The organism is Pseudomonas sp. TMB3-21, assembly GCF_054898145.1.
In genome coordinates this window covers 3431292-3545183 of the sequence record NZ_CM142718.1, presented here as the reverse complement: position 1 = coordinate 3545183, position 113892 = coordinate 3431292, and the positions used below count along the sequence as shown (strand labels likewise).

107 protein-coding genes and 1 pseudogene (2 of these 108 running past the window's edge) are annotated in these 113892 nt (G+C 59.3%); 56 read left to right on the top strand and 52 right to left on the bottom strand.

Annotated features, from left to right (window positions below):
• The 6 genes in view from ACYZTS_RS16275 to ACYZTS_RS16250 are tightly spaced (at most 48 nt apart) and all read right to left on the bottom strand, a layout consistent with a single transcriptional unit that may run on beyond the window.
• Window positions 1–1684, bottom strand: partial view of an ABC transporter substrate-binding protein gene (locus tag ACYZTS_RS16275; protein WP_028623941.1) — the 5' portion only. It extends 59 nt beyond the left edge of the window; the window shows 1684 of its 1743 coding nt (coding positions 1–1684); its start codon is at window positions 1682–1684; its stop codon lies beyond the left edge, outside the window.
• Between the two features lie 48 nt (window positions 1685–1732).
• The gene (locus ACYZTS_RS16270) at window positions 1733–2005 is read right to left on the bottom strand and encodes a DUF2160 domain-containing protein (protein WP_028623940.1); all 273 of its coding nucleotides are present in this window, start codon (window positions 2003–2005) and stop codon (window positions 1733–1735) included.
• Between the two features lie 10 nt (window positions 2006–2015).
• The gene (locus ACYZTS_RS16265; protein WP_028623939.1) at window positions 2016–2816 is read right to left on the bottom strand and encodes a carbohydrate ABC transporter permease; all 801 of its coding nucleotides are present in this window, start codon (window positions 2814–2816) and stop codon (window positions 2016–2018) included.
• A gap of 10 nt (window positions 2817–2826) precedes the next feature.
• A complete protein-coding gene (locus ACYZTS_RS16260; RefSeq protein ID WP_028623938.1) occupies window positions 2827–3693 on the bottom strand; it encodes a carbohydrate ABC transporter permease in 867 nt (288 codons plus the stop codon).
• Window positions 3690–4787, bottom strand: a complete 1098-nt coding sequence (locus tag ACYZTS_RS16255; protein ID WP_461990448.1) for an ABC transporter ATP-binding protein — start codon at window positions 4785–4787, stop codon at window positions 3690–3692. Before ACYZTS_RS16255 ends, ACYZTS_RS16260 begins: the two co-directional genes overlap by 4 nt.
• Window positions 4787–5881 (bottom strand): ABC transporter ATP-binding protein, encoded by a 1095-nt coding sequence (locus ACYZTS_RS16250; protein WP_028623936.1) that lies wholly within the window; start codon window positions 5879–5881, stop codon window positions 4787–4789. Before ACYZTS_RS16250 ends, ACYZTS_RS16255 begins: the two co-directional genes overlap by 1 nt.
• 361 nt (window positions 5882–6242) lie before the next feature.
• Between ACYZTS_RS16250 and ACYZTS_RS16245 the strand changes: the two genes are divergently transcribed.
• Entirely contained in the window at window positions 6243–8078 is a 1836-nt protein-coding gene (locus ACYZTS_RS16245) for a sigma-54-dependent Fis family transcriptional regulator (RefSeq protein WP_461990446.1), read from the top strand.
• 222 nt (window positions 8079–8300) lie between these two features.
• Here the strand turns inward: ACYZTS_RS16245 and cysS are convergent, their stop codons facing one another.
• Window positions 8301–9683, bottom strand: coding sequence for a cysteine--tRNA ligase (gene cysS / locus ACYZTS_RS16240; RefSeq protein WP_461990444.1), 1383 nt, complete (start codon window positions 9681–9683; stop codon window positions 8301–8303).
• A 17-nt stretch (window positions 9684–9700) separates the two neighbouring features.
• On the bottom strand, window positions 9701–11398 hold the full coding sequence (locus ACYZTS_RS16235; RefSeq protein WP_461990442.1) for a glutamine--tRNA ligase/YqeY domain fusion protein: 1698 nt from the start codon (window positions 11396–11398) through the stop codon (window positions 9701–9703).
• A 265-nt stretch (window positions 11399–11663) separates the two neighbouring features.
• Here ACYZTS_RS16235 and ACYZTS_RS16230 point away from each other — a divergent pair, with 265 nt between their 5' ends.
• Window positions 11664–12167, top strand: a complete 504-nt coding sequence (locus ACYZTS_RS16230; RefSeq protein WP_028623932.1) for a peptidylprolyl isomerase — start codon at window positions 11664–11666, stop codon at window positions 12165–12167.
• On the top strand, window positions 12164–12916 hold the full coding sequence (gene lpxH / locus ACYZTS_RS16225; protein WP_461990439.1) for a UDP-2,3-diacylglucosamine diphosphatase: 753 nt from the start codon (window positions 12164–12166) through the stop codon (window positions 12914–12916). Before ACYZTS_RS16230 ends, lpxH begins: the two co-directional genes overlap by 4 nt.
• 123 nt (window positions 12917–13039) lie before the next feature.
• Here the strand turns inward: lpxH and ACYZTS_RS16220 are convergent, their stop codons facing one another.
• The 7 genes from ACYZTS_RS16220 to ACYZTS_RS16190 form a co-directional block, all read right to left on the bottom strand.
• Window positions 13040–14569, bottom strand: coding sequence for a DHA2 family efflux MFS transporter permease subunit (locus ACYZTS_RS16220; RefSeq protein WP_461990438.1), 1530 nt, complete (start codon window positions 14567–14569; stop codon window positions 13040–13042).
• A gap of 291 nt (window positions 14570–14860) precedes the next feature.
• A complete protein-coding gene (locus tag ACYZTS_RS16215) occupies window positions 14861–16066 on the bottom strand; it encodes an HlyD family secretion protein (protein ID WP_461990436.1) in 1206 nt (401 codons plus the stop codon).
• Window positions 16067–16071: 5 nt separating this feature from the next.
• Entirely contained in the window at window positions 16072–17550 is a 1479-nt protein-coding gene (locus ACYZTS_RS16210) for an efflux transporter outer membrane subunit (RefSeq protein WP_461990434.1), read from the bottom strand.
• The gene (locus ACYZTS_RS16205; RefSeq protein ID WP_033050911.1) at window positions 17547–18017 is read right to left on the bottom strand and encodes a MarR family winged helix-turn-helix transcriptional regulator; all 471 of its coding nucleotides are present in this window, start codon (window positions 18015–18017) and stop codon (window positions 17547–17549) included. The genes ACYZTS_RS16210 and ACYZTS_RS16205 overlap by 4 nt, the downstream gene beginning before the upstream one ends.
• A 239-nt stretch (window positions 18018–18256) precedes the next feature.
• Window positions 18257–21925, bottom strand: a complete 3669-nt coding sequence (locus tag ACYZTS_RS16200) for a translocation/assembly module TamB domain-containing protein (protein WP_461990432.1) — start codon at window positions 21923–21925, stop codon at window positions 18257–18259.
• Window positions 21922–23649: an autotransporter assembly complex protein TamA gene (locus ACYZTS_RS16195; RefSeq protein ID WP_461990430.1), complete on the bottom strand. Its 1728-nt coding sequence runs from the start codon at window positions 23647–23649 to the stop codon at window positions 21922–21924. Before ACYZTS_RS16195 ends, ACYZTS_RS16200 begins: the two co-directional genes overlap by 4 nt.
• 64 nt (window positions 23650–23713) lie before the next feature.
• Entirely contained in the window at window positions 23714–24364 is a 651-nt protein-coding gene (locus ACYZTS_RS16190) for a GNAT family N-acetyltransferase (RefSeq protein ID WP_028624160.1), read from the bottom strand.
• Between the two features lie 323 nt (window positions 24365–24687).
• On the opposite strand from ACYZTS_RS16190, the gene xthA reads away from it, so the two are divergent.
• Both xthA and ACYZTS_RS16180 read left to right on the top strand, forming a co-directional pair.
• Window positions 24688–25500: an exodeoxyribonuclease III gene (gene xthA, locus ACYZTS_RS16185; RefSeq protein WP_461990429.1), complete on the top strand. Its 813-nt coding sequence runs from the start codon at window positions 24688–24690 to the stop codon at window positions 25498–25500.
• Between the two features lie 106 nt (window positions 25501–25606).
• Window positions 25607–26947 carry a substrate-binding domain-containing protein gene (locus ACYZTS_RS16180; RefSeq protein ID WP_461990427.1) on the top strand — a complete coding sequence of 447 codons (1341 nt, stop codon included), beginning with the start codon at window positions 25607–25609 and terminating at the stop codon, window positions 26945–26947.
• A gap of 263 nt (window positions 26948–27210) precedes the next feature.
• Here the strand turns inward: ACYZTS_RS16180 and ACYZTS_RS16175 are convergent, their stop codons facing one another.
• The gene (locus tag ACYZTS_RS16175) at window positions 27211–27729 is read right to left on the bottom strand and encodes an ankyrin repeat domain-containing protein (protein WP_461990425.1); all 519 of its coding nucleotides are present in this window, start codon (window positions 27727–27729) and stop codon (window positions 27211–27213) included.
• Between the two features lie 96 nt (window positions 27730–27825).
• Entirely contained in the window at window positions 27826–29661 is a 1836-nt protein-coding gene (locus ACYZTS_RS16170; protein ID WP_028624164.1) for a long-chain-acyl-CoA synthetase, read from the bottom strand.
• Between the two features lie 334 nt (window positions 29662–29995).
• Between ACYZTS_RS16170 and ACYZTS_RS16165 the strand changes: the two genes are divergently transcribed.
• The gene (locus ACYZTS_RS16165) at window positions 29996–30274 is read left to right on the top strand and encodes a DUF3509 domain-containing protein (RefSeq protein ID WP_028624165.1); all 279 of its coding nucleotides are present in this window, start codon (window positions 29996–29998) and stop codon (window positions 30272–30274) included.
• A 209-nt stretch (window positions 30275–30483) separates the two neighbouring features.
• Here ACYZTS_RS16165 and mtnC read toward each other — a convergent pair whose 3' ends face one another.
• From mtnC to aroC, 5 genes are read right to left on the bottom strand one after another with little or no spacing between them, the layout of a single operon-like run.
• Window positions 30484–31167, bottom strand: a complete 684-nt coding sequence (mtnC, locus tag ACYZTS_RS16160; protein ID WP_461990423.1) for an acireductone synthase — start codon at window positions 31165–31167, stop codon at window positions 30484–30486.
• A 4-nt stretch (window positions 31168–31171) separates the two neighbouring features.
• Window positions 31172–31717 carry a 1,2-dihydroxy-3-keto-5-methylthiopentene dioxygenase gene (locus ACYZTS_RS16155; RefSeq protein ID WP_461990421.1) on the bottom strand — a complete coding sequence of 182 codons (546 nt, stop codon included), beginning with the start codon at window positions 31715–31717 and terminating at the stop codon, window positions 31172–31174.
• Window positions 31718–31764: 47 nt separating this feature from the next.
• A complete protein-coding gene (locus ACYZTS_RS16150; protein WP_461990419.1) occupies window positions 31765–32391 on the bottom strand; it encodes a methylthioribulose 1-phosphate dehydratase in 627 nt (208 codons plus the stop codon).
• Window positions 32388–33533: an MFS transporter gene (locus ACYZTS_RS16145; RefSeq protein WP_028624169.1), complete on the bottom strand. Its 1146-nt coding sequence runs from the start codon at window positions 33531–33533 to the stop codon at window positions 32388–32390. The genes ACYZTS_RS16150 and ACYZTS_RS16145 overlap by 4 nt, the downstream gene beginning before the upstream one ends.
• A gap of 34 nt (window positions 33534–33567) precedes the next feature.
• Window positions 33568–34659: a chorismate synthase gene (gene aroC / locus ACYZTS_RS16140; protein ID WP_461990417.1), complete on the bottom strand. Its 1092-nt coding sequence runs from the start codon at window positions 34657–34659 to the stop codon at window positions 33568–33570.
• Between the two features lie 83 nt (window positions 34660–34742).
• On the opposite strand from aroC, the pseudogene ACYZTS_RS16135 reads away from it, so the two are divergent.
• Both ACYZTS_RS16135 and ACYZTS_RS16130 read left to right on the top strand, forming a co-directional pair.
• A pseudogene (locus tag ACYZTS_RS16135) lies at window positions 34743–35742 on the top strand (alpha/beta hydrolase).
• Between the two features lie 100 nt (window positions 35743–35842).
• Window positions 35843–36634: a hypothetical protein gene (locus ACYZTS_RS16130; RefSeq protein ID WP_028624172.1), complete on the top strand. Its 792-nt coding sequence runs from the start codon at window positions 35843–35845 to the stop codon at window positions 36632–36634.
• Window positions 36635–36847: 213 nt separating this feature from the next.
• Here ACYZTS_RS16130 and prmB read toward each other — a convergent pair whose 3' ends face one another.
• Window positions 36848–37756 (bottom strand): 50S ribosomal protein L3 N(5)-glutamine methyltransferase, encoded by a 909-nt coding sequence (gene prmB, locus ACYZTS_RS16125; RefSeq protein WP_461990415.1) that lies wholly within the window; start codon window positions 37754–37756, stop codon window positions 36848–36850.
• Window positions 37757–37994: 238 nt separating this feature from the next.
• On the opposite strand from prmB, the gene ACYZTS_RS16120 reads away from it, so the two are divergent.
• The 7 genes from ACYZTS_RS16120 to ACYZTS_RS16090 all read left to right on the top strand — a co-directional run bounded on the left by ACYZTS_RS16120 (window position 37995) and on the right by ACYZTS_RS16090 (window position 43211).
• Window positions 37995–38585: a cysteine hydrolase family protein gene (locus tag ACYZTS_RS16120; protein ID WP_028624174.1), complete on the top strand. Its 591-nt coding sequence runs from the start codon at window positions 37995–37997 to the stop codon at window positions 38583–38585.
• Window positions 38586–38720: 135 nt separating this feature from the next.
• Window positions 38721–39041: a hypothetical protein gene (locus tag ACYZTS_RS16115; protein ID WP_028624175.1), complete on the top strand. Its 321-nt coding sequence runs from the start codon at window positions 38721–38723 to the stop codon at window positions 39039–39041.
• Between the two features lie 74 nt (window positions 39042–39115).
• Window positions 39116–39673 (top strand): Smr/MutS family protein, encoded by a 558-nt coding sequence (locus ACYZTS_RS16110; protein WP_461990412.1) that lies wholly within the window; start codon window positions 39116–39118, stop codon window positions 39671–39673.
• A 79-nt stretch (window positions 39674–39752) separates the two neighbouring features.
• Window positions 39753–40298, top strand: coding sequence for a GTP cyclohydrolase I FolE (gene folE, locus ACYZTS_RS16105; RefSeq protein ID WP_003236739.1), 546 nt, complete (start codon window positions 39753–39755; stop codon window positions 40296–40298).
• A gap of 101 nt (window positions 40299–40399) precedes the next feature.
• Window positions 40400–40771: a glutathione S-transferase N-terminal domain-containing protein gene (locus tag ACYZTS_RS16100; RefSeq protein WP_461990409.1), complete on the top strand. Its 372-nt coding sequence runs from the start codon at window positions 40400–40402 to the stop codon at window positions 40769–40771.
• Between the two features lie 391 nt (window positions 40772–41162).
• Window positions 41163–42512, top strand: coding sequence for an NCS2 family permease (locus ACYZTS_RS16095; protein ID WP_028624178.1), 1350 nt, complete (start codon window positions 41163–41165; stop codon window positions 42510–42512).
• A gap of 72 nt (window positions 42513–42584) precedes the next feature.
• A complete protein-coding gene (locus tag ACYZTS_RS16090) occupies window positions 42585–43211 on the top strand; it encodes a LysE family translocator (RefSeq protein ID WP_461990406.1) in 627 nt (208 codons plus the stop codon).
• A 187-nt stretch (window positions 43212–43398) separates the two neighbouring features.
• On the opposite strand, the gene uraH is transcribed toward ACYZTS_RS16090, so the two are convergent.
• Window positions 43399–43752, bottom strand: a complete 354-nt coding sequence (gene uraH / locus ACYZTS_RS16085) for a hydroxyisourate hydrolase (RefSeq protein WP_461990404.1) — start codon at window positions 43750–43752, stop codon at window positions 43399–43401.
• Window positions 43753–44171: 419 nt separating this feature from the next.
• Between uraH and puuE the strand changes: the two genes are divergently transcribed.
• The 8 genes from puuE (at window position 44172) to ACYZTS_RS16045 (ending at window position 52293) form a co-directional block, all read left to right on the top strand.
• Entirely contained in the window at window positions 44172–45098 is a 927-nt protein-coding gene (gene puuE, locus ACYZTS_RS16080) for an allantoinase PuuE (RefSeq protein WP_461990402.1), read from the top strand.
• On the top strand, window positions 45095–45610 hold the full coding sequence (uraD, locus tag ACYZTS_RS16075; protein ID WP_461990400.1) for a 2-oxo-4-hydroxy-4-carboxy-5-ureidoimidazoline decarboxylase: 516 nt from the start codon (window positions 45095–45097) through the stop codon (window positions 45608–45610). The genes puuE and uraD overlap by 4 nt, the downstream gene beginning before the upstream one ends.
• Before the next feature lie 88 nt (window positions 45611–45698).
• Window positions 45699–46694, top strand: a complete 996-nt coding sequence (alc, locus tag ACYZTS_RS16070) for an allantoicase (RefSeq protein WP_028624183.1) — start codon at window positions 45699–45701, stop codon at window positions 46692–46694.
• A 114-nt stretch (window positions 46695–46808) separates the two neighbouring features.
• Complete coding sequence (locus tag ACYZTS_RS16065; RefSeq protein ID WP_016773758.1) at window positions 46809–47312, top strand: ureidoglycolate lyase; 504 nt, start codon at window positions 46809–46811, stop codon at window positions 47310–47312.
• Window positions 47313–47362: 50 nt separating this feature from the next.
• Window positions 47363–48667, top strand: coding sequence for a urate hydroxylase PuuD (locus ACYZTS_RS16060; protein ID WP_461990398.1), 1305 nt, complete (start codon window positions 47363–47365; stop codon window positions 48665–48667).
• A 166-nt stretch (window positions 48668–48833) separates the two neighbouring features.
• On the top strand, window positions 48834–50186 hold the full coding sequence (locus tag ACYZTS_RS16055; RefSeq protein WP_461990396.1) for a nucleobase:cation symporter-2 family protein: 1353 nt from the start codon (window positions 48834–48836) through the stop codon (window positions 50184–50186).
• A gap of 159 nt (window positions 50187–50345) precedes the next feature.
• Complete coding sequence (locus ACYZTS_RS16050; protein ID WP_028624187.1) at window positions 50346–51131, top strand: outer membrane protein OmpK; 786 nt, start codon at window positions 50346–50348, stop codon at window positions 51129–51131.
• A gap of 376 nt (window positions 51132–51507) precedes the next feature.
• Window positions 51508–52293 (top strand): outer membrane protein OmpK, encoded by a 786-nt coding sequence (locus ACYZTS_RS16045; RefSeq protein ID WP_461990394.1) that lies wholly within the window; start codon window positions 51508–51510, stop codon window positions 52291–52293.
• A 67-nt stretch (window positions 52294–52360) separates the two neighbouring features.
• On the opposite strand, the gene ACYZTS_RS16040 is transcribed toward ACYZTS_RS16045, so the two are convergent.
• From ACYZTS_RS16040 to ACYZTS_RS16030, 3 genes are all read right to left on the bottom strand, one after another.
• Window positions 52361–55171 (bottom strand): RHS repeat domain-containing protein, encoded by a 2811-nt coding sequence (locus ACYZTS_RS16040; RefSeq protein ID WP_461990392.1) that lies wholly within the window; start codon window positions 55169–55171, stop codon window positions 52361–52363.
• A 72-nt stretch (window positions 55172–55243) separates the two neighbouring features.
• Window positions 55244–56413, bottom strand: coding sequence for a patatin-like phospholipase family protein (locus ACYZTS_RS16035; RefSeq protein ID WP_461990390.1), 1170 nt, complete (start codon window positions 56411–56413; stop codon window positions 55244–55246).
• A gap of 177 nt (window positions 56414–56590) precedes the next feature.
• Window positions 56591–57523, bottom strand: a complete 933-nt coding sequence (locus tag ACYZTS_RS16030; protein WP_461990389.1) for a lipid A biosynthesis lauroyl acyltransferase — start codon at window positions 57521–57523, stop codon at window positions 56591–56593.
• A gap of 118 nt (window positions 57524–57641) precedes the next feature.
• On the opposite strand from ACYZTS_RS16030, the gene minC reads away from it, so the two are divergent.
• The 7 genes from minC to ACYZTS_RS15995 all read left to right on the top strand — a co-directional run bounded on the left by minC (window position 57642) and on the right by ACYZTS_RS15995 (window position 64594).
• A complete protein-coding gene (gene minC, locus ACYZTS_RS16025) occupies window positions 57642–58379 on the top strand; it encodes a septum site-determining protein MinC (protein ID WP_461990387.1) in 738 nt (245 codons plus the stop codon).
• Between the two features lie 202 nt (window positions 58380–58581).
• Window positions 58582–59394, top strand: coding sequence for a septum site-determining protein MinD (gene minD, locus ACYZTS_RS16020; RefSeq protein ID WP_028624193.1), 813 nt, complete (start codon window positions 58582–58584; stop codon window positions 59392–59394).
• Window positions 59394–59648, top strand: a complete 255-nt coding sequence (minE, locus tag ACYZTS_RS16015; RefSeq protein WP_007944431.1) for a cell division topological specificity factor MinE — start codon at window positions 59394–59396, stop codon at window positions 59646–59648. The genes minD and minE overlap by 1 nt, the downstream gene beginning before the upstream one ends.
• Window positions 59649–59838: 190 nt before the next feature.
• A complete protein-coding gene (locus ACYZTS_RS16010) occupies window positions 59839–60474 on the top strand; it encodes an RluA family pseudouridine synthase (protein WP_028624482.1) in 636 nt (211 codons plus the stop codon).
• Window positions 60475–60595: 121 nt separating this feature from the next.
• Window positions 60596–61885 carry a M18 family aminopeptidase gene (locus ACYZTS_RS16005; RefSeq protein WP_028624481.1) on the top strand — a complete coding sequence of 430 codons (1290 nt, stop codon included), beginning with the start codon at window positions 60596–60598 and terminating at the stop codon, window positions 61883–61885.
• Between the two features lie 299 nt (window positions 61886–62184).
• Window positions 62185–62361 (top strand): hypothetical protein, encoded by a 177-nt coding sequence (locus tag ACYZTS_RS16000; RefSeq protein WP_461990384.1) that lies wholly within the window; start codon window positions 62185–62187, stop codon window positions 62359–62361.
• A gap of 76 nt (window positions 62362–62437) precedes the next feature.
• Complete coding sequence (locus tag ACYZTS_RS15995; protein WP_461990382.1) at window positions 62438–64594, top strand: mechanosensitive ion channel family protein; 2157 nt, start codon at window positions 62438–62440, stop codon at window positions 64592–64594.
• 142 nt (window positions 64595–64736) lie between these two features.
• Here ACYZTS_RS15995 and ACYZTS_RS15990 read toward each other — a convergent pair whose 3' ends face one another.
• Window positions 64737–66410, bottom strand: a complete 1674-nt coding sequence (locus ACYZTS_RS15990; RefSeq protein WP_028624479.1) for a DEAD/DEAH box helicase — start codon at window positions 66408–66410, stop codon at window positions 64737–64739.
• 431 nt (window positions 66411–66841) lie between these two features.
• On the opposite strand from ACYZTS_RS15990, the gene ACYZTS_RS15985 reads away from it, so the two are divergent.
• Window positions 66842–67633, top strand: a complete 792-nt coding sequence (locus ACYZTS_RS15985; protein WP_461990380.1) for a crotonase/enoyl-CoA hydratase family protein — start codon at window positions 66842–66844, stop codon at window positions 67631–67633.
• Between the two features lie 165 nt (window positions 67634–67798).
• Here the strand turns inward: ACYZTS_RS15985 and ACYZTS_RS15980 are convergent, their stop codons facing one another.
• On the bottom strand, window positions 67799–68554 hold the full coding sequence (locus ACYZTS_RS15980) for a spermidine synthase (protein WP_461990379.1): 756 nt from the start codon (window positions 68552–68554) through the stop codon (window positions 67799–67801).
• A gap of 147 nt (window positions 68555–68701) precedes the next feature.
• On the opposite strand from ACYZTS_RS15980, the gene ACYZTS_RS15975 reads away from it, so the two are divergent.
• Window positions 68702–70048, top strand: a complete 1347-nt coding sequence (locus ACYZTS_RS15975) for a class II 3-deoxy-7-phosphoheptulonate synthase (RefSeq protein ID WP_028620001.1) — start codon at window positions 68702–68704, stop codon at window positions 70046–70048.
• Between the two features lie 143 nt (window positions 70049–70191).
• Here ACYZTS_RS15975 and ACYZTS_RS15970 read toward each other — a convergent pair whose 3' ends face one another.
• Window positions 70192–71421: a winged helix-turn-helix domain-containing protein gene (locus ACYZTS_RS15970; protein WP_461990377.1), complete on the bottom strand. Its 1230-nt coding sequence runs from the start codon at window positions 71419–71421 to the stop codon at window positions 70192–70194.
• A 64-nt stretch (window positions 71422–71485) separates the two neighbouring features.
• Window positions 71486–71701, bottom strand: coding sequence for a DUF1127 domain-containing protein (locus tag ACYZTS_RS15965; protein ID WP_461990375.1), 216 nt, complete (start codon window positions 71699–71701; stop codon window positions 71486–71488).
• Window positions 71702–71797: 96 nt separating this feature from the next.
• Here ACYZTS_RS15965 and ACYZTS_RS15960 point away from each other — a divergent pair, with 96 nt between their 5' ends.
• Window positions 71798–72652: a LysR substrate-binding domain-containing protein gene (locus tag ACYZTS_RS15960; protein WP_028619998.1), complete on the top strand. Its 855-nt coding sequence runs from the start codon at window positions 71798–71800 to the stop codon at window positions 72650–72652.
• On the opposite strand, the gene ACYZTS_RS15955 is transcribed toward ACYZTS_RS15960, so the two are convergent.
• Window positions 72642–73391 carry a sulfite exporter TauE/SafE family protein gene (locus tag ACYZTS_RS15955; RefSeq protein ID WP_461990373.1) on the bottom strand — a complete coding sequence of 250 codons (750 nt, stop codon included), beginning with the start codon at window positions 73389–73391 and terminating at the stop codon, window positions 72642–72644. The two genes, ACYZTS_RS15960 and ACYZTS_RS15955, sit on opposite strands and share 11 nt — an antisense overlap.
• A 109-nt stretch (window positions 73392–73500) precedes the next feature.
• Here ACYZTS_RS15955 and ACYZTS_RS15950 point away from each other — a divergent pair, with 109 nt between their 5' ends.
• From ACYZTS_RS15950 to ACYZTS_RS15935, 4 genes are all read left to right on the top strand, one after another.
• Window positions 73501–74457 (top strand): LysR family transcriptional regulator, encoded by a 957-nt coding sequence (locus ACYZTS_RS15950; RefSeq protein WP_028619996.1) that lies wholly within the window; start codon window positions 73501–73503, stop codon window positions 74455–74457.
• 69 nt (window positions 74458–74526) lie between these two features.
• Window positions 74527–74988, top strand: coding sequence for a MarR family winged helix-turn-helix transcriptional regulator (locus ACYZTS_RS15945; protein WP_461996457.1), 462 nt, complete (start codon window positions 74527–74529; stop codon window positions 74986–74988).
• 327 nt (window positions 74989–75315) lie between these two features.
• Complete coding sequence (locus ACYZTS_RS15940) at window positions 75316–75735, top strand: organic hydroperoxide resistance protein (RefSeq protein WP_028619994.1); 420 nt, start codon at window positions 75316–75318, stop codon at window positions 75733–75735.
• 31 nt (window positions 75736–75766) lie between these two features.
• On the top strand, window positions 75767–76783 hold the full coding sequence (locus tag ACYZTS_RS15935; protein ID WP_461990370.1) for an alpha/beta hydrolase: 1017 nt from the start codon (window positions 75767–75769) through the stop codon (window positions 76781–76783).
• 183 nt (window positions 76784–76966) lie between these two features.
• Here the strand turns inward: ACYZTS_RS15935 and ACYZTS_RS15930 are convergent, their stop codons facing one another.
• Window positions 76967–77536 carry an elongation factor P gene (locus ACYZTS_RS15930; RefSeq protein ID WP_028619992.1) on the bottom strand — a complete coding sequence of 190 codons (570 nt, stop codon included), beginning with the start codon at window positions 77534–77536 and terminating at the stop codon, window positions 76967–76969.
• A 48-nt stretch (window positions 77537–77584) separates the two neighbouring features.
• Window positions 77585–78727: an elongation factor P maturation arginine rhamnosyltransferase EarP gene (gene earP / locus ACYZTS_RS15925; RefSeq protein WP_461990368.1), complete on the bottom strand. Its 1143-nt coding sequence runs from the start codon at window positions 78725–78727 to the stop codon at window positions 77585–77587.
• Between the two features lie 139 nt (window positions 78728–78866).
• On the opposite strand from earP, the gene ACYZTS_RS15920 reads away from it, so the two are divergent.
• A complete protein-coding gene (locus tag ACYZTS_RS15920) occupies window positions 78867–79274 on the top strand; it encodes a hypothetical protein (protein ID WP_028619990.1) in 408 nt (135 codons plus the stop codon).
• Window positions 79275–79276: 2 nt separating this feature from the next.
• Window positions 79277–79759 (top strand): GreA/GreB family elongation factor, encoded by a 483-nt coding sequence (locus ACYZTS_RS15915; protein WP_461990366.1) that lies wholly within the window; start codon window positions 79277–79279, stop codon window positions 79757–79759.
• Window positions 79760–79766: 7 nt separating this feature from the next.
• Here ACYZTS_RS15915 and cysB read toward each other — a convergent pair whose 3' ends face one another.
• The 5 genes from cysB to ACYZTS_RS15890 all read right to left on the bottom strand — a co-directional run bounded on the left by cysB (window position 79767) and on the right by ACYZTS_RS15890 (window position 83724).
• A complete protein-coding gene (cysB, locus tag ACYZTS_RS15910; RefSeq protein WP_028619988.1) occupies window positions 79767–80741 on the bottom strand; it encodes an HTH-type transcriptional regulator CysB in 975 nt (324 codons plus the stop codon).
• Between the two features lie 122 nt (window positions 80742–80863).
• Window positions 80864–81361, bottom strand: a complete 498-nt coding sequence (locus ACYZTS_RS15905; protein WP_028619987.1) for a universal stress protein — start codon at window positions 81359–81361, stop codon at window positions 80864–80866.
• A 94-nt stretch (window positions 81362–81455) separates the two neighbouring features.
• Entirely contained in the window at window positions 81456–82361 is a 906-nt protein-coding gene (locus ACYZTS_RS15900; RefSeq protein WP_461990363.1) for a 5'-nucleotidase, read from the bottom strand.
• 23 nt (window positions 82362–82384) lie between these two features.
• Window positions 82385–83341 (bottom strand): putative 2-dehydropantoate 2-reductase, encoded by a 957-nt coding sequence (locus ACYZTS_RS15895; RefSeq protein WP_461990361.1) that lies wholly within the window; start codon window positions 83339–83341, stop codon window positions 82385–82387.
• On the bottom strand, window positions 83338–83724 hold the full coding sequence (locus ACYZTS_RS15890) for a thioredoxin family protein (RefSeq protein ID WP_461996455.1): 387 nt from the start codon (window positions 83722–83724) through the stop codon (window positions 83338–83340). Before ACYZTS_RS15890 ends, ACYZTS_RS15895 begins: the two co-directional genes overlap by 4 nt.
• On the opposite strand from ACYZTS_RS15890, the gene ACYZTS_RS15885 reads away from it, so the two are divergent.
• Together ACYZTS_RS15885 and ACYZTS_RS15880 are read left to right on the top strand one after the other, a co-directional pair.
• Entirely contained in the window at window positions 83723–84166 is a 444-nt protein-coding gene (locus ACYZTS_RS15885) for a PilZ domain-containing protein (RefSeq protein WP_461990360.1), read from the top strand. The genes ACYZTS_RS15890 and ACYZTS_RS15885 overlap by 2 nt on opposite strands.
• Window positions 84167–84295: 129 nt before the next feature.
• Window positions 84296–85372, top strand: coding sequence for a 3-deoxy-7-phosphoheptulonate synthase (locus ACYZTS_RS15880; protein WP_028619982.1), 1077 nt, complete (start codon window positions 84296–84298; stop codon window positions 85370–85372).
• 69 nt (window positions 85373–85441) lie between these two features.
• Here the strand turns inward: ACYZTS_RS15880 and ACYZTS_RS15875 are convergent, their stop codons facing one another.
• Window positions 85442–85729 carry a GNAT family N-acetyltransferase gene (locus tag ACYZTS_RS15875; RefSeq protein WP_461990358.1) on the bottom strand — a complete coding sequence of 96 codons (288 nt, stop codon included), beginning with the start codon at window positions 85727–85729 and terminating at the stop codon, window positions 85442–85444.
• Window positions 85730–86364: 635 nt separating this feature from the next.
• Here ACYZTS_RS15875 and oprI point away from each other — a divergent pair.
• Window positions 86365–86616 carry an outer membrane lipoprotei OprI gene (oprI, locus tag ACYZTS_RS15870; protein ID WP_003183784.1) on the top strand — a complete coding sequence of 84 codons (252 nt, stop codon included), beginning with the start codon at window positions 86365–86367 and terminating at the stop codon, window positions 86614–86616.
• Between the two features lie 124 nt (window positions 86617–86740).
• Here the strand turns inward: oprI and ACYZTS_RS15865 are convergent, their stop codons facing one another.
• The 3 genes from ACYZTS_RS15865 to ACYZTS_RS15855 form a co-directional block, all read right to left on the bottom strand.
• Window positions 86741–87712 (bottom strand): L,D-transpeptidase family protein, encoded by a 972-nt coding sequence (locus ACYZTS_RS15865; protein WP_461990354.1) that lies wholly within the window; start codon window positions 87710–87712, stop codon window positions 86741–86743.
• A 223-nt stretch (window positions 87713–87935) separates the two neighbouring features.
• Entirely contained in the window at window positions 87936–88229 is a 294-nt protein-coding gene (locus tag ACYZTS_RS15860; protein WP_028619979.1) for a hypothetical protein, read from the bottom strand.
• 56 nt (window positions 88230–88285) lie between these two features.
• Entirely contained in the window at window positions 88286–88891 is a 606-nt protein-coding gene (locus ACYZTS_RS15855; protein WP_461990352.1) for an arylesterase, read from the bottom strand.
• A 10-nt stretch (window positions 88892–88901) separates the two neighbouring features.
• Here ACYZTS_RS15855 and ACYZTS_RS15850 point away from each other — a divergent pair, with 10 nt between their 5' ends.
• From ACYZTS_RS15850 to greB, 3 genes are read left to right on the top strand one after another with little or no spacing between them, the layout of a single operon-like run.
• Window positions 88902–89585: an ABC transporter ATP-binding protein gene (locus tag ACYZTS_RS15850; RefSeq protein WP_461990350.1), complete on the top strand. Its 684-nt coding sequence runs from the start codon at window positions 88902–88904 to the stop codon at window positions 89583–89585.
• The gene (locus ACYZTS_RS15845) at window positions 89585–92089 is read left to right on the top strand and encodes an ABC transporter permease (RefSeq protein ID WP_461990348.1); all 2505 of its coding nucleotides are present in this window, start codon (window positions 89585–89587) and stop codon (window positions 92087–92089) included. Before ACYZTS_RS15850 ends, ACYZTS_RS15845 begins: the two co-directional genes overlap by 1 nt.
• A 34-nt stretch (window positions 92090–92123) precedes the next feature.
• Entirely contained in the window at window positions 92124–92621 is a 498-nt protein-coding gene (gene greB / locus ACYZTS_RS15840; protein WP_028619975.1) for a transcription elongation factor GreB, read from the top strand.
• A 3-nt stretch (window positions 92622–92624) separates the two neighbouring features.
• On the opposite strand, the gene ACYZTS_RS15835 is transcribed toward greB, so the two are convergent.
• The 3 genes from ACYZTS_RS15835 to ACYZTS_RS15825 all read right to left on the bottom strand — a co-directional run bounded on the left by ACYZTS_RS15835 (window position 92625) and on the right by ACYZTS_RS15825 (window position 95206).
• On the bottom strand, window positions 92625–92933 hold the full coding sequence (locus tag ACYZTS_RS15835; protein WP_461990346.1) for a class I SAM-dependent methyltransferase: 309 nt from the start codon (window positions 92931–92933) through the stop codon (window positions 92625–92627).
• A gap of 311 nt (window positions 92934–93244) precedes the next feature.
• The gene (locus ACYZTS_RS15830; RefSeq protein ID WP_028620914.1) at window positions 93245–93679 is read right to left on the bottom strand and encodes a DoxX family protein; all 435 of its coding nucleotides are present in this window, start codon (window positions 93677–93679) and stop codon (window positions 93245–93247) included.
• A gap of 105 nt (window positions 93680–93784) precedes the next feature.
• Window positions 93785–95206, bottom strand: a complete 1422-nt coding sequence (locus ACYZTS_RS15825; RefSeq protein WP_461990344.1) for an MltF family protein — start codon at window positions 95204–95206, stop codon at window positions 93785–93787.
• Window positions 95207–95439: 233 nt separating this feature from the next.
• On the opposite strand from ACYZTS_RS15825, the gene ACYZTS_RS15820 reads away from it, so the two are divergent.
• Complete coding sequence (locus ACYZTS_RS15820) at window positions 95440–96261, top strand: TatD family hydrolase (protein WP_461990342.1); 822 nt, start codon at window positions 95440–95442, stop codon at window positions 96259–96261.
• 68 nt (window positions 96262–96329) lie between these two features.
• Here the strand turns inward: ACYZTS_RS15820 and ACYZTS_RS15815 are convergent, their stop codons facing one another.
• Window positions 96330–97559, bottom strand: a complete 1230-nt coding sequence (locus ACYZTS_RS15815) for an acyl-CoA dehydrogenase (protein ID WP_461990341.1) — start codon at window positions 97557–97559, stop codon at window positions 96330–96332.
• Window positions 97560–97724: 165 nt separating this feature from the next.
• On the opposite strand from ACYZTS_RS15815, the gene ACYZTS_RS15810 reads away from it, so the two are divergent.
• From ACYZTS_RS15810 to ACYZTS_RS15800, 3 genes are all read left to right on the top strand, one after another.
• Complete coding sequence (locus tag ACYZTS_RS15810; RefSeq protein ID WP_028620910.1) at window positions 97725–98654, top strand: LysR family transcriptional regulator; 930 nt, start codon at window positions 97725–97727, stop codon at window positions 98652–98654.
• A gap of 175 nt (window positions 98655–98829) precedes the next feature.
• The gene (locus tag ACYZTS_RS15805; protein ID WP_028620909.1) at window positions 98830–99228 is read left to right on the top strand and encodes a MerR family transcriptional regulator; all 399 of its coding nucleotides are present in this window, start codon (window positions 98830–98832) and stop codon (window positions 99226–99228) included.
• A 159-nt stretch (window positions 99229–99387) separates the two neighbouring features.
• On the top strand, window positions 99388–100287 hold the full coding sequence (locus tag ACYZTS_RS15800) for a hydroxymethylglutaryl-CoA lyase (RefSeq protein ID WP_461990340.1): 900 nt from the start codon (window positions 99388–99390) through the stop codon (window positions 100285–100287).
• 677 nt (window positions 100288–100964) lie between these two features.
• Here ACYZTS_RS15800 and ACYZTS_RS15795 read toward each other — a convergent pair.
• On the bottom strand, window positions 100965–102662 hold the full coding sequence (locus ACYZTS_RS15795) for an AMP-binding protein (protein WP_461990339.1): 1698 nt from the start codon (window positions 102660–102662) through the stop codon (window positions 100965–100967).
• Between the two features lie 247 nt (window positions 102663–102909).
• Here ACYZTS_RS15795 and ACYZTS_RS15790 point away from each other — a divergent pair, with 247 nt between their 5' ends.
• From ACYZTS_RS15790 to ACYZTS_RS15775, 4 genes are all read left to right on the top strand, one after another.
• Window positions 102910–104073: an isovaleryl-CoA dehydrogenase gene (locus tag ACYZTS_RS15790; protein ID WP_461990337.1), complete on the top strand. Its 1164-nt coding sequence runs from the start codon at window positions 102910–102912 to the stop codon at window positions 104071–104073.
• Between the two features lie 13 nt (window positions 104074–104086).
• Window positions 104087–105694: a carboxyl transferase domain-containing protein gene (locus ACYZTS_RS15785; protein WP_461990335.1), complete on the top strand. Its 1608-nt coding sequence runs from the start codon at window positions 104087–104089 to the stop codon at window positions 105692–105694.
• 124 nt (window positions 105695–105818) lie between these two features.
• Entirely contained in the window at window positions 105819–106628 is an 810-nt protein-coding gene (locus tag ACYZTS_RS15780; protein WP_028620904.1) for a gamma-carboxygeranoyl-CoA hydratase, read from the top strand.
• Window positions 106628–108577 carry an acetyl/propionyl/methylcrotonyl-CoA carboxylase subunit alpha gene (locus tag ACYZTS_RS15775; RefSeq protein ID WP_461990333.1) on the top strand — a complete coding sequence of 650 codons (1950 nt, stop codon included), beginning with the start codon at window positions 106628–106630 and terminating at the stop codon, window positions 108575–108577. The genes ACYZTS_RS15780 and ACYZTS_RS15775 overlap by 1 nt, the downstream gene beginning before the upstream one ends.
• 39 nt (window positions 108578–108616) lie before the next feature.
• On the opposite strand, the gene ACYZTS_RS15770 is transcribed toward ACYZTS_RS15775, so the two are convergent.
• Complete coding sequence (locus ACYZTS_RS15770) at window positions 108617–109264, bottom strand: LexA family protein (RefSeq protein WP_028620902.1); 648 nt, start codon at window positions 109262–109264, stop codon at window positions 108617–108619.
• A gap of 130 nt (window positions 109265–109394) precedes the next feature.
• Between ACYZTS_RS15770 and ACYZTS_RS15765 the strand changes: the two genes are divergently transcribed.
• Together ACYZTS_RS15765 and ACYZTS_RS15760 are read left to right on the top strand one after the other, a co-directional pair.
• The gene (locus ACYZTS_RS15765) at window positions 109395–109730 is read left to right on the top strand and encodes a DUF6124 family protein (RefSeq protein WP_028620901.1); all 336 of its coding nucleotides are present in this window, start codon (window positions 109395–109397) and stop codon (window positions 109728–109730) included.
• A 485-nt stretch (window positions 109731–110215) separates the two neighbouring features.
• The gene (locus ACYZTS_RS15760) at window positions 110216–111367 is read left to right on the top strand and encodes a M14 family metallopeptidase (RefSeq protein ID WP_461990331.1); all 1152 of its coding nucleotides are present in this window, start codon (window positions 110216–110218) and stop codon (window positions 111365–111367) included.
• 64 nt (window positions 111368–111431) lie between these two features.
• On the opposite strand, the gene ACYZTS_RS15755 is transcribed toward ACYZTS_RS15760, so the two are convergent.
• The gene (locus ACYZTS_RS15755) at window positions 111432–111878 is read right to left on the bottom strand and encodes a winged helix-turn-helix transcriptional regulator (RefSeq protein WP_461990329.1); all 447 of its coding nucleotides are present in this window, start codon (window positions 111876–111878) and stop codon (window positions 111432–111434) included.
• Window positions 111879–111971: 93 nt separating this feature from the next.
• On the opposite strand from ACYZTS_RS15755, the gene ACYZTS_RS15750 reads away from it, so the two are divergent.
• Complete coding sequence (locus tag ACYZTS_RS15750) at window positions 111972–113174, top strand: MFS transporter (protein WP_461990327.1); 1203 nt, start codon at window positions 111972–111974, stop codon at window positions 113172–113174.
• Between the two features lie 73 nt (window positions 113175–113247).
• Here ACYZTS_RS15750 and ACYZTS_RS15745 read toward each other — a convergent pair whose 3' ends face one another.
• Entirely contained in the window at window positions 113248–113793 is a 546-nt protein-coding gene (locus tag ACYZTS_RS15745; protein ID WP_461990325.1) for a cytochrome b, read from the bottom strand.
• A protein-coding gene (locus tag ACYZTS_RS15740) for a catalase family peroxidase (protein WP_461990323.1) crosses the window boundary here: on the bottom strand, window positions 113790–113892 show its end. 983 nt of this gene lie beyond the right edge of the window; only the last 103 of its 1086 coding nucleotides appear in the window; its start codon lies off the right edge, out of view; the stop codon is at window positions 113790–113792. Before ACYZTS_RS15740 ends, ACYZTS_RS15745 begins: the two co-directional genes overlap by 4 nt.

Below are 113892 nucleotides of genomic sequence, written 5' to 3'. Positions count from 1 at the left end.
TCGGCTTCTCATTCGCCAATTTAGGCTTCGGTGCCCCCGGTTGATCGAACCAGTACTGCGCGTCCCGCTCAGGATTCATTTTCGGCGCACAGGTCGCTTGCGCTTTTGAACGTTCCAAACGCGTCATGATTGCGTCCTGATCCTTGGCCAAACCATCAAGTGCCTCTTGCGGAGTTTTCTCGCCGCTGGCCGCTTCGGCGATGTGGCTCCACCACAGTTGCGCCAGACGCGGGTAGTCCGGCACGTTGGTCCCGGTTGGGGTCCATTGCACACGGGCGGGGCTGCGATAGAACTCGACCAGGCCACCGAGTTTCGGCGCGAGGTCGGTCATGGCTTGCGAGTTGATGTCCGACTCGCGGATCGGCGTCAGGCCGACGATGGTTTTCTTCAGGGACACGGTTTTCGAGGTGACAAACTGCGCGTACAGCCAGGCCGCGAGTTTCTGTTTCTCAGGCGTGGATTTGAGGAAGGTCCACGAGCCGGTGTCCTGATAGCCGAGCTTCATGCCCTCTTCCCAATACGGCCCTTTCGGCGACGGTGCCATGCGCCACTTTGGCGTGCCGTCGGCATTCATCACGGGCAGACCCGGTTTGGTCATGTCGGCGGTGAACGCGGTGTACCAGAAAATCTGCTGGGCGATGTTGCCCTGTGACGGCACTGGGCCGGATTCGGAGAAGGTCATGCCCGCCGCTTCCGGTGGCGCGTATTTCTTCATCCATTCGACGTATTTGGTGGTCGCGTAGACGGCCGCCGGGCCGTTGGTGTCGCCGCCACGGGTGACGCTGGAACCGACCGGATGGCAGTTCTCGACGCGAATCCCCCACTCGTCCACCGGCAAACCGTTGGGCAAACCTTTATCGCCGCCCCCTGCCATCGAGAACCAGGCATCGGTGAAACGCCAGCCCAGCGACGGGTCCTTCTTGCCGTAATCCATGTGACCGTAAACACGCTTGCCGTCGATTTCCTTGACGTCTTCGCTGAAGAATTTGGCGATGTCTTCATAGGCCGACCAGTTCACCGGTACGCCCAGCTCGTAGCCGTATTTTTCCTTGAACTTGGCTTTCAGGTCGGCGCGTTCAAACCAGTCGGCACGGAACCAGTACAGGTTGGCAAACTGTTGGTCGGGCAGTTGATAGATCTTGCCGTCTGGCGCGGTGGTGAACGAGATACCGATGAAGTCCTTGAGGTCGAGGGTCGGCGAGGTGAAGTTCTTGCCCTCGTTGGCCATCATGTCGGTGATCGATTCGGTCTTGCCGTAACGAAGGTGTGTACCGATCAAATCCGAGTCGTTGACCCAGCCGTCATAGATGTTCTTGTCCGACTGCATCTGCGTCTGCAGCTTCTCCACCACGTCGCCTTCCTGCAGAAGGTCGTGAGTGAGCTTGATCCCGGTGATTTCGCTGAACGCCTTGGCCAGCACCTTGGATTCGTACTCGTGCGTGGCGATGGTTTCCGACACCACGTTGATCTTCATGCCGCGAAACGGCTCGGCGGCCTTGATAAACCATTTGAGTTCTTCGAGCTGCTGTTCCGCCGTCAGGGTGGACGGCTTGAACTCACTGCCGATCCATTTTTTCGCGGCGTCTTCATAGGCATCGGCCCAGGCCGAAGCGCTCAGCCCGCTCATCGCGAATATGGCTGCCAATGAAATGCTATGTCGCAGCTTATTGTTTTTGTCGAACATAGAGACCTCCTGTTTAAGTTTCGGAGCAACGTTGCCGATCGGTGTCAACTAGCCCCAACGCATCACAGCCAACAGCCACACCAGGGATATCGCGAACGCGACCCAGATGCTCCAGTCGGTGGCGCCGATTACCAGCAAATGCAGGTAGGCGCTGCCGAGAAGACCGATAAACAGCCGATCGCCACGGGTGGTGGCAATCGGCAGAAAACCTCGCCGGGGAATACTTGGAGATCGCAATTCCCACGTCGTCATGCCCACCAGAATCAGGGCGATCACGCCAAAAAACGCCGCTGTCGGGGCGGTCCAGTTCATCCATTCCATCATCAGTTCCTCATACCCGGCCCAAGGCAAAGCCTTTGGCCACGTGGTTGCGAACAAACCAGATCACCAGCACACCGGGCAAAATCGTCAGCACCCCCGCCGCTGCCAGCACGCCCCAGTCGATGCCCGACGCCGAGACCGTGCGGGTCATGACCGCCGCGATCGGTTTGGCATTGACTGACGTCAGGGTTCGCGCCAGCAACAATTCGACCCAAGAAAACATGAAGCAGAAAAATGCCGTGACACCAATGCCCGAGCCAATCAACGGGACGAAAATCTTTACGAAGAACTTGGGAAAACTGTAGCCGTCGATGTAGGCCGTTTCGTCGATTTCTTTCGGCACGCCGGACATGAACCCTTCGAGAATCCAAACCGCCAACGGCACGTTGAACAGGCAGTGGGCCAACGCTACCGCGATGTGCGTATCGAACAGACCGATCGAGGAATACAGCTGAAAGAATGGGAGCAAGAACACCGCCGGTGGCGCCATACGGTTGGTCAGCAACCAGAAGAACAGGTGCTTGTCCCCCAGGAAACGATAGCGCGAAAACGCGTACGCTGCCGGCAACGCCACGCTCAACGAGATGACCGTGTTCAGGCTCACGTAATACAGTGAGTTGAGGTAACCGGTGTACCAGGCCGGATCGGTGAAGATCACCTTGTAATTGGCCAAGGTAAAATCCTGCGGAAACAGCGTCAGTCCGCTGAGGATTTCGGTGTTGCTTTTGAAGGACATGTTCAACAGCCAGTAGATCGGCACCAGCAGGAACAGTATGTAGATCAGCAGTGGAATCAGTTTCTTCAAACTCATGGCGCAGCCCTCAGCGGTTGGCGTCTGAGTGAGTCATGGCGGTATAGAACAGCCAGGACACCAACAGAATGATCAGGAAATACACCAGCGAGAAAGCCGCCGCCGGGCCAAGGTCGAACTGCCCGATGGCCATTTGCGTAAGGGTCTGGCTGAGGAAAGTCGTGGCATTCCCCGGCCCGCCACCCGTGAGCACGAACGGCTCGGTGTAAATCATGAAACTGTCCATGAATCGCAACATCACCGCGATCAGCAGCACACTTTTGAGTTTGGGCAGCTGAATGTGCCGGAACACCGCCCAGGCCGATGCCCGATCAATCCGAGCGGCCTGGTAGTACACGTCCGGAATGGCGCGCAACCCGGAGAAACACAACAGCGCCACCAACGAGGTCCAGTGCCACACGTCCATCACCAGCACGGTGACCCAGGCGTCCATGGTGTTCGCCGCATAGTTATAGCTGATGCCCATCGCATTGAGGCTCGAGCCGAGCAGGCCGATGTCGGCGCGGCCGAAAATCTGCCAGATCGTGCCGACGACGTTCCATGGGATCAGCAACGGAATCGCCAGAATGATCAGCACCAGCGACGACCAGCGGCCTTTGGTCGGCATGGTCAGGGCGATGGCGATGCCCAGCGGAATTTCGATCAGCAGTACGCAGCCGGAATAGATGAACTGGCGCAGCAGCGAGTCATGCAGACGCGGATCGAGTAGCACCTGCCGATACCAGTCGGCACCGACGAAGTAGCGACTGGATTGGTCAAAGATGTCCTGCACCGAGTAGTTGACCACGGTCATCATCGGGATCACCGCACTGAATGCCACCAGCAGAAATACCGGCAACACCAGCCACCAGGCTTTGTTGTTCTGCACCTTGTTCATGGCTGCGCCTCCAGCAGGTAGTCATCGGCATAAACCATCAACCACTGCGCCGGAAAACTGATGTACGCCGTGCCTTCCGGCACTGGCTTGTCTTCCGCCAACCGCACCTTGAGCGGTGCGCCGTCGAGATTCAGGGTCATGATCTTGTAGGTGCCGAGGTCTTCGACGTGTATGACGTGTGCCTGCATGGCGTCATCGAAGGGCTCGTCCCACACGTGAACAAACTCCGGGCGAATGCCGACCTTCAGGGTTTTCCATGTCGTATCGGCGATTCGTCGCTGTTGCGCGTCGGACAGCGGCAGATGGGTAGCAGCGAAACCGACACCGCCGGATTGCGGCTGAACCTCGATCAGATTCATCCCTGGACTGCCAATGAAATAGCCGACGAACGTGTGGCTCGGGCGCTCGAACAATTCCCGTGGCGTGCCGAACTGCACGATCTGGCCGCCGTACATCACCGCGATCTTGTCGGCGAACGTCGACGCTTCGAGCTGATCGTGGGTGACGTAGACCATGGTGATGTTGAATTGCTCGTGGATCTGCTTGAGCTTGCGTCGCAGTTTCCACTTCAGGTGCGGGTCGATCACGGTCAACGGTTCGTCGAAAAGGATCGCCGAGACGTCGTCGCGCACCAGTCCGCGGCCCATGGAAACTTTCTGCTTTTCATCGGCGGTCAGATTGCGCGCCTTCTTGCTCAGCAGCGGCTGAAGGTCGAGCACCTCGGCAATTTCCTGCACCTTGCTGTGAATTTTCGCCTCGGCCATGCCCTGATTTCGCAATGGGAAGGCCAGGTTGTCGAACACGGTCATGGTGTCGTAGACCACCGGAAACTGGAAAACCTGAGCGATGTTGCGCTTCTCCGGGGTCAGGTCGTTGACCACTTTGCTGTCGAACAGCACCTGCCCCTGAGACGGGCTGAGCAATCCGGAAATGATGTTGAGCAAGGTCGACTTGCCGCAGCCCGATGGCCCGAGCAAGGCGTAGGCGCCGCCCTGCTCCCAGACGTGATCCATCTCGCGGATCGCGTAATCGTCGGGCCCGGTCGGTGTGCGGGTGTAACTGTGGGCGAGGTTCTGCAAGCGGATTTCGGCCATCAGGCAACCCTCGCGATGCGCCGACCGGGGGCCTGAACCAGCCGTCCCTGGGCATCGAACACAAACAGTTTATGGGTGGGGATGTAGATGCGAATCGGCGCATCGACGTCGTATTCGTGAACGCCGGGCAAGTGCAGCACCAGCAGAAAATGTTCGTTGCGCACATGCAAAAAGGTTTCTGAGCCGCTGATTTCGGCGACTTCCACGGTCACTGCCAGTTCCAGATCGTCGTCGTTGCTGGGCACCAGCGAAATATGGCTCGGGCGCACGCCAAAGCGGAACTCGCCCTCGCCGACCGGACGCAGGTCGACGTTCAACGGGAAGTGCACGAAGTTGGCGAAGCTCACTTCGTTGCCGGCAATGCGGCCTGGCATCAGGTTGATCGGCGGTTCGCTGAACAATTCTGCCGCCAGCACGGTTTGCGGCTGGTGATACACCTCGGACGACTTGCCGCTCTGGATCACCCGGCCCTCGTGGAGAATGGTCGTGGTGCCGCCCAGCGCCAGCGCTTCATTGGGTTCGGTGGTGGCGTAGATCGCAATGGTATGGCGCGCCTTGAACAGCTCGCGCATTTCCTGACGCAATTCTTCGCGCAGCTTGTAGTCAAGGTTGACCAGTGGCTCGTCGAACAGGATCAGCTCGGCATCCTTCACCAGCGCCCGGGCCATCGCCGTGCGTTGTTGCTGCCCGCCGGAGAGCTCCAGCGGATGGCGCTGCAGAAACTTCTCGATGCGCAGCATTTTCGCGGTTTCCAGCACTTTGCTCTGGATCACCTCGTTGGACACGCCGCCCTGGCGCAACGGCGAGGCGATGTTTTCAAACACGGTCATGGTCGGGTAGTTGATGAACTGCTGGTAGACCATCGACACGTTGCGCAAACGCACCGGACGCTGGGTAACGTCAACGCCGTTCATCAGGATGCGCCCGCTGTCGGGCTTGTCCAGACCGGCCATCAGACGCATCAGGCTGGTCTTGCCCGACAGCGTGCGGCCGAGCAAGACGTTGAACGATCCGGGTTCGAAATTCAGGCAGGCATCGTCGATCCAGGTCTGGCCCTCGACGGTGCGGCTGACGTGCTCCAGGGTGAGTGACATGGCTCGGCCTTTTTATTATTGGGAGTCAAGCAACCTGGATCACAGAGCGACATTCGTGCCAGAAATGGCAAGTCTCTGATCTGCTTCGAAATTGTCTGGTTTGCAGGGAAACGGCGTTCGCTGCTGAACAGAAATGAACAACCGCGACTGAACAACTGAACACTGCGCCGGTTGACAATGAACAATAGTGAACAACACTCTATGGACCGTTTACGGACCCTTGTAGGAGCCGGCTTGCGGGCGATGGCGATTTCGATGACGCCATCGCCAGCAAGCCGGCTCCTACAGAAAAGCGGCGTGCCGTGGAACGATGTGTTGCGCAAAACCCATAAAAACAATAAAAGCTCAGAGATCGATTGCCATGGCCGCACCTGCCTTGCCGCTCTCCCACGACGCCATCATTCAGGACTCATGGTCGCGTTGCCGCGCATTTGGCCTCGATCATCAGAGCGCCCCGGCGTTCGATCAGCTCCCCGCCGCCGATATCGCGCAGTTACTCGAACGTCAGCAGTCATTGGTGCAAACCACGCACCAGGAAGTGCTGCCCTACTATGAAAACATCCTCAGCAATTCCAATTGCCTGATCATGCTCGCCGACAATCAGGGCCAGGTGCTGACCTCGTGGGGCACTCAACGCTTCATCGAGCCGGGCCTGACCCGTGGTTTCAGCGCTGGCGCGAGCTGGATGGAACGCTGCAGCGGCACCAACGCGATCGGCACCGCCCTCGCCTGCGAACAAGCGGTGCACATCGAACACGATGAACATTTTCTGAAAGCCAATCGCTTCATGACCGGTTCCGCCGCGCCGATCTTCGATGCCGAGCGCAAGGTGATTGCGGTACTGGACGTCTCCAGCGACAGCTACCTGCCGCCTTCGCACACCCTCGGCATGGTCAAAATGATGAGCCAGACCGTGGAGAATCGGCTGATCCTCAATCTGTTCCACGGCCAACATTTTCAACTGACGTTCAACACCGGGCTGAACAACCTCGACAGTCAGTGGGCGGGGTTACTGATTTTCGACGAAAGCGGCCAAGTGCTGTCCGCCAACCGCCGCGCCGATAATCTGCTGGGGATCAGCCTGTCGCGGGTCAGCGTTGAAAGCCTGTTCAAGATCTCGCTGCTGGAATTGCTGAATCAGCCCGAAGGGTTGCCGTTTGCCCTGCAAGCGTCCGGACGCAACCGTTTCCAGTGCCTGCTCAAACGACCCAAGCAGGTGTTCATTCAGGCCCGGGTGTTCGCCGAACCGAGCGAGCCCGCGCCTGCCGCGATCAGCCTCAACTCGCTGCACTTTGGCGACAGCCGCGTGGAAAAAGCCGTGCGTCAGGCCGAGCGCCTGCTCGAGAAGGACATTCCGCTGCTGATCCACGGGGAAACCGGGGTCGGCAAGGAAGTGTTCGTCAAAGCCCTGCACCAGGCCAGCTCGCGCAGCAAACAGCCGTTTATCGCTGTTAACTGCGCGGCCATCCCCGCCGAACTGGTGGAATCCGAACTGTTTGGCTACGAGAAAGGCGCGTTCACCGGCGCCAATCAGAAAGGCAGCATCGGCCTGATTCGCAAGGCTGACAAAGGCACGCTGTTTCTGGATGAAATCGGTGACATGCCGCTGCCGACCCAGGCGCGGTTGCTGCGGGTTTTACAGGAGCGCTGCGTGCAGCCGGTGGGCAGCAGCGAACTGTTTGCGGTCGACCTCCGCATCATCTCGGCGACCAACCGCGCGTTGCGCGAGCAGGTTCAGTTGGGACGTTTCCGTGAGGACCTGTATTACCGGATCGGCGGCTTGACCCTTGAGCTGCCGCCATTACGCGAACGCACGGATAAACAGGCGTTGTTCAAGCGCATATGGGAACAGCACCGGGAACCCGCGCAGTGGGCCGGATTGAGTCGTGAAGTGATGGACTTGTTCAGCCGCCATCCATGGCCGGGCAATTTAAGGCAGGTCAGCAGCGTGATGCAGGTGGCGTTGGCGATGGCCGAGGAACAGCCGGTGCGACCGGAGCATTTGCCGGATGATTTTTTTGTCGATCTGGAGATGGAGCCGGTGGATTCGCCGGAGCCGATAGCAATGGATTTGAATGATGCCGAGGATTTGAATCGGCAGTTGCAAGCGGCTGGGGGGAATATTTCGCACTTGGCCCGCAGGCTGGGGGTTAGTCGGAATACGCTTTACAAGCGATTGCGCCAGTCGGATAGCTGACCGCTGCGCGGCCAATCGCGGATAGCTGACCGCTGCGCGGCCAATCGCGAGCAGGCTCGCTCCTACAGGGAGAACTGCGTCGTACACAAAACTCAAACATTACGAAGATCCCTGTGGGAGTGAGCCTGCTCGCGATGGCGTCGGTCGGGGCACCGCAGTATTTTCGTCCCTGCGCATAAAAAAACCCGCACAAGGCGGGTTTTGTTTTTTACGAACAGTCAATCAATCAGCCAATCGCCAGGTCGTGCCACCCTTCCCGTCTTCCAGCACCACGCCCATCGCCGTCAACTGGTCGCGGATACGGTCGGACTCAGCCCAGTCCTTTCGAGCCCGGGCAGCAAGACGTGCAGCAATCAATGCGTCAACTTTAGCCGCATCCACCCGGCCTTCAGCACCGGCCTGGAGGAAGTCATCGGCTTCCAGCTGCAACACGCCCAGCACGCTGGCGAGTTCCTTCAAGCGCGCCGCCAGAGCCGCCGCCGCATCAAGATCGCTCTCGCGCAGACGGTTGATCTCACGCACCATCTCGAACAGCACCGCGCAGGCTTCGGGCGTGCCGAAGTCGTCGTTCATCACCTGGGTGAAGCGCTCGACGAACGCCTCGCCACCGGCCGGCGCCACCGTCGGCAAGCCTTTCAACGCATGGTAGAAACGCTCGAGTGCTCCCTTGGCGTCCTTGAGGTTGTCTTCCGAGTAGTTGATCGCGCTGCGGTAATGGCTCGACACCAGCAAGTAACGCACAACTTCGGGGTGATACTTTTCCAGCACGTCGCGAATGGTGAAGAAGTTGTTCAAGGACTTGGACATCTTCTCGCCATTGATGCGAATCATCCCGCAATGCATCCACGCGTTGGCGTAGGTCTTGCCGGTGGCGGCTTCGCTCTGGGCGATTTCGTTTTCGTGGTGCGGGAACTCGAGGTCACTGCCGCCACCATGAATGTCGAAGGTCTCGCCGAGGCAGCAGGTCGACATCACCGAGCATTCGATGTGCCAGCCCGGACGCCCGTCGCCCCACGGCGAAGGCCAGCTCGGTTCGCCCGGCTTGGTCGCCTTCCACAGCACGAAGTCCAGCGGGTCCTGCTTCGACTCGTCGACTTCGATCCGCGCACCGATGCGCAGGTCTTCGATCTTCTTGCGCGACAGCTTGCCGTAGCCCATGAATTTGGCGACGCGGTAGTACACGTCGCCATTGCCCGGAGCGTAAGCGTAACCCTTGTCGATCAGGGTCTGGATCATGCTCAGCATGCCGGGAATATGGTCCGTGGCGCGCGGTTCCATGTCCGGCTTCTGAATGTTCAAGCGCGCTTCGTCTTCGTGCATTGCCGCGATCATGCGCTCAGTCAGGGCATCGAACGCTTCGCCGTTTTCCCTGGCCCGATTGATGATCTTGTCTTCGATGTCGGTGATGTTGCGCACGTAGGTCAGGTTGTAACCGCTGAAGCGCAACCAGCGGGTCACCAGGTCGAACGCGACCATGCTGCGGCCGTGGCCGATGTGGCAGTAGTCGTACACGGTCATCCCGCAAACGTACATGCGCACATTGTTGCCATCCAGCGGCTTGAAGACTTCTTTGCTCTTGGTGAGCGTGTTGTAGATCGAAAGCACTTTAGAGGTTCCTTGAATCACTGGCCCCACGAATCACGCAAGGTCACGGTACGGTTGAACACCGGACGACCTGGTTTCGAGTCCTTGATATCCGCGCAGAAGTAACCTTCGCGCTCGAACTGGAAACGGTCTTCCGGCTGTGCATTGCCCAGCGAGGGTTCAGCACGACAACCGGTCAGCACTTGCAGCGAGTCAGGGTTGATGTTGTCCAGGAAACTGGCGCTGTCTTCAGCTTTCTCAGGGTTCGGCGAACGGAACAGGCGATCGTACAAACGCACTTCGCACTCGACGCTGGCAGCCGCCGGCACCCAATGCACAACGCCTTTGACCTTGCGCCCTTCAGGGTTCTTGCCGAGGGTTTCCGGGTCGTACGAGCAACGCAGTTCGACGATGTTGCCGTCGGCGTCCTTGATCGCTTCGTCGGCGCGGATCACGTAGCTGCCGCGCAAACGCACTTCGCCATTCGGCTCCAGGCGCTTGTAGCCTTTCGGCGGTTCTTCCATGAAGTCGTCACGGTCGATGTAGATCTCACGGGCGAACGGCAGCGCGCGCATGCCCATGTCTTCTTTCGGGTGGCATGGCAGTTCGAGGTTTTCGACCTGACCTTCCGGGTAGTTGGTGATCACGACTTTCAGCGGACGCAGCACGCACATGGCGCGCGGGGCGCTGTGGTCGAGGTCGTCGCGGATGCTGAATTCGAGCATGCCGAAGTCGACCACGCCGTCGGAACGGTTGGTACCCACCATGTCGCAGAAGTTGCGGATCGATTTCGGCGTGTAGCCACGGCGGCGGAAGCCGGACAGCGTGGACATGCGCGGGTCGTCCCAGCCGTGAACGTGCTTTTCATCGACCAGTTGCTTGAGCTTGCGCTTGCTGGTGATCGTGTAGTTCAGGTTGAGGCGGCTGAATTCGTACTGGCGCGGGTTCGCCGGCACCGGCAGGTTCTCGAGGAACCACTCGTACAGCGGACGATGGCTTTCGAACTCCAGGGTGCAGATCGAGTGGGTGATGCCTTCAATGGCGTCCGACTGACCGTGGGTGAAATCGTAGTTCGGGTAAATGCACCACTTGTCGCCCGTCTGGTGGTGATGTGCGTGACGGATGCGGTACATGATCGGGTCGCGCAGGTTCATGTTCGGCGAGGCCATGTCGATCTTCGCCCGCAGCACGCGAGCGCCGTCCGGGAATTCGCCGGCACGCATGCGGGCGAACCAGTCGAGGTTTTCTTCCACGGAGCGATCACGGAACGGGCTGTTCTTGCCCGGCTCGGTCAACGAACCACGGTACTCCTTGGCCTGCTCCGGGCTGAGGTCGTCCACATAAGCCTTGCCGGCCTTGATCAGCTCGACGGCCCAATCGTGCAACTGGTCGAAATACTGCGAGGCGTAGCGCACTTCGCCGGACCATTCGAAGCCCAGCCATTTGACGTCGCTTTTGATCGCGTCGATGTATTCCTGGTCTTCCTTGGCCGGGTTGGTGTCGTCGAAACGCAGGTGCGTGACGCCGCCGAATTCCTCGGCCAGACCGAAGTTCACACAGATCGACTTGGCGTGACCGATGTGCAGGTAGCCGTTGGGCTCTGGCGGGAAACGGGTGACGATCTGCGTGTGCTTACCCGAGTCCAGGTCCGCCTGGATGATCGGGCGCAGGAAATTGACCGGCACGGCAGGGCCGGTCTTGGCATTCGAGGTAGGGTCGACAGTGGGCTTGCTCATAGGATCCTTGAACGTACAAGTGCGCGGCCGGAAGACAGCCTGACAAAACAAAGCCGCTATCATAGCCGATGCCGTCAAGGCGCTGACAGAGCAGGCCCTAAATCAGCTGCGTTTAATGCACCTGTTTTGAAAAACAGCCTCGAAATTAACGCATGTCGCGCTAAACTGCGCACTTCGGCTGCTGCTGGCCGGACCGGTTAGAGGCCCAAACGCCTCGAAACCCACGAATTCATTGAACACGCTTCTCCATAAAAGAGTACCGATCATGACCCAAGTCAAACTGACCACCAACCACGGCGACATCGTCCTGGAACTGAACGCTGAAAAGGCACCGCTGACCGTTGCCAACTTCATCGAGTACGTCAAAGCCGGTCACTACGAAAACACGGTTTTCCACCGTGTTATCGGTAACTTCATGGTCCAGGGCGGCGGTTTCGAGCCTGGCATGAAAGAAAAGAAAGACAAGCGCCCAAGCATCCAGAACGAAGCCGACAACGGCCTGCCGAACGACAAATACACCGTTGCCATGGCCCGCACCATGGAGCCGCATTCGGCGTCCGCGCAGTTCTTCATCAATGTCGCTGACAACAGTTTCCTCAACCACAGCGCCAAGACCACTCAGGGCTGGGGCTATGCTGTGTTCGCCAAAGTCGTGTCCGGCACTGAAGTTGTCGACAAGATCAAAGGCGTTGCCACCACTTCCAAGGCTGGCCATCAGGATGTACCTGCAGAAGACGTGATCATCGAGAAAGCCGAGATCATTGAGTGATACTGCTGATTTCAGACTTGCATCTGGAAGAGGAGCGCCCGGACATTACCCGGGCGTTTCTGGATTTGCTCGCCGGCCGCGCCCGTTCGGCGAGTGCACTTTATATACTCGGTGACTTTTTCGAAGCGTGGATTGGCGACGACGCCATGACACCTTTTCAGCGCTCCATCTGCCAGGCCCTGCGCACGCTCAGCGACAGCGGCACGGCGATTTTTCTGATGCACGGCAATCGCGACTTCATGCTCGGCCAGGCCTTTTGCAAACAGGCCGGCTGTACCCTGCTGAAGGACCCCAGTGTCGTGCAGTTTTACGGCGAGCCGGTGCTGTTGATGCACGGTGACAGCCTGTGCACCCGCGACGAGGCTTACATGAAGCTGCGTCGCTATCTGCGGAATCCCGTCACCCTGTTCATTTTGCGCCATCTTCCGCTGGGCACCCGGCATAAGCTGGCGCGCAAGTTGCGCAGCGAAAGCCGTGCGCAGACGCGGATGAAAGCCAATGACATCGTCGATGTCACGCCGGAAGAAGTGCCGCGGCTCATGCAGGCATTTGGTGTGAAAACCCTGATTCATGGGCATACCCATCGACCGGCGATTCACAAGTTGCAGATTGGCGAACAGGCGGCCCGGCGGATTGTGTTGGGCGATTGGGATCGTCAGGGCTGGGCGTTGCAGGTGGATGAGAACGGCTTTGCCTTGGCCCCGTTCGACTTCGCGCCGCCAGCGCAGTTGGCAGCCCCCGCAAACTAACCGCCGAACACAAATCCTCTGTAGGAGCCGGCTTGCTGGCGATAGCGGCCTTTCAGTCAATAAAGTTGTTGAATGATAAACCGCCATCGCCAGCAAGCCGGCTGCTACAGAAATGAGTTGCGCTTAATGACCGCCGGCCGCAGGCCCCGCCTTCGCCGCAAACGGCGGTTTCGCCAGCCACACGATCACGATCAACCCCATGAATGCCCAGCCGAGCAGCGTGAAATAGTCGATGGTCGACAGCATGTACGCCTGACTGGTCAGCACATGATCGAGCTGCGCATACGCCGGATTGCCCGGGCCGCCCAGCGCATTCAGCGCCTCGCGGGTGGCCGGCTCATAAGTGCTGATGCTTTCGCTCATGTAGGCATGATGCTGATCTGCCCGGCGAATCCATATCCACGTGGTCAGCGACGCCGCGAAACTCCCGCCCAATGTCCGCAGAAACGTCGCCAGCCCCGCGCCATCGGCAATCTGGCTAGGTGGCAGGTCCGACATCAGAATGCTCAGGGTCGGCATGAAGAACAGTGCCACGCCAATGCCCATGAACAATTGCACCAAAGCGATGTGCTGGAAATCCACCTCGTTAGTGAAACCGGCGCGCATGAAGCAGCTCAACCCAATCGCCAGAAACGCCAGCCCGGCCAGTAAACGCAGGTCAAACTTGTGCGCGTACTTGCCCACGAACGGCGACAGGATCACCGGCAGAATGCCGATTGGCGCTACCGCCAGACCGGCCCAGGTCGCGGTGTAGCCCATCTGCGTTTGCAGCCACTGCGGCAGGATCAGGTTGATCCCGAAGAACCCGGCATAACCCAATACCAGCACAATCGTGCCGATGCGAAAGTTGCGATGCGCGAACAGCCGCAGATTGACCACCGGGTGCTGATCGGTCATTTCCCAGATCACGAACACGGCCAGCGCGATCACCGATATCGCCGCACCACCGATAATGAAATTCGACTCGAACCAGTCCAGGTCATTGCCCTTGTCGAGGATCACCTGCAACGCGCCGACGCCGATGATCAGGGTGATCAAACCGACGTAATCCATCGGCTGATAACTCGTCACCACTGGCCGCGCCTTGAGTTGCTGGCGCACTACCATCACCGCAAAAATCCCGATCGGCACGTTGATGAAGAAAACCCACGGCCAGCTGTAACTGTCAGTGATCCAGCCGCCCAGAATGGGCCCGGCAATCGGCGCCACCACCGTGACCATCGCCAGCAATGCCAGGGCCATGCCGCGCTTCGCCGGGGGATAGACCGCGATCAGCAGCGTCTGCGTCATCGGGTACAACGGGCCGGCCACCAGCCCCTGAAGCACGCGAAAACCGATCAGTTCCGGCATCGAGGTGGAAATGCCGCAGAGAAACGACGCGATCACGAACAGAATGGTCGCCCACAGGAACAGCTTCACTTCGCCGAAACGCCGACTGAGCCAGCCGGTCAACGGCAGCGCAATCGCATTACTCACAGCGAAAGAGGTGATGACCCAGGTGCCCTGCTCCGAACTGACGCCCAGGTTGCCGGAAATCGTCGGCAAGGCAACGTTGGCAATGGTGGTGTCGAGCACCTGCATGAACGTCGCCAGTGACAGGCCGATGGTGCTGAGCAGCAGACTGGGCGGCGTGAATGATGCGTTATTGCTCATCGCGGATCCTTTGAAACTGAACGGGCGCTAAAGACGCAGCGAACCCTGGGGGGCGAACTTTTGTGGTGAGGAACTCTCGTGGCAAGGAGGCGGCGAGGTGGCTCTTGTGGCGAGGGGGCTTGCCCCCGTTGGGTCGCGAAGCGGCCCTAAAAGATGGGACTGCTGCGCAGTCCAACGGGGGCAAGCCCCCTCGCCACAAAAAGCTCCTCTTCACAAAAAGCTCCTCTCCACAAAAAGCTCCTCGCCGCGAGAGCGTCTCCCCGCAGATATTTGTGCACCACAATGTTGGAATCAGCGCTTGGCGGTTTTGCTGACCGTCGCACTGTTGTCGTGGATCAAACGGCTGATCATCTCGTCCGCCTCGGCCAGTTGACGGTCATACACCGAGGTGCTGAACGACGCTTTTTGCGGCGGCTGTTGCGCCAGCACCGGGCCGCTCTGGTCGTGCAGGTTCACATCGACCTGCGTCGACAGGCCAACGCGCAATGGATGTTTTGCCAGCTCTTCAGCATTGATGTGAATCCGCACCGGCACGCGCTGGACGATCTTGATCCAGTTGCCGGTGGCGTTCTGCGCGGGCAACAGGGCAAACGCACTGCCGGTACCGGCGCCGAGGCTGTCGATGGTGCCGCTGTATTTCACGTCGCTGCCGTACAGATCGGCCTCGATGTCGACCGGCTGACCGATGCGCATGTCGCGCAGCTGGGTTTCCTTGAAGTTGGCGTCGATCCACAACTGATCCAGCGGAATCACCGCCATCAGCGCCGTGCCCGGTTGCACGCGCTGACCGAGTTGCACGGTGCGTTTGGCGACGTAGCCGGTAACCGGCGCGATCAGGGTGCTGCGCGCGTTGGTCAGGTAGGCCTGACGCAATTGCGCGGCGGCCGCCATCACATCCGGGTGCGACGAAACCACCGTGTCGTCGACCAGTGCGCTGGTAGTCATCAGCTGTTGGCGAGCGTTGGCCAGAGCGTTTTGCGCCGAGGTCAGGTCGTCGCGAGCGTGAGACAGTTCTTCCTGGGAAATCGCCCCGCCGGCGGCCAGGCTTTTGCGCCGATTGAAGTTGTCCTGCGCCTTTTGCACTTCAGCCTGTTGCGCGTTGACCTGGGCTTTCATCCCGTCGACGTTGCTGTACAAACCGCGCACCTGGCGCACGGTGCGGGCCAGATTGGCCTGGGCACTTTGCAGCCCGATCTGCGCGTCGTTCGGGTCGAAATTGATCAACACCTGGCCTTCATGCACCAGGTCGCCATCGTCGGCGCCGATGCTGACCACGGTGCCGGTGACCAGGGGAGTGATTTCCACCACGTTGCCGTTTACATAGGCGTCGTCGGTGCTTTCATTCCAGCGCCCGTAAAATTCGTGATAAGCCCAGACGCCCAGGCCGGCGAGCACCACGACGATTGCCAGCACCACGAGCATGATTTTGCGTTTGCGCGGGTTGCTTGTGTCAGACGCTTGATTGTTTGAAGCAGGAGTTGTTTCGGCAGTGGCCATGACAATTACCTTGAAAGAGTTGTGCTGTGTGGCGGATTTGCATCAGCGGCGGTCTGGGTTTCACTCTGGAACCCGCCCCCCAGCGCCTGCATCAGTTGGATCGACAAGTCGATCTGCTCGGCATTCAGGTTGGCCAGTTGACGCTGGGCCTGGAGCAGTTGCTGCTCGATGCTGAGCACATCGAGGTAATTGCCGATGCCGGAGCCATAACGCTGCACCACCGTGTCGTAAGAATTCTGGGCGATGTCGGTGGCGTGCTGCTGCGCACCGATCTGTCGACCGATGTCGCGCAACTGGTTGATGCTGTCGCTGACATCACCCAGGGCGCGCACCAGGCTTTTGTTGTACTGCGCCACGGCGAGGTCGTAATCGGCATCGCGCGAATCGAGGTCGGCGCGCAAACGGCCGCCGTCAAAAATCGGCAGCGAGATGGTCGGCCCGACATTGAAGAAGCGGCTGGCCGAACCAAACATCGCATCGCCCAGCAACGACTCGACACCGGCCGCAGCGCTCAGGTTAAGGTTGGGATAGAAGCGGGTTTTGCCGGCATCGATATTCTTGCTCGCGGCCTCGACCCGCCAGCGCGCAGCGACCAGGTCCGGCCGCCGACCGAGCAGTTCGGCGGGCAGCACCGACGGCAATGCCACAGCACTGGCCTGAAGAATCTTCGGCCGGGCAATCTCGTTGCCGCGATCCGGCCCTTTGCCGAGCAAGACCGCCAAGGCGATTTTCGCCGTTTGCAGGCGTTTCTCGGCGTCAATCAGACTGGCTTGGGACGTGGCTTCCAGGCTTTCGGTCTGCTGGAACTGATACTCGCTGTCGATACCGGCGCTCAGACGACGTTTGCTCAGGTCGAGCATCTGCCGAGTGCGCTTGAGGTCTTCGCTGGCCAGGTCGTAAACAATGTGTGCCTGACCGAGATCGCTGTAAGCGCGGGCGACATCGGCAGACAGAGTCAACTGCGCGGCTTGTTGATCGACTTCAGCGGCGCGGGCCTGGCCGAGCGCAGCTTCCCAGGCGGCACGCTGGCCACCCCAGAGATCGAAGTTGTAATTGAAACTGGCGCCGAGGTTACGCAAGGTCGAATACGTGCCGCCCTGCCCGCTAGGGTCTTGATCCCGGGCCAGACGCGAACGGCTGATGCCGGCGCTGGCGTCGAGGGTCGGCATGCGCTCAGCGTCGGCGGCGTAAGCGGCAGCACTGGCCTGGTGGGCGCGAGCTTCGGCGATCTGCATGTCCGGGCTGTCGCGCAAGGCTTCGCGGATCAGGCCATCGAGTTGCGGGTCACCGAGATTTTTCCACCAGTCGCTTTTCGGCCAGGCAGCCGGCGTTAACGTCACGCCGCTGAGCGATTGCCCGGCTTTGAGGTTTTTCGCGTCGAGGCTGACGCCTTCGGTGTTCAAGCCGCTGTAGCTGGCACAACCGGCCAGCGTCATGGCCAGCAGCACCAGACTGAAACCGGAGCGCAAGGTTTTACTGTTCATGGTTTACCTATCCGCTGCAGGGTGATCGAGTCACCGGCTGCTGCCAGGATTTTGTGCAGGATGTGTTCGAGGGTTTTCAACTCTTCGGCGGTGATGGCACCGGCCAATTCATTCATCGCATCGGCGCCGATCTCCGGCAGACGGTCCATTAACTGCTGACCTTGCTCGGTCAGCACCAGTCGAACCTGGCGGCGATCCGCCTCGGAACGCTGACGGGCGAGGAAGCCTTTCTGTTCCAGACGGTCCAGCATGCGGGTCATCGAGCCGCTGTCCAGCGACAGGTGTCGGCAGAGTTCGGCCGGGGTATCGACGCCCATCTGCGCCATGATGATCAACACTTTGAACTGCGCGGCGGTGATGCCATGCGGTTCCATGTGCGTGTCGATGATCCGGTCTTTGAGCAGCGCGGTGCGGCCGAGCAACAGGCCGAGGTGGCAATTCTTGAAATCGTCGGGCGTGAAATGCATCGTCTGGTCACCAATTAGCTGCCTAGGCAGCGAGTGTGTGACGAGATGTTACTGCCTAGGCAGCGAATGTCAATGTAATAGTTAGGCTGCTTTGTATTAAGCGGTCTAGCGCTGGGCCTGAAAAGCAAAAAGATCGCAGCCTGCGGCAGCTCCTACAGTGTTCGTGTTCACCGTATTCATCAGGTGTACTCGAATCTGTAGGAGCTGCCGTAGGCTGCGATCTTTTGATCCTGAAGCGGCTAGAAATCCCGTTTGTAGAAAATATCGAGCGAACTCGCCACGCCACTGGCCACTTCGACGTAGACCTTTTTGCTCAGCTTGTAGCGCAAGGCAATCGTGTTGGCCGGTTCGAACACGCCGACGCCGTAACGCAGGCTGAGTTTCTCGGAGATATTGCCGCTGGCGACCACGCTGGTTTCGTCGCCGCTGCCCTCGGTGTCGAGCTGGAAATCTTGGATACCGAGGTTCTTCGCCATGCTGCTGGTGACCCCCGAGCTGCCCATCAAACCCAGGCCCAGTGCGGCCTGAGCCAGCATGTTGTTGTCCTCGCCGGTGGTGCTCAACGGACGCCCCAACACCAGATACGACAACGCCTGCTCCTGACTCATCGCCGGCTCGGAGAAGATCTGCGTGGTCGGCTGTTCGGCGCTGCCGCTCAGGCGGATACCAGCGATGACATCGTCGGTCTGGCGGATCGCTTCGATATCCAGATACGGCTGGTCCAGCGGCCCGGCGAACAGCAGTCGCGCACGACGCACCGTCAAGCGCTGCCCGTAGGCGCGATAACGGCCATCGTTGAGCCACAGCTCGCCGCGTGTGTCCATGTTGTCACCGATGTGCACACGCCCTTTCAGGTTGGCGGTCAGGCCGAACCCGCTGAAACTGAGTTTGTCGTCGCCCACCACCACGTCGATGTCCATCGACATGGCCATCGGTGGCTTGCCCTCTTCGGTCTGCTCACCAATGATCACCGTGTCATCGGAGACCTTGACCGTTGACGGCGGCAACTCGCGCACCGTGATGTCGCCGCGCGGCACCAGGACCTTGCCGGCAATCGCCAGTTTGTCGTCCTTCATCGAAATCTTCAGGTCCGGTGCCACTTCCAGCTTGGCGTACGGTTCAACGGTAACCGGCAACTGTGTGCCCTTGAGCGCCAGGTCCACCACCAACGCCTGACCCCAGGCGATATCGCCGGACAGGCTGCCCTGCCCGGTCTTGCCACTTTTCCAGCCACCGTTTACCTGCACGGTTTCACCGGCGATTTGCGCCCTCACCTGCAAGTCCCGCAGTTCCATCGGCAATTCCGGGCCGGACACTTCGCCGTCGCTGAGCAGCAGATTGCCGTTGACCAACGGCGCCATCAGCCCGCCGGACAATGTGCCGCTGCCATTCAGGCGCCCGTTCAGCGTTTCCACCATCGGCACAAACGGCCGCACCACTGACAAATCCAGACCGCTGAGACGGAAGGAACCGCTCAGCGGCTTGTCGGCCGGCAATGGATTGATTTGTGCCTGAACCATCAGCTCACCGAGTTTGCCGCCGACAAAATTGAGGTCGGTGTCGATACGCTTTGGCGTCAGTTTGCTGGTGAGTTTCAGCGTCTGGTACGGGAAATCCAGCCACTGCCCTTTATCGCGCATGCGAAGCGTACCGCCGCTGGCGTCGATGCTGATCTGGCCGTTCGGGCCGCTGGCCGGCAGGTCGAGTTGCAGGTCGGCATTCAGCCGGCCCTGCCAGGCGAGATCCTTGGGCATCCACTGCGCCAGGCTTTCGATCGGGAACTGCTTGAGCTGATAACGCAGTTTGGGTTCCGGCATCAGGCGCTGGTCCTGGCCGCACAGACTGGCCGCACCGGACAGCCAGCAATGCGCGCCGAGGTTGATCTGCCCGTCAGCCAGGCGTTCAAGCTTCGCCGGACTTTGCAATTTCCAGTCCTGACCGCCAGCCTGAACAGCGCCACTGGCCAAGCGTCCGCGCCAGTTGCCTTGATCCAGCGCACCGTCGAGGCCGAGCGCCAGTTTCAATTTCGGCCCGAGCAAATCGAGGCTCAACTTCTGCTTCTTGATATCGCCCTGGGCATTGGCGGTCAGGGTGCCCAGCGAAGTTTCACCGGCCTGAATGCCGCTGCCCTTGAGATCGATATTCGCCCGCTGCACGCTGTCGAGCGTCGCGTCGAGGTTGAGGCGTTGCAGGCTTTTGTCTTCGAAAGCCAGTTGGGTGCCTTGCAAAGCGAGCTTGCCTTGTGGCGCCTTGAGCGTGCCGGCGACATCGACGCGACCATTGAGCTGACCGCGCAATTGCGGCCAGAGCTGGGCCAGACGCGAGAGCTTGACGTCAATCTGCCCGGCCAGCTTCTGTTGCAGGCTGCCCTTACCCGTGATGCTGTTGTCACCCAGACGAATCTGCAAGGCGCTGAGCGTCCACTGCTCACCGCCGCTATCGGCCTTGGCCTGAATCACCGCCGGCTGGCCGCGCAGTTTGCCCTTCAAATCCAGGTCTGCGTTCAGGCTGAGTTTGTCGTTTTTCAGCTCGCCTTTGCTGCGCAGCGGCCCAGCCAGGGTGCCGGGCAATTCCGCCACCCAATACGCCGGGTCGATCGCCGACAAATCGAGCGCGGTGTCCCAGGCAATGCCATCGGCAAATTGCAGGTTCAGGTGCCCATCGGCTTTGCCTTGGCCGGCCACCAACTGCAATTGTTGCAAATGGATTTTGGTCAGGTCGCCGGCAAACGGGCTGGTCAGGCTGAACGCCCCGGCCGGGCCATCCAGCGCCGCCTTGAAGTTGCCGAGGTAATTGCCGTCGGTGTAAGAGACTTCACCATTGAAACTGCGCAGTGCCACGGCCGGTTCGTCGATCAGCGGATAGAGACTGTGCCAAGGAAAGTCCAGCCAGTCGATTTTCGCCGTTGCGCTGAGGCCTTTGCTCCAGTCGACAGCGCCGCTGAGCTTGAGGTTTTGCTTGTCGCTGGCGCTCAGGTCAAGGCCGGCGATTTGCGCGCCGCTGGCGTCGACTTTGCCTTGCAACAACAACGCGATCGGCCCTTTTTCCCCTGGCAGCGTGGCGGTGCCCTGCAGTTGGTAACCTTTTTTCAGGTCGCCATCGCCGGTGAGTTCCACATTATTGAGTTGCAGGGTGTCGGGCAAATCTGCAGAAGGTTTGAAGCCATTGGCGGTGATGCGCACCTTGGCGGGCAGGTTTTCCACCAGGGGCTGCAATTCGCCGGTCAGTTGCCCATTGAGATAACCGCTGCTGTCGGCGACCAGGTTGAGGGTTTTCAGCAGATTGCCATCCACTTTCAGTTTCAGTGCCCACGGCTGCGGCGCCGGCAACGTCAGGTTGCCCTCGGCCTTCAACGGCCAGTCGCCCGACGGCTGCAGCAAACCGGACAGATTGAGACTCAGCTCATCGCGCTGCAACTGCACCGAATCGATCTGCAAACCCTGCTCGGTCCAGTGCGCCGCCAGCTGCAGCCCTTTCAGCTGTTCGCTGCCGTTGAACATCAGGCTGCCGATCTGTACGTCGCCCAGTTCCAGCGCCAAGGGCAACTTCAGGTCCGGCAAGATGATCGGTCCGCTGTTTTCGTCTTCCGGGCCCGGCGGCAATTGCAGGCTGATCTGATCGGCTTTCAACTGCTCGATGCACAGGGTTATGCGTAGCAGGCACGAGGGTGACCAGGCGAAAATCGCTTTGCTCAGCTCAACCCGACGGGTGTCTTGCTGCCACACCAGGTGATCGGCGCTCCACTGCCCGCCGAGCCGCCCCTGAAAATTGTCGACGCTCAGCCCCGGCACCCAACCCAGCGCCCAGCGACTGCCGGTTGCGGTGCCGAGCAACGTCGCCAGCGTCAGGATGCTCAGCATCAGCAGCGTAAAAATCGCCAGCAGCGTTACCTTCAAACCGCGTGTCACAGCTCAGGCCCCATGGAAAAGTGCAGCCGAATGCCGCCGTCGTCGTCCAGCGCATGGGCCAGGTCGAGGCGAATCGGCCCCACCGGTGAAACCCAGCGCACGCCGATACCGACGCCGGTCTTGAGGTCCGGCAGGTCGAGCGAATTGAATGAATTGCCCTGATCGACAAACGTCGCGATCCGCCACTTCTCGGCCACCGAATACTGATACTCGACGCTGCCGGCAATCATGTAGCGACCCCCGATGCGGTCGCCGTCGGAGTTCTCCGGCGACAGGCTCTGGTAATCGTAACCGCGCACGCTCTGGTCGCCACCGGCAAAGAAACGCAGCGACGGCGGCACTGATTTGTAGCCGTTGGTGGCACTGCCGCCGACCTGCACCCGACCGAGCAAACGGTGTTTATCGAACACGGTGGTCAGGCCTTTCACCAGCGCGGTGCCGTATAACAGATTGGTGTCGGAGCCCAGTCCTTCCTTGGCCACTTTGGTTTCGAACTGCAGACGGTAGCCATTTTGCGGGTCGATACGGTTGTCACTCTTCAGGTAGGAATAACTGACGCCGGGCATCAGCAACGTGCTCAACCCGGAATCATCACCGAGGCGATATTCTTCGCGCTGCCACTTCAGCGAAACCACGCGCTGCCAGCCGCTGGGCAATTTGCTGTGCCATTCCGGGCCGAGCGTCAGCAGTTTGCTGAGGCTGTCGTCGTCGGCAATTTCTTCGCTCTGATAGCCGCCGGCAAAGCGCAGTTTGTCGGTCAGCGGCGGGTCGAGCGGAATGTCGTAAAACAGGCCGACGTTTTGCCGTGGCGCGGATATCTCGGTTTCCCAGCCGTAGCTGTGGCCCTGCGGGTTGACCCAGTGGCGTGTCCAGTTGGCTTTGACCCGTGGGCCGACGTCGGTCGAGTAGCCGACACCCAGCCCCATGGTGCGTGGCTTGCGGGTCTCGAGTTTGACGTCGACCGGGATTACGTTCTGCTTTGACGCAGTGGGCGCAGCGTCGACGCGCACGCCTTCGAAATAGCCGCTCGATTGCAGCGCCTGACTGAGTTCGGCGATCAGTTCGGAGTCGTAGGGCGCGCCGGCCTTGAACGGCACCATGCGTTGCAGCAGGTCTTCATCAAACGGCGTGTCGCCTTCAAAACTGACGTTGCCCAGGGCATAACGCGGACCACTGTCGTAAACCAGATCGATATCGGCCACACCGGCGCGCGGGTCGACCGCCAGTTTCTGGCTTGTGAAACGTCCGCTGAAAAAGCCGTAGCGCGAGGCTTGATTCTGGATGAGGCGCTTGGCGTCTTCGTATTGGCCATGGTTGAGCACGGCACCGGTTTGCAGCGCAGCACTTTTGGGTAAACGAAAGGATTTGAGGCTGGCAGCAGGGCCATCGACGCGCAGGGTGACAGTGCGCAGATGCACCGGCTCGCCGGGGATGATGTTCAGGATCAGGTGCGGTGTCTTGCCGCCGGTCACGCTGCTGTCGATCTGCGGCTGGTAGTAACCCAAGGCCTGTGCGGCTTTGCGTGCCTGCTCTTCAGCGCCACGGCTGAAGCGCAGCAAGGCCTCTTCGTCGCGATCGCCGAGGCTGCCGATATAGCCCTCTATATTGGCCTTGAGTTCATCGTTGGACGGTTTGATCCGTACATCCAATTCACTTTGCGCCAGCGCCGCACAGCTGGTGATCAGCATCAGCACGCCGCTGGTAAATCTTGCTGGAAACTTCATAGGCGGATGCTATCACGAGCTCGGGAGCGTGATAGAGCCCGGTTCGTAAGGAAAAGTTCGACCTTTAGGCGCCAGCGGTTTGCAGCACTTGAGGGTTGGCGTGGAAAAACACATGTTCGCGGACAGGTCCGACAGCCACCTCGCCGATTTCCTCATAACCCTGACGCTTATAGAACTCCAGATAACGAGGATTCCCCGTATCTAGCACCACACCTTGGGAATGCTCATCCACCGCGCACCAGTTATGCACCGCTTTCAACAATTGCTCGCCGAAATGCTGACCCTGAAATTGCGGGTGAATCCCCAGCAAAGGCAGCAGGTGCACCGAGTCGGACGGCACGCACGCCATCACCGCAGCGTGATATTCCAGATAACGCCGCGTGCAGCGGAAACCAGTGCTGAGCACCATGCGCAAGCGCCACGCCCAACTCTCGGTAACGCCGAGGCGACGTTGCGGCGGCGCGATCAGGGCGATGCCGATCAAACGGTCGTTGACCAGCAGGCCGATGGCCGGCAAGTCCTGCAGGAAGTGCTGTTTGACCAGCTCACGTACCGTCGCGCGAACCCGCTGCTCGTAACCGGGGCGTTCGGCTTCAAACAGAAACGCGAACGTCGGTTCATGGCGGTAGGCCTGGTAAAGCAACGAGCGGGCTTCGCGGGAATAGCCGCTGTCGAGCATGTGGATATCGGCGATGGCAGTCGAAGTTTCGGGCATAACGGTAGATCTCCCCTGGCGCAGCTCAAATGACTGCGCTCTTGTTGTACGAGCCTGTGCGGACCGGGACAGTTCCCCACAGGTATAGACCACCGCTGGATCTTCATCGACTGTACTGGCCTCATCGCGGGCAAGCCTTGCTCCCACAGGAATGTCGGTGTTTACAGATTTTGGGTTCGACCTCTACCAGTGTGGGAGCGGGCTTGCTCGCGAAGGGGCCAGTACAGGCAGCACAAATCCGCCCGAGGTAATTCCTCCCTCCCAACACTGGCCCCATTCTCACAGGTCGGCTAGCATCGCCCTTTTTCCAAGGACTGCCGACCATGAAGATCGTCTCCTTCAACATCAACGGGCTGCGTGCTCGCCCGCATCAGCTGGCGGCGCTGATAGAAAAGCATCAACCCGACGTGATCGGCCTGCAGGAAACCAAGGTCCACGATGACCAGTTCCCGCTGGCCGAGGTTCAGGCACTCGGTTATCACGTGTATTTCCATGGCCAGAAAGGTCACTACGGCGTTGCGCTGCTGTCGCGCAAGGAACCGCTGGCGTTGCACAAAGGCTTTGCCACCGATGAAGAAGATGCTCAGCGCCGCTTCATCTGGGGCACTTTCGCCGACGCCAACGGCGTGCCGGTGACCATCATGAACGGCTATTTCCCACAGGGCGAAAGCCGCGATCACCCGACCAAATTCCCGGCCAAGCAAAAGTTCTACGGCGACCTGCAGCAACTGTTGGAAAGCCAGTTCAGCAACGATCAACCCGTGGTGGTGATGGGTGACGTCAACATTTCCCCGGAAGACTGCGACATCGGTATTGGCGCGGACAACATGAAGCGCTGGCTGAAAACCGGCAAGTGCAGCTTCCTGCCGGAAGAGCGCGAGTGGATGGCGCGCCTGAAGAACTGGGGCCTGGTCGACAGCTTCCGCCACTTGAATCCGGACGTCGCGGACCGTTTCAGCTGGTTCGATTACCGCAGCCGCGGTTTTGAAGATGAGCCCAAGCGTGGCCTGCGCATCGATGTGATCATGGCCTCCCACGGCCTGCTACCGCGGGTCAAGGATGCTGGCGTCGATTATGAGTTGCGCGGTATGGAAAAACCTTCGGACCATGCGCCGATCTGGCTTGAGTTGAGCTGAACAAGCAAAAGATCGTCCGAACGTGGACGATCTTTTGATCTGTCATCTTTCCGACATCTTTCTGACTTAATCTCCCCGCACTTTCCTGGCTTGATAAGGTGCCGGCATGACCCTGCGCGTGTTTTTCCTGTGGTTGCTCTGCGCAAGCCTGCCCTCTACGGCATTCGCCGCCGATCTACCGATCGTCCATCAAGGCGTCGTGCTGCGCATTCAGGGCTCCAACACCATCGGCGCGGCACTCGGGCCGGCGCTGGTCGAGGGTCTGATGCGCGAGCAAGGTTTGCTCAAGGTGCATCGCGAGGTGTCCGATCAGGCCAACGAACTGCGCGTGGTCGGTCAAACCGCCGAGGGTAAGCGCGTTACCGTGCACATCGCCGCCCACGGTTCCAGCACCGGTTTCACCGCGTTGAAAAATGCCACTGCCGACCTCGCCGCCTCTTCGCGGCCCATCAAGGACAGCGAGATCGCTGCGCTGCAATCCCTCGGCGATCTGAAATCTGCGGGCGCCGAGCAAGTGATCGCCATTGATGGCCTGGCGATCATCCTCCATCCGCAAAACCCGCTCACTCAACTGGACACCGAGCAACTGGCGCGGATTTTCAGTGGTGAGGCGAAAACCTGGGAAGACGTCGGCGGCAGCGGCGGGACGATTCACGTGTACGCACGGGATGACCAGTCAGGCACGTTCGACACGTTCAAGGAAATTGTCCTCAGCCGCCGCGGGAAAACCCTGAGTGATGCTGCAAGGCGTTTCGAATCCAGCGAGCAATTATCCGACGCGGTGAGTGGCGATCCGCAAGGCATTGGCTTCATCGGCCTGCCTTATGTGCGCCAGGCCAAAGCTCTGGCGATCACTGACGGTCACTCTCAAGCGATGTTGCCGCACAGCAGCCTCATCGCCACAGAAGATTATCCGCTGTCGAGGCGCCTGTTCCTGTATCTGCCACCGCGTGGCGGCAATCCTTGGGCTCAGGCGCTGGTGGCCTTTGCCCAGAGCAGCGCGGGCCAGGCCATCGTTGCCGCCAATGGTTTTATCGCGCAGACCGTGCAAGCCATGAGCGTCACCCCCAACGCGTTGATGCCCGAGGCCTATCAGGCGCTCAGCCGACATGCACAGCGTTTGACCGTGAATTTCCGGTTCGAGGAAGGCAGCGCAACGCTGGACAACAAGGCGCGTCAGGATTTGTCGCGGGTGTTCGACTACCTGAAACAGCACGACAAGACCGATCGGCGAGTGACATTGGTAGGCTTCGGCGATGCCAAAAGCGACCCGGCGCGGGCCGATCTGCTGTCCAAATTACGCGCGATGGCAGTACGTAGGGAGCTGGTAAAAAGCGGCGTGGTATTCCGCGAGATTCGCGGGTTTGGCGCCGAGATGCCGGTCGCGACGAATAGCGCGGATGAAGGCCGGATCAGGAATCGGCGCGTCGAAGTCTGGGTGTACTGAATCTGTAGCAGCTGCCGAGCCTGCGAGCCTGCGAGGCTGCGTCTGTAACAGCTGCCGAGCCTGCGAGGCTGCGTCTGTAGCAGCTGCCGAGCCTGCGAGGCTGCGTCTGTAGCAGCTGCCGAGCTTGCGAGGCTGCGTCCGGCGGCGAAGCCGTCGTCAACTCGGACAACCCGGTCTGTCAGGCAAACCGCGCGCTCAGATTTTACGACGGCTGCGCCGCCGGACGCAGCCTCGCAGGCTCGACAGCTGCTACAAGGAGTGGGTCAGGCCAGCAGCTTCTCCAGCTGGGCGGTGGTGTCGACTGCGCCCATGGTTTTTGCGGCGTCCAGCGCGGAGGCGCCGTTGGTGTCCTTGGCCTTGGGATCGGCACCCTTGCTGATCAGGTAGTCAACGATCTCGACGCGGTTGAACATCGCCGCCATCATCAGCGGAGTGCGACCATCGAAAGACGAGCCTTGCACCTGCGCACCAGCTTCGACCAACGCCGTGACGGTCGCCAGGTCACCCTTGAACGCGGCGCCGGCAATCGGGCTTTGACCGTTGTCGTTGCGGATCTCCGGGTCGGCCTTGTGTTCCAGCAGCACTTTTACGGTGTCGACATGGCCGTGGTACGCGGCCAGCATCAGCAAGGTGTCGCCCTTATGGTTGCGCAAGTTCGGCGGCAAGCCTTTGCTGAGCAGCGCAGCCATCATGGCCGCATCGCCCTCACGCGCCTTGTTGAATACCTGCTCGGCAAATTCAGCGGCTTCTTCGGGGGTCATCTGGCGGCTTTGTTCTGACATCGGGGGCTCCACTTTCAATTATTCGCAAAACCGACAGTGTCCCGAGGGCTCCCGGGACTGTCACTTCTTTTTTCTGACGGATCGCGATAGCGACATTCAATAGCGGTACTGACCATCGCTGATCTGCGCCGCCAATGGCTTGGTCACCTGCACATAGGTGTCGGTTCCCGGAAGCCATGCATAGACCGGATCGTCGCCGGTCTTGTCCGGGTCGAACGCCTCATCCTTGAGCCGGGTCTTCTGGTATTTGAACGTCCCGGTGGTTTCCATTTTCACTTTCACCCGCAAGAACAACGGCACAGCATACGCCGGCAACTGCTCGCGGACGAAGGCCAGCAACTCCGTAAAATCCAGGGTCGCCAATGATTCGGCAGGTGTAATGGCCGCCATCCCTGCACGTCCATTGGTGTTGCAGATCTCCACCCCGTAGGCCACGGCTTCGGAGATATTGGGATGCAGCAGGAGGATGTTCTCGACTTCGGTGGTCGAGACGTTTTCGCCTTTCCAGCGGAAGGTATCGCCAAGACGATCAACAAATTGTGCGTGACCGAAACCGATGTTGCGCAGCAAGTCACCGGTATTGAAGTATCGATCGCCTTTGGCAAACACATCGTGCAGTACGACTTTCTCGGTTTTCCGCGGATCGGTGTAACCGTCCAGCGGCGCTTTGTCGTCGATTCGCGCGAGCAACAACCCCTGCTCGCCTTTGCTCACTTTGCGCATGAAGCCGTCGGCCTGACGGATTGGCGCGCCACTGTCGTGGTCGTACGCTGCCAGCTCCCAAGCCATCAGGGAAAATCCAACGGTGTTGTCGAAGTTGAGCACGTTGGTGAAACCGATGTTGCCGTCGCTGGCGGCATACAGCTCGCAGATGTGCTGCACGCCGAAGCGCGTCTTGAAGGCATCCCATGCGCCGGGGCGCAGGCCATTGCCGATCATTTTGGTCACGCCGTGCTCGCGGTCATGCCTGCCGGGCGGCTGATCGACGAGGTAGCGACACAGTTCACCGACATAACCGAGGGTGGTGGCGCGGTACTGGCGTACGTCGCTCCAGAACTGACTGGCGCTGAATTTGCGGCGGATTGCAAACCCGGAAGCGCCACTGATTGCCGATCCCCAGCACACGCAGAGTCCGGTGGCGTGGTACAGCGGCAAGGTGCAATAGACGACGTCGTCAGGCTGCATATCCAGCGCGATCATGCCGAAGCTCGCGGAGCTGCGCATCCAGCGGCCGTGCTTGAACACCCCGGCCTTGGGCAACCCGGTCGTGCCCGAGGTGTAAATGTAAAAACACGGATCGTCGAAAAAAACCTGCGCACTGCTGAGCGGATTGTCCGTACAACAATCGACGGACGCGCTCATCAGGTTGACGAAGCCATCGGGCGCAATGCCCGGCTGGCGGTCGGTGGGCTGATCCGCGACGTACCAGGTTCGCGCAGCCTCGATCGCCACTCGCTCGCGGACGGCGGAAAACGCCGGCAGCAGTTCTTCGCCGACAATGATCGCCGCCGGCGCTACCAGATTCAGACTGTGAACCAGCGGATCGCGGGATTGCGATGTATTAAGCAATGCGCTGATCGCCCCGGTCTTGGCCAACGCGAGAATCGTCACCAGCAGCTCGGGGCGGTTTTCGATGAATACCGCCACCACATCACCTTTGCGAATACCTTGCGCGATCAGGTGATGAGCGATGCGATTGGCCCACTGATTGACTTGCGAGTAGGTCAGCGCCCTGTCGTCTTGCAACAACGCCGGGCCTTCGGGATTGCGCAAGGTGGCTTGTTCAAAGCTCCAGCCCAGACCACACACTTGGGTCGGATCCGTAACATTGGCAGCTTTCATGCCCTTGACCACGCGCGGAATGGCCTGGGCGATGGCGGGCAGCTTGCGGAGCATCATGCTCCAGGTAATGAGGTCTGACGTGCGACTCATGGTTGCTCCCGTTGGATCTTCTTATTGTCGGGCGGCATTGGCTTGACCCCGAAAATACGTCAGCGCTTCGGAAGGTGTACACGCGGTTTTTGCAATGTTTTGTATCCGAAGGTGGTCGCGAGTGTCTGTGGTGGATTTGGTTCCGTGGGAGCGGTGCACATCTCTCAAAATGCAGGATGCACGATGGCCGTTCATGCAGATTGCACGAAGGTGAAAATTGATCAAAATTTTAAGCTATTGATTTAAAAGAATAATTTTAAAGCTCCATGACTGGCACAAAGGCTGCAACTACCTCTACATGCTTGCCAATCATGTATAAACGGAGCCGAAAGACATGAGCCTGATTCAAGAAAAATTTTCGTCCCTCTTCTCCAACTTCGACGTGAACACCCAGCCTCGTCCTGACGGTGGCATTCTGCTGACACTGCGCAGCACCGAAGGCCGCGTGTTCAAGCGCTCGATTTCCTACCAGCAATTACACGCTGGCGACCAACTGTCGTGGGTAATCAGCGCGATCCGTCGTGATTTGGCCGAACAAGCAAGCGAACTGCCGCAAATTTCGATGCTGCAGAGCCAGCAACGTTTCGCACTGCCGACGTATCACTCGCTGTAAATACTGCGCTCTAAAGATAAAGAGCCGTAAACAGACAGGCCGTGAAAGCTTTCGCTTCACGGCCTGAGTTGTTTTTGCAGATGCCGAACCTGCTTTTGTAAGAGCAAGCTTGCTCGCGGTGGCGGTGGCGGTGGGTCAGTCAGCTGAATTGTCGGATGAAATGGCGCATCGCGAGCAGGCTCGCTCCCACAGGTTTTTGGCTTCAGCGATTAGAACATGGACGGATCGATTCGCGCGAAACTCTCCACGGTCACATGCCCGGCCAGTTCCCCGCCTTCACGGGCGAGACCGCAGGTCGCCATTCCTGCCAGCCGCGCAGCCTCCAGCTCTTCGACGATGTCCGACAAAAACAGAATCTGCGAAGCGTCCAGGCCAATCGCCTCAGTGATGCGTACGTACGACTGCGCTTCGCGCTTGGGTCCGGAGGTGGTGTCGAAGTATCCGCTGAACAACGGCGACAAATCCCCCGCTTCCGAGCAGCCAAAAATCAGCTTTTGCGCCTGAATCGAGCCCGAGGAATAGACGTAAATCGCGTACCCCTCCTGATGCCAACGCTTCAGCGCGTCGACCGCATCCGGGTAAACATGGCCCTTCAATTCACCGGCCTGGTATCCCTGCTCCCAGACCATACCCTGCAACGCCTTGAGCGCAGTAGCCTTGCGGTCTTCGGCGATCCATCCCAGAAGAATCTCCAGCACCCGCTCGACGTCAGCGTCCAGTTCACTACTGTCCCGGCGCACTGCGTCCAGTTGCTCGGCCACATCGCCACGGTCGGCATGCTCGCGAACGAACGCCGGCAGATGACTGGCGGCATAGGGGAACAGCACGTCGAAGACAAAACTCACGGCACTGGTGGTGCCTTCAATATCGGTCAGAATCGCTTTGATCGGCATGGACTCAGTCCTCAAGACGCGGGAAGCGGCCGGCGATGTCTGCGCCGGTGAAATTGGCGACCCAGCCGTCTGGATTGTTGAACAGGCGGATCGCGATGAAATGCGGGTGTTCGCCCATGTCGAACCAGTGCGGCGTCCCGGCCGGAACCGAAATCAGGTCGTTCTTTTCGCAGAGCACCGCGTACACGTAATCATCGATGTGCAGGGTGAACAGCCCACGACCGGCGACGAAAAATCTTACTTCGTCTTCGCCATGGCGGTGTTCTTCGAGGAACTTGGCGCGCAGCTCGGCCTTTTGCGGGTGATCGCTGTTCAGGCTGATGACGTCGACGGTGACGTAGCCACGCTCCGTCATCAATTTGTCGATCTGCTGCTGATACGCGGCGATCACTTCTTCCTGGCTGGCGCCCGGCTGAATTTTCGCCGCCGCTTGCCAGCGATCGAAACGCACGCCCTGCTCGGCCAGGGTCGAGGCGATGTCATCGAAGTGGGTCAGCACCTTGTTGGGCAGTTCGGGGCTGCTGACGTGGTAAACGGACAGGCTGCTCATCAGGGCAACTCCTCAAAGGTTCATGCGTTACGGTTCAAGCTTGATCGTTACGCTTTGTGGTTAGAAGCGGAGCGGGTTTTCAACTCGCACTCGAACAAAAATTCAAAGGCCTCGATCTGCCGCAACGCATCGCTCATCTGCGCGCCCCAGGTATAGAGGCCGTGGCCGCGGATCAGGTAGCCGACGCAATCGGGATGGGCGTCGAGCCAAGGCTGCACCTTGGCGGCGAGGCGTGCAATGTCCTGATCGTTGTCGAAAATCGGCACGCGCACCCGTGACTCGTGAGTGGAAACGCCGCTGAAAGCTTTCTGCAGTTCATAATCTTCGAACTCGATGAAATCTTCAGGCGTCAGGCGGGACAGCACCGTGGCATTCACCGAATGGGTGTGCAACACCGCGCCGATCTCCGCGCGCCAGCTATACAGCTGCGTGTGCAGCAGTGTTTCGGCTGATGGTTTCTTGCCGGGCTCGAGGCTGTTGCCGGACAAGTCGGTGGCCAGCACATCGTCAGGCCCCAACTGGCCTTTGTGCTTGCCGGACACCGTCAGCAACGCTTCGCTCGGCGACAGACGCGCCGAATAATTGCTGCTGGTGGCCGGCGACCAGCCACGACCATACAGAAAGCGCCCGGCGTCGATGATTTCCTGGGCGAGGTGTTGACGGGTAAGGCTCATGGCCTGTCCTCTTGCATACGTGTGGCGATGATAATCGCAGCGGCGAGGGCTGCGAGACTGGCGATACTGAACGTGAAGTTGGCGCCGAGGGTGTTCCAGCTGTAGCCGGAATACAATGCGCCGAGCGCGCCACCGGTACCGGCGAGTGCGGCATACAACGCCTGACCCTGCCCTTGCTGACGCGGGCCAAAGCTACGTTGCACGAACTGGATGGCAGCTGCGTGAAAGCTGCCGAACGTTGCAGCATGCAGAACCTGGGCAAACAGCAGCACCCAGATGAATTCGGCGAACGAGCCGAGCAACAACCAGCGCAACGCCGCCAGCAGAAAACTCGCCAGCAGCACCCGGCGCACCGAGAAACGCGCAAGAATCTTGCTCATCGCCAGAAACATCAATACTTCGGCGACTACGCCGACCGCCCAGAGCATGCCGATCAACCCACGGCTGTAACCGAGTTGCTCAAGGTGCAAGGTGAGAAAAGTGTAATACGGGCCGTGGCTGACCTGCATCAGCGCCACGCATCCGTAAAAAGCCAGCACACCCGGACCGCGCAATTGCTGGAGAAAACCGCCTGCCGACAAACGCTCGCCCTGAACCGGCTGGGCGTTCGGTACCCACAGGCTGCTGATCACAATCCCGGCCATGATCAGTACCAGCGCGACCGGGTAGATGTCGAGGCTGAGCCATTCGAACAGTCGGCCGAGTGCAACCACAGTGATGATGAAACCAATCGAGCCCCACAACCGGATCTGGCTGTAGCGCTGGGTCTGGCCCTTCAAATGCGCCAGCGTGATGACTTCAAACTGCGGCAATACCGCGTGCCAGAAGAAGGCATGCAAGGCCATGACCATCGCCAGCCAGGCGTAGGTCTGGCTGACGAAGATCAAACAGAACGTAAGCAGCGTGCACACCGCGCCAAAACGGACAATAGCGAGGCGCCGGCCCGTGTAATCGCCGAGCCAGCCCCAGATGTTCGGGGCCACGCAACGCATCAGCATCGGGATCGCCACCAGTTCGCCAATACGCGCGGCGGAAAAGCCCAAGTGGTCGAAGTACAGCGCGAGGAACGGCGCCGTCGAGCCGAGCAAGGCGAAGTAGAACAGATAGAAACTGGAAAGCCGCCAGTACGGGAGCGCCGTCACGTGGTTCAGACCGCAACGGCTGTGAGATCAGCCATTAAAGCTGACCCAGCACCGGCGTGCTCACGCGCACATCGGCGTTCTGCCCGCGATGACGCAGCAGATGGTCCATCAGCACGATGGCCATCATCGCTTCTGCGATTGGCGTGGCGCGAATGCCAACGCACGGATCGTGGCGGCCTTTGGTGATGACGTCCGCCGGGTTGCCATGGACGTCGATGGAACGGCCCGGCGTGGTGATGCTCGACGTCGGCTTCAATGCCAGATGCGCAACGATCGGCTGACCGGACGAGATGCCGCCGAGAATGCCGCCAGCGTTATTGCTGAGGAAGCCTTCGGGGGTCATTTCATCGCGGTGCTCGGTGCCGCGCTGGGCAACGCTGGCGAAACCGGCGCCGATCTCCACGCCCTTGACCGCGTTGATGCTCATGAGCGCGTGCGCCAGTTCGGCGTCGAGGCGGTCGAAGATCGGCTCGCCGAGACCGGGCATCACGCCTTCGGCGACGACCGTGATTTTCGCGCCGACGGAATCCTGGTCGCGACGCAACTGGTCCATATAGGCTTCCAGCTCCGGCACCTTGTCCGGATCAGGGCTGAAAAAGGCGTTGTCTTCCACCGATTCCCAGCTTTTGAACGGGATTTCGATCGGGCCCAACTGGCTCATGTAGCCGCGAATGACGATACCCTGGCTGGCCAGGTATTTTTTCGCAATGGCCCCTGCGGCTACGCGCATCGCGGTTTCCCGCGCAGAGCTGCGACCGCCGCCGCGGTAATCGCGTTCGCCGTATTTGTGGTGGTAGGTGTAGTCGGCGTGGGCCGGACGGAACAGGTCCTTGATCGCCGAGTAGTCCTTGGATTTCTGATCAGTGTTGCGAATTAGCAGGCCAATCGCGCAGCCGGTGGTCCGCCCCTCGAACACGCCAGAGAGGATTTCGACTTCATCGGCTTCCTGACGCTGGGTGGTGTGGCGGCTGGTGCCAGGCTTGCGGCGATCGAGGTCGCGCTGCAGATCCTCCAGGGAAATCTCCAGGCCCGGCGGGCAGCCGTCGACAATGGCGACCAACGCCGGACCATGGCTTTCGCCTGCGGTGGTGACAGTGAACAGCTTGCCGTAGGTATTGCCGGACATGCAGGACGCTCCGTGAAATGAACCTGAATACTTGATGCGCGCCAGTATACGCAGGCAACCCAAGTAGTTCATCCTCGAACCTTATGGGTGCCCGTGAGTCCAACCGGCACCTTTGTGAATGATGGCGTGATGATGCTGCGAGTTCTTGCCTTGAGCCTTACCCTGTTTACCGGCTACGTCCAGGCCACCGTCCTGCAACGCCCGATCACTTTGGACACCGGTAGCGGTGAGCTTTTCGGCTCGCTGTTGCTGCCCAAATCCGACACGCCGGTACCGGTTGTCCTGATCATTTCCGGCTCCGGCCCTACAGACCGTGACGGCAATAACCCCGAAGGTGGGCGCAACGACAGCCTCAAGCGACTGGCCTGGGTGCTGGCCAAACACAACATCGCCAGCGTGCGCTACGACAAGCGCGGTGTAGCGGCGAGCCTCGCGGCGACGCCGGATGAACGCAATTTGTCGGTCGAAGCCTATGTTGCTGATGCCCAAGCCTGGGGGCGCAAGCTCCAGGCTGACCCGCGTTTTGGCCCGTTGATTTTGTTGGGCCACAGCGAGGGCGCACTGATTGCCACGCTGGCGGCACCGAGCGTTAACGCCGCTGCGGTGATTTCCATGTCCGGCAGCGCGCGGCCGATCGATCAGGTGTTGCGTCAACAGTTAAGCAATCGTCTGCCACCGCCGTTGATGCTGCGCAGTAACGAGCTGCTCGACAGCCTCAAGGCCGGAAAACCCGACAGCAACGTGCCGCCGCAGCTGGAGGTAATCTTCCGCCCGAGTGTGCAGCCGTATCTGATTTCGTTGTTCCGCCAGGACCCGGCGGCGGCGTTCGCCAAACTGAAAATGCCGGCGCTGATCATTCAGGGCAGTAACGACATTCAGGTGGGTGTGGAAGATGCGCGCCTGCTGAAAGGGGCCAAACCGGACGCCGAACTGGCGCTGATCGAGGGCATGAACCACGTGATGCGAATTGTGCCCAACGACGTGAAGCGGCAATTGGCTTCCTATAAAGATCCACAATTGCCCCTCGCCGCCGAACTCGGCGCGCGCATCCTTGGATTTATTGACGGAATTCGCACCCGATAAGCTTCCCCGCGCCCTCCAGTCCTGCCAAAAACGGCCGATAAGCCGGTGTCGCCAGCGTTACGCCTGGCGGCAAGCCGAGCTTGGACAGGACCTCGCCGTTATGACTGATACCCCGACTTCACCCGAGACCACCGCTGAAAAGGATGCACCGCCAGCGGTCGAGCAGCCGTGGGCGGACGTCCAGGTCGAGCAGCACAAGATGCTCCGTCTGGCCCCCCTGCAGATCGACCGCAACACCGGCGCTCGGCCGTTGCGCTTTGTCGAGTTCGGCTATGCCGAGCGCAACAGCAAAGAGCGCAGCCTGCTGCGCATGAGCATTACTCTGCCTGGCCAGCGGGTGCGCAAAGAGCAGAATCATCTGGACGTGTGGGTCGACCACGTCACGCACCGCGTACATTTCGGGCCTGCCACGGGCTTGCAGATTGAACCGATGAACCGCGGCATCGGCCGCTATCTGGCGGCGCAGGGGGTTACCTGGGCGAAAAAGCGCTGGCCGGCGTACACCGTCGACGGCACTGACCTGAACAACAAGGATGCCCTCAACGAGGACACACGCCTGCGGCGCGACCGTTTTCTCACAGCGCACGGTTTTGAGGTGGTGTACGCAGACGCCCAGCATCTGAAGGGCAGCGTCAAGGAAGTGAAAGTCGGTGACCTGCTCGCCGAGTGGAATGCCGAGAAAGTGCAGCACGTTACAATTCTCGAGGCGGCGCAAATGCTTCAGCAGGCCGAGCAGAATCTGGCCGAGCAGGAAGTGAAGCTGAAGAAACACGAAGAAAGAGTCAGCAAGTACAAGCGCGAGGACGCCGGATTACGCTTCACCATTACATGCCTGGTGGCGTTCGCGGTGTTTCAGGCGGGGCTGTTGATCTGGATTGCAACGCAGCGTTGAGGGTTTGATACTGCGGTGCGCCATTCGCGAGCAAGCTTTGCTTCTACAGCGGATTTGGACCAGGCGCAGGATTAGTGGACCTGTAAGGCTCTGTAGGGATCCACGGGATCTGTGGGAGCAAGGCTTGCCCGCGATGGCGGTGGGTCATTTAACAGTGATGTGACTGACACGACGCAATCGCGAGCAAGCTTGCTCCTACAGAGAATTGCGTGGTTAAACGCGTGAAGCAAACAGCGCCTGATGTTCGTGGCACTGCTGGGCGGTCAACATGAACACCCCGTGGCCACCGCGCTGGAAATCGAGCCACGCGAAGTCGACTTCCGGGTACAGCGCCTCGACGTGAACCTGGCTGTTGCCAACCTCGACGATCAGCAAACCTTTCTCGGTCAGATGATCCGCCGCCTCGGCGAGCATGCGCCGCACCAGGTTCAGGCCGTCGTCGCCGCAGGCCAGGCCCAGCTCCGGCTCGTGCTGGTATTCGTCCGGCATATCGGCGAAATCTTCAGCATCGACGTACGGCGGGTTTGACACGATCAGGTCGAAACGCTGACCCGGCAAGCCGTCAAAACCATCGCCCTGGACCGTGTACACACGCTCGTCGACGCCATGACGCTCGATGTTCTTGTTGGCCACTTCCAGTGCTTCGAACGACAGATCGGCCAGGACCACTTCGGCTTGCTGAAACTCGTAAGCGCAGGCGATGCCGATGCAACCGGAACCGGTGCACAGGTCGAGGATGCGCGCAGGCTCGGCACCCAGCCACGGCTCGAAGCGTTTCTCGATGAGTTCTCCAATAGGCGAGCGCGGGATCAACACGCGCTCATCGACGATGAACGACATCCCGCAGAACCAGGCCTCGCCCAACAGGTACGCGGTTGGAATGCGTTCTTCGATCCGGCGCTTGAGCAGACGCTGCAAACGCACCAGTTCATCGTCTTCCAGATTGCAATCGAGGTAGCTGTCGGCCATTTCCCATGGCAAATGCAAAGCACCCAACACCAATTGACGGGCTTCGTCCCAGGCATTGTCGGTCCCATGGCCGAAAAACAGATCCTCCCCATGGAAGCGGCTGACCGCCCAACGGATATGGTCACGCAGGGTACGAAGTCGGGAAGTGATCACGGGGGCAAACTCCAGAAAAAACGACTGGCGATTCTAACAGCCAAAACACGCCACGACGACGCAGGAAAACAACCGCTCGACCGTAGGACCCGTCCGTATTTTGCTTTGGCTATTGAACAAAACGAGGATATTGACAAGGCTGCGGGCCAATAACGACGGCGTCTGCGATGGTAGCGATTCACAGAAGCGCTCAGCCAGAGGACAATGTCGCAAAAGCCCCACACCAAGGAGCCCCAGAATGTCCGTTCCAAAAACGATGTTTCAACTCAGCGGCCGCGGTTATGCAGCAGCCAACCTGGGTCATGCGACCCTCGTCATCATTGATGCGCAGAAAGAATACCTCAGCGGTCCGCTGGCCCTGAGCGGCATGGATGCTGCGGTTGCAAACATCAAGCAATTGGTGACGGCGGCCCGAGCTGCCGGCCGACCTATCGTCCACGTGCATCACCTCGGCACGGTCGGCGGTCTGTTTGACCCGCAGGGCGAGCGCGGTGAATTTATACCGGGCCTGGAGCCCGAGGCCGATGAAACCATTATCGGCAAACTGCTGCCGAGCGCGTTTCACGGCACCGAGCTGTTGGAGCGTTTGCAGAATCTCGGCTCGCTGGATTTGATTGTCTGCGGGTTCATGAGCCACTCCAGCGTCAGCACCACTGTGCGCGCCGCGAAGAATCTGGGCTTCCGCTGCACGCTTGTTGAAGACGCCTGCGCCACGCGCGATCTGCCCTACAAGGACGGCGTGTTGAGCGCCGATCACGTTCAACAGACCGAAATGGCGATCATGGCGGACAACTTCGCCACCCTCGCCCTCACCCGTGAACTGATTTGATTTGATAGCCGATTGATGGGCGGCCGATGTCGCCGCTCATCCGTAAAAGGTTCTCACTCGCCGTAATTGTCTTAGCCTCAGGAACATCCCGGTTAACTCCCGGTCGAAGGCCGATACCCATTGAGGAAGGTCGGAATGAAGTTATCCGATGGTTTTGACGCACGCCGCCTGCGGCCTAAAGGCCCAAGCAACTGGCGTTTTCGCTTCGGCGCAGCCTTCGCTGCCCTGCTGGCAACGTGTGGTGTGTTACTGGCAATGGCCGGCGCCGCCAGCCTGTTGGGCCGCCCGCCCGCGCTCGGCGAACTGAACGCCAGCCCATTGGGCTCGTCGATCATTTTGGCGGTTGGCCTGTTTCTGCTCTACATCGGCGTTTGGCTGTGGCGTCGTTGCCGACGCCGTGCGCGCCAGTCGCGAGCGTTGAACATGTCTCCGCACCTGATGAAAAAACACGACTGAAGCTGTGCCGGACGTTTTCTTGCGCCGGATAGCTGTCGAGTTGGGTAAACTGGCCGCCCTTCGCGGAGGCTGACATGCAAGACGACGATTTTTCCCTGTTCAAAAGCGCGATCCAAGGCGTCAAGCCAATCAAGCACGATCGCGCTGAAACCGGTAAACCCAAAGCCGATCGGGCGCAGATCGCCAAGCTGCGTCAAGCCGCCACGGTGCGCACCGATGCCACCACTGTTGACGGGCTCTCCGATCAGTTCGTGATAGATGTCGGCCCTGAAGACGAGCTGATGTGGGCACGCGACGGCGTCCAGGAAAGCCAGATGCGCAAGCTAAAGGTCGGCCAGATCCCGTTCGAGGGCAGCCTCGACCTGCACGGCATGACGGTGGAAAAGGCTCGCGAAACCCTCTGGGCGTTTCTGGCCGAAGCGACCAAATTCGAAATCCGCTGCGTGCGTGTCACCCATGGCAAAGCGGTGCGCCTCGACGGCAAACGCCCGATGATCAAAAGCCACGTCAACACCTGGTTGCGCCAGCATTCACAGGTACTCGGTTTCACCTCATGCCAGCCTCGTCACGGCGGCTCCGGCGCGGTTTACGTGATGCTCAAACGCACCATGATGGAAGGTCGCGACGAGTAAAGCTGTCGGATCAAGCTTGCAGCGCCGTGTCCGCCACCGTACCCTTGCCCTTTGCGAAAATCCCCCCACAGGTAGTTTCATGTCCCTGGAACAGAATTACACCGCGATTCTCGGCCAATTGGGCGAGGACGTCTCCCGCGAGGGCCTGCTCGATACGCCCAAGCGTGCCGCCAAAGCCATGCAGTACCTTTGCCGCGGTTATGAACAGACGCTCGAAGAGGTCACCAACGGGGCCTTGTTCAGCTCCGATAACAGCGAAATGGTGTTGGTAAAAGACATCGAGCTGTACTCGTTGTGCGAACACCATTTGCTGCCGTTTATCGGCAAGGCTCACGTCGCTTACATCCCGAGCGGCAAGGTCCTGGGCCTGTCCAAGGTTGCGCGGATCGTCGATATGTACGCTCGCCGTCTGCAGATCCAGGAAAACCTCAGCCGTCAGATCGCCGACGCCGTGCTGCAAGTCACTGGCGCCCTGGGTGTTGCGGTGGTGATCGAGGCCAAGCACATGTGCATGATGATGCGCGGTGTCGAGAAGCAGAATTCGTCGATGATTACTTCTGTAATGCTCGGCGAGTTCCGCGAGAATGCGGCCACTCGCAGCGAGTTTCTCAGCCTGATCAAGTAATTTGCGCCTCGAAGAGAACCGGCATTCATCGCCGGTTTTTTTTCGCCTGCAAAAAATCAGGTAAGCTGCGCGCCTTCGTTTGCCCCTGAGAGGCTTAAACCGTGTTCGTAAAAGCGCTTCGTGTCGGCCTTGGCCAACTGGTTATCTTCGTTGATTTCATCACCCGCCCCGGCAAGAAACAGCGGCCGGCCGAGGTTCAGGCTCAGGTCAATGCAGCGGCCAAGGGCCTCACGCTGTATCAGTTTCACGCCTGCCCGTTCTGCGTGAACACCCGCCGCACGCTACGCCGCCTGAACGTACCGGTGGCGCTGCGCGATGCGAAAAACAACGAACAGGATCGCCAGACGCTGCTGGACCAGGGCGGCAAGATAAAGGTGCCGTGCCTGCGCATTGAAGAGAACGGGCAGACCACGTGGATGTATGAGTCCAAGGTGATCATTGATTATCTGGACAAGCGGTTCGCTGCTGTTTGAATTTAATGCCTGGCCTGTGGACCTATCGCCAGCAGGCTGGCTCCTACAGTGTTTTAGGGCGATCAAAAAACTGTAGGAGCCAGCCTGCTGGCGATGGGGACCGCACAGACAAACCCTCTCCTACTAAAAAACCGGCCCCATCCGCCGGTTTTTTTTTCGCCGGCACGAACGCGACCATTGCGCTGCGGCCGCCGATATAGCCCAAATACCATTCTTCCCGCCGACAAAATCAAAAACATTATTTGCATTTTTTGTATACAAAAGCATAATCCACTTCGTGTGAGTTCTTGACCAAGCGGTCAACAAATTCGCAAGTGCCTCAAAGGATCGCTGCCACCCTCATGGGTCCGGTCCTGGAAATAACAATAAAACTCTTGAGGAGTACCTCGCTGTGGAAAGCCGCAAATCCGAAGCCCCGACGCTGGAACTCACGCCGCCGATCCGTAATGGCTGGCTGGAGCGCATCTTCAAACTCAGCTTGCATGGCACCACGGTGAAGACCGAGCTGATCGCCGGTCTGACAACCTTCATCACGATGGCTTACATCATCTTCGTCAACCCCAACATCATGGCCGACGCCGGGATCGATCACGGTGCGGCGTTCGTCGCCACCTGTATCGCCGCCGCATTGGGCTGTCTGTTGATGGGCCTGTATGCCAACTGGCCGGTCGGCCTGGCACCGGGCATGGGCCTGAACGCATTCTTCACCTACACCGTGGTCGGCACCATGGGCTACAACTGGGAGACTGCCCTCGGCGCAGTGTTCGTGTCCGGTGTGTTGTTCATGTTCCTCACTTTTTCGCGAATCCGTGAATGGCTGCTCAACAGCATCCCGGTAAGCCTGCGCTATGCCATGGGCGCTGGCGTCGGTCTATTCCTCGGGCTGATCGGCTTGAAAACTGCGGGCATCGTGGTGGACAGCCCGGCGACGTTGATAAAGCTGGGCTCCCTGCGTGAACCAGGTCCGCTGCTCGCCGCCATCTGCTTCCTGATGATCGCCGTGCTCAGCTACCACCGTGTGTTCGGTGCAATCCTCATCAGTATCATTACCGTCACGCTGGCAGGCTGGGGTCTGGGGCTGGTTACCTATGGAGGCATCATGTCCGCCCCGCCGAGCCTCGCGCCGACGTGGATGGCCATGGACGTTGCCGGTGTGTTCAATATCAGCATGATCAGCGTGGTTCTTGCCTTCCTTTTTGTACACATGTTCGATACAGCCGGTACACTGATGGGCGTCGCCCAGCGCGCAGGCCTGGTCAACGCCGATGGCAAGATCGAAAACCTTTCCCGCGCTCTGAAAGCCGACAGTGCTTCCAGCGTATTTGGTGCGGTGGTCGGTGTGCCGCCGGTGACCAGCTATGTGGAAAGTGCCGCGGGTGTTGCTGCGGGTGGTCGCACCGGTCTTACCGCCGTGACCGTGGGCGTGCTATTTATTGCCGCGATGTTTTTCGCACCGCTGGCCGGCATGATCCCGGCGTACGCCACCGCCGGCGCGTTGATTTACGTCGCGATGCTGATGATGGGCGGCATGGCGCACATTGAATGGGACGAAGCGACCGACAGCATTCCGGCCATCGTCACCGCAATCATGATGCCGCTGACCTTCTCGGTGGCTGATGGCATTGCGCTGGGCTTTATCACTTACGTGGTGCTGAAGGCTTTCACTGGCAAGCATAAGGAAATTTCCGTCAGCTTGTGGGTGCTCTGCGCGATCTTCATCGCCAAGTTTATTTTCCTGTAAACGTTACACCGCAAGCGTTCCAAATCAGCCTCACCCCGTCGGGTGGGGCTTTTGCACAAATGGAGGAAAGTGATGAGTCTGGAAACCTGGCTGCTGTTCAGCGGCGCTGCGCTGGTGGTAATCCTGATCCCGGGACCGCTGTCTCTGCTGATGATCAGTAACAGTTTGAATTACGGTTTGCGTCGTTCTTACCCGGCCTTTCTGGGCGGCGTGATTGCCTCGATTTGTTTGCTCAGTGCGTCGGCGCTGGGCCTGGGCGCGTTGCTGCTGGCCTCGGAACAACTGTTCAGCGCGCTGAAAATCGTCGGCGCGCTGTACCTGTTTTACCTGGCCTGGCAGAGCTGGCAGCAATCGCGTCAACCGTCGGTGGGCGCTGAAGTACCGGAGGCAGCGCCGGTACCGCGCTTCCGCGCTTTGTTTGGGCGCGCGTTTGTGCTGGGTGCGAGCAATCCGAAAGACATTCTGTTCTTCGCCGCTTTCCTGCCGCAGTTTTTAAGCGCCGAGCAGGCGTTTTTGCCGCAGTTGCTGGTAATGATCGTGACCTGGACGGTGCTGGATCTGCTGTGCAAATTGGCTTACGGGCTGGGGGCACATGGCGCGGCGCGGTATTTGCGCAGCGGCAAGGGGCAGAGCTGGTTCAACCGGGTGAGCGCGGGGTTGTTCAGTGGCGCGGGTGCGGCGTCTCTTCTGAGCCGCTGAAGGCTTCGCGAGCAGGCTCGCTCCCACATTGAAATGCGTACTCCTGTGGGAGCGAGCCTGCTCGCGAAGGCGCTGGCACATGCACCACATTTCTTGAGGCAAAAAAAAAGCCCGCAGTGTGAGCGGGCGAAAGACCAAAGAAGCTATATGCGCAGTCGCTTCCAGGTTGGGGCAGCTGCTTGGGGGATCAGCTGCCGCGGTACGTGGAATAACTGTAAGGCGAAATCAGCAGCGGAACATGGTAGTGATCCTGTTCTGCGGAAATGCCGAAACGCAGCACCACCACATCCAGAAACGCCGGCTCCGGCAACTGGACACCACGGGCGCGGTAGTAATCGCCCGCATGAAACTGAACCTGATAGACCCCGGAACGGTAATCATCGCCTTGCAGCAGCGGTTGATCGACACGACCATCGCTGTTGGTAGTTGCAGTGGCGACCAATTCCAGCTGCGAACCTTCAACGCGGTACAACTCGACCTTGATCGAGCTGCCCGGGCAACCGTGTGCAGCGTCCAAAACGTGTGTTGTCAAACGTCCCATTGATTCTGCGCGCCTGCCTGCGTGGAGCAGTCAGACCTCGCGCCTCCCGAAGTCAGATGAAAGGAGACCGCACCGATTCGGAGCACGAAAAGCTGCGGCGAGCGACTGATTAAGACATTTTTCCTAAAAATTGTACACAATAAAAACGACATTTTTCTCGCCATCAGCATCGTCCTATTCATCCAACTTAAAACCGCCCTGTCCCATGCCTTTAAACAGCCTTCCGTCCACGAGCTGACCAATCAGGCAGGTTTCTTGCAATATCATGCTATGCAGACCTTCAAGGAAAAATGCAGAAATTCAGGCTTACAAAGTGAATATAAAGTTGTATACAATCAGCCCATCGCTGTGACGCCAGCCTGCTCGCTGTTCTCTGGCCGCCACACAACCTGTCAACACGAACAAGAAGGAAGACTGCAGTGAGCGCTGACTACCCACGCGACCTGATCGGTTACGGCAGTAACCCTCCTCACCCACACTGGCCCGGCAATGCCCGGATCGCCCTGTCGTTCGTGCTGAACTACGAAGAAGGCGGCGAGCGCAATATCCTGCATGGCGATAAGGAATCCGAAGCGTTTCTCTCGGAGATGGTCTCCGCGCAGCCGCTGCAAGGCGAGCGCAACATGAGCATGGAATCGCTTTACGAGTATGGCAGCCGTGCCGGCGTCTGGCGGATCCTGAAACTGTTCAAGGAATTCGACATTCCGCTGACCATTTTCGCCGTGGCCATGGCCGCCCAGCGTCACCCGGACGTGATCCGCGCAATGGTCGATGCCGGCCACGAGATCTGCAGCCACGGTTACCGCTGGATCGACTACCAGTACATGGACGAGGCACAGGAACGCGAGCACATGCTCGAAGCGATCCGCATCCTCACCGAAATCACCGGCGAACGCCCGCTGGGCTGGTACACCGGCCGCACCGGCCCGAACACCCGTCGCCTGGTCATGGAAGAAGGCGGTTTTCTGTACGACTGCGATACCTACGACGACGACCTGCCCTACTGGGAACCCAACAACCCGACCGGCAAGCCGCACCTGGTGATCCCGTACACGCTGGACACCAACGACATGCGCTTCACCCAGGTCCAGGGTTTCAACAAGGGTGACGATTTCTTCGAATACCTCAAAGACGCGTTCGACGTGTTGTACGCCGAGGGTGCTGAGGCGCCGAAGATGCTGTCGATCGGTCTGCATTGCCGTCTGATCGGCCGTCCGGCGCGTCTGGCCTCACTGAAACGCTTTATCGAATACGCTAAAAGTCATGAACAGGTGTGGTTCAGCCGTCGCGTCGACATCGCTCGCCACTGGCACGCAACCCACCCGCAGCAAGAGGCCGCACAATGAGCCAGTTTCAAACACTGAAGCCTTCGACCCTGAGCCGCGACGCCTTCGTCAACGCCTTCGCCGACATCTACGAACATTCGCCATGGGTGGCCGAAAAGGCCTTCGACCTGGGCCAGGACACCTCGATCGACGAGATCGAAACCCTGCATCAGCGCATGAGCGACATCCTGTTGAGCGCCGATCACGCCAGTCAGCTGGCGTTGATCAACGCTCACCCGGACCTGGCCGGCAAAGCTGCCGTCCAGGGCCAGTTGACCGAGGCCAGCACCAATGAACAGGCTGGCGCCGGTATCCACCAATGCACGGCCGAAGAGTTTTCTCGCTTCACCGAGCTGAACGACGCCTACAAAGCCAAGTTCAAGTTTCCCTTCATCATGGCGGTAAAAGGCAGCAACCGGCATCAGATCCTCGCAGCGTTCGAAACGCGCATTAACAACTCGGTCGACGCCGAATTCAAATGCGCGCTGGCGGAGATCAACAAGATCGCCCTGTTCCGATTACTGACCCTATAGCGAGCCTGGCCGGGGCGACACTGAACGCATACGTCGCCCAGCGCCTTGCAAGCATCCCAAGCCAACTTATTAAAGGCAGACAAGAAGAATGAAAGCTTACGCCGTACCTTTCGAGAAGTTCGTCAACCTGGCCGATGCCCGTCTGGGCACCAAAATCATCTCGGTCACCGATGACTGGTTCGCAGACGCCAACCGTCTGTTCCAACCGACCCCGGCCGTGTGGAAGGAGGGCGTGTTCGATGACAACGGCAAGTGGATGGACGGCTGGGAGTCGCGCCGCAAGCGTTTCGAAGGCTACGACAGCGCAGTGATCCGTCTGGGCGTACCCGGCTCGATCAAAGGCGTGGACATCGACACTTCATTCTTCACCGGCAACTTCCCGCCGTCGGCTTCGCTGGAAGCCTGCTTCCTGGCGTCGGGCGAACCGGATGAAAACACTCAGTGGACTGAAGTGCTTTCGGCCGTTGAGCTGCAAGGCAACAACCACCATTACCACGAAATCAACAACGACCAGGCCTTCAGCCACCTGCGTTTCAACATCTACCCGGATGGCGGCGTGGCCCGTCTGCGCGTTTATGGCATTCCGTTCCGCGACTGGTCGTCTGTCGGCGACAACGAGCAGGTCGACCTGGCTGCAGCCCTCAACGGTGGCCGCGCCCTCGCCTGCTCCGACGAACACTTCGGCCGCATGAGCAACATCCTCAACCCGGGCCGCGGCATCAACATGGGCGACGGTTGGGAAACCGCACGTCGTCGTACCCCGGGCAATGACTGGGTCATCGTCGCACTGGGTCACCCGGGCGAAATCGAGAAAATCGTCGTCGACACGCTGCACTTCAAAGGCAACTACCCGGACACCTGCTCGATCCAGGGGGCCTTTGTGAAGGGCGGCACCGACAGCCAGATCGAAACACAGTCTTTGTTCTGGCGTGACCTGTTGCCAGCGCAGAAGCTGGAAATGCACGCTGAACACACGTTCGCCGAGCAGATCAAGGCCCTGGGCCCGATCACCCACATCCGCCTGAACGTGTTCCCGGACGGTGGCGTGAGCCGCCTGCGGGTTTTGGGCAAGGTCGCGAAGTAATGCTGAGACCGTAGGAGCCGGCTTGCTGGCGATAGCGCCCTCACTGACGCCATCGCCGGCAAGCCGGGCTCCTACAAAAGCAATGCACATCACGAATACATGGATAAGAACAGCATGCGCACACTAACGATTGAACCGCTGACCAAAGAAGCCTTCGCCCCTTTCGGTGACGTGATCGAAACCGATGGCAGCGATCACTTCATGATCAACAACGGTTCGACCATGCGCTTTCACAAACTGGCGACGGTGGAAACCGCCACGCCAGAGGACAACGCGATCATCAGCATTTTCCGCGCCGACGCGCAGGACATGCCGCTGACCGTGTGCATGCTGGAGCGTCATCCGCTGGGCAGCCAAGCGTTCATTCCGCTGCTCGGCAATCCCTTTCTGATCGTGGTCGCGCCCGTTGGCGATGAACCTGTATCAGGCTTGGTCCGCGCCTTCGTCACCAACGGCAGGCAGGGCATTAATTACCATCGCGGCGTTTGGCACCACCCGGTGCTGACGATCGAAAAGCGGGATGACTTCCTGGTGGTTGATCGCAGTGGCACAGGCAATAACTGCGATGAGCATTTTTTCAAAGAGGATGAGCGTTTGATCCTTGCCCCCCACCAATAAGAGAAGGTCTGATCACTCGACAACAGAGTGACAGGCGAGAGGTAAAGACTGTGGAAGCACATCTGTTGGAATGGCTGAACCTGAGCGTGCGCTGGGTTCACATGATTACTGGCGTGGCCTGGATCGGTGCGTCGTTCTATTTCGTCTGGCTGGAAAACAACCTCAATCGGGTCAACCCGAAAAATGGTCTGGCCGGTGATTTGTGGGCGATCCATGGCGGCGGTATCTACCACCTGGAAAAATACAAACTGGCTCCACCGACCATGCCGGACAACCTGCACTGGTTCAAATGGGAAGCCTACTTCACCTGGATGTCGGGTATTGCGCTGATGTGCGTGGTGTTCTACTCCAATCCGACCCTGTACCTGCTGGCACCCGGCAGCAGCCTGACCGGTCCTGAAGGGGTCGCGCTGGGCATTGCCTCGTTGTTCGTGGGTTGGTTCGTCTACTCCTTCCTGTGCGACTCGGCTTTGGGCAAACGCCCTGCCCTGCTCGGCTTGATCCTGTTTGTGCTGATCATTGCCGCGGCTTACGGCTTCAGCAAAGTGTTCAGCGGTCGTGGTGCGTACCTGCACGTCGGCGCGATCATCGGCACCATCATGGTCGGCAACGTGTTCCGCATCATCATGCCGGCGCAACGCGCACTGGTCGCGGCGATTGCCGAGAACCGCACGCCCGATCCGGCACTGCCGGCCAAAGGCCTGTTGCGTTCGCGGCACAATAACTACTTCACCTTGCCGGTGCTGTTCATCATGATCAGCAACCACTTCCCGAGCACTTACGGCAGCCAATACAACTGGCTGATCCTGGCCGGGATCGCGGTGCTGGCGGTGTTGGTGCGTCATTACTTCAACACGCGGCACGACAGCCACAAATACGCCTGGACCCTGCCAGCGGCAGCGGTGGGCATGATTTGCCTGGCCTACGTGACGGGTCCGAAGCCGATGTCGACTGCCCCGGAAGTTGCGAAGGCACCTGCCGCGATCGAGTATCAACCGTTGCCGGAAACGGCGCTGGGTGGTGGCTTGAAACCGGCTGGAGCGAAACCTGCTGAAGCGCCTGCCACTGCGCCAGCGCAAGCATCCAACGCTGGCCCCGGCTTCGACAAGGTGCATAACGTGATTCAGGAACGCTGCACGGTTTGCCATTCGGCCAAACCGACCAGTCCGCTGTTCAGTGCGGCCCCGGGCGGTGTGATGCTCGACACGCCGGAACAGATCCGCCAGAACGCCGCGCGCATTCAGGCTCAGGCCGTTGCCACCCAGATCATGCCATTGGGCAACATCACGCAGATGACCCAGCAGGAACGCGACCTGATCGGCGCGTGGATTGTGCAGGGGGCTCAGACCAATTAATCGCTAAAAGCTTCGCGAGCAGGCTCGCTCCCACAGGTTTTGCATTGCCAATGTGGGAGCGAGCCTGCTCGCGAATGGCCGCGCTGCGGTCCACCTGATTCAAAAAACAGCCGCCAGCAGCACTGCAGCTGTAAATCACAAGAATAAAAAAGATCCGAGGTGTTGCATGTCCGAGCTATCCAAAGCGCGCATCCCCGACGCACCCGCCATTCAGCGTTTGCCCCTTCTGCAACTGATCCTGGTCGGGTTGCAACATGTTTTGCTGATGTACGGTGGAGCCATCGCGGTGCCGCTGATCATCGGACAGGCCGCTGGCCTGAGTCGTGAAGAAATTGCCTTCCTGATCAACGCCGACCTGCTGGTCGCCGGTATCGCCACCATCGTCCAGTCACTGGGCATCGGCCCGATGGGCATCCGCATGCCCGTGATGATGGGCGCGAGTTTCGCCGCCGTCGGCAGCATGGTTGCCATGGCCGGCATGCCCGGCATCGGTTTGCAGGGGATCTTCGGTGCGACCATCGCCGCCGGTTTCTTCGGCATGCTCATCGCACCCTTCATGTCCAAAGTCGTCCGCTTCTTCCCTCCTCTGGTGACCGGCACAGTCATCACCTCGATCGGTTTATCGCTCTTCCCTGTTGCCGTGAACTGGGCCGGTGGCGGTGCCGACGCGGAACAATTCGGCTCGCCGATTTACCTGGCCATCGCCGCCGTCGTGCTGGCGACGATTTTGCTGGTGCATCGCTTCATGAGCGGTTTCTGGGTCAACATTTCCGTGCTCATCGGCATGTGCCTGGGCTACGTGATCTGCGGCGTGATCGGCATGGTCGATCTCAGCGGCATGGCTCAAGCGCCCTGGCTGCAATTCGTGACCCCGCTGCACTTCGGCATGCCCAAGTTTGAACTGGCACCGATACTTTCCATGTGCCTGGTAGTGGTCATCATCTTCGTCGAGTCCACCGGCATGTTCCTCGCGCTGGGCAAGATCACCGGTCAGGAAGTCTGCCCACGCATGTTGCGACGCGGCCTGTTGTGCGATGCCGGCGCCTCGTTCTTCGCCGGGTTCTTCAACACCTTCACGCACTCCTCGTTCGCTCAAAACATCGGCCTGGTGCAAATGACCGGCGTGCGCTGCCGCTCGGTGACGATCGTTGCCGGCGGGTTGTTGATAGTGTTGAGCCTGCTACCGAAAGCAGCATTTCTGGTGGCCTCGATTCCACCGGCCGTATTAGGCGGCGCGGCCATTGCGATGTTCGGCATGGTCGCTGCGACCGGGATCAAGATTCTGCAGGAAGCCGATATCGGTGACCGCCGTAACCAGTTGCTGGTGGCGGTAAGCATCGGCATGGGGCTGATCCCGGTAGTGCGCCCAGAATTCTTCGCGCACCTGCCGCTGTGGATGAGCCCGATCACTCACAGTGGCATCGCCATGGCGACGTTGAGCGCACTGGCGTTGAACGTGCTGTTCAACATCTTCGGCGGCAAGGAACGCGCGGCCATCAACGACTGCCACGCTCACTGACAGCTATGACACGAACCCCTTGTAGGAGCCGGCTTGCTGGCGATGACGTCGGATCTGCAAAGCGGGTCTGACTGGCTCACCGCCATCGCCAGCAAGCCGGCTCCTACAGGGTTTGCGTGAGCCTGTGCCTCAAACAATAAAAACAAGAGGGAGCAACAGATGATTCGGACTCAGAAAAACATGCTGTTGGGCGCTGGCCTGGTTGTCGCCAGTCAGGCCATGGCCGGTGATTTGCTGTTATGGCAGAGCAACAGCCTGAGCTACTTGTACGGCAAGAATTTCGCGATCAATCCGTCAATTCAGCAGACGGTCACCTTCGAGCACGCGGACAAATGGAAGTATGGCGACAACTTTCTATTCGTCGACAAGATCTTCTACAACGGCGCAGAGGACCGTAACAAAGGACCCAGCGCCTACTATGGCGAATTCAGCCCGCGCCTCTCGTTCGGCAAGATCCTTGACCGTCGCTTCGAATACGGCCCGATCAAGGATGTATTGCTGGCCATGACCTACGAGTATGGCGAAGACGACAGCGAGTCTTACCTGATCGGGCCCGGTTTTGACCTCGCGGTGCCGGGTTTCAACTATTTCACCCTCAACTTCTACCGCCGCCAGACCGACGGCCCGCGCGCCGGTGACGGCGTCTGGCAAATCACGCCGGCCTGGTCTTACAGCATTCCGCTGGGCAAGTCGGACCTGTTAATTGACGGTTATCTGGACTGGGTCGTCGACAACGACCAAAACAGCCGCGGCACTTATCACGCCAACCTGCACATCAATCCGCAGATCAAATATGACCTGGGGAAGGCCGTGGGTTGGGGTCAGAAACAGGTGTATGTCGGTGCTGAATACAGCTACTGGAAAAACAAGTACGGCATTGAAAACAGCTCGAACCTGGACACCAATCAAAACACCGCCAGCCTGCTGCTGAAGGTGCACTTCTAAAATGATCTGCAACCGTGCCCCAAACCTGTCGTCGGTGCGCTGTTGCGGAGCACTTGAGACCTGGCCAAGGAGTCAGTATTCTCCGCCGCCGCCCGAATCCGCTTTAAAAAAAAGCCCGGATTTAATTCCTGACCAGAAAGCCAACTTATCCCGGCTCTGGACGGTTCCAAGGCACTCCGACACACCTCTCAATCGACAGCTCCTGAGCCGCCGAACGGGAGTTTTTTTGCGTTTCGAAAGCCTTGGCGCAGCTCTTGCTAACAGCACTGAAGCTGACCGATTGGATGAATTTTTACAGCTTGAGAAAAAGGCGCCACACCAGAGCGCCGATCTTAAAAAAAATAACGTGGAACACCTACTTTTTGGGAGCAACCGAATGAAACGTACATGCACTAGCCTGATGCTGGCCGGATCCCTGCTGGCCGGGAGCCAGGCCATGGCTGCTGACTTGCTGCAATGGCAGGACAACAGCCTGACCTACCTGTATGGCAAAGACTTCCAGGTCAACCCGCGCATCCAGCAAACCGTGACTTTCGAGCACGCCGATGGCTGGAAATACGGGGATAACTTCTTCTTCCTCGACAAGATTTTCTACAACGGTGAAGACGACTTCAACGCGGGCCCGAACACCTACTACGGCGAATTCAGTCCGCGCATCTCCATGGGCAAAGTACTGGACCAGAAGATTGAATTTGGCCCGGTCAAAGACGTGCTGCTGGCGATGACTTACGAGTTTGGCGAAGGCGATAACGAGTCCTACCTGATCGGTCCTGGTTTCGACCTGGCGATTCCGGGCTTCGACTACTTCCAGCTGAACTTCTATCAACGCCACACAGACGGTTCGCGTGCCGGCGACAACGTCTGGCAGGTCACGCCGGTGTGGGCTTACAGCATTCCGGTCGGCGACTCGACCATCCTGATCGATGGTTTCATGGACTGGGTCGTGGATAACGACTCCAACTCCAAAGGCGACTACCACGCCAACCTGCACTTCAACCCGCAAGTTAAATATGACTTGGGCAAAGCGCTGAATTTCGGCGAGAAGCAGTTGTATGTGGGTGTGGAGTATGACTATTGGTCGGATAAGTACGGGATTGAGGATAGCCAAGTGTTCAAGACTGATCAGAGCGTGACGAGCTTTTTGGTGAAAGTGCATTTCTGATCAACATAGATCGATGATATTGCCCGGCATCCATGGTGCCGGGCGAACGTCCTCTCCATCTTGGTTTTTAGTAATAAGCACTTAGAAGCTGTTTCGATGAAGCCCCTAAGCGCTGCTCAAAAACATCGAAATCAACCGATTCGCCCGTACGCATATCGAAGACATTGTCCGGCAAAACGATCGTTGAACCGAACGTTCCATCACCTACCGTAATCTTTGGAGGATTCACCTCTTTCAGGGATACCTTTACATAACTTTGATCCTGCCCCTCAAGTAAAATATTCACTAGATCTACAGACGTTATTTCAAACGCTGCACCTGGATTTGCAAGTGACTCAGACTCATAAAAAGGATACCCGCTCCTCAAGGAAACTGGCGCCAGAGGCTTAGGACTGAAATGATAATCAACTTCAAAAATGACGGAAGTATTGTCGAATCTACGAATCTCGTCACCTGCGTGAAACCCGGCAAACTCGGCCGCTACGATAGGGTTTTCGGTGAAGGAAGCAAAATCAGTGTTGATCAACACATCTCCAATACTTAAACGACCTTCCCGGAAGAAAGCCCCCGACGTTCCTCGACTGCCTGACCCACCTCGATACAAAGTTACATGGCCGGTGTGAGGTAGTGCATCAACTATGTTGACCAAGTCATATATACGAGACGCATTGTCGCTCGCGACGCGAGCGCCCTTCGGAAAATACCCGTCGGGATAACTTACTTCTTTCCCCCTTCTCAAATAGTCGTTTACAAACGGCCCCGCATCTAACGTATAAGCTTGAAGGTATATACGCTCGTGCATGTCGATTTCTGTGTTTGACGCACTTAACACAGCCTGCTGCCGTTCACCAACAATCGCCCCTATAGCAGCTTTGGTATTCCTATAATCGCTTCCATCAAAAAAATCACTGAAGGTCGAACCCGTCAATCCATCCGGATCCTTGAGTGTCAGCGGATTATTTATCACATAACCAAACAAATTCAGACCATCTGTAAACCAGGCGGGGTCAGGACTCACCCACCGCTGCAACCAAGGCGCATAATATCGATACCCATAATAATAAAGCCCCGTCGCATCGCGCTCTTTGCCCGAATACCGGACCGTCTTGTACTTGGCTTCAATTTCGCCGGCACCCGCCCACAACGCGGTCCCGCCAAACGGGTAATACACCTCGCGGCTCAACACCGCGCCCTGATCATCCAGCTCCAATGTGCTGGAATTCAAATGATTGCTCAGGCTATACCGCAACTGATCGTTACGAACCTCGCGCGGTAGTTTCGTGACCCAATGCAAAGCACGGACATGGCAGCGCCCTGCCTCAACACTGACCACATGGCGCTCTTCTCCGGTGGCCGGATCACGATGAATCTCCAGACCCGGCAAGTAGCGTACTTCAGCGCGTAGGGCGCGATGCGCAGTTTGAGTACAGCGCACTTTGCGCAAACGATGCCCAGGCTGATCGTAGCCATAACACTCGGTATCGTCCGGGCCGTCATCGCGTTTGACCAGCGTGACGCTGCTCAACTCATTACGAATGTTCCAGTGCATCCGTTGGCCGCGCTGCAATTCCAGCTGATTGCCGTTGGCGTCGAAGGCATCAGGCAGATGTTCCTTATCAGCGACGCTGCGATTGCTGTGCAAGGCAGTAAACATCTCGAACTTTTCTGCCCCGCTGTGATGGCGAACCAGCAGATTTCCGCCAGCATCATAGTTGAACGTCTGGGTGTACTGGCGCAACTGGTTGGGGTCGAGCGGCGTCGTTTGCCAGGTGGGCAATGCCGGGCCATGACTCGGCTGACTCACTTCACAACTGGTGGCTTCGATCAGTTGATAGAGGCTGTCGTACACATAACAACAGACCGGATCAAGGCGCTGGTTATTGAAGTAACTGGTGGGTTGAGCGCGGTCTTCAATGCGGATGATATTGCCGACAGGATCGTAGCCATAATGGAAATCCTGAAGCGCCTGTCCGTCAGCGTGACAGGACTGCAACTGCAGCAACCGCCCGTCTTCATCCGAGAAACGCGCCGTACTGATAATCCCGTTGCCCGCTTGTTCGCGAATACTTCTGCCCAGCGCGTCGTAGTCAATTTCGCTGACCAGCAAATGCGGTTCGTCCGAAGAATCGGCCAGCTGCAAACGCGTCTCTCGCAACTGTCCGGCGCGATCGTAAACGAAAGATCTGACGTTGCGCATGGCGTCGGTCTGACGGCGCATTTCCCCCGCCGGGCTATAGTGCTGCGACGTCTCGAATACCTCGACTTCCAGTCGATCCTCTGCTGAATCGGCAGACCAATCCACCGGCTCAAGATCTGCCAGAAACCGCGTTCGCTCTGTCAGCAGCAAACTACCGATGCCATACTCGCAACAGCGGCGACTGCCCGCCGGATGGTCATGGCGGATCAATTGACCACATTGATTACGAGCGGCGAACTCGGGGTCGGCAGGCGCATAAGCAAACCGATCCGACTCCCGCGGTCGCTCACCCGCACTCTGTTCCACCACGACCACCGGCCGCAGCAATGCATCGTAAGCAGTGCGACGCTGACTACCGCGCCCATCCCACATCGAGACCAGCAAACCCGCTTGATCGAGCAAGCTCAATTGCCAACCGGCATCAACGCTGTCGACCAATATAGGCAGCCCCTGCAGGTCAAGGATGCTGTCGAGATTGGCCTTGGGCGTCGTTCCCCAGAATCGCGGATCCCACGCCGCCACAGGGCGACCGGCCGGATCAAACTGGTTACGGTTAATTCGGCTCTCGATAGCGAGGTTTAACGGATGACAGTGATACCCGACATTTCGCACAGCCAAACCCCGCGAATCCACCGCCGACAGTGTCGGTGTGTGTGCGTCAATCCATACCCGCGCCGTCATCTGCCAACCCTCATCTGAGGGTGGCAATGTGATCAAATCTATAAAGGGTCGTCCACTGTCACAAGTGACAGTTCAAACTGTTTGCAGTACTGACAGGCCAAGAAACCGCCGCAACTCCTCCCGCTTGGCCAACGCATCGCGCCGCCCCAGATCAATCAACTCGCTGCAATAACCCGCCTCGAACAGCAAATAACTCAACACCCCCGCCCCACTCGTCTTGGTTGCCCCCGGGCCGCGCAGAAACAGTCGCAATGCCGCTGGCAATTCCTGCCGATGCCGCGCAGCAATCTCATCAATAGGCTGACTCGGCGAGATAACCAGCACTTCAACCGGTGCCACACCCAGTGCGCGGGTCGGCGTGCCGTCGGGCAGCAGGTGACTGAACTGATTCAGACGCTGCAGCAACTCGATGTCGCTCTCCAGGCTGTCAATAAACGTGCTGTTGAGCATGTGACCGCCAATCTGCGCCAGCGACGGCTGCTGACCGGTGTAAGTGCGTTGCAGTGGCTGTCGTGGATCAAGGCCGCGCGGATTGCCGCTGACGCCCACCACCAATACGCGGCTGGCGCCCAGGTGCAGGGCCGGACTTATCGGTGCCGATTGCCGAACCGCGCCGTCGCCGAAATATTCTTCGCCGATTTTCACCGGCTCGAATAACAGCGGAATGGCGGAGCTGGCGAGTAAGTGATCGACCGTCAATTGTGTAGGAACGCCGATACGTCGATGACGCAACCAGGCGTCGATGGTGCCGCCGCCCTGATAGAACGTCACCGCCTGACCGGATTCGTAGCCGAACGCCGTCACGGCGACTGCCTGCAATTGCTTTTGCGCGATGGCCTCGCCGATGCCGCTGAGATTGAGCTTTTCTTCGAGCAACCCGCGCAGCGGCGAGCTGTTGAGCAAGGCCACCGGCACCTGAGTACCAATGCCCAGCAAGCTGCGGCTGACGAAACGACTGGCCTGATGGACCACGCCGGGCCAATCGCTGCGCAGCACCAGATGACTGCGAAAACCCTGCCAGAAAGCGGTCAGCCGTTCGATTGCGCCGCGAAAATCCATCGCCCCACTGGCCAGGCTGACCGCGTTGATCGCGCCGGCCGAAGTCCCGACGATCACCGGAAACGGATTGTTGGCCCCCTCCGGCAACAACTCCGCGATGGCCGCGAGAACACCTACCTGATAGGCCGCCCGAGCCCCGCCGCCGGAGAGAATCAAACCTGTGACCGGTTCACCTGGAATCATGCACAACGCTCCTTGGTGCTTAATGGGATTTCATTGCCAACCGCCTCCCTTGTGGGAGCGAGTCTGCTCCGGGCGGCGTTCCGACGAAGGTCGTCAACGATAGAGCTGGCAGCCTGACACCCCACAGCGCTCTCAGGTTTTTCGCGAGCAGGCTCGCTCCTACAGGGAAACGAAGATTCAACCGCGTTTGGCGTACAACTTCGGTTCACCGGGCGGACGGCTCTTGAAGCGCCGATGCGCCCACAAATACTGCTCCGGGCATTCACGCAGCACGCCTTCGACCCACTGATTGATGCGCAAGCAATCCGCCTCTTCGGTTTCGCCGGGGAAACCTTCGAGCGGCGGATGAATTGTCAGCCGATAACCGCTGCCGTCCGCCAGACGCTGCTGCGTGAACGGCACCACCAGCGCCTTGCCGAGCCGCGCAAACTTGCTGGTGGCGGTGACGGTGGCGGCCTGAATGCCGAACAGCGGCACAAAAATACTTTGTTTGGCGCCGTAATCCTGATCCGGCGCATACCAGATCGCCCGACCGGCACGCAGCAGTTTGAGCATGCCGCGCACGTCATCGCGCTCCACAGCCAGCGAGTCGAGATTGTGCCGCTCGCGCCCGCTGCGCTGGATGTAGTCGAACAGTGGATTTTTATGCTCGCGGTACATGCCATCGATGGTGTGCTGCTGGCCGAGCAACGCCGCGCCGATTTCCAGCGTGGTGAAATGCACCGCCATCAGAATCACGCCTTTGCCTTCGCGTTGAGCCTTTTGCAGATGCTCAAGGCCTTCGACGTGGGCGAGCTTCGCCAGACGCTCGCGCGACCACCACCAGCTCATGGCCATCTCGAAAAACGCGATGCCGGTGGAAGCAAAGTTTTCCTTGAGCAGGCGCTTGCGTTCGGTCGCCGATTTTTCCGGGAAACACAGTTCCAGATTGCGCTTGGCGATGCGCCGTCGGTCGCCCGCTGCGCGATACATCACGGCGCCCAAGGCGCGTCCGATAAACAGCAACGCCGGATACGGCAGCTGAACGATCAGCCATAACAGCCCCAAGCCGCACCACAGCGGCCAGAAACGTGGCATCAGAAAGGTTTTTCGAAAACGCGGGCGATCCATTAAGGGTTCCGGAAAGACGATGGCCGCGCATTCTACATCGTTCGAACCGGGTTGCGGCTCGCGAGCGTTCTCGTTATAAGTCTCGGCACTTTTAGTGACAAGCCGTTGTATGCCGACCATGAGCCAAACCGAACTGCAAGACCAGGATCCCGTGTTCCAGTTGAAGGGCAGCATGCTTGCCATTACGGTGCTTGAACTGACCCGTAATAATCTTGCCAGCCTCGATCGGCAACTCGCTGCCAAGGTCGCCCAGGCACCGGGTTTCTTCAGCAACGCGCCGTTGGTCCTGGCACTGGACAAGCTTCCCGCCAGCGAAGGCGCCGTCGACCTGCCCGGGCTAATGCGCGTCTGCCGCGAGCATGGCCTGCGCACGCTGGCGATCCGCGCCAGTCGCATCGAGGACATCGCTGCCGCCATCGCTGTCGATTTGCCTGTGCTGCCGCCATCGGGCGCCCGCGAACGAGCAGTCGATCCGCTCGAAGGCGCGGTGGCGAAGAAACCGGAAAAACCACCTGAGCCGACGATAAAACCAACCAGAGTCATCACCTCGCCCGTACGTGGCGGGCAGCAGATTTATGCCCAGGGCTGCGATCTGGTGATCATTTCGTCGGTCAGCCCGGGGGCGGAACTTCTCGCCGATGGCAACATCCATGTATACGGTCCGATGCGCGGTCGCGTGTTGGCCGGCGTCAAAGGCGACAAGAAGGCCAGGATTTTCTGTCAGCAAATGAGCGCTGAACTGGTCTCCATCGCAGGCCACTACAAGGTTTCCGAAGACTTGCGGCGCGACCCTTTATGGGGTGCGGGCGTGCAGGTCAGCCTGTCGGGCGACGTGTTGAACATCATTCGTCTTTAACGGATACTGCCGCATTTTCCAAGCATCTCTAAAACGTAGCGAAAACGGCTCAAACGAAGTAGGAAAAAGGCCATTAGCAGTGTTTGCCCGAGGTAAACGCCGTTCAGGACCGGATTCCAGCCAAGGCTGTCCGACTGCATCAGTTTTTTATAGAGATGTTTTTCAGGGGCTAAATGTCCTTTTTCCTTAGGGGTGAAACACCTTGGCCAAGATTCTCGTGGTTACATCCGGCAAGGGTGGTGTGGGTAAGACCACCACCAGCGCTGCTATCGGTACCGGTCTCGCGCTGCGCGGGCACAAAACAGTCATCGTCGACTTCGACGTCGGTTTGCGTAACCTCGACCTGATCATGGGTTGCGAGCGTCGTGTGGTGTATGACTTCGTCAACGTGGTCAACGGCGAAGCCAACCTGCAGCAGGCATTGATCAAAGACAAGCGCCTGGAAAACCTTTACGTGCTGGCCGCCAGCCAGACCCGCGACAAAGACGCGCTGACCGTCGAAGGCGTGGAAAAAGTGCTGATGGCACTGAAGGAAGATTTCGAATTCGTGGTCTGCGACTCCCCGGCCGGCATCGAGAAAGGTGCTCACCTGGCCATGTATTTCGCTGATGAAGCGATCGTCGTGACCAACCCGGAAGTGTCCTCGGTACGTGACTCGGACCGCATGCTCGGCCTGCTGGCCAGCAAATCGCGGCGCGCCGAGAATGGCGAAGACCCGATCAAGGAGCACTTGCTCCTGACCCGCTACAACCCGCAACGCGTCAGCGATGGCGAGATGCTCGGCGTCGAAGACGTCAAGGAAATCCTCGCTGTGACCCTGCTGGGTGTGATTCCTGAGTCGCAGGCTGTGCTCAAGGCTTCCAACTCGGGCGTGCCGGTGATTCTCGATGACCAGAGTGACGCCGGCCAGGCGTACAGCGATGCCGTTGATCGTCTGCTGGGCAAAACCGTGGAGCATCGATTCCTCGATGTCACCAAGAAGGGTTTCTTTGAGCGTCTGTTTGGAGGTCGGTAATGAACATTTTTGACTTCTTTCGTGCTAACAAGAAGCCAAGTACCGCCTCGGTAGCGAAAGAGCGTCTACAGATCATCGTGGCGCATGAACGCGGCCAACGCAGTACGCCGGACTACTTGCCAGCCTTGCAGAAGGAACTGGTTGAAGTGATCCGCAAGTACGTCAACATCGGGTCCGATGATGTGCACGTCGCTCTGGAAAACCAGGGCAGTTGCTCGATTCTGGAACTCAATATCACCCTGCCGGATCGCTGATCGATCCGACGGGAGCCACGGCGGCTCGATCATTTGCGCGCCCCTGTCCTGTAGGAGCCGGCTTGCTGGCGATCGCATCAACGCGTTGTGTCATTTACACCGCGTGGATGCGATCGCCAGCAAGCCGGCTCCTACGGAAGGGGTCTGCAAATGATCGCGTCGCCGTTGCCGTTTGTTACGAGGCTGTTTAATGCCGCTGTCCAACATCAGCATCATCCATCAGGACGCCGCCGTTCTGGTGGTGAACAAACCGACCCTGCTGCTTTCCGTCCCTGGCCGCGCCGAGGACAACAAGGACTGCCTGATCACCCGCCTGCAGGAAAACGGCTACCCGGAAGCGCGAATTGTTCATCGCCTCGATTGGGAAACCTCCGGCATCATTCTGTTGGCCCGCGATCCGGACACTCACCGTGAACTGTCCCGGCAATTTCATGATCGTGAAACCGAAAAGGCCTACACCGCACTGTGCTGGGGCCAGCCGGAACTGGACAGTGGCAGCATTGATCTGCCCCTGCGCTACGATCCGCCGACCAAACCTCGCCACGTGGTGGATCATGAATTCGGCAAGAACGCCCTGACCTTCTGGCGCGTGCTTGAGCGCCGTGAGGATTGGTGCCGCGTTGAGCTGACACCGATCACCGGCCGCTCCCATCAGTTGCGCGTGCACATGCTCTCCATCGGTCATCCGCTGCTGGGCGACGGGCTCTACGCCCACGAGCAGGCGCTCGCCGCCTGGCCACGGTTGTGCCTGCACGCGAGCATGCTGAGCTTCACGCATCCGCAGACCGGCGAGCGCCTGCGCTTCGAGTGCCCGGCACCGTTCTGAACACCCCGCTCCCACAGTGGATCTCCGGCAGATTCATTCGCGAAGCCATCCGCTCCAGCACCCCACCGCCAATTCTCCGACCAATACGTTAAACTGACGCCATTGCTGTCTGGAGCTATTTATGCGCGAAGAGTTGAACCAAGGCCTGATCGATTTCCTCCGGGCCTCCCCTACCCCGTTTCATGCTACCGCCAGCCTCGTTCAGCGCCTGGAAGCGGCGGGTTATCAGCGGCTCGACGAACGCGAGCCTTGGACCACCGAGGCCAACGGCCGCTATTACGTTACCCGTAACGATTCCTCCATCGTCGCCATCAAGATGGGCCGACATTCGCCTCTGCACGGCGGCATTCGCCTCGTGGGCGCACACACCGACAGCCCGTGCCTGCGGGTCAAACCGCAGCCGGAATTGCAACGTCAGGGTTTCTGGCAACTGGGTGTGGAAGTCTATGGCGGCGCGCTGTTGGCACCGTGGTTCGACCGTGACCTGTCCCTGGCCGGTCGAGTGACCTTTCGCCGCGACGGCAAGGTCGAGAGCCAGCTGATCGACTTCAAGGCGCCGATCGCGACCATCCCCAATCTGGCCATTCACCTCAACCGCGAAGCCAACATGGGCTGGGCGATCAATGCCCAGACTGAATTGCCGCCGATTCTCGCGCAATTTGCCGGTGACGAGCGTGTGGACTTTCGCGCCGTGCTCACCAACCAGCTCACGCTGGAGCATGGCCTGAATGCCGACGTGGTACTCGATTACGAGTTGAGTTTCTACGACACACAAAGCGCTGCCGTGATCGGTCTCAATGGCGACTTCATTGCCGGTGCGCGTCTGGACAACCTGCTGTCGTGCTACGCCGGACTGCAAGCCTTGCTCACCGCCGACACCGAAGAAACCTGCGTGCTGGTCTGCAATGACCACGAAGAAGTCGGCTCCTGCTCGGCGTGCGGCGCGGACGGCCCGATGCTCGAACAAACCCTGCGCCGCTTGCTGCCCGAAGGGGATGAATTCGTACGCACCATTCAGAAATCTCTGCTGGTCTCGGCCGACAACGCCCACGGCGTGCACCCCAACTATGCCGACAAGCACGACGCCAACCACGGCCCGAAACTCAACGCCGGGCCGGTGATCAAGGTCAACAGCAACCAGCGCTATGCGACCAACAGCGAAACCGCCGGCTTCTTCCGCCATCTGTGCATGGCCGAAGAAGTCCCGGTACAAAGCTTCGTGGTGCGCAGCGACATGGGTTGCGGCTCGACCATCGGCCCTATCACCGCCAGCCACCTCGGCGTGCGCACCGTCGACATTGGCCTGCCGACGTTCGCCATGCACTCGATCCGCGAACTGTGCGGCAGCCATGACCTGACGCACTTGGTGAAAGTGCTGAGTGCGTTTTACGCGTGCCAGGAACTGCCCTGAGGCAGCAGCTGGTTGGTGAATGAATAGATACATCTGTGGCGAGGGTGCTTCTGTGGTGAGGGGGCTTGCCCCCGTTCGGCTGCGAAGCAGTCGCAAAGCCAGTAAATGCGGTTTGCCTGAAGAATCACGGTTGCCTGATTTTGGGGCGGCTGCGCAGCCGAACGGGGGGAAGCCCCCTCGCCACAGGGGCTCCATACCACAGCTATCGCGCTGCTCCTGACGCATTCTGACCCACATCACCCCAAGCTCGCCTAAACCGACCTAAACTTCGAGTAACCCTCCGACAAGGCAGTCGCCCCATGATCTCGATGCAATCCTTCCACGCCATGCTGATCCCGATTCTCATCGGGATGTTCCTGCTGGCGATCGGCTACAACTTCCGGGACAAGAACGCAGGCATTTTCGCCATGTGGGTCGGTATGTTGACCATCCTCGGCACTGTGATTTTCAAGATCCTCGCCAAACTCAACGAATAAATGCCTACCCGGCTCGCATTGGTTTTGACGGGCTCGTACACTCGTTCGATCCGCTTAGCCCGAGGTTGACCGTCCAGTGTTCGCTCGTTTTTTCGCCCTGCCGTATTTTCTTCTCGTCTGCCTGCTGATGCTGCTACCGATAGCGTCCGCCGAGGCGGTGGGTTTGCCCGGCCTGCTCAACGGCGGCGCCAAGACCCAACCGCAAGCCGAAGAACCGCTGGGGCAATCGCTGGACGAGGTCATCAAGTCGCTGGAGAACGATCAGCAACGCACCCAGTTGCTGACCGACCTGAAAAAACTTCGTGACGCCACAGCGAAAGCTCAACCGACACCCGAGCAAGGTGTGCTCGGCCTGATCGGCGGCACCCTGACCAATTTCGAGAAACAGTTCTCCGGGGCAGACAGTCCGCTGACACGCTGGTCTGCGGAATTCAAACTGGCCGAGGACGAACTCGCGGCGCTGATACTGCCGGCCAACGAATGGCTGCCGATCATCTTTGGCTTCGCCATGATTCTGATGGTCTGGAGCCTGCTGGCGGCGGCGCTGATCTGGCTCGGCCACCGGGTTCGGATGCGCTTCGGTCTGACTGCAGAATTGCCGCAGCACCCCAAGGCGCTCGACATGTTGCGCTTCGCTTTGCGCAAACTTGGACCGTGGCTGATCGCCTTGGTGATCACCGTTTACATGAGTTACGCCCTGCCCTCGTCCCTGGGCAAAAGCCTGGCGATGGTGCTCGCTTACGCGCTGGTGGTCGGCACGTGTTTTTCGGCGATCTGTGTGATTGCGTTCTCCGTACTCGACGGCCCGCATCGCCACCGCGCCTTGTATATCCTGCGCCATCAGGCCTTTCGTCCGCTGTGGCTGATCGGCAGTTTCGCCGCCTTCGGTGAGGCGCTGAGCGACCCGCGCCTGGTCACCAGCCTCGGCACTCATCTGGCGCACACTGCCGCGACCATCGCCAACGTACTCGCGGCGCTGTCCACCGGACTGTTCATCCTGCGCTTCCGCCGGCCGATCGCGCACTTGATCCGCAACCAGCCGCTGTCCCGGCGCCTGACCCGTCGCGCGCTCAGCGACACGATCGAGATTCTCGGAACCTTCTGGTTCGTGCCAGCGCTGGTACTGGTGGCGATCTCGCTGTTCGCCACATTCGTCTCGGCCGGCGACACCAGCACCGCGCTGCGCCAATCGCTAATCTGCACCGTGCTATTGGTGTTGTGCATGGTCATCAACGGGTTGGTACGCCGCCATTCGCTGCGACCGCAACGCGGGGTAAAACGCCACGCGCTGTACTCGGACCGCTTGAAAAGCTTCTTCTATACCCTCGCCCACCTGTTGGTCTGGCTGGTCTTCATCGAGCTGGGCCTGCGGGTCTGGGGCATGTCGCTGATCGCATTTACCGAGGGTGACGGGCACGAGATCAGCGTCAAACTGTTCGGCCTCGCCGGCACACTGATCTTCGCCTGGCTGGTGTGGATTCTCAGTGACACGGCCGTGCATCACGCGCTCACCCGATCGCGCAAAGGTCTGGCCAATGCCCGCGCGCAAACGATGATGCCGTTGATCCGCAACGTGCTGTTCGTGGCGATTTTCATCATCGCGCTGATCGTCGCCCTGGCCAACATGGGCATGAACGTCACGCCACTGCTGGCGGGTGCCGGGGTAATCGGTCTGGCCATCGGTTTCGGTGCGCAATCACTGGTCGCCGACCTGATTACCGGTCTGTTCATCATCATCGAAGATTCGCTGGCCATCGACGATTATGTCGACGTCGGCGGCCACCTCGGTACCGTCGAAGGCCTGACCATCCGCACTGTGCGCCTGCGAGACATCGACGGCATCGTCCATACCATCCCGTTCAGCGAAATCAAAAGCATCAAGAACTATTCGAGGGAATTCGGCTATGCGATTTTCCGGGTGGCGGTGCCGGCCAATATGGACATTGATAACGCGATCAAACTGATGCGCGAAGTCGGCCAGAAAATTCGCACCGATCCGCTGCAGCGGCGCAACATCTGGTCGCCGCTGGAGATACAGGGTGTCGAGAGTTTCGAGTCAGGCAACGCGATCCTGCGCGCCCGTTTCAAGACAGCGCCGATCAAGCAGTGGGAAGTGTCGCGCGCCTTTAACCTGTCGCTGAAACGTCATCTGGATGAAGCAGGCTTTGATCTGGCAACGCCACGCATGAGCGTGCAAGTGGTCACAGCTGGCGGCGGAACGGCAACCGAGTAACGCCCCTTGTGATAACCATTCCCGTGGCGAGCGAGCTTGCTCGCTCGCCACGGTAGTGCCCAAGCAGCAAAAAATGCAGGCAAAAAAAATCCCCGAACCAGTCGGGGATTTTTCATGTTCGATCAATCAGCTCCAGAGCGGATCAATCTTCGCGATAGCGACGCAGCTTCAACTGCTTACCAGCAACGCGAGTGTCCTTCAGTTTGGTCAGGAGTTTTTCCAGACCGTCTTCCGGCAGCTCGACGAGGCTGAAGCTGTCACGCACCTGGATGCGACCGATGGCTTCACGAGCCAGACCACCTTCGTTGAGGATGGCGCCCAGCAGGTTTTTGGCAGCGATGCCATCACGCGCACCCAGCGCGGTACGGCAACGAGCACGACCTTCGGCCAATGCAACCGGAGCGCGACGCTCACGATCACCACGGTCCGGGCGATCACCGGTACGCTCTGGACGATCGCCACGCGGTGCATTGTTCGGCACCAGTGGACGTTCTTTCTCGATAGCGTCCAGGGTCAACGCTTGACCGTTGGTTGCCTTGCGCAGCAGGGCTGCGGCCAGGGCACGCGGGCTGCAACCGATGTCGGCGGTCAGACGATCGAGCAGATCACCGTGAGTCGACTCGGCATCGCCAACCAGCGGCGACAGGCTGTTGGTCAGTTTCTTGATGCGCGCATCGAGAACGGCCTGAGCATCCGGCAGGCGGACTTCAGCAACTTTTTGACCGGTTACACGCTCGATCACTTGCAGCATGCGGCGCTCGCGCGGAGTCACCAGCAGCAATGCACGACCTTCGCGACCGGCACGGCCAGTACGGCCGATACGGTGAACGTAGGATTCCGGATCGTACGGCATGTCCACGTTGAACACGTGAGTGATGCGCGGAACGTCCAGACCACGAGCGGCAACGTCGGTCGCCACAACGATGTCCAGACGGCCATCCTTGAGGGATTCGATCACGCGCTCACGCTGGTTCTGAGCAATGTCACCGTTCAGCGCAGCGGCTTTGTAGCCTTTGGCTTCCAGGGCACTGGCCAGGTCCAGGGTCGCTTGCTTGGTGCGCACGAACATGATCAGGGCGTCGAAGTCTTCGACTTCCAGCAGGCTCAATACAGCCGAGGTCTTCTGGTCAGCGTGAACCAACAGGTGAGCCTGTTCGATCGCGGTAACGGTCTGGGTCTTGGTCTGGATCTTCACGTGTTGCGGATCGCGCAAATGGCGTTCGGCAATGGCGCGAATGGACTGCGGCAGGGTCGCCGAGAACAATACGGTCTGACGGGTAGCAGGCAAGGCCTTGAAGATAACTTCGAGGTCGTCCATGAAACCCAGTTTGAGCATCTCATCGGCTTCGTCGAGAACCAGGTGGTTCACGGTCGACAGCACTTTTTCGTCACGACGCAGGTGGTCGCACAGACGGCCCGGGGTGGCGACAACGATCTGTGCGCCATTACGGATTGCTTTCAGTTGTGGGCCCATCGGGGCGCCGCCGTAAACGGCCACAACGGTCACGCCCGGCATTTGCTTGGCGTAGGTTTCGAAAGCGGTTGCTACTTGCAGCGCCAACTCACGGGTTGGCGCCAGGATCAGGGCTTGCGGCTCGCGCTTGGCAGGATCGATGCAATGCAGAATAGGCAGGGCAAAAGCGGCGGTTTTACCGGTACCGGTTTGCGCCTGGCCAATCATGTCCTGGCCGGCCATGATGATCGGGATCGATTGCTGCTGAATAGCCGAAGGTTCTTCGTAGCCGGTCGCAATGACGGCTGCAAGAATGTTCGGATTAAGATTAAAAGCGGCGAAGCCGCCGGTTTCCTGGGTCATGGGTCTGCCTCTAAGTGCATCCGCAAAGACCCATGCTCCAAAGCTGCGCATGCCGTGTAAGACTCAAGAGTCGCCCTGGCTGCTTTGTCGGCGGGGATTTGCGAAAACGAATGAATGAAAAAGATTCGTCAAGGGAGAGTCCGCTGTGCGGACGTGCAGCCGAAGCTGACTTCGGGGAATTGCGCTACCTAAACGCGGCCCGGTTAAAGGCCGGCGCGCACTATACCGGAATTCGGCCAAAAAGGGAGCATTATTTGTCGGAAAACTGACACGTATGCCGTTACGTCACACGCTTTGCGCAGATTCGATACACCGACTACTTTTCAATGGCCCGGCCCCGCTGGTGATCGCGCTAAATCGGTTCACCTGAATCACGCAAACTGGCGCGCGCTCTTCCCGCTCACGCCCCTTCCCGCACGAGGAATTGCTTGATGAATCAGCCCCCTTCGAGTCGTGTCACCTGCGAGCGGCACGGCCACGTCCTGATGATCGGTCTGGACCGGGTCGCCAAGCGCAACGCTTTCGACCTCGAACTGCTCAACGCGTTGAGCCTTGCCTATGGCGAGTTCGAGGCTGACCGCGAAGCGCGGGTGGCGGTGGTGTTTGCCCATGGCGAGCACTTTACCGCCGGGCTCGATCTGGTCAACGCCAGTGCGGCGCTCGCTGAAGGCTGGCAGGCGCCGCCCGGTGGTTGTGATCCGTGGGGGGTGTTTGTCGGCCCACGGGTAAGCAAACCGGTGATCGTCGCTGCGCAGGGCTACTGCCTGACGATCGGTATCGAGCTGATGCTCGCGGCCGACATCAACCTGTGCGCCAGCAATACCCGTTTCGCGCAGAAGGAAGTACAACGCGGGATCTTCCCGTTTGGTGGCGCGACCCTGCGCCTGCACCAACTGGCCGGTTGGGGCAATGCCATGCGCTGGTTACTCACCGGCGATGAGTTTGATGCCCATGAAGCGTTGCGCCTGGGCCTGGTGCAGGAAGTCATGGCCAGTGAGGATTTGATGCCGCGAGCCATTGAGTTGGCACAGCGGATTGCGTGCCAGGCGCCGCTTGGGGTGCAGGCGACGCTGATGTCGGCGCGGCAGGCGCGTCACGAAGGCGAAACCGCAGCGGCGCAGGCGTTGCCCGCGCTGGCCAAGCGCTTGCTGGGCAGCGTGGATGCGCAGGAAGGCATGCGGTCGCTGGTGGAGAAGCGTCCGGGCGTCTTCAAAGGCTGCTGACAATGCTTTTGTGGCGAGGGAGCTTGCTCCCGCCGGGCCGATCCGCGTCCGGGCGAAGCGGCCCCAAAAATCTTCGCAACCAATGCACATTTTGTGAATGCTGCGCACTGGAGCGCCAGCCTGGCCAAGCGGGAGCAAGCTCCCTCGCCACAGGACCTCGCCGCATCAAGTCGCCGGGCGAATCGCCTTGATCAACGACTGCAATGAATACCCCAACCGCGGTGCGAGCCCTTCGGCCCGGGCCATCAAACCGTCGAGGTCCAATTCCTGATCCAGCTCCGACGGCACGATCAGAATCACATTGCCCTCTTTCACCGGCAATTCCCAATAGTGGCGATGATACAAACCACGAAACAGCGCCGCCCCCAGCGGTTTTCCGTCATCGGTCGCCCATTGATTGATCACCAGCCAGCCGCCGGGATTCAGGCGTTTCTGACAGTTCTCGAGAAAGCTCCAGGCCAGATGGCCGACACCCGGGCCGACGTCGGTGTAAAGGTCGACGAAAATCAGGTCGGCCGGCTCGGCGGTATCCAGCAATTCCAGCGCATCGCCCACGCGGATATACAGCCGTGGGTCGTCATCCAGCCCGAGATACTCGATTGCCAGACGCGGTACGTCGGGTCGCAATTCGATGGCTTCGACATCTTCCAGCGGCAAAAACTTCAGGCAAGCCTGCGTCAACGTGCCCGCGCCGAGCCCCAGGAACAGCGCGCTCTCCGGCTGCTCGTGGCACAACGCGCCGATCAGCATTGCACGGGTGTAATCGTATTCGAGCCAGCTCGGGTCGGCGGTGAACACACAGCTCTGTTCGATGGCATCACCGAACTCGAGAAAACGGTAATCGGCCACTTCCAGCACGCGAATCACACCGAACTCGTCTTGTACCTCGGCGAGCAAATGCTCGACGCGCTCCTCAGTCATTGGGTCTCCTGATCGTCACCACTCGGGCAACGCGACACACCGCAACATGCAGCGGCAAAGGCGCGATTGTCGGCGAAGCGACGGCAGCGGGTCACGCACTAATTGCTGATAACATGAGCGCCCGAGCGTAAAACAACCGAGACCAAGATGAGCCAACCGTGGAGCCCTGACAGCTGGCGCGCCCTGCCGATCCAGCAACAACCTCAATACCCCGACGCCGCGCATTTGTCGCACGTCGAGCAAACCCTGGCCAGTTATCCGCCACTGGTGTTTGCCGGTGAAGCGCGCGAGTTGCGCCGCCAGTTTGCCGAGGTGACCCAGGGCCGTGCGTTTCTGTTGCAGGGCGGCGATTGCGCCGAAAGCTTCGCGGAATTCTCCGCCGCGAAGATCCGCGACACCTTCAAGGTGCTGCTGCAGATGGCGATCGTCATGACCTTCGCCGCCGGTTGCCCGGTGGTCAAGGTCGGACGTATGGCCGGGCAGTTTGCCAAACCGCGCTCGGCCAATGACGAAACCATCGACGGCGTGACCTTGCCCGCGTACCGCGGCGACATCGTCAATGGCATCGGTTTCGACGAAAAAAGTCGCGTGCCGGATCCGGAACGTCTGCTGCAGTCCTATCACCAGTCGACCGCGACCCTGAACTTGCTGCGCGCTTTTGCCCAGGGCGGTTTTGCCGACCTGCATCAGGTGCACAAGTGGAACCTGGACTTCATCGCCAACTCGGCGCTGGCGGAAAAATACAGTCACCTGGCTGATCGCATCGATGAAACCCTGGCCTTCATGCGAGCCTGCGGCATGGACAGCTCACCGCAGTTGCGTGAGACCAGTTTTTTCACCGCCCACGAGGCGTTGCTGCTGAACTACGAAGAAGCCTTCGTGCGCCGCGACAGCCTGACCAACGATTATTACGATTGCTCGGCGCACATGTTGTGGATCGGCGACCGTACCCGCCAGCTCGATGGCGCGCACGTCGAATTTCTGCGCGGGGTGAACAACCCGATCGGGGTGAAAGTCGGCCCGAGCATGAACCCCGAAGACCTGATTCGGCTGATTGATGTGCTCAACCCGGACAACGATCCCGGTCGCTTGAACCTGATCGCGCGGATGGGTGCCAATAAGGTCGGCGATCATCTGCCGCAACTGATTCGCGCGGTCCAGCGTGAAGGCAAGCAGGTGCTGTGGAGCTCCGACCCGATGCACGGCAACACCATCAAGGCCAGCAGCGGCTACAAGACTCGTGATTTTGCGCAAATCCTTGGCGAGGTGAAACAGTTCTTCCAGGTCCATCAGGCGGAAGGCACCTACGCCGGAGGCATCCATATCGAGATGACCGGGCAGAATGTGACCGAGTGCATTGGCGGTGCGCGGCCGATTACTGAAGACGGGTTGTCGGATCGCTACCACACCCATTGCGACCCGCGGATGAATGCCGATCAGTCGCTGGAGCTGGCGTTTTTGATAGCCGAGACCTTGAAGCAAGTCCGCCGTTAGACCGCGTCGCACCTATCGCTAGCAGGCTAGCTCCCACATGGTTTTGTGTTCGCCACAGACCTGGTGCGGAGCTAGCCTCTATATGAATTTTGTGTTCGGCGCAGTTCCACTGTGGGAGCCAGCCTGCTGGCGATGAAGCCAGATCAGTCGACACCGATTTGAGCCAACGCCACCCGCAACCGGCCCGCACTCACCCGCTGACAATTCAACTGCACCCGCTCAAGCCCTAGCCAATCCGCCATCCTCTGCAAATTCATCGCCAGCGCCAGCATTCCCGCGTCATCCAGCCCCGGCTCCTCCTCGTGCACCGCATGCACCGCCAATCGCCCAAGCGCCCGCTCAGCGCGTAAATCGACCCGCGCGGCAATCCGCTCGTTGTGCAAAAACGGCAATACGTAATAGCCGTAAATGCGCTTCGCCTGAGGCGTGTAAATCTCCAGCCGATAACGAAAATCGAATAAACGCTCGGTGCGACTGCGCTCCCAGATCAGCGAATCAAACGGCGACAACAACGCGTTCGCTTCAACCTTGCGCGGCAACGTGGGCTCGGGCAGGCAATAAGCCGGTTGTCGCCAGCCCTGCACTTCGCACATCTGCAACGCGCCCGCCTCCACCAACTCCGCCAGGCGCAGACGCGAATCGCCAGGGTTGAGACGGAAGTAATCGCGCAGGTCTTTGTCCGTCGCGACACCCAGGGCGCCGGCCGCGTGCAGCAACAACCCGCGCTGTGCCTCGGCCTCAGTGAGCAGCGGCTGCTGAAGTGTCGCTGCCGGAATCACCCGCTCCGGCAAATCATAAAGACGCTCGAACCCGCGCCGCCCAGCGACGCTGACTTCACCGGCGGCGAACAACCACTCGAGGGCATGCTTCTCGGCGCTCCAGTCCCACCACGGTCCGGCCCGCTCCTGACGCGTTGACAGGCTGCCGGCACCCAGCGCGCCGAGTTGCTCGACCGAGCCCAGCACCCGGCGGATCGTGTCCTGCTGCTCCCGACCGAACCGCGCCAGTTGCTGATAGATCCCTTCACCACGCGCCGCACGTTGCATGCGCCAGCGCATCAACGGGTACATCGACAGCGGCAGCAACGACGCTTCATGGCCCCAATATTCGAACAGCGTGCGTCGTCGGCCCGAACTCCAGGCGGCCTGGTCGAGCAGGTCGGGCGAATAATTACCGAGGCGAGAAAACAAGGGAAGGTAGTGCGACCGCACCAACGCGTTGACCGAATCGATCTGCAGAATGCCCAGTCGTTCGATCAGGCGATTGAGCTGAAGCGCTTTGATCGTCGCTGGCGGCTGGCGCCCGTGGAATCCTTGGGCAGCCAGCGCCAGACGCCGAGCCTGTTTAAGGGATAAGGACAGTGTTGCGGGCATGAGCATCTCCTTGTCTGCTCGCAACCTACCTCAACGGGAGACGGTGTGTGTAGTGGTGGATGATTCATTTGTGCATCGGGTCATCCCAGAATGGGCGGATGGCTTCATGTTCGACGTCCGCCCGACTGATTCCGATGTCCTTCAGCGCTTCATCGCTCATGCTCGCCAGCAGCTCCCGTTCACGGTGCAATTCGTACCAGCGGCTGATCTTGTGCAGCAGATCCGACACGACGTGGACGGAATGTTTCTCTACTTCGACATAACCTTTTTGACCTTTCATCTTGTTGCCCTCCGTTTGGGATGGCTCAAGTGTCGCGCCGGGCTTAAGATCAATCCAACGAATGTTTCTGATGCAACCCATCTCGGAGATTGATGAATGTCCGCCTACCCGAGTATCGACACCGACGTGCTGCGCACCTTTGTCGCCATCGCCGACCAAGGTGGTTTCACCCGCGCCGGCGAGTTGGTCAACCGCACGCAATCTGCCGTGAGCATGCAGATGAAACGGCTGGAAGAGGATGTGTTGCAGCGCCAGTTGTTCCAGCGCGACGGGCGTCAGGTGCGCCTGACGGCCGAAGGTCAGGTGCTGCTGGGGTACGCGCGGCGCATTCTCAAATTGCACAGCGAGGTGTTCAACACACTGCGCGAGCCGCACATGGTTGGCACCGTCCGCATCGGGACGCCGGACGATTACGTGATGCGTTTTCTGCCAGGGATTTTGCGGCGGTTTGCCCAGTCCTATCCGCTGATCCAGATCGAAGTGCATTGCGAATCATCAAAACAATTGCTGCTGCGTCAGGACCTCGACCTGTCGATCGTCACTCGCGAGCCGGGCAACGAGATCGGCCAGTTGTTGCGCAAGGAGCGGTTTGTCTGGGCCGAGGCGCAGTGCTTCAGTGCGCACGAACAGACGCCGTTGCCGCTGGCGATGTTCAACAGCGACTGCTTCTGCCGGCTATGGGCATGCAACGCGCTGGACGCGATGGGCCGCGACTACCGCGTGGCCTACAACAGCTCCAGCCTGTCGGCAATCATGGCGGTGGTCAGTGCCGGGCTGGCGGTTACCGCGCAGCTGGAAAGCCTGATCACGCCGGACTTGCGCATTCTCGGCGAGGCTGAGGACCTGCCGATATTGCCAGAGGCCAGCATCATGTTGCTGCGTAACCTGCACAATCCTTCGCCGATCACCGAATGCCTGGCCGAGCACATCGTTGAAGGCTTCAAACTTTAAAGGCGAGCATCACCGCGCACAGCACCAGAAAACCGCAGAACAGCCCACGCAACAGCCGCTCCGGCAGAGCGTGGGCGATTTTCACACCCCAACTGATACTCAACAGACCGCCGACAGCCAGAGGCAAGCCAATCATCCAGTCAACCTGATGATGCGCTGCATAGGTGACGAGCGTGACGCCTGTACTTGGCAATGCCAGTGCCAGCGACAAGCCTTGGGCCACCACCTGAGTCATGCCAAAAACACTGGTGAGCACCGGCGTCGCGACCACTGCCGCACCTACGCCGAACAACCCGCCCATGATTCCGGATGCCGCGCCGAGCGCGCCCAGCCATGGCCATGAATAACGCATTTGCGCAGAAGCCGGTGCGTTGCCGGTGAACATCCGCACCAGGTTGTAAGCCGACAGCACGACCAGGAACGCGACGAATCCCGCTCGCATGGTTTGCGCATCAATGCCCACTGCCCAGATCGAACCTAGCCAGGCGAAAATGAACCCCGTCAACGCCAGCGGCAAGGCGTTGCGCAGTTCGATCTTGTTGCGCTGGTGATAACGCCACAGCGCCAGCATCACGTTTGGTACGACCATCACCAATGCGGTGCCTTGGGCTATTTGCTGATCAAGGCCGAACAAAACGCCCAGCAACGGAATGGCAATCAAACCGCCGCCGATGCCAAATAGTCCGCCGAGGGTTCCCAGGGCGGCGCCAAATACCAGATACATCAAAAACTCGATCACGACTTGTTTCCCTTCGTTGCAGGCTTCCCATGCTACGCAGTCGAGTCTGGCGCGGAAACGCATAGCAACGCACAATGGCTATGCCAATCTCGCACAAGCACATGACATCATGAATCCCAATCAGCTAACAGACCAGTTAGGCCTGTTTCTCGACGTACTGGAGACCGGCAGCTTTTCCGCCGCTTCCAGGCGCCATCCTATGACACCCTCAGCCGTAGCGCGACGTATCGATAGTCTGGAAAACGCCGTCGGCAGTCAATTGTTCATCCGCAGCACCCACGCCGTGCGCGCCACGCCGGCCGGGCTGGCATTCGCCGAGCGTGCACGGCGGATCGTCGCCGAGTTGCAGCTCGCCCGTGCCGAAGCAGTGTCGTTGAGCAGTGCACCGGAGGGCCTGATCCGGCTGGATGCACCGGCTGGTTTCGGGCGACGGCACCTGGCGCCAGTGATCGCCGATTTCTTGATGCTTTATCCCGGCCTCGACGTGCAGTTGCATCTGATCGAGAGCTTTGTCGACATGCAGGGCTTGAATCTGGGCAAGGTCGATCTGGTGCTGCGCGCCGGGCAAATGGCCGACACCCGGCTGGTGGCGACGCCCTTGGCGAGCATGGTGCGCGTTGCCTGCGCCAGCCCCGATTACCTGCAGCGGCGCGGGGTGCCGAGCGATCCGGCGCAATTGACGGAGCACGATGGCCTCGACTGGGATGGCCTCGCTCCACCGTTCGCCTGGCGGTTCGAACGCGACGGACAGATGCACTTGCATCGCCCTGGCCGTATCCGCATGAGCGCTAACAATGCCGAAGCGTTGCTGTGCGGTGCGTTGGCCGGGCTGGGAATCGCCCATTTACCCACCTGGCTGACCAGCGAATGCCTGCTGCGGGGCGAACTGCTGCCGCTGTTTTGCGAAAAAGGTTTGCCGCCCGCAGAGACCACCGGGATTTACGCACTACGGCTGGAACAGCAACCCAACTCGCGCAGCCGCTTGCTGCTCGAATACCTGAAAACCCGCTTCAGCCCGGCGCCACCGTGGGACCTTGCGCTGAAAACCACGCTGGACCGGCACTAGGTCAGAATTATCTGGCACATTAAAGATTCGGTCGCTAGATTCATGACGATCACTGATCAAGGCTTTGAAATGACGACCAAGCGCAACACCCCGGATAACTGCGAAGACCTGCTGCTGGACAATCAGGCCTGCTTCGCCCTGCACTCGACTTCGCTGTTGATGACCAAGGTCTACAAGCCGCTGCTGCAGGCACTGGGGCTCACGTATCCGCAGTACCTGGCGATGATGGTGTTGTGGGAACAGGACGGTTTGACCGTAGGAGAAATCAGCACGCGGTTGTTGACTGATCCTGGCTCCCTGACGCCGTTGCTGAAACGCCTGGAAGTAGAGGGATTGCTAAGCCGTACGCGCAGCCGTGAGGATGAGCGAGTGGTGATCGTTGAACTGACCGAACAGGGCCGCGCGTTGCGTGACAAGGCACGCGGCATTCCGCAGTGCATCCTCGGTGCCAGCGGAATGTCGCTGGAACGGCTGCAGAACCTTCAGGCCGAGCTGCAAGCATTGCGCAGCCATTTGCAAGACAGCCTCTAATTCCCAAACGCCATTAATCCGTAGGAGCAAGCTTGCTCGCGATAGCGGTACGTCATTCACCTTTTTTGCTGACTGACACACTGCCATCGCGAGCAAGCTTGCTCCTACAACCCGAGTCGTTTAAAAAATAATTCGCACGTCACCCTGCCCCCTCGATCGCTCTAGCTCAGTAATTTCACCGGAACTCGCTTTTACGCCATTTCGCTGACGGAAAAATTTCCAAAATTTATCTTGCGCGCTAAATATTTGCGCGATACATTCATCTCGCACTTACTTAGCGCGCAAACATTTAGCGCGAACAAACTCAAATAGAACGAGGCTGACACCATGCAAACTCTCTACACCGCAATCGCAACCTCCACTGGCGGCCGTGACGGTCGTGCGGTTTCCAGCGACAACATCCTCGACGTCAAACTCGCCACCCCGAAAGAACTCGGTGGTGCCGGTGGCGCAGCAACCAACCCGGAACAACTGTTCGCTGCCGGTTACTCGGCCTGCTTCATCGGCGCGCTGAAATTCGTTGCCAGCCAGACCAAACGCAGCATCCCGAACGACGCCGCGATCACGGCCCATGTCGGCATCGGTCAGATCCCTGGCGGTTTTGGTCTGGACATCGATCTGCACATCAGCCTGCCAGGTCTTGAACAAGCCGACGCGCAGTCGCTGGTCGACGCCGCTCACCAGGTTTGCCCGTACTCCAACGCCACCCGTGGCAACGTCGATGTGCGCCTGCACGTCACTGTCTGATCCCTGAACCAAGGCCGAACAGGAAACCCACATGAACACTTTCAGCAAAGTCTTGACCGGTACCCTCCTCGCCCTGTCCATCCACAGCGCGTTTGCGGGCGACAGCGTTGAACACAACACCCAGGCGTTCCTCGATGTGTTGAATGCCGGCACCGGCAAACCGATTGAACAGCTCACCCCCAATGAGGCCCGCGCTGTCCTGGTGGGTGCGCAGGCCGGGGTGAAACTGACGCTGCCAAAAGCCGATGTCAGCGAGAAAACCATCCAGGTCAATGGCCAACCGCTCAGCCTGACTATCGTCCGGCCGGCCGGAGTCAAAGGCGAGCTGCCGGTGTTCATGTTTTTCCACGGCGGCGGTTGGGTGCTGGGAGATTTCTCGACCCACGAGCGGCTGGTCCGCGATCTGGTGGTCGGTTCGGGCGCGGCGGCGGTGTTCGTCAACTACACCCCTTCGCCGGAAGCGCATTACCCCGTAGCCATCAACCAGGCTTACGCCGCGACGAAATGGGTGGCCGAGCACGGCAAGGAAATCAACGTCGACGGCAAACGATTGGCCGTGGCCGGTAACAGCGTCGGCGGCAACATGGCGGCAGTCGTTGCGCTGATGGCCAAAGACAAGGGCACGCCGGCTATCAAATTTCAGGTGTTGCTGTGGCCAGTGACCGATGCAAATTTTGACACGGCGTCTTACCAGCAGTTTGCCGAGGGGCACTTCCTCACCCGAAACATGATGAAGTGGTTCTGGGACAACTACACCACCGACGCCAAGCAGCGTAACGAGATCTATGCTTCGCCACTGCGAGCGACCACCGCGCAACTCAAGGGCCTGCCCCCAGCGCTGGTACAGACCGCCAGTGCGGATGTGCTGCGCGACGAAGGTGAAGCCTATGCTCGCAAACTCGATGAAGCGGGTGTGCCGGTTACCGCGGTGCGCTACAACGGCATGATTCACGATTACGGTTTGTTGAACGTGGTGAGTCAGGTGCCTGCGGTGCGTTCGGCGATGCTGCAGGCGTCCGAGGAATTGAAACAACACCTGAAGAAATAACGCATGATCCAATGGTGGGAGCGAGCCTGCTCGCGATGGCGGTGTATCAGTCGACACAAACGTTGAAGCTTAAATCGCCTTCGCGAGCAGGCTCGCTCCCACAGTGTTCGCCGTTGAATCTGAAACTACACACACAAAAAAGCCCGACTCAATGGTCGGGCTCTTTCATTCCTGAAGCTGTGCTTATTTGGCACGGCCTTTGTAGGAACCGCCTTCGCGGGTATCGATTTCGATTTTGTCACCGATTTCGATGAAGTCAGCAACTTGCAGCTCTGTACCGTTGCTCAGCTTGGCAGGCTTCATTACCTTGCCGGAAGTGTCACCGCGAGCGGAACCTTCGGTGTAGTCAACTACGCGCACGATAGTGGTCGGCAGCTCTACGGAAACCAGACGCTCTTCGAAGAAGATCGCTTCGCAAACATCGGTCATGCCTTCTTCAACGAAAGGCAGAACGGCTTCGATGTCTTCAGCGTTCAGCTCGTACATGGTGTAGTCAGTGGTGTCCATGAACGTGTAAGTGTCGCCGCTGATGAAGGACAGGGTCGCTTCTTTGCGGTCGAGGATCACGTCGTCCAGTTTGTCGTCAGCGCTGTAAACGATCTCGGTCTTGTAACCGGTCAGCAGGTTTTTCAGCTTGGTCTTCATGATCGCGCTGTTACGACCAGACTTGGTGAATTCAGCTTTCTGAACCAGCCAAGGATCGTTTTCGAGACGGATCACGGTACCGGGTTTCAGTTCTTTACCAGTTTTCATTGCGAATATCCGAATTTGGATGGGATTTACAAAAATCTAGGCCGCGTATCATATCCAATTTACATAAAACTGTACCAGCGCCGCGGCAAGATCCGCCTGCAAGCCCTGTTCCAGACACCACGCCTCGGCGTGTTCCTGCAGTTCCGGCCAGTGTTTGCGCATCGACTGCCAGTGGTCGGCCATTGCTTCATCGGCATTCCATGCGCGCCATAGACCGCTCATCGCTTCGCGTGCGGGGTCGGTCAGGCCCTTTGTGTAGAGCTCGATGAAGGCTTCAAGCTTGTCGAGGTGAATGTCTTCATCCTGCCGATAGATGTGCCAGAGCAGCGGTCGGCCCGCCCATTGCGCGCGGACAAATGAATCTTCGCCACGCACCGCGTTGAAATCGCAGCTCCAGAGCAACCTGTCGTATTGGTCCTGCCGGACAAACGGCAGGATTTGCACGGTCAGGGCATTTCGCACATGGATCGCGCCGGCCTGCAGGTCTTTCAATCCGAGCCAACCCTCGACATCCGCGACAATCCGACCTTCCGGGACCAGCAGGTGCGTAGGCGTGGAATCGCTGGCCATGGTGTCGAGCCAACTGGCCAGGCCTTTATTCTCGTAGGCGAACAGCGATATCAGCTGCGCGCCCTGAGCACGATTGATGCCGAGACTTTGCAGGAAATTTCGCTGCGCCTCGGCGTCTTGCTGAAATTGCCGACGCCGTTCCAGCAGATTCTTTTCCCGCAGCAAACCGCCCGTACCCGGCTGAAAACCCGGGAAGAAGAAAAACTTCTGCACATTCTGATATTTCACTGAAGGCAAGCCGTGGCAGCCGACCACCCAGCTTTCAGCACTTAAATAATCGAGATTCATCCATAGCGGTGGTTGTTGCCGCTGCGCCATGGCATCCATGTAGGCGCCGGGCAATTGGCAGGCAAACGCGGCAATCACCACATCGGCAGCGTCGGCGGCTGGCCATTCTTCTGGCCAGTGACGCACCTCGACACCTTCCTGCCATTGCTGGCTCAGACCGATGTCGATCTGCGGGCAAAGTCGCTCGAAAGCACGCAAGTCATCCACCCATAAACGCACCGCCATCGAGTGCTCGGCCACCAGTTGCCGGGCAAGGCGCCAGGTCACGCCGATGTCGCCGAAGTTATCCACCACGGTGCAAAAAATATCCCAGCGGGTGTTCAGTTCAGGCATTCCAGGCTCCCGTTGGCAAAGGCGCCGATTGTCCACATTCCGATTGTCCGCATAAATGGCTTCGCACAGAAGAGCCGACGGCGATTAATCTTCATGCGACAATCGCCACTCGCCCGCGATCATCCGCCAGGAGGCAGCCATGCCCTACCGTTCCCACCCCCGTCGCCGCATGCCGGTGCAGCTCAGTACGCTGCAATTGACCGGCAGCATTGCCCTCGGTTTATGGCTGGGGTTCCTGGCGATTGCCCTGACCTGCTGGCTTGCCTCACGCCTCTTGTTCAGTGAGCAACTGGCGCCAGTGGCTCAGGCCGTGCAGCAACTGGCCAACCCGCCTGTAGCGCAACCTGCGCCGGAAGCCGAAGCGCAAACGCCGATGTTCGAGCAATATCAGGAGAACCTGCGCAACAACGAGCAACAGCAAATGGTCGAACAGGCCCGCAGCAGCAAGCGCAATCTGTCGAACGCCAAGTGTCAGTTCTGGCTGCAACAGGACCAGAACGCGCCGAGCGAGAAAAGCCGCGCCAACGTCTTGCAGTTCTGCGACTGAACATGAATAAGCACGCTGTCCACCAACTGATCATCGACAAGCTGCGCATCGATCTCGACATCGCCGAACGTGCTGCGCAAACCGCTTACGAAACCGCAACGCACGAAGAAAACATTGCCGAAAACAAGTACGACACCTTGGGGCTCGAAGCGTCGTACCTCGCCGCCGGCCAAGCCCGGCGCGTTGAGGAAATTCGCCAGTCACTGACCCTGTGTCAGAATTTGCCCCTGCGCGCGTATGACGAAAAGCGTGGCATAGAAGTCGGCGCCCTGCTGGGTCTCGAAGATGACAACGGTCGCGAACAGTGGCTGTTTCTCGCCCCCGACGCGGCAGGCTTGAAGGTCGATCTGGTTGGACAGCTGATTACCGTCATAACGCCTCGCTCACCGCTGGGCAAAAGCCTGCTGGGCAAGTTCGAGGGGGATGAAGTAGACATTCTGGTGGCGGGCGCTCGGCAACAGTTTGCTGTTACCGAGGTCATTTAAGCCGAGATCAATGAACCGGCAGTTCGACGCCGGCGAACAGCTCTTCCAGTTCCTGCTTGTTATGACATTGAATGGCTTTGGCCATGACTTCGCGGGTGAGGTGCGGCGCGAATTTCTCGATGAAATCGCACATGAAACCGCGCAGGAAGGTGCCGCGGCGGAAGCCGATTTTAGTCACGCTGGATTCGAACAATTCACTGGCGTCGAGTACCACCAGGTCGTTATCCAGTTTGGTATCGACTGCCATTTTCGCCACGATACCCACGCCCAGACCCAGGCGCACGTAAGTCTTGATCACGTCGGCATCGGCAGCGGTGAACACCACTTTAGGGGTCAAGCCGCGATGGCTGAAGGCTTCGTCGAGTTTGGAACGGCCGGTGAACCCGAACACGTAGGTCACGATCGGGTATTCGGCCAAGGCTTCCAGCGTCAGCTTTGACACCTTGGTCAGCGGATGGCCCTGCGGCACGACCACGCAGCGGTTCCAGCGATAGCACGGCATCATCACCAGATCACCGAACAGTTCGAGCGCTTCGGTGGCAATGGCGAAATCGACGGTGCCGTCAGCGGCCATTTCAGCGATCTGCATCGGTGAACCCTGATGCATGTGCAGGGCAACGTCCGGGTATTGCTTGATGAAATTGCTGATCACCGGCGGCAGGGCGTAACGGGCCTGGGTGTGCGTTGTCGCGATCGACAAAGTGCCCTTTTTCTCGTTGGAGAACTCCTGAGCGATCTGCTTGATGCTTTCTACCTTGCGCAGAATCTCGCCGGCGGTGGTGATGATGCGTTCGCCGGCCGGGGTGACGCGGGTCAGGTGCTTGCCGCTGCGAGCAAAAACCTCGACGCCCAATTCGTCTTCCAGCAGACGGATCTGCTTGCTGATGCCCGGCTGAGAGGTGTAAAGGCTCTGGGCGGTAGCGGAGACGTTGAGGTCGTGGTGCGCCACTTCCCAGATGTAGCGCAGTTGTTGAAGCTTCATATGAATCCCTCAAAGCAAGGTAGACGCCACGGGCATCAGCGACGGTATATAACTATATTAATGGTTTGAAGAATAAATCTAGAACTTTTTATCAGAACGCTACTATTTTGCGAGCCCGGCGATCAACGATCCCCTTGCCGTCGACGCTCCACCAGTGGCACCAGGTAGACTGGCACCCGGGCCAGTTGCAATACCCTCGCCGCTGTTCTGCCCAAAGGGGTTTCCGCGCCCGTCCCGTGGCTGTGACTCCCTACGATCAGCAGGTCAACAGAGAGTTTCTGTACCTGGTCGAGAATCACCTGCGACGGATCGCCCTGCAGCACTCGCACTGCCCGAATCCGCTCCAGCTCGTCTTCCTCACCGAACTCTTCGCGAAAACTGTCGAGTACCCGCTGCTCGATGCTGGCGATGACCGTGCTCAGCCCCTCCCGGTGAAAATCGTTGAGCGCCTGCTCATCGAGATAGCTCTGCAAAACGGATTCCGCAAACAACCCCATGGGCTCGACCGCGTGCACCACATACAGGTCGGCGTTGAATGTCCGGGCCAGCGTCAAAGCGTGCTGCATCACCAATGGCGCATACAGGCCGAGGTCAGTGGCATACAGCATCGACCGAATCATATGACCTCCTCGAGTGCCTACATGGCGGAGATTGATTCAGCTTAGCAGTGCCTTGGCGAGTACGACGGCCCGCGTAACGCGTTGAAGCACAGGCTTAAACTTTCTGCTCGTTGCTGATGCCGTGGGGCACATGACCGGTGGCAACTACTTCGCGCGCCAATTCGCAATGACCAGCCTGATCATCAAAAAATACGTCGGCGGCAAAGGCTTCGAGAAACGCCGACTTGGTCAGGCCACCCAGAAATAAAGATTCATCCAGACGAATGTCCCACTCACGCAGCGTGCGAATTACCCGCTCATGGGACGGTGCAGAGCGCGCCGTGACTAACGCCGTGCGAATCGGACACGCGTCATCCGGGAACTCGCGCTGCAACAGGTTGAGCGCCGCCAAAAAGCCTTTGAAGGGCCCGCCGCGCAATGGCTCGCGCGCGGATTCACGCTCGCTGGCCTGAAAAGCTTCAAGACCGCTGGCCTGGTAGACCCGCTCCGACTCGTCGGAAAACAGCACCGCATCACCGTCGAAGGCGATACGCAATTCATCACTTGCGGCGCGACTCGCGCCGCCCGACAGAATCGTTGCCGCCGCGAATCCGGCATCCAGCGCACTGCGCACATCTTGAGCGTGGGTGGAGAGAAACAGGTCGCAGCCGAACGCTTTGAGGTACGGATAAGGACTGCGTCCGCCGACGAACGCGGCGCGGGAAATCGCCAGGCCGTAATGGTGGATCGAATTGAATACCCTCAATCCGGTGTCGGCGCTGTTGCGCGACACCAGAATCACTTCGACCCGGGCGCGACCTAAACTGGTATTGAGGTTAAGGAGTTTCTCCACCAACGGAAATGCATCGCCGGGCTCGAGGATTTCGTCTTCGTGCTCGATCTGATATTGCCGATACGCCTCGACGCCACTCGTCAGGTACACCTTGTGGCTTTCGCCGAGATCGAACAAAGCGCTCGAAGAAATCGCCAGCACCAGTTTGTCGTCAATCGTCTTTGCCATGCCCTTCCCCTTGGTTGATCGACTCAGGTATTACGTCGATCGATAAAACTCAGACCGCGATACAGCGCTTCGATTCGCGGCAATTCGCAGCCTGCCGCTTTGGCTGCTGCCAACGGTTTCGCGTAGATTGCCGCCAGTTCCAGCGGACGCTTGTGCAGCAAATCGTGGTACATGCTTGGCCAGTAATCCGGCAGTTTTTCGGTCATCGTGAACAGGTAATCGGCGCACCCTGCCGGCATATTGTGACCGCAGGCTTCGGCGCCCTGCACCACTTCTGCCATCAGCGCCTTGATCAGTTCGCGACTGTCGGCATCGGCCATCAACTGCGTGGTGCCCGCGCCGAGCAGCACGGACAGACCGTTGTAAGGGATATTCCAGACCAGCTTTTGCCAGCGAGCCTGGTGCAGATTTGGCATGGCCTGGGATTCGATGCCGGCGCTGCGAAACAACCCCGCGCCCTCTTCGACCAGTGCCATGCGCGCCTGTTCGTCTGCGGCGGGGCCACTGTGGTAGCCGACATTGACCGTGCCCAGCGCCTGATGGGTGATCGCGCCCGGTTCGGTGCGATGGACGCAGACGAGGCATTGCCCGCCAAGGATGTGCAGCGAATCGGGCAGCAACGGGCGGAGGCTGTCTTCGACGTCCAGACCATTTTGCAGCAGCAACACTTTGGCATTCGGCGCCGCCGCCGCAATCAGCGCCGGTGCGAGGTCGGCATTGCTGGTGGTTTTCGCGCCGACCAGCAGCCAGTCACAGGGCGGCATGTCTTGCGCCGATGAGTAAGCCTGAACCGGGTTCAACGCCAGCGCACCGTGCACGGCACTGTCAACGTACAGCCCGCGTTCGGCCACCGCGGTAAATTCGCTGCGCAACAGAAAATGCACGTCGAAGCCGGCACGGGCCAGCATCACCCCGTAAAAACCGCCAATGGCACCGGTGCCGATGATTCCGACTCTCGGCCTGGCAATTACAACCGTCATGGCAACTCCTCCGCTGTTCTGAGCAATGCCTGTCGGACGGCTTCATTAAGCTCCGCGGCGATCAGGCGTGATTGCAAGGCTCCAAAGAATTCACCATCACGCACTACATAGAGTGCGGGCAAATGAAAAACCCGATAACGCTCGACCGCCCCGCCGTTGTCTCCGGCGTCAATCCAGCACACCCGGTCAACATTCAGTTCGAGTCCCGGCAGTTGCGCACGCGCGTAGCGACAACTGGCGCAGCCGACGCTGGTGAAAATCACCAGCGAAACCCCACTCATCGCAAGCAGCCGTTGGTCGGCGTCGAAATCAGTCAGTTCCAGTTCGACCACTATACTGGGGAAAATAATGTCAGATGACCGACACAGGGAGTCCGTGTTCATGGGACGCTTCATTCCTCATCCTGACGATGTGCCTGTTGAATTGACGTTGCTCACACCTGAGTGTATTTCGCGGCAACAGCTGCACACTATCAGCCTCGGGGGCATGGCTTGCAATTACCACCGCGCATGGCGTCACGGGACTGCACTGGAAGTGCGCATGCCGACGTTGAACCCCGACGCGCGCTATCCCGGTTATGTCGCCTGGTGCCTGCGCCGCAAGCGCGGCTATCTGGTGGGCATTGCCTTTGTCGACGAGCAGACACTGTTCAGTGCGCGGATGAACGAGCAGGTTTGCCAGATCGAACATTATTGCCGCATGCACGACACACACAACGATCTGCAGGATATCCAGGCCCTCGCCCTCGAATGGGTCCGGGAACACGCCGACGAGTTCTCCCATGACACGGTTCGCAAGGCTTTTGCACAGCCTGTGCTGGATTAAACCCTGGTCTGCCCATTGTCGAGTCACGGTGTAACGCGCTAAGGTTCCGCTCCCCGACGCGCTTAAATTTGCTGTGCTCCGCCGCGCGGGTTCGCTGGCGGCCGGCACCCGTGACCTGACGAGTAAACGATGGCTGATTTACCGATCAACGACCTAAACGTCGCTTCCAACGAGACGCTGATCACTCCCGATCAGCTCAAGCGTGACATCCCCCTGAGCGACGCCGCCCTGCGCACCGTCACCAAGGGTCGCGAAGTCATTCGCAACATTCTTGATGGCACCGATCACCGCCTGTTCGTCGTCATCGGGCCTTGCTCGATCCACGACATCAAGGCTGCCCACGAATACGCCGAGCGCCTGAAGGTGCTGGCGGCGGAAGTGTCCGATACCTTGTATCTGGTCATGCGCGTGTATTTCGAGAAGCCACGCACCACCGTTGGCTGGAAGGGCTTGATCAACGATCCGTACCTGGACGACTCGTTCAAGATTCAGGACGGTCTGCACATCGGTCGTCAGTTGCTGCTGGACCTGGCCGAAATGGGCCTGCCAACCGCGACCGAAGCATTGGACCCGATCTCCCCGCAGTATTTGCAGGACCTGATCAGCTGGTCGGCCATCGGCGCGCGCACCACCGAATCCCAGACTCACCGTGAAATGGCTTCCGGCCTGTCTTCGGCGGTCGGCTTCAAGAACGGTACTGACGGCGGCCTGACCGTAGCGATCAATGCGCTGCAGTCGGTTTCAAGCCCGCACCGTTTCCTCGGCATCAACCAGGAAGGTGGCGTGTCGATCGTCACCACCAAGGGCAATGCTTACGGTCACGTGGTATTGCGCGGTGGCAACGGCAAGCCCAATTATGATTCGGTGAGTGTCGCGTTGTGTGAGCAAGCGCTCAACAAGGCGAAGATCAAGCCGAACATCATGGTCGATTGCAGCCACGCCAACTCCAACAAGGACCCGGCCCTGCAACCGCTGGTGATGGAAAACGTCGCCAACCAGATCCTTGAAGGCAACCAGTCGATCATCGGCCTGATGGTCGAGAGTCATTTGAACTGGGGTTGCCAGGCCATTCCGAAAGACCTCGCCGACCTGCAATACGGCGTGTCGGTCACTGATGCCTGCATCGATTGGTCCGCCACCGAAAACACCTTGCGCAGCATGCATGCCAAGCTCAAGGACGTGTTGCCGAAACGTACTCGCGCCTGATTACTGTTCGCTGCACACAAAAACGCCGGGCTTAACCCGGCGTTTTTTATGTTCGCTTTCAGCAGCTGATTACTGGCTCAGCTTGGCAGCATGTCGCTGGTGACGCTCCATGTACCGCTCGACGTAAGAGCACGATGGAATCACCGTGTAGCCTATTTCGTCGGCGTACTGCAGGGCCTTCTCGGTGAGGGCTGCTGCAATGCCGCGGCCACGCAGCGCATTGGGCACAAACGTGCGATAGATATCCAGGGTCTGTTTTCCCAGATCCATGTAGGTCAGGTAGGCACGATGACCGTCCACAGTGGTCTCGAACTGATGACCAGCCTGGTCATGGTGGATGGACAACGCCTCGCTCATCACTACTCCTCGCGGGTCTTGGATTCTGACCCCTACCTTACCGATGTTTTTCCGGCGAAGGAACATCTACGCCACCCCGTGCCTGAATGGACACCGAAAAAGCTGCACATCTCGCACAACCGGGCACGTATGAAATAGTAGGCACCATTGGCAGCTTTGCTCAAGGTACGCTCGTCATCGTGCAGGTTTGCAGGTGCTGCTCCGGGTGATGCAGAGGCGGCGCGACCGATGCTCTTTGCAGGTCGACAGCCTGAACATTGCCGGATGTTGAGACTTAAGACGAGCAGGCCCTTTTAAAGTCACCTCAACATGGATAAAGATTATGAGAGGCGCTGCGCAAAATCCGAACAAAAGTGTAGACGAACGCATATACGGGGACTTTAGTGAAGACTGCAAAACAGTCGCATGAGCGAGGAACTTTCTCCGGCAAACTCGCTCTGTACGGGGGTTGTAGCTGGATATTTGTTAGACCGTGCAGTTAAAAGTTGCTCGAAAAAGAATCAACGCCTACAATTTTTTTGGCTTCTTGCTTCACGTCAGTTTACTTACTACAAGTAATGGGTAGTATGTACGCCGGCTATTTCCTCACTCTGAGGAGACAGCTACTTAATAGAAAGTCCTTGAAGGGGAACACGATGAACAACGTTCTGAAATTCTCTGCTCTGGCTCTGGCCGCAGTTCTGGCCACCGGTTGCAGCAGCGCATCGAAAGAAACCGAAGCACGTCTGACTGCTACCGAAGACGCAGCAGCTCGCTCCCAGGCTCGTGCAGACGAAGCTTACCGTAAAGCTGATGAAGCTCTGGCTGCTGCTCAAAAAGCACAACAGACTGCTGACGAAGCTAACGAGCGTGCTCTGCGCATGCTGGAAAAAGCTAGCCGCAAGTAATAGTCCTTCGGGATTGTTATCAAGCCGACCCATTTTCTGGGTCGGCTTTTTTATTGCCTGACGTTCGCTGCAGGCAATAAAAAACCCGCCGAAGCAGTCAGCCTCGGCGGGTTTTTTTCGAGCGTTACTGCAATGGGTCGAGCGGTGCGTTCGAGACCATCGGAGCCGAATCGCTTGGCACGCCGATTTCAACCGGCAGGCCATCTTCAGCAGCCACCACGTCCCGCACCACATCCCAGTTCATGCGCAGGTTGTTGGTGATGTCCTCACGCTTGAGCATGGCATTGATCACAGCGGTGTGCTTGTCGACCACTGAAGGGTTGCCCTTGTCGTCCAGCGGCGTGTGCGCTTCGAGGTAAACCTTGCCGCCGCTTACACCGAACTTGTAAGGATCGCTGATGATACGCACCGATGTACCGACGGGGACCATATCGGCCATTTCCAGCACGTTGTTGTTGAACATGCGGAAGCAGCCGTGGCTGGTGCGCATGCCGATGCCGAATTTCTTGTTCGATCCGTGGATCAGGTAACCCGGCGTGCCCAAGGTGAACTTGAACGGCCCCAGCGGGTTGTCCGGGCCGGCTGGCACCACGTTTGGCAGCGGATCACCATCGGCGGCGTGTTCGGCCTTGATCGACGCAGGTGGCGTCCAGGTCGGGTTCGGTGTCTTGCGAATGATGCTGGTGTGCGCAATCGGCGACCCCCAGCCTTCACGACCGATGCCCAGCGGGAAGGTGTAAACCACGTCCCGACCCTTTGGGAAATAATAGAGGCGGTATTCGGCCAGGTTGATGACGATCCCTTCACGCGGCCCCGGTGGCAGGATGAAGCGCGTCGGCAGCACGATCTCGGTGCCTGCGCCCGGCAACCACGGATCGACACCCGGGTTGGCCGCGACCATTTCCGAATAGCCCAGATCGTAGGTTGTGCCAAGGTCGGCAAATGTGTCTTCGTACTTGGCCTTGATCACCTGCACCTGGCCGATGATGTCTTCACCGGGTGGCGGCAGGGGCAGCTCCAATGCTGCAGCAGGACCTGCCAAGCACAGGGCGGCAAGAGTCAGGCAGCGGGTGACGGCAGGAAAACGCGGCAACATCCGGAAAATCCTTCGCATGGTCGACAAGGGTATAAAAACGCGATTGTACACTGACGTCCGTTATTTCGGGGAAGCCGGGGCGTGGCAGGCGATGCATGGCGGTTTGCGCCAGAAAAGTGGCTGGCCGTGCCAGCCTCTTCGCGCTCCCACATAGGTTAGTGCCGTACGTGGCGTTTGTGCTCGCCACCACTCATGTGGGAGCGTGCCTGCTCGCGATGGCGATTTAGAGCTCGAAACGCAGTTCGGGCCAGATCGGCGATGTGCCGCGTTTTTGCGACTCGAGAATGGCCCGGCACAGGGAACACAGGCGCTGGTCCTGAAACACCCGGCGATCGACGGTGGACCAGCGCGGTTGCGCCGGCAACAGGCTGCCACATAATGTGCGATCCGCTGAGCCGCCGAGCTCGAGTTGACGCGTCACCAGATGCACCCGCACTTCCTGACAGGCGAACAGGTCCAGCTGCTCGTCAGGCTCGATCAGTTGGTAGGCAAAAAGGGACCAGGCGGGACGCGGCATCGGGGGCTCCAAATCGGGGGCGCCACCTTAGCCGAAACGTCGTCACTAGAAAAGCGTCAAAGCAGCGGTTTCAGTGCCGGCCAGACATTTTCCAGCAACTTGCCCTGAGCCCCCGCAGCCGGGTGCAAGCCGTCGGCCTGCATCAAGTCCGAATGACCGCCCACGCCCTCAAGAAAAAACGGCACCAGCGGTACTTTTTTTTCCTCCGCCAAGGCAGGATAGACCTCGGCAAAAGCCTTGGTATAGCGCGCGCCATAATTGGGCGGTAGCTGCATGCCGAGCAATAACACCTTGGCACCACTGGCGCGGGAGCTGTCGATCATCGCTGCAAGGTTTTGTTGCAATTGCGTCGGGAGCATCCCGCGCAAGCCATCGTTGCCGCCCAACTCGAGGATCACCAGTTCCGGCTTATGCTCTGCAAGCAGCGCGGGCAGGCGCGCCTGACCTCCGGCACTGGTGTCGCCGCTGATGGACGCATTGACCACCTTATCGTCGAAACCTTCGCGCTTGAGCCGCTGCTCAAGCAATGACACCCACCCCAAGCGGGTATCCAGGCCGAAACCGGCGCTGATACTATCGCCAACGATCAGGACTGTACCCGCCGCTGCGTTCTGGGCCATGCACATCACGGCCAGGCCAGCACTCAAAAACCACACTCGCATCGGATTCTCCATGGGCGCAAGCATTCTCACCGCGAGGAACCTCAGCAAAGTGGTTCCCAGCGCGGAAGGTGAACTGACTATCCTGCACGAACTCAGCCTGGAACTGAACAAGGGCGATAGCCTGGCTATCGTCGGCGCGTCCGGTTCCGGCAAATCCACCCTCCTCGGCCTGCTCGCCGGACTCGACCTGCCGAGCAGCGGCGAAGTCACCCTCGCCGGCCAGGCACTGAGCAATCTCGACGAAGACCAGCGCGCACGCATTCGCGCCGAACACGTGGGATTCGTGTTCCAGTCATTTCAGTTGCTGGACAGCCTCAATGCCCTGGAAAACGTCATGCTGCCGCTGGAACTGGACGGTCGCAAGGATGCCCGGGAACGCGCCACCCAATTGCTGCAACGGGTAGGCCTTGGCCAGCGCCTGACTCACTCGCCGCGCCAGCTCTCCGGCGGCGAGCAACAACGCGTGGCCATTGCCCGGGCGTTTGCCGCCGAACCGGACGTGTTGTTTGCCGATGAACCCACCGGCAACCTCGACAGCCACACCGGCGAGCGCATCAGCGATCTTCTGTTCGAATTGAACAAAGAGCGCGGCACGACCCTGGTGCTGGTCACCCACGACGAACGCCTGGCACATCGCTGCCGGCGCCTGATCCGCCTTGAAGCCGGCCTGCTGGTCGCCCCTCTGGAGCCTTGATGGCACGCCTGCCGCTGTTGCGCCTGTTCAGTATCGCCATCCGCCAATTGCTGCGCGATGCCCGCGCCGGTGAGTTGCGCGTGTTGTTTTTCGCCCTGCTGGTCGCCGTGGCCGCGAGTACCGCGATCGGTTATTTCGGCGCTCGGCTGAACGGCGCCATGATGCTGCGCGCCACCGAATTCCTCGGCGCCGACCTGCTCCTTGAAGGCAGCTCGCCGGCGCGACCGGAACAGATCAGTAGCGGCACCGCACTGGGGCTCGAGCACGCGCAGGTCGTGGAATTTTCCAGCGTCATTGCCACCGATAACGGCATTCAGTTGTCGAGCATCAAAGCGGCGGACGACGTCTACCCCCTGCGCGGCGAACTGAAAAGTGCCCCGGCGCCCTTCGCGCCGGAAGAAGTCGGCGGCGGGCCAGAACCCGGTGAAGCGTGGGTCGAAGCTCGACTGCTCACTGCGCTGGATCTGAAAATCGGCGACAGCATCGACGTCGGCATGCGCAGCCTGAAACTGGCGCGCGTGTTGACCTATGAACCCGACCGCGCGGGCAATTTCTACAGCCTGACGCCACGCGTGCTGATCAACCTCAGCGACCTGCAAGCGACAGGCGTGGTGCAACCGGGTAGTCGCGTCAGCTATCGCGAACTCTGGCGCGGCAAAGCCGAGACGCTGGAAACCTATCGCCAATCCATCACTCCCGGCCTGGCACCGAATCAACGAATTCAGGATGCCCGCGACGGTAACCGCCAAATCGGCGGCGCGCTGGGCAAAGCCGAACGTTACTTGAACATGGCCAGTCTGGTGGCTGTTTTGCTGTCCGGCGTGGCGGTGGCATTGTCGGCGACGCGCTTTGCCACACGACGATTCGATGCCAGTGCCTTGATGCGCTGCCTGGGTTTGTCGCGGCGGGAAACCCTGCTGCTGTTCAGTCTGCAATTGACGGTGCTGGGGCTGCTCGCGAGCATCAGCGGCGCCGTGATCGGCTGGCTGGCGCAACTCGGCCTGTTTGCGCTGCTGCATGATCTGTTGCCAACCGACGTGCCACCGGGCGGCCTGTTCCCTGCCATCGCCGGGATCGGCACCGGGCTGGTGGCGCTTGCCGGATTTGCTTTGCCGCCACTCGCCGCACTCGGTCGTGTGCCACCGCTACGCGTATTGCGCCGCGACATGCTGCCAATTCCGTCCAGCACCTGGATGGTCTACGGCGCAGCACTGGGCGCGCTCGGCCTGATCATGTGGCGCCTGAGCCTCGATCTGGTCCTGACCTTCGCCCTGCTCGGCGGCGGCGTGATTGCCGCGTTGGTACTGGGCGGTTTGCTGTTGCTGCTGTTGAAGAGCTTGCGCCGAATGCTCGCGCGCGCTTCGTTACCCTGGCGCCTCGGCCTGGGCCAACTGCTGCGACATCCCTTGGCGGCGGCGGGCCAGTCGCTGGCCTTTGGTTTGATCCTGCTGTCGATGGCGCTGATCGCTCTGCTGCGCGGCGAGCTGCTGGACACTTGGCAAAATCAATTGCCGAAGAATGCACCCAACTATTTCGCGCTGAACATTCTGCCGGCGGACAAACAGGCATTCACCGACCGTCTGATCGAACTGTCGGCGCACTCGGCACCGCTCTACCCGGTGGTGCCCGGGCGGCTGATCAGCATCAACGGCGAGCCGGTGCAGGAAATCGTCAGCAAGGATTCCGCCGGCGATCGAGCGATCCAGCGCGACCTGAGCCTGACGTGGGCCGCGGATATGCCTGCGGGTAACAAACTTACGGCCGGCAACTGGTGGCCCGAGCAACCGCCTGATGAAGTTCCGGGTGTTTCGGTGGAAGGCAAAGTTGCCGAAAGCCTCAAGCTCAAGCTCGGCGATCACATGGTGTTCACCGTCGGCGGGGTCAATCGCGAAGCAAAAGTCACCAGCTTGCGGGACATCAACTGGGACAATTTCCAGCCGAACTTCTTCATGATTTTCCAGCCCGGCACCTTGAAGGATTTGCCAGCGACTTATTTGACGAGTTTCTATCTGGCGGCCGGTCACGACCAACAAATCGTCGATCTGTCGCGCAGCTTTCCGGCCGTGACCATTCTGGGCGTCGAGGCGTTGCTGGAACAATTGCGCAGCATCCTCGCCCAGGTCACTTTGGCGGTGGAATACGTGTTGTTGTTTGTCTTGGCTGCCGGGATGGCCGTGCTGTTCTCCGGGCTGCAAGCAACGCTGGACGAACGCATCCGCCAGGGCGCGCTGCTGCGAGCGCTGGGGGCTGAGCGGCAGTTGCTGGTCAAGGCCCGGCGAATCGAGTTCGGCTTGCTTGGCGCGGTCAGTGGTCTACTGGCAGCGCTAGGTTCGGAGCTGGTGAGTCTGGTGTTGTACCGCTACGCCTTCGACCTGCCGTGGCATCCGCACCCGTGGCTGCTGGTGCTACCGGTGATCGGCGCGATCCTGATCGGCGGCGCCGGTGTGTTCGGCACGCGACGCGCTTTGAACGCCAGCCCGCTGACAGTGCTGCGCGAGGGTTGATAGACTCCAGCCTTCTCAACCACAAGAAGTCGCCATGAGCCGTTATCGCCCTCCCCGCACCGCCGGCACCGCGCTGATCACCCCTGAAGGTGAAGCGCGGATGCGGGCCGAGTTCCATGAGCTCTGGCACGTGCGCCGACCGCAGGTTACGCAGTCGGTCAGCGAGGCCGCGGCTCAGGGCGATCGTTCGGAGAACGCGGAATACACCTATGGCAAGAAGATGCTGCGCGAGATCGACAGTCGCGTGCGCTTCCTGACCAAGCGGCTGGAGGCGTTGAAGGTTGTCAGCGAAAAGCCCAGCGATCCGAACAAGGTCTACTTCGGCGCCTGGGTCACGATTGAAGACGAGGACGGCAAACAATCGCGCTATCGCATCGTCGGCCCCGATGAACTGGACTTGAAACAAGGCCTCATCAGCATCGACTCACCGCTGGCCCGCGCGCTGATAGGCAAGGCGCTGGACGCCGAAGTCCGCGTTCAGACGCCGACCGGCGAGCAGTGCGTGTATATCGTGGCGATCGACTACCCGTAAGCCTCAGCGGCGGGTAATCAGCCCTTGTCGAGCGACGCGTGTCAGTTGCTTGATGACTTCAGCCGCGTCCTCCAGATTGGGTGATTGAATCACCGCCAGATCGAAACTGTCGCTGGCAAAACGTGCCAGTGATTCGCCGTCTTCGACAAACTGGATCAGAAAAGCAGCAGGCCCGCCGTTACGACGTGGCCAGCCATCGAGGTAACGCAGAAGCGTCGGCTGATGCTTGCCGCCAAGCAGGATTTTTGGATTACGCTGGGTGAGATGTGCCGTGATCGGCGCGGGGCGTGCAACGGGGCTTAGTGCATTCATCGTGTCGTGTCTCTGCCTCAAAAGTCTGCATGGCAGGTGAGAGGCAACACCGAACCAGCGCTTTAGCGGTATTTCGAAGCTGTGTTGCAAGCTTCTGTCGGCAACTCTGTGAGTCACCTGGCGCCCCGCAAGTAGCTGTTTAAATCGGCGCATGAGCAACATCGTAGAGAAGCTGACCGAGCAGTGTCAAGAATGACGCGCAATAAAAAACGGGTGTGAAGTGAGAGGTCATGGAGGCTCTGCGTCCATTGTCTTCACCGCACACCCGTCCAGGTCAGGCTAGCTCGCAGGCAGCCTCGGCACTCGCGACATTACCCGGCAATGGCCCGATCAACCGACAATTTACCGGCCCCCTCGATCAACACCGCAATACTCCCGCCGAGCAACGCCAGGGCAAACTCATAGCCATTGTTGGCCATAAACAAACCATTGCTGATGTGCACCGTGAAAATTGCCACCAGCGAAACAAACGTCAGCCCCAATGCCGCAGGGCGAGCCAGCAGGCCGACAATCAACGCCAGACCGCCAAAAAATTCGGTACCACCGGCCAGCATCGCCATCAGATAGCCCGGTGCCAGCCCGAGGCTTTCCATGAACTGCGCAGTGCCTGCCAAACCGTGTCCGCCAAACGCGCCAAAAAGCTTCTGCGCACCATGTGCAGCGAAAATGATGCCGACGAAAATACGTAAAACTGTCAGGCCGTAGCCAGCGTGGGTAAACAAAACCTTATTGATCATTGAGCTCATGCTGTGTCATCCATTTTGAGAGTTGGGTAATGTTGGTCGCCATCTTAATCGAATATATAAATGCCAAAAGCGCAAATATCTCGTCATAACCATCAGTTTATCTGATTATTTGCGAGAGACGACTTTCTGTCCCTGAGGCTCTAGCGACTCCCGCTCGCGATCGAACGCCAGGTAATACTTGTTCACGCTATTAACATAGCTGACAGGTCCCATTCCCACCTGCTCCATGGCAATGCGCTCGACCTGGAAGAACCACTGATTAGGATTCAGGCCTCGTCGCCGCGCCTCGGCACGCATCGCCTGCACACGCTCCGGCCCGATGTTGTAGGCCGCCAACACAAATGCCATACGCTCGCGTTCGTTGAGCTTGGGGCTGGCGAAAAACTTGCGCCGGATCATCGCGAGGTACTTGGCACCGGCCTGCACATTGGCATCAAGATTCTGAATATTGTTGACCCCTACCCGCTGCGCCGCCGACGGTGTGATTTGCATCAAACCCGTCGGGCCTCTGCCACTGCGCGCATTGGGTTGCAGTCGCGACTCCTTGAACGCCAGCGCCGCGAGGTTTAGCCAGTCCATGCCTTGCGCGTCGGCGTGTTTCTGCAGCACAGGCCGCAGACTTTCGAGCCGTTTACGATCCGCTTTCGCCAGCGGATAGTGCACCTGATACAGGCGTCTATAGATGCGCACAAATGCCACATCCTGATCCGAAGGTTTTTTGTACCCCGTCAGAAAACGATCGATGCTGGCACGCAGCATTGATGCATCACGGCGCACGAACCAGAATTCCTCACCCGGATCGCTGATCACCACCTGCCGATCGAAACGCAACTTCGGCAAAATCTTGCCCCAGCGTTCGGCAATGGGTTGCTCGACGATGGTCAGGTGAAAGATTCCGCCCTGAACCATTTCCAGCACATCCTCGACCGCCAGACTGGGGTCGACCCATTCGATATTGACCGGCGGCAGTTTGTGCAGCGCCAGCTTCTGGTTGATTTGACTGACGGCGTCCCCGGCAGCGCTGCCGGTCGGCAACGCCAGGGTTTTGCCGGAAAGCTGCTCCAGTCGAGTAAAGCGTCGCTCACCTTTGATCCCCACCAACAGCAACGGCACATTACGCGCGACCGGTTCGCTTGAACTCACCGCATAACCGGGCTGCAGATCCAGCAGTTCGCCAGGCGCAACCAGGTCGCCCTCGCCGCGTTGCAACGCGCCGAGCAATTGATCCTTGGCTTTGGGGATTATCTTGAGGGTGATTTCCTGGCCATCACGAGCGTGGCCATTCAGGTATTGCTCGAAAGCGCGCAGGCGATGATATTCGACACCAATCGCCTGACCCTGAACTTCTCCGGAGCTGTTGCGGCTCTGATTCACCAGTACGCGCAACACGCGACTGCTGCGGATCTCCGCGAGATCACGGACCTTTGCCGCCGGCACAGCTTGCAGCGGGCCGGCAAGACGCGCGACTGCCGGCATCGGCAGCAGCAGCGAACAACACAGCAGTAGCAGAATCGAGGGACGTGTCATCCACTCTCCGGGAAGAATACTGGGCCGATTCCGAAAAATACCGGGAAATCGAACGACAGAAACAGAGCGCATTGAGCGCTGGCAAGTGCGCAAGACTGGCACAGTGGTGGCACCTTGCCAATCCGGCCAGTATTGCGGCTTTAGCAGACCGTCACAACCCTTTGTAGTTCTTGGCTTTTCTTATAAATCTACAGCTCTGATATGCTTTCCGGCCTTTGGTCCGAGGTAGCACCATGCAACTCATCGATATTGGCGTCAACCTGACCAACCCCGGTTTTGCCGACAAACATCAGGCTGTGCTCGATCGCGCCTATGCGGCCGGCGTCTGCCAACTGGTGCTGACCGGCACCAGTGTCGAGGGCAGTGAGCAGGCACTGGAGCTGTGCCAACAGCTGGATGACACGGCGCTGCGATTGTTTGCCACCGCTGGCCTTCATCCACATTCCGCCAGCGACTGGAACGCAGACAGCGCTCAGCGTCTGCGCAGTTTGCTCACGGAGCCACGAGTGCTCGCCGTGGGTGAATGCGGGCTGGATTTCAATCGTGATTTCTCGCCTCGTCCGCAACAGGAAAAAGTCCTCGAAGAACATCTGGCGATGGCGGTCGAACTGCAAATGCCGGTCTTCCTTCATGAACGCGACGCCAGTCAGCGCTTGCTGGAAATCCTCCGCGATTATCGCGACCAGCTACCTGCCGCCGTGGTGCATTGCTTCACCGGCGAAAAAAAGGCGCTGTTCAGTTACCTCGACCAGGACTTGCACATCGGCATCACCGGCTGGATTTGTGACGAACGTCGTGGCACTCATCTGCATCCGTTGGTGAAGGAGATCAAACGCGGACGGTTGATGCTGGAAAGTGACGCGCCTTACCTGTTGCCACGCAGCTTGCGGCCCAAGCCAAAAAACGGCCGAAACGAGCCGGCGTATCTGACTGAAGTGTTGCGGGAAGTGGCAGTGCATCGAGGGGAAAGTGAAGTAGAGCTGGCGGCGCACACAACCGCGTGCGCCCGGGCTTTTTTTGGGATGCCATCTTTGGATGTAGCACAAATTTTGTAGCATCTGGCGAAGGATTGCCGAGATCGACGCAGGCTCCGCCAGCTGCTACAAATGGCGCTTAACCAAAGTTACTGACCGCTGCGCAGCATTTCCTTCGGCACGTATTTGCCGATTTCAAATTTGCCGATCGCTGCGCGGTGAACTTCGTCCGGGCCATCGGCCAGGCGCAGCGTGCGTTGCATCGCGTACATATAGGCCAGCGGGAAGTCGTTGGACACCCCTGCCCCGCCATGCATCTGGATCGCACGGTCGATCACCCGCAGGGCCACATTCGGTGCGACCACTTTGATCTGTGCGATTTCACTCTTGGCGATCTTGTTGCCGACGGTGTCCATCATGTAAGCCGCTTTCAACGTGAGCAGGCGTGCCATGTCGATCTCCATCCGAGAGTCGGCAATCTTGTCGATGTTGCCGCCGAGGCGCGCCAACGGTTTGCCAAAAGCCGTCCGGTTGACCGAGCGCTTGCACATCAACTCCAGCGCACGCTCCGCCATGCCGATCGAGCGCATGCAGTGGTGAATCCGGCCTGGCCCGAGGCGCCCCTGAGCGATTTCAAAGCCGCGCCCTTCACCCAACAGGACGTTTTCGTACGGCACGCGGACATTTTCGAACAGCACTTCAGCATGACCGTGAGGCGCATCGTCGTAACCGAACACCGGCAGCGGACGGACAATCTTCACGCCGGGGGTATCCACCGGCACCAGGATCATCGAGTGCTGAGCGTGACGCGGTGCGTCGGGATTGCTCAGCCCCATGAAAATCATGATCTTGCAGCGCGGATCGCAAGCGCCCGACGTCCACCATTTTTTGCCGTTGATCACCCACTCATCGCCATCACGCACGGCTCGAGCGGCCATGTTGGTAGCGTCCGATGACGCGACGTCCGGTTCAGTCATGGCGAATGCCGAGCGAATTTCGCCGCGCAGTAGCGGCTCGAGCCAGCGTTGTTTCTGTTCTTCGTTGGCATAGCGCACCAGGACTTCCATGTTGCCGGTGTCCGGTGCGGAACAGTTGAACGGCTCAGGCCCGAGCAACGAACGGCCCATGATTTCCGCCAGTGGGGCGTATTCAAGGTTGGTCAGGCCGGCGCCGAGTTGCGACTCAGGCAGAAACAAATTCCACAGCCCTTCGGCCTTGGCCTTGAGTTTGAGCTCCTCCATGATTGCCGTCGGCTGCCAGCGATCGCCCTCGGCAACCTGGCGCTCGAACACGGCTTCGGCGGGGTAAACGTAGGTGTCCATGAACGCGGTCACGCGCTCACGCAGTTCTTGCACCTTGGGCGAATAAGCGAAATCCATGGGCAGCTCTACCTTTCAAAGTGAGGTTTCAGAAGAGTTGTTCAGATCATGCAATCGATGCTAGAACAGCAACGAAAATTTACCTAGCCTATTCTCGGCGTGTATTAACATTCATCACCGATATATGATCGGCTGATCGAGACCCAACAATAAGAGTGCCGCGCAATGAATCTGAGCAAGGTCGACCTCAACCTTTTCATCGTCTTCGACGCGATCTACACCGAAGCCAACCTGACCCGCGCGGGGCAGATTGTCGGCATCACTCAACCGGCGGTCTCGAACGCTCTGGCCCGCCTGCGCGAGACATTCAACGATCCATTGTTCGTGCGCACCGCCCAGGGCATGGTGCCGACACCGATGGCGCAGAACATCATCGGCCCGGTGCGTAACGCCCTGTCGCTGCTGCGGGTTTCCGTGCAGGAAAGCCGCATCTTCAACCCGCTGCAGGCAGTCAAGACGTATCGCATCAGCATGACCGACCTTACCGAAGCCGTGATCCTGCCGCCGCTGTTCCAGCGCCTGCGCCGCCTGGCACCGACGGTGATCATCGAAAGTTTTCTGTCCAAGCGTCGCGAAACCACCAAGGAACTGGCGGCCGGTCGTCTCGACTTCGCGGTGGATGCACCGCTCAACACCGACCCACAAGTGCGCCACGTCAAGTTGATGGAAGATCGCTACGTGTGCGCCATGCGCAAGGGCCATCCACTGGCCGGCAAAGAGAAATTGACGCTGGATGATTACCTGGCGCTGACCCACATTCATATTTCCAGTCGCCGCAGTGGCCTCGGTCACGTTGACCTGGCGTTGGGCAAAATGGGCATTCAACGCAAGATCGCCCTGCGCTCCCAGCATTACCTGATGGCTTCACAAGTGTTGCAGCAGACCGACATGGTCATGACCGTGCCGGAGCGTTTTGCCCGGCGCAACGATCTGCACGCGTTCAGCCTGCCTGTGAATGACGTGCCGCCCGTGGAAACCCACCTTTACTGGCACGAAAGCACCGATCAGGACCCGGCTAACCGCTGGATGCGCGAGCAGATGATCGAGCTGTGCCAGCAAGTCACGGCGCATGAGAAGAAGCTCGATAAGGTGTAGGAGCCGTAACCCAGGCTCGCTCCCACATTCGTTCAAATTCCTATCGAACGAATGCAGATAATGTGGGAGCGAGCCTGCTCGCGATGAGGCCAGTGGCAACACCACAGAACCGCGCCCCTTGACGTAAACGTCAACCTGCCATTAGCTTAGCGCCATGACCTTTCCGAGCGCTTCCATGAGCAGCCAGACCTACAGCATCTCCGACCTCGCCCGCGAGCTCGACATCACCACTCGGGCGATTCGTTTTTACGAAGAGCAAGGCCTGCTCAGCCCGGAGCGGCGCGGCCAGGAACGGATTTATTCGCCACGGGACAAAGTCAGTCTGAAGCTGATCCTGCGCGGCAAGCGCATCGGCTTTTCGCTGGCCGAATGCCGCGAGCTGATCGAACTCTACGACCCCACCGGCGGCAATCAGAAACAGCTGCAAACCATGCTGACCAAAATAGCCGAGCGCCGGGATCAGCTGGAGCAACAGATGCTCGACATTGAACAGATGAAGCTGGAACTTGATACCGCGCAGGAGCGCTGCACTCAGGCGCTGGAACAGACAATCAAGAGTCAATCAATTCAGTAGGTTCACGCTGTCTCCTGTGGGAGCGGGCTTGGTCTGGGCGGCATTCCGACGAATGCGGACTCACATTCAACAAAAATGTTGGCGGATACACCGCTTCGCAAGCAAGCCCGCTCCCACAGGTCTTCAGTGCACTCAGTCAATCAGCACAGGTCGATTCCCATGCCCCTACCCTCCCACGTACGCCTGGTCGAAGTCGGCCCCCGCGACGGGCTGCAAAACGAAGCTCAACCGATCAGCGTCACCGACAAAGTACAACTGGTTAATGCGCTGACGGCTGCCGGCCTGGGCTATATAGAAGTCGGCAGTTTCGTATCGCCCAAATGGGTGCCGCAAATGGCCGGTTCCGCTGACGTCTTCGCGCAGATCCAGCGCCAGCCGGGGGTGACCTATGCCGCCCTCGCGCCGAACCTGCGCGGTTTCGAAGACGCGATTGCCGCCGGGGTCAAGGAAGTCGCGGTGTTTGCTGCCGCTTCGGAAGCGTTCTCCCAGCGCAACATCAATTGCTCGATCAGCGAGAGCCTGCAGCGCTTCGAGCCGATCATGGACGCTGCCCGGCAGCACGGCGTGAAGGTGCGCGGTTATGTGTCCTGCGTACTGGGTTGCCCGTACGAGGGCGACGTCAAGCCCGAGCAAGTCGCCCGTGTCGCCCGGGAGCTGTATGCGATGGGCTGCTACGAGGTCTCTCTTGGCGACACCATTGGTACTGGCACCGCGGGCGCTACCCGTACGATGTTTGAAGTGGTATCGGCCGATGTGCCTCGTGAGAAACTGGCCGGGCATTTCCACGACACCTATGGCCAGGCGATGGCCAATATCTATGCCAGCCTGCTCGAAGGCATCTCGGTGTTCGACAGTTCCATCGCCGGTCTCGGCGGCTGTCCCTACGCAAAAGGCGCCAGCGGTAACGTTGCAACCGAAGACGTGGTGTACCTGTTGAATGGCTTGGGCATCGATACCGGAATTGATCTGGACGCCTTGATTCTGGCGGGTCAGCAGATCTGCACCGTGCTGGGTCGCCCGACCGGTTCGCGCGTGGCCAAGGTACGGAGCGCGCAGTGAGCAGACTGATGTGACCAAGGTGTTACCGCGCGCTCCGAAATGTGGGGGACAAGCGAGTAACACGGAAACAAATTGTCGGATTTCACCTGACGTAAAATTCCCAAAAAAACTCAAGCCTTTGAATTAAAAGGATTTTATAAAGTTGGCACGGCTTCTGCTATCTCTATGGCATAACAAGAATAAAAAGCAGCAAACCAATAAAAATAAGACGAAACGACTCTGATATAACAAGAACAACACGGCAGAGACGCAGCTAACAGATTTTTTTGGAGAGGATGTGCTTTTCAGGGTGCTTTTCGGAGTAACCCGCAACCGGACAGAGAATAATAAAACTACCTTCAGGTAGCTCCAGTACTGGTTGGATCGCTCAGCGAAAAAGTAGATCAGCGCTCAAAAAAATACGTTTGCTCTTGATCCCGGATGGGGATCGATAAAAACAGCGGTAAAGGGTCACGGTTTCCAAAAACAACAAAAGACCGCCCCTCAATAATAAAAAAAGAGCACGCAACGACAAATTAAAGGGGAGCCTCGGCTCCCCTTTGTGCTTTCTGCGATTCGGATTTGCTCACCACCTCTTTGGGAGTCAGCCTGCTGGCGATTGCGGAGTGTCCATCAACATTCGCGTATCTGAACCACCGCTATCGCCAGCAGGCTGGCTCCCACAAGGGGAGAATTTGTCATAACGGCTCTTCGCGCAGCTCCTCGATACTGATCTCGCGCATGCGGAATTTCTGAATTTTGCCGGTCACGGTCATCGGAAATTCCTCGACGAACTTGAAATGCCGCGGTGTCTTGAAGTGGGCGATGCGCTCCTTGCACCAGGTTTGCAGTTCTAGCTCGCTGGCGCTGTGCCCCGGATGAAACTTGATCCAGGCAACAATTTCTTCGCCATAACGCGAGCACGGAATCCCGATCACCTGCACGTCCGCCACCGCCGGATGGGTAAAAAAGAACTCCTCCAGCTCCCGCGGGTAAATATTCTCACCGCCGCGGATGATCACGTCCTTGTTGCGCCCGGCGATGCACACGTAGCCTTCATCGTTCATGCTCGCCAGATCGCCGGTGTGCATCCAGCCGGCCGGGTCGATGGCGTCGGCGGTGCCCTGCGGATTGTTCCAATAGCCGAGCATGACGCTGTAACCGCGGGTGCACAGTTCGCCGATGGTGCCGCGCGGCACCGGGTTACCCGCTTCGTCGATGATCTTGCTTTCCAGTTGCGGCTGAGTGCGGCCGACGGTGGTGACGCGCACTTCCAGCTCGTCTGACGGCCCGGTCTGCAAGGACACCGGACTGGTTTCCGTCATGCCGTAGGCAATCTGTACTTCGCTCATGTGCAATTCGCCGATGACCCGGCGCATCACCTCGATCGGACAGGTTGCGCCGGCCATGATCCCGGTGCGCAGGCTCGACAGGTCAAATTCGGCACGCTGCGGCTGATCGAGCAAGGCAATGAACATGGTCGGTACGCCGTAGAGCGCGGTGGCTTTTTCTTCGGCGACAGTGGCCAGCGTCAGTTGTGGATCGAATGCATCATTGGGATAAATCATGGTGCTGCCATGGGTGATGCAACCCAGATTGCCCATGACCATGCCGAAGCAGTGATACAGCGGCACAGGAATGACCAGACGATCGCTCGCGGTCAGGCCGAGGCTTTCGCCGACCATGTAGCCGTTGTTGAGAATGTTGTAATGACTGAGGGTCGCGCCCTTGGGGAAACCCGTGGTGCCAGAGGTGTACTGAATGTTCACCGGTTGGTCGAAGTGCAGACTGTCCTGGCGCTCGCGCAACTGTTGTGGTGAAACGCTGAGCCCGAGGTCGGCCAGCTGCGACCACGGCAGGAAACCCGAAGGTGGCTGCGAATCAAGGCTGATCACGCCGCGCAGATCCGCTAGGCGCTCGCTGCGTAAATGCCCGATCGACTGCTCTGCCAGCTCAGGCACCAATCCCTGCAACATCGCGTGGTAATCCGAGGTTTTGAAAGCACCGGCGCAGACCAACCAGTGGCAGCCCGATTGCTTCAGCGCGTACTCAAGCTCGGAACTGCGGTAAGCCGGATTGATGTTGACCAGAATCACGCCGAGTTTCGCACTGGCGAACTGACTGATGCACCACTGCGCACAATTCGGTGCCCAGATGCCGAGACGGTCGCCGGTTTGCAGACCCAGCGCCAGTAGAGCCCGGGCGTGAAGGTCAACAGCGTCGGAAAGTTGCTGCCAGGTGTAACGCAGCTGCTGATGCCGCACGACCAGCGCCTCACCGTCGGGATACTGCGTGACCGTGTTATCGAACGCCTGGCCGATGGTCATCGCCAGTAGCGGTTTGTCCTGAGAACCACGGGTATAGCTGCGTTGCGATTTTGCGCCGGGCTGATCCATGACGTGACGTCCCCTGTTGTTTTTATAAGAGCGAACTGGCTTGTCCGCAACAAACAGCGGCGCGCTTATCGAGCTGACGCCTCTTATAGTTGCATCCTTCGCTAGCAGGCTGTGCGCCTAAAGAATCACTCAAGTTAACGTTAACGTAAAGGGTGATTGACAGTCATTCGTCGCAGGCTTACGTTAACGTAAAGGTGAGAACTGAATCATCCTCTCTCCACCCTACAAAAAAGCCAAAAGGTGCCCCATGAGCTACCCATCCCTGAACTTCGCCCTCGGTGAAACCATCGACATGTTGCGCGATCAGGTTCAGTCCTTCGTCGCCAAAGAGATCGCCCCGCGCGCTGCTCAAATCGACATCGACAACCTGTTCCCTGCCGATCTGTGGCGCAAATTCGGCGACATGGGCCTGCTCGGTGTCACCGTGCCGGAAGAGTACGGCGGCGCAGGCCTGGGTTACCTGGCGCATGTGGTGGCGATGGAAGAAATCAGCCGGGGCTCGGCCTCGGTCGCGCTGTCCTACGGCGCGCATTCCAACCTCTGCGTCAACCAGATCAACCGCAACGGCAACCACGATCAGAAATCCAAATACCTGCCCAAGCTGATCAGCGGCGAGCACGTCGGTGCGCTGGCCATGAGCGAGCCGAATGCCGGCTCAGACGTAGTTTCAATGAAACTGCGTGCCGACAAACGCGGCGACCACTACGTGCTCAATGGCAGCAAAACCTGGATCACCAACGGCCCTGACGCCAGCACTTATGTGATCTACGCCAAAACCGATCTGGAAAAAGGCCCGCACGGTATCACCGCGTTTATCGTCGAGCGCGACTGGAAAGGCTTCAGCCGCAGCAACAAATTCGACAAGCTCGGCATGCGCGGCTCGAACACTTGCGAGCTGTTTTTCGACGACGTTGAAGTGCCGGAGGAAAACATTCTTGGCGTGCTCAACGGTGGCGTGAAAGTGCTCATGAGCGGACTCGATTACGAGCGCGTCGTGCTTTCCGGTGGCCCGACCGGGATCATGCAAGCGTGCATGGACCTGATCGTGCCGTACATTCACGACCGCAAGCAGTTCGGTCAGAGCATCGGCGAGTTCCAGCTGATCCAGGGCAAAGTCGCCGACATGTACACCCAGCTCAACGCCAGCCGCGCCTACCTCTACGCGGTTGCCCAAGCCTGCGAACGCGGTGAAACCACTCGCAAGGACGCCGCGGGCGTGATCCTCTACAGCGCCGAACGCGCCACGCAAATGGCCCTCGACGCGATCCAGATTCTTGGTGGTAACGGTTACATCAACGAATTCCCGGCGGGTCGTCTGCTGCGTGACGCCAAGCTGTACGAAATCGGCGCCGGCACCAGTGAGATCCGTCGCATGCTGATCGGCCGCGAACTGTTTAACGAAACTCGCTGAAACGGAGCTGTCCATGGCTATCCTGCATACCCAGCTCAACCCGCGTTCAGCGGAGTTCGCCAGCAACAGTGCGGCGATGCTCGAACAGGTCGGCGCTCTGCACACCCTGCTCGCCAAAGTGCAGCAAGGTGGCGGCGCGAAAGCGCAAGAACGGCACACGTCCCGAGGCAAACTGCTGCCTCGCGAGCGCATCAATCGGTTGCTCGATCCGGGCTCACCGTTCCTCGAGATCAGCCAACTCGCCGCCTACGAGGTGTACGGCGAAGACGTGCCGGCCGCGGGCGTCATAGCCGGGATCGGTCGAGTCGAAGGCATTGAGTGCATGATTGTCGCCAACGATGCCACGGTCAAAGGTGGCTCGTATTATCCATTAACCGTGAAAAAACACCTGCGCGCACAGACCATCGCCCAGCAGAATCGCCTGCCTTGCATTTATCTGGTGGATTCGGGCGGCGCCAATCTGCCGCGGCAGGATGAAGTATTTCCGGACCGAGAACACTTCGGGCGGATTTTCTTCAACCAGGCCAACATGAGCGCCATGGGCATTCCGCAAATCGCCGTGGTCATGGGCTCGTGCACCGCCGGCGGGGCTTACGTGCCGGCGATGGCCGACGAGGCGATCATGGTGCGCCAGCAGGCGACCATATTCCTCGCAGGCCCGCCGTTGGTGAAAGCGGCGACCGGTGAAGTAGTCAGCGCTGAGGACCTCGGCGGTGCCGATGTACACTGCAAGATTTCCGGGGTCGCGGACCATTATGCCGAGAGCGACGAACACGCTCTCGCCATTGCCCGGCGCAGCATCGCCAATCTCAACTGGCGCAAGCTCGGCGAAGTCCAGCAACGCGCACCGATCGCCCCGCTTTACGCCAGCGACGAGTTGTACGGTGTGGTTTCGTCCGATGCCAAGCAACCGTTCGATGTGCGTGAAGTGATTGCGCGCCTTGTAGACGGGTCTGTGTTTGATGAGTTCAAGGCGCTGTTCGGGACTACGCTGGTGTGCGGTTTTTCCCACCTTCACGGGTATCCGATTGCCATCCTCGCCAACAACGGCATCCTCTTCGCCGAGGCCGCGCAAAAAGGCGCGCATTTCATCGAACTGGCCTGCCAGCGCGGTATTCCTCTGCTGTTCCTGCAAAACATCACCGGCTTCATGGTCGGCCAGAAATACGAGGCCGGCGGCATTGCCAAGCACGGCGCAAAACTGGTGACTGCCGTGGCGTGCGCCAAGGTGCCGAAATTCACCGTGATCATTGGCGGCAGTTTCGGTGCCGGGAACTATGGCATGTGCGGACGAGCTTACGATCCGCGTTTTCTGTGGATGTGGCCGAACGCGCGCATCGGCGTCATGGGCGCCGAACAAGCGGCCGGTGTGTTGGTGCAAGTCAAGCGCGAGCAGGCTGAGCGCAGTGGTCAGGGCTTCAGCGCCGAACAGGAAGCCGAGATCAAGCAACCGATTCTCGATCAGTACGAAGAGCAGGGTCACCCCTACTACTCCAGCGCCCGGCTTTGGGATGACGGTGTCATCGACCCGGCACAGACCCGCGACATATTGGCGCTGGCCCTGTCCGCATCGCTGAATGCGCCAATCGAACCGAGCCGCTTCGGCGTGTTCCGGATGTGATTTTCTGTGGGGCGGGCTTGTGTGGCGAGGGAGCTTGCTCCCGGTCGGTTGCGAAGCAATCGTGAAACCGCCATCGCTTTCGCGAGCAAGCCCGCTCCCACATGAGTTGTGGAGACGGACGAATATGAGCGACTTCAATACCATCGAACTGCTGAACGACCCGCGGGGTTTTGCGACCCTGTGGCTCAGCCGTGAAGAAAAGAACAACGCCTTCAACGCCGAGATGATCCGCGAACTGATCCTCGCGCTGGACAAGGTGTCGAGCGACGCCAGTCTGCGTTTTTTACTGGTGCGAGGGCGTGGCAAACATTTCAGCGCTGGCGCCGATCTGGCGTGGATGCAGCAATCGGCCGAACTCGATTACCACACCAACCTCGATGACGCGCGGGAACTGGCAGAGTTGATGTACAACCTCGCCAAACTGAAAATCCCTACCCTCGCCGTGGTGCAAGGAGCTGCATTCGGCGGCGCACTGGGTTTGATCAGTTGCTGCGACATGGCGATTGGTGCCGATGACGCGCAGTTCTGCCTGTCGGAAGTGCGCATCGGCCTGGCCCCTGCGGTGATCAGCCCGTTCGTGGTACAGGCCATTGGCGAACGGGCGGCGCGCCGTTATGCGCTGACGGCTGAGCGATTTGGCGGACAACGGGCGCGGGAAATCGGCTTGTTGTCGGAGAGTTATCCCACCATCGAACTGGAGCAGAGTGTCGAGCAATGGATCGACAACCTGTTGCTCAACAGCCCCGCCGCCATGCGCGTCAGCAAGGACCTGCTGCGCGAAGTGGGGAACGGCGCACTGACGCCGGCGCTGCGCCGCTACACAGAGAATGCGATCGCCCGTATCCGCGTCAGCCCCGAAGGCCAGGAGGGTCTGCGGGCCTTTCTGCAAAAACGTCCGCCTAACTGGCATGCCGCAACCAAGGAGCCGCGTTGATGAGCGCACCTGTCATCACCACTTTGCTGGTGGCCAACCGCGGCGAAATCGCTTGCCGAGTGATGCGCACCGCTAAAGCGTTGGGCCTGACCACCGTGGCCGTGCACAGCGCGACCGACCGAGATGCCCGGCACAGCCGCGAAGCGGATATCCGCGTTGACCTCGGTGGCAGTAAGGCCGCCGACAGCTACCTGCAAATCGACAAGCTGATCGCCGCGGCCAAGGCCAGCGGCGCCCAGGCGATCCATCCCGGCTACGGCTTCCTGTCGGAGAACGCCGGGTTCGCCCGCGCCATCGAATCTGCCGGCTTGATCTTCCTAGGCCCGCCGGCCTCCGCCATTGACGCCATGGGCAGCAAATCCGCCGCCAAAGCCTTGATGGAAACCGCCGGCGTGCCGCTGGTGCCCGGTTATCACGGCGAAGCCCAGGACCTCGACACTTTCCGCGATGCCTGCGAACGCATCGGTTACCCGGTGCTGCTCAAGGCCACGGCCGGGGGCGGCGGCAAAGGGATGAAAGTCGTCGAGGAAGTCACCCAACTGGCCGAAGCCCTCGCCTCGGCTCAACGCGAAGCCCAGTCTTCGTTTGGCGACTCGCGCATGCTGGTGGAGAAATACCTGCTGAAACCGCGCCACGTCGAGATCCAGATTTTCGCTGACCAGCACGGCAACTGCCTGTACCTCAACGAGCGCGATTGCTCGATCCAGCGGCGTCACCAGAAAGTCGTCGAAGAAGCCCCGGCACCCGGGTTGAGCCCGGAACTGCGTCGGGCGATGGGTGAAGCCGCCGTGCGTTCGGCGCAAGCCATTGGCTATGTCGGCGCCGGTACCGTCGAGTTTTTGCTGGATGCGCGCGGCGAGTTCTTCTTCATGGAGATGAACACGCGCCTGCAAGTCGAACATCCGGTCACTGAAGCCATCACCGGACTTGACCTGGTGGCCTGGCAAATCCGCGTGGCGCGGGGTGAAGCGCTGCCAATGACACAGGAGCAGGTTCCGCTGCTTGGCCACGCCATCGAAGTGCGCTTGTATGCCGAAGACCCGGGCAATGATTTCCTGCCTGCGACGGGGCGTCTCGAGTTGTATCGCGAATCAGCGCCAGGTCCGGGACGTCGGGTCGACAGCGGTGTTCAAGAAGGTGACGAGGTCTCGCCGTTCTACGACCCGATGCTCGGCAAGCTGATTGCCTGGGGCGAGGATCGTGAGCAGGCGCGCCTGCGTTTGTTGAGCATGCTCGATGAATTTGCGATTGGCGGGCTCAAGACCAACATCAATTTTCTGCGGCGCATCATCGCTCATCCGGCCTTTGCCGCTGCGGAGCTGGATACCGGGTTCATCCCGCGTTATCACGAGCAATTGCTGCCGATACCTGCGCCCCTCAGTGATGAATTCTGGCAAGCCGCCGCTCAAGCGTTTGCCCAAAGCCAGCCGAGCATTCCCCGTGTCGATGATCCTGCTTCACCGTGGGCGATCAGCAACGGTTTTCGGGCAGGGCTGCCGAACGAGACGAGCCTGCATTTGATGTGTGAAGGCCAGGATCGGGCGCTGACGTTGGGCGATGCCACTTCGGCGCATCTCAACGGCGAGCATCTGTCCACCGAGCACAACGGTTTGCGCCGCAAACATCGGGCTATTCGTCGCGATGGCGTTGTCTATTTGCAGTGGCAAGGTGAGCTGCGCCGCATCGAATCCTATGATCCTATTAGCGCCGTCGAAGCCAGTCACAGTCATCAGGGCGGGCTGACCGCACCGATGAACGGCAGCATCGTGCGGGTGCTCGTTGAGGCCGGGCAAACGGTTGAAGCCGGCGCGCAACTGGTGGTGCTGGAAGCCATGAAGATGGAGCACAGCATTCGCGCGCCGCACGCCGGAGTCATCAAGGCGCTGTATTGCGAGGAAGGCGAAATGGTCAGCGAAGGCGCCGCGCTGGTTGAACTGGAAGAGGCGTGAAAAGAAAATCGGTCCTGCCTTCGCGCAGGACCGGTCTGACTAGAATCGGGCGGTCGCCTGAACCACCACGCCGATGATATTGCACGTGTCGGTGAACAGGGCTTTCGGATAGGTGGGATTGAGCGGCACCAGGTAACGCTGCCCGCCCTCTTCGATCAGCTTGCGGAAAGTCGCCTCGCTACTGTCCGGCCACTGCACGATCAGCATTTTTCCCGGTTCGGGGACGATGTCGGGATCGACCAGAATCATCATGCCTTCGCAAATACTGAGGCCGCTGGGTGCGGTCATCGCATCGCCCACCACCCGGAGCCAGAACGCTGCGCCCTGGGCGTGGTAATCCGTCAATTCGAATTGCGGCGTGCGGTACACCGTTCGCTCGCCATCGCGAACCTCGCTGGTTCCTCGCCAGTCACTCACCGGGTATCGGAAATAAGGGTTGTACTTCTGCACGAGATCCTGACTGTCATCAGCGGCAGGGTCCGGCTCCCTGATGACCAGCGCCACTTCGAGAAAATCCATCCCAAGCGCGCGGAGTACTCGATTCATGTCATCGATACCGGGTTCGCGACGTTTATTCAGCCAGTGACCGATGCCGCCCTGAGACATGCCCAAGCGATCGGCGAGTACCTCTTGAGTGATTTTCATCTCACTCATCTTGGCTTTGACCAACTCTATCCATTTATCCATGGGCGGCACGATACGTGGGAGACTCCCGGCTGCAAAACACACATTGTAGTAGTTAAATGCTCGTAACAAATACAGGCTGTACTAAGATTGGATCACGGATTTCAACCTTACAAGGAGTAGGACCATGACCATCACTATCCCCAGTAATGACGCGACAGATGTGCCCATCGACACCTCTCTCACTTCTGCAAAAGGCTCTGCGGCCGCACAGCGCGCGCTGGACTATTACTTGAAACCGGCTGTTTCAGAAGAGGCTGTTGAGGACCGTTTTTTCGACGTCAATCGCAATATCAGCAGTGAAGAAGCCCTGGTGCATGCAACCGATCTGCTGCGTTGTGCCGCCGCCATTGCTTATGAATCGGCTAGCCATCTGCAGGGCGTCAACCGGGATCTGGCTTTCTCGACGGTGCACATGATCGACATGGCGAAAGCGATGGTCGACCGTTCTTTGCAAGGCAACAAGTAAAGCTGAAGGGAGTTTCTGAGGGGCGCCGAAACGCAAGGCGCCTGTACCGGGGATAAAATAATTTGACTTGCAAACGAGAATGATTATTATTGCATGCAGCTGGTCGCGAGATCAGTCGATTGTCCAAGAGACCTTAGGTCGGTCTCCTGAACGATCTCCTCATCAGGCTAATCACGGTTTTTGACCCGGCTTTTTGCCGGGTCTTTTTTTGCCAGTTATTCTGGCTTTTACCTTCAGGCTAATGAAGTCTTGGGGTGCTGCAAATTCGATGGCGCGGATGATAGCAAAAGAACATTCGTTAGCGAGACAGGCCCGTCAACATTGGTCAAAACTAATCAAAAATAGCACTTGAGAATCAATCAAGGGGTCTCCAAGCTGCGGCGGCGTCAGGGAGGACGCCCCCGTCTTACTGCGCATTTTCTGCCGATTCCCCCCTTCCCAGCGTGTAAAGTAGCAGCCATAAAAATCATATTCAGGAACCGATTATGACCGTGGCTAAATCCTCTTTCGGCATCAGCGCAAATTTTGACAGCGGCAATATCGAAGTGCTGGATATCAGCAACCCGCTGCAGGCATTGCTCGCCATCCGGCCCGATACTCGCAGCAAGCATTTCCAGTGGTTTCATTTCAAAGCCAGCGGCCTCCATGTAGGTCAGGAGCACTGGTTTCGTTTGAACAACGCCAGTCAGTCTTCCTATAACAAAGCCTGGGAGGGTTACCAGGCGGTCGCGTCTTACGATCACGTCAACTGGTTCCGGGTGCCGACCATTTTCGAAGGCGACTGCCTGCGTTTCAGCCTCGAGGCCACCGCCACCCACGCCTGGTTTGCGTATTTCGAACCCTACAGCCGCGGTCGCCACGACTGGCTCATCGAGCAGGCGCTGACCAAGGCCGGCGCGCAATTGCTGGCCACCGGCAAGAGTGTAGAAGGTCGCGACATCCAGCTTTTGCGCAAAGGCACTGGCGCTGAAGGCCAGCGCAAAGTCTGGATGATTGCGCAACAACACCCGGGCGAGCACATGGCGGAGTGGTTCATGGAAGGCGTGATCGAACGCCTGGAAAAGCACGATGATCCGGTCATGCAAAAACTGCTCGCCAGCGCCGACCTGTACCTGGTGCCGAACATGAACCCGGACGGCGCCTTCCATGGCCACCTGCGCACTAACGCCATGGGCCAGGACCTTAACCGGGCCTGGCAGAGCGCCAGCCAGGAAATCAGTCCGGAAGTCCTGTTCGCTCAGACGCAAATGGAGAAGTACGGCGTTGACCTGTTCCTCGACGTTCACGGCGATGAAGAAATCCCCTACGTCTTCACGGCCGGTTGTGAAGGCAACCCAGGTTATACGCCGCGTCTGGAAAAACTCGAAGAACATTTCCGTAGCCATCTGAAGCACCTGACCAAGGACTTCCAGACCAAATACGGCTACACCCGCGACCTGCCCGGCAGAGCCAATATGACCCTGGCCTGCAACAGCGTCGGCGAAAAATTCGACTGCCTGTCACTGACCCTGGAGATGCCTTTCAAGGACAACAACGACAAGCCTGACCCGCTGACAGGCTGGTCCGGCAAGCGTTCGAAGCAGTTGGGCAAGGACGTGTTGACGACCGTGGCCGAGATGATCGATAGCTTGCGCTGAGCGAAGATCAAACGATCGCAGGCTGCGTCAGCTTTTACGCGTGGCGAAGCCTGCAAAACAGCGATTACTCGGCCGCGATCCGCACACAATCCTCTGGCCCCAGCAATCGCCCATCCTCGGCGCGCAATTCCAGCGGTCGCACCGGCTGACCCTGAGCGCGATCGACCACTCGTGAATGCGCCTCTCCTTCCTCGAAAAAAAAAACCTCGCCCCACTGCCGCAGACCGATGATCAGCGGGAACAACCCTTTGCCCTTCTCCGTCAGCACATATTCCTGATACGCGCTGCCATCCGATGCCGGCACCAGATCAAAAATCCCGTGGGCCACCAAGGTGCGCAAACGTGCGGACAGAATATTTTTCGCCATGCCCAAACTGCGCTGAAACTCACCGAATCGGCAGATCCCATCGAACGCATCGCGCACGATCAACAGCGACCACCAATCGCCAATGGCATCCAGTGAGCGCGCAACCGGGCATTCGGCATTTTCCATACTCGTTCGTTTGGCCACGAAGACGCCCTGCAAGACAAATGTGGTTGCAATATAAAACCAGACTCCTTACCGTTCAACTGGTTTTATTTAGAAACCACTTTGGAGTTGCGCATGAAAACCAGCGATTCAACCCTGAGCACGAGCGTCGTGCTGCTGTTTGCCGTGGCTTGTGGGTTAGCCGTCGGCAACGTGTATTACGCACAGCCGCTGCTCGATGCCATGGTCGACACCTTTGCCATGGATCCGGCCACCATTGGCATTGTCGTGACGCTGACTCAGGTCGGTTATGGCCTTGGCCTGTTGCTGCTGGTGCCGCTTGGCGATCTGCTGAACCGGCGGCGGCTGATCGTCACGCAAACGCTGTTATCGGCGCTGGCGCTGCTGATGATCGCATTCGCTGCCGACAGCACCTGGCTGTTGATCGGGATGACGCTGACCGGCTTGTTGGCCGTCGTCACGCAAGTGTTGGTGGCCTACGCCGCGACGCTGGCGGTGCCGGCCGAACGCGGGCGGGTGGTGGGCGTGGTGACCAGTGGCATCGTCGTCGGCATTCTGTTGGCGCGCACGGTGGCCGGTGGCATGGCCGATCTGGCGGGTTGGCGTTCGGTTTATCTGCTGTCGGCAGGTCTGACCCTGGTGATGGCGCTGTTGCTGTTGCGGGTGCTGCCCAAACATGAAGATCCGCAACCCGCGCAATCCTACGCGTCGTTGCTTGGCTCGGTGTTCGCGCTGTTCAGGGAAGAACCGGTGCTGCGCCAGCGAGCGATTCTGGCACTGTTGACCTTCGCCAGCGCCATGGTGCTGTGGACCCCCATGGTGTTGCCGCTCAGTGCCCCACCGCTGTCACTGTCCCACACGCAAATCGGGTTGTTTGGTCTGGCCGGCGCAGCCGGGGCACTGGGCGCTGCTCGCGCCGGGCATCTGTCAGATCGGGGTTGGGGGCAATGGGTCAGCGGCTTGTCATTGCTACTGATGCTGGTGTCATGGCTGCCTATCGCCCTGACTCAATCCTCGCTGTGGGCTTTGCTGCTCGGCGTGATCACGCTCGACCTGGGGCTTCAAGCCGTGCACGTCGCCAGCCAGAGCATGATCTACAGCGTGCGTCCCGAAGCACAAAGTCGCCTGACCGCGGGCTACATGCTGTTCTATTCGGTCGGCAGTGCGCTGGGCTCAATCAGTTCGACCGCGATGTATGCATGGGCCGGGTGGATCGGCGTTTGTCTTTTAGGTGCGGGAATCAATGCACTGGCGTTGCTTTATTGGTGGCGAACGCTGGCTCCCCGAAGCCAACCCTTGGAAGCGGCTTCGCATTGAGCAGTAACAGCGGGCGAAGCCCGCATCGCAGCCGAACGCAGGCTACGCCAGCTGCTACCGGGGATCTGTGGAATCAGCCGCGATCCCTGCCCCGCAACATGCTGTCCAGCACACCATCGCGGCGCACCCAGCCATGGAACAATGCCGCCGCCAGATGCAGCAGTACCGTCAGGAACAACAGATACGCCAGATACCCGTGGGCCTTGCGCAGGAACGCAAACACCTGCGCATCGGCCGGCATGATCGACGGCAACCGCAGCGAACTGCCGAGCATCACCGGATCGCCCGCGGCCGAAATCATCGCCCAGCCGAGCAGCGGCAGAATGAACATCAGCGAATACAGCAACAGATGCGAAGCCTTGGCGGCCAGCGCTTGCCAATTTGGCAGGTCAGCCGGCAACGGAGGTTGCCGGGTCGAAAAGCGCACACCCAGACGCACGATGACCAGCAGCAGAATCGCGATGCCCAGCGGTTTGTGCAGATTAAGCAGCCACTCATGACGCTCGGATACCGAAGCGACCATGCCCGCGCCGATAAACAGCATGGCGATGATCATCAACGCCATCAGCCAGTGCAGCAGTCGCGCCAAAGGCGCGAAATGACTTGGTTGAGCGCTCATTGTTGAGCCTCCTGTGCAGCGGCAGGCAACTGGCCGACTTCGCTGGTGCGACGCAGGTAGGAACTGGCGTAACCGGAAGAACGCGCGGCCAGCAAAGGA

Bases quoted from the DNA above. Each gene is read 5' to 3' on its own strand.
- aroC (WP_461990417.1), bottom strand. From the start codon at position 34,659: ATGTCCGGCAATACCTACGGCAAGCTGTTCACTGTCACCACCGCAGGC.
- ACYZTS_RS16000 (WP_461990384.1), top strand. From the start codon at position 62,185: ATGATCTCGATGCAATCCTTCCACGCCATGCTGATCCCGATTCTCATC.
- ACYZTS_RS16035 (WP_461990390.1), bottom strand. From the start codon at position 56,413: ATGATTCCAGGTGAACCGGTCACAGGTTTGATTCTCTCCGGCGGCGGG.
- ACYZTS_RS15920 (WP_028619990.1), top strand. From the start codon at position 78,867: ATGCCCTACCGTTCCCACCCCCGTCGCCGCATGCCGGTGCAGCTCAGT.
- ACYZTS_RS16210 (WP_461990434.1), bottom strand. From the start codon at position 17,550: ATGAACAGTAAAACCTTGCGCTCCGGTTTCAGTCTGGTGCTGCTGGCC.
- ACYZTS_RS16195 (WP_461990430.1), bottom strand. From the start codon at position 23,649: ATGAAGTTTCCAGCAAGATTTACCAGCGGCGTGCTGATGCTGATCACC.
- ACYZTS_RS16065 (WP_016773758.1), top strand. From the start codon at position 46,809: ATGCGCACACTAACGATTGAACCGCTGACCAAAGAAGCCTTCGCCCCT.
- ACYZTS_RS15785 (WP_461990335.1), top strand. From the start codon at position 104,087: ATGGCTATCCTGCATACCCAGCTCAACCCGCGTTCAGCGGAGTTCGCC.
- ACYZTS_RS15790 (WP_461990337.1), top strand. From the start codon at position 102,910: ATGAGCTACCCATCCCTGAACTTCGCCCTCGGTGAAACCATCGACATG.
- ACYZTS_RS16180 (WP_461990427.1), top strand. From the start codon at position 25,607: ATGACCCTGCGCGTGTTTTTCCTGTGGTTGCTCTGCGCAAGCCTGCCC.
- ACYZTS_RS16030 (WP_461990389.1), bottom strand. From the start codon at position 57,523: ATGGATCGCCCGCGTTTTCGAAAAACCTTTCTGATGCCACGTTTCTGG.
- ACYZTS_RS15860 (WP_028619979.1), bottom strand. From the start codon at position 88,229: ATGCCGCGTCCCGCCTGGTCCCTTTTTGCCTACCAACTGATCGAGCCT.
- ACYZTS_RS15805 (WP_028620909.1), top strand. From the start codon at position 98,830: ATGAGCAGCCAGACCTACAGCATCTCCGACCTCGCCCGCGAGCTCGAC.
- ACYZTS_RS15880 (WP_028619982.1), top strand. From the start codon at position 84,296: ATGGCTGATTTACCGATCAACGACCTAAACGTCGCTTCCAACGAGACG.
- ACYZTS_RS15830 (WP_028620914.1), bottom strand. From the start codon at position 93,679: ATGAGCTCAATGATCAATAAGGTTTTGTTTACCCACGCTGGCTACGGC.
- ACYZTS_RS16220 (WP_461990438.1), bottom strand. From the start codon at position 14,569: ATGAGCAATAACGCATCATTCACGCCGCCCAGTCTGCTGCTCAGCACC.
- ACYZTS_RS16235 (WP_461990442.1), bottom strand. From the start codon at position 11,398: ATGAGCAAGCCCACTGTCGACCCTACCTCGAATGCCAAGACCGGCCCT.
- ACYZTS_RS16250 (WP_028623936.1), bottom strand. From the start codon at position 5,881: ATGTCACTCACCCTGGAGCACGTCAGCCGCACCGTCGAGGGCCAGACC.
- ACYZTS_RS16120 (WP_028624174.1), top strand. From the start codon at position 37,995: ATGTCCGTTCCAAAAACGATGTTTCAACTCAGCGGCCGCGGTTATGCA.
- ACYZTS_RS15875 (WP_461990358.1), bottom strand. From the start codon at position 85,729: ATGAGCGAGGCGTTGTCCATCCACCATGACCAGGCTGGTCATCAGTTC.
- ACYZTS_RS15850 (WP_461990350.1), top strand. From the start codon at position 88,902: ATGGGCGCAAGCATTCTCACCGCGAGGAACCTCAGCAAAGTGGTTCCC.
- ACYZTS_RS16090 (WP_461990406.1), top strand. From the start codon at position 42,585: ATGAGTCTGGAAACCTGGCTGCTGTTCAGCGGCGCTGCGCTGGTGGTA.
- ACYZTS_RS15810 (WP_028620910.1), top strand. From the start codon at position 97,725: ATGAATCTGAGCAAGGTCGACCTCAACCTTTTCATCGTCTTCGACGCG.
- ACYZTS_RS16260 (WP_028623938.1), bottom strand. From the start codon at position 3,693: ATGAACAAGGTGCAGAACAACAAAGCCTGGTGGCTGGTGTTGCCGGTA.
- ACYZTS_RS15915 (WP_461990366.1), top strand. From the start codon at position 79,277: ATGAATAAGCACGCTGTCCACCAACTGATCATCGACAAGCTGCGCATC.
- ACYZTS_RS15940 (WP_028619994.1), top strand. From the start codon at position 75,316: ATGCAAACTCTCTACACCGCAATCGCAACCTCCACTGGCGGCCGTGAC.
- ACYZTS_RS15760 (WP_461990331.1), top strand. From the start codon at position 110,216: ATGACCGTGGCTAAATCCTCTTTCGGCATCAGCGCAAATTTTGACAGC.
- ACYZTS_RS15945 (WP_461996457.1), top strand. From the start codon at position 74,527: ATGACGACCAAGCGCAACACCCCGGATAACTGCGAAGACCTGCTGCTG.
- ACYZTS_RS15835 (WP_461990346.1), bottom strand. From the start codon at position 92,933: ATGAATGCACTAAGCCCCGTTGCACGCCCCGCGCCGATCACGGCACAT.
- ACYZTS_RS15975 (WP_028620001.1), top strand. From the start codon at position 68,702: ATGAGCCAACCGTGGAGCCCTGACAGCTGGCGCGCCCTGCCGATCCAG.
- ACYZTS_RS15935 (WP_461990370.1), top strand. From the start codon at position 75,767: ATGAACACTTTCAGCAAAGTCTTGACCGGTACCCTCCTCGCCCTGTCC.
- ACYZTS_RS15905 (WP_028619987.1), bottom strand. From the start codon at position 81,361: ATGATTCGGTCGATGCTGTATGCCACTGACCTCGGCCTGTATGCGCCA.
- oprI (WP_003183784.1), top strand. From the start codon at position 86,365: ATGAACAACGTTCTGAAATTCTCTGCTCTGGCTCTGGCCGCAGTTCTG.
- ACYZTS_RS15800 (WP_461990340.1), top strand. From the start codon at position 99,388: ATGCCCCTACCCTCCCACGTACGCCTGGTCGAAGTCGGCCCCCGCGAC.
- ACYZTS_RS15815 (WP_461990341.1), bottom strand. From the start codon at position 97,559: ATGGATTTCGCTTATTCGCCCAAGGTGCAAGAACTGCGTGAGCGCGTG.
- ACYZTS_RS15890 (WP_461996455.1), bottom strand. From the start codon at position 83,724: ATGAACACGGACTCCCTGTGTCGGTCATCTGACATTATTTTCCCCAGT.
- ACYZTS_RS16050 (WP_028624187.1), top strand. From the start codon at position 50,346: ATGATTCGGACTCAGAAAAACATGCTGTTGGGCGCTGGCCTGGTTGTC.
- ACYZTS_RS16170 (WP_028624164.1), bottom strand. From the start codon at position 29,661: ATGAGTCGCACGTCAGACCTCATTACCTGGAGCATGATGCTCCGCAAG.
- ACYZTS_RS16055 (WP_461990396.1), top strand. From the start codon at position 48,834: ATGTCCGAGCTATCCAAAGCGCGCATCCCCGACGCACCCGCCATTCAG.
- greB (WP_028619975.1), top strand. From the start codon at position 92,124: ATGAGCCGTTATCGCCCTCCCCGCACCGCCGGCACCGCGCTGATCACC.
- ACYZTS_RS15965 (WP_461990375.1), bottom strand. From the start codon at position 71,701: ATGAAAGGTCAAAAAGGTTATGTCGAAGTAGAGAAACATTCCGTCCAC.
- ACYZTS_RS15950 (WP_028619996.1), top strand. From the start codon at position 73,501: ATGAATCCCAATCAGCTAACAGACCAGTTAGGCCTGTTTCTCGACGTA.
- ACYZTS_RS16010 (WP_028624482.1), top strand. From the start codon at position 59,839: ATGCCGCTGTCCAACATCAGCATCATCCATCAGGACGCCGCCGTTCTG.
- ACYZTS_RS16130 (WP_028624172.1), top strand. From the start codon at position 35,843: ATGACTGATACCCCGACTTCACCCGAGACCACCGCTGAAAAGGATGCA.
- xthA (WP_461990429.1), top strand. From the start codon at position 24,688: ATGAAGATCGTCTCCTTCAACATCAACGGGCTGCGTGCTCGCCCGCAT.
- ACYZTS_RS15885 (WP_461990360.1), top strand. From the start codon at position 83,723: ATGGGACGCTTCATTCCTCATCCTGACGATGTGCCTGTTGAATTGACG.
- ACYZTS_RS15855 (WP_461990352.1), bottom strand. From the start codon at position 88,891: ATGCGAGTGTGGTTTTTGAGTGCTGGCCTGGCCGTGATGTGCATGGCC.
- minE (WP_007944431.1), top strand. From the start codon at position 59,394: ATGAACATTTTTGACTTCTTTCGTGCTAACAAGAAGCCAAGTACCGCC.
- minC (WP_461990387.1), top strand. From the start codon at position 57,642: ATGAGCCAAACCGAACTGCAAGACCAGGATCCCGTGTTCCAGTTGAAG.
- ACYZTS_RS16005 (WP_028624481.1), top strand. From the start codon at position 60,596: ATGCGCGAAGAGTTGAACCAAGGCCTGATCGATTTCCTCCGGGCCTCC.
- ACYZTS_RS15845 (WP_461990348.1), top strand. From the start codon at position 89,585: ATGGCACGCCTGCCGCTGTTGCGCCTGTTCAGTATCGCCATCCGCCAA.
- ACYZTS_RS15825 (WP_461990344.1), bottom strand. From the start codon at position 95,206: ATGACACGTCCCTCGATTCTGCTACTGCTGTGTTGTTCGCTGCTGCTG.
- ACYZTS_RS15990 (WP_028624479.1), bottom strand. From the start codon at position 66,410: ATGACCCAGGAAACCGGCGGCTTCGCCGCTTTTAATCTTAATCCGAAC.
- ACYZTS_RS16115 (WP_028624175.1), top strand. From the start codon at position 38,721: ATGAAGTTATCCGATGGTTTTGACGCACGCCGCCTGCGGCCTAAAGGC.
- ACYZTS_RS15795 (WP_461990339.1), bottom strand. From the start codon at position 102,662: ATGGATCAGCCCGGCGCAAAATCGCAACGCAGCTATACCCGTGGTTCT.
- ACYZTS_RS16245 (WP_461990446.1), top strand. From the start codon at position 6,243: ATGGCCGCACCTGCCTTGCCGCTCTCCCACGACGCCATCATTCAGGAC.
- ACYZTS_RS15820 (WP_461990342.1), top strand. From the start codon at position 95,440: ATGCAACTCATCGATATTGGCGTCAACCTGACCAACCCCGGTTTTGCC.
- ACYZTS_RS15750 (WP_461990327.1), top strand. From the start codon at position 111,972: ATGAAAACCAGCGATTCAACCCTGAGCACGAGCGTCGTGCTGCTGTTT.
- ACYZTS_RS15960 (WP_028619998.1), top strand. From the start codon at position 71,798: ATGTCCGCCTACCCGAGTATCGACACCGACGTGCTGCGCACCTTTGTC.
- ACYZTS_RS16270 (WP_028623940.1), bottom strand. From the start codon at position 2,005: ATGGAATGGATGAACTGGACCGCCCCGACAGCGGCGTTTTTTGGCGTG.
- ACYZTS_RS16230 (WP_028623932.1), top strand. From the start codon at position 11,664: ATGACCCAAGTCAAACTGACCACCAACCACGGCGACATCGTCCTGGAA.
- ACYZTS_RS15865 (WP_461990354.1), bottom strand. From the start codon at position 87,712: ATGTTGCCGCGTTTTCCTGCCGTCACCCGCTGCCTGACTCTTGCCGCC.
- ACYZTS_RS16165 (WP_028624165.1), top strand. From the start codon at position 29,996: ATGAGCCTGATTCAAGAAAAATTTTCGTCCCTCTTCTCCAACTTCGAC.
- ACYZTS_RS16190 (WP_028624160.1), bottom strand. From the start codon at position 24,364: ATGCCCGAAACTTCGACTGCCATCGCCGATATCCACATGCTCGACAGC.
- ACYZTS_RS15985 (WP_461990380.1), top strand. From the start codon at position 66,842: ATGAATCAGCCCCCTTCGAGTCGTGTCACCTGCGAGCGGCACGGCCAC.
- ACYZTS_RS15930 (WP_028619992.1), bottom strand. From the start codon at position 77,536: ATGAAAACTGGTAAAGAACTGAAACCCGGTACCGTGATCCGTCTCGAA.
- ACYZTS_RS16255 (WP_461990448.1), bottom strand. From the start codon at position 4,787: ATGGCCGAAATCCGCTTGCAGAACCTCGCCCACAGTTACACCCGCACA.
- ACYZTS_RS16150 (WP_461990419.1), bottom strand. From the start codon at position 32,391: ATGAGCCTTACCCGTCAACACCTCGCCCAGGAAATCATCGACGCCGGG.
- earP (WP_461990368.1), bottom strand. From the start codon at position 78,727: ATGCCTGAACTGAACACCCGCTGGGATATTTTTTGCACCGTGGTGGAT.
- ACYZTS_RS15900 (WP_461990363.1), bottom strand. From the start codon at position 82,361: ATGGCAAAGACGATTGACGACAAACTGGTGCTGGCGATTTCTTCGAGC.
- ACYZTS_RS15770 (WP_028620902.1), bottom strand. From the start codon at position 109,264: ATGGATAAATGGATAGAGTTGGTCAAAGCCAAGATGAGTGAGATGAAA.
- folE (WP_003236739.1), top strand. From the start codon at position 39,753: ATGTCCCTGGAACAGAATTACACCGCGATTCTCGGCCAATTGGGCGAG.
- ACYZTS_RS16215 (WP_461990436.1), bottom strand. From the start codon at position 16,066: ATGGCCACTGCCGAAACAACTCCTGCTTCAAACAATCAAGCGTCTGAC.
- ACYZTS_RS16110 (WP_461990412.1), top strand. From the start codon at position 39,116: ATGCAAGACGACGATTTTTCCCTGTTCAAAAGCGCGATCCAAGGCGTC.
- ACYZTS_RS16265 (WP_028623939.1), bottom strand. From the start codon at position 2,816: ATGAGTTTGAAGAAACTGATTCCACTGCTGATCTACATACTGTTCCTG.
- ACYZTS_RS16205 (WP_033050911.1), bottom strand. From the start codon at position 18,017: ATGCATTTCACGCCCGACGATTTCAAGAATTGCCACCTCGGCCTGTTG.
- ACYZTS_RS15980 (WP_461990379.1), bottom strand. From the start codon at position 68,554: ATGACTGAGGAGCGCGTCGAGCATTTGCTCGCCGAGGTACAAGACGAG.
- ACYZTS_RS15745 (WP_461990325.1), bottom strand. From the start codon at position 113,793: ATGAGCGCTCAACCAAGTCATTTCGCGCCTTTGGCGCGACTGCTGCAC.
- mtnC (WP_461990423.1), bottom strand. From the start codon at position 31,167: ATGCCGATCAAAGCGATTCTGACCGATATTGAAGGCACCACCAGTGCC.
- ACYZTS_RS16040 (WP_461990392.1), bottom strand. From the start codon at position 55,171: ATGACGGCGCGGGTATGGATTGACGCACACACACCGACACTGTCGGCG.
- ACYZTS_RS16045 (WP_461990394.1), top strand. From the start codon at position 51,508: ATGAAACGTACATGCACTAGCCTGATGCTGGCCGGATCCCTGCTGGCC.
- ACYZTS_RS15780 (WP_028620904.1), top strand. From the start codon at position 105,819: ATGAGCGACTTCAATACCATCGAACTGCTGAACGACCCGCGGGGTTTT.
- uraD (WP_461990400.1), top strand. From the start codon at position 45,095: ATGAGCCAGTTTCAAACACTGAAGCCTTCGACCCTGAGCCGCGACGCC.
- ACYZTS_RS15775 (WP_461990333.1), top strand. From the start codon at position 106,628: ATGAGCGCACCTGTCATCACCACTTTGCTGGTGGCCAACCGCGGCGAA.
- ACYZTS_RS15970 (WP_461990377.1), bottom strand. From the start codon at position 71,421: ATGCCCGCAACACTGTCCTTATCCCTTAAACAGGCTCGGCGTCTGGCG.
- ACYZTS_RS16155 (WP_461990421.1), bottom strand. From the start codon at position 31,717: ATGAGCAGCCTGTCCGTTTACCACGTCAGCAGCCCCGAACTGCCCAAC.
- alc (WP_028624183.1), top strand. From the start codon at position 45,699: ATGAAAGCTTACGCCGTACCTTTCGAGAAGTTCGTCAACCTGGCCGAT.
- uraH (WP_461990404.1), bottom strand. From the start codon at position 43,752: ATGGGACGTTTGACAACACACGTTTTGGACGCTGCACACGGTTGCCCG.
- cysB (WP_028619988.1), bottom strand. From the start codon at position 80,741: ATGAAGCTTCAACAACTGCGCTACATCTGGGAAGTGGCGCACCACGAC.
- ACYZTS_RS16175 (WP_461990425.1), bottom strand. From the start codon at position 27,729: ATGTCAGAACAAAGCCGCCAGATGACCCCCGAAGAAGCCGCTGAATTT.
- ACYZTS_RS15895 (WP_461990361.1), bottom strand. From the start codon at position 83,341: ATGACGGTTGTAATTGCCAGGCCGAGAGTCGGAATCATCGGCACCGGT.